Here is a 115,343-nt window from a genome sequence, read left to right as displayed (position 1 = left end):
CCGAAAGCTCCTTAACATCATTTTTAAGATCTTCATATCGGTCAAGTTGCGATTTTAATATCTCATAAGTAGCATTGGTATCTGCCGCTGCACTATGTGCGTTTTCAAGTATCTGCCCGCAATAAAACTTAAAGGCAGCGCTAAGGGTACGCTCTTCTTTTTTATGGAAAATAGTCTGCACATCTACAGTTACCCTGTTTTTCATATCAAAGTCAACACCTGCCCTTAAAAGTTCTTCAGCCAAAAGCGGTATATCAAACCTGTCGGAATTATACCCCGCAAGATCAGAATCCTTAATCATATTATATACCTGATGGGAAAGGTCTTTAAAGGTAGGTTCATTTGCTACTTTTTCATCATCAATACCATGAAAAGCTGTGGATTGCGGAGGAATAGGCCTTTCCGGATTAACCAGCCAGGTTTTGCTCTCCTTATTTCCGTTAGGGTATACCTTAAGTATCGCTATTTCAACTATTCTGTCTTTAGTAATATCTGTACCTGTAGTTTCCAGATCAAAAAAACAGATAGGCCTGTGCAGTTTAAGTTCCATTTTATTTATTGTTGTGTTTGTTCATTACACTCCCATCTAAAATCGGAAGTCTCATATTTTTTCTTTCTGTAATCAAAATGCCACCATTCATTATCATAAGGCATAAATCCTGCTTCGGTCATTATACCCCTAAGCAGTTTTCGGTTATTTTGTGCTTTTTCTGATATCTTATCAGATATATAATGGGAAAGGCTTGAAAAATCATCAAACTCATTACCCATATCAAGCAAATTACCGTTTTCATCAGCCAGAGACAAATCTACTGCTGCTCCCCTGTTATGGTTAGAGCCTTTGCCCGGCGGTGCAACGTATCTCGGATTGTTTACAATTTCATACATCTTTTGCTGGTAGCCGTAAGGACGGTAGCAGTCAAAAATAACCAATTTAAGGTTTTTAGCGTTAGCCTGTGTATTAGCTTTTTCTAAAGCTTCTGCCACCTCCAGCCTTAAAAAGCATCGGGCACAGGGATATATTTTCTGATTCATAAAATTAGCAGTATCGGCATAAGCCATTTTATTGACCATACCTAATGTATCCATCTTTATTTCTGCCCAGTCACTGGTATCTTTCATAACTATAGCCTGATGAAAATCTTCTGTAAGTCTTTTATCATCAACTTTAGTGGTGCTTAATGCAAAAATCACCACAACCAATACTATTACCCCGAAAGTTTTCACCAATTATACTTTTATCTTTACAAAGATAGGGAATTGCACTTACTGACATATTATTAATTACTTTAAGACTCAGAATATATATGGCTTTCTATTGTCAACACTAATGTCAACGCGGGTATTATTTATGTAATATCCTGTGAGATAATTTTGTATGATTTTAAAATAAAGCCTCAAAATTTTTTGAGGTTTTGCACAACCCACCTATCCTTTTGTGTTGTACATTTACTGTACTTTTTACAATCATCATCAATCACCATCAAAAAACCGACAATTATGAAAAAAGTGTTTGTTTTTAAAACCTCCGTCAAAACCAACAGACAAATCAAATTCGCAAGTAAAATACTTGCCGCAATAGACTCTGTATTACGAGTAGATTTTGACCCGGAGGATTGCGACCGTATCGTTCGCATTGAAAGCAACAAAGAAATCGCAACTAAAGTAATTAACCTTTTCAGGGCTAACGGACTTAACTGCGAAGAATTAGTTTAAAACAATCATCAATCAAAAAATCAACATTTATGATCACCAAACCCCTTATTGGCGAATATCCGCCGAGACTGGAAGCGTATATAGGCCTCACTAAAGAAGACGGACTTATACATTTAATGAGACAGGATAGAAACTGTACCTATAACTTCTTTAAGAACATTAATCCCGACATGGCAAATTACCGCTATGCAGAAGGAAAATGGAGTATAAAACAGGTACTGATGCATATAAATTATGTGGAAAGGATTATGCAGTATCGTGCATTGGCCGCATCAAGAGGAGACAATCAAACTCCTTTTGGATTTACCAATCACGAAGCCTATATACAAAACGCAGAAGTGGAACGCCATGACATTGACGAACTTTTGGAAGAGTTTAATGTAATACGCAACTACAGCATCGAATTCTTTTCAGGGTTAACAGAAAAGCAGTCGCAGCTTTGCCTTGGGAGCGGAGAAGACACAGTTTCCGCAAGAGCAGTAGGCTATGCCCTGTTAGGCCATGTGCATCACCACATGAATATTATTAACGAACGCTACCTTAATACCGTAGCAGAATACAAAGCCAGCTAAAATGAACATAGAAGCAAATAAAGCAATAGTACTAAGGTTTAACAGAGAGTTTTTGGAACAGAACAATACCGAGGTACTTAAAGAAATAGTCCATACAGACTTTACCAACCATACTGCTCCGGGTGCTTTCCCTAAAAATGCAGAAGGCCTTATAGGTTTTATCGGGATGCTACATAGTGGCTTCTCCGATATTACAATAGAAATACATGAAATGATAGGTGAAAATGACATTGTTTGCACCCGCAAAACCATTCATGCAAAACACACCGGAGAAATTATGGGCCATGCCCCAACCGGAAAACAGGTAGCCATGAATGTAATGGATATGGTTCGTATTAAGGACGGACAATATATAGACCATTGGGGACGCAATGATGTAATACAGGTAATAAACGAACTTTAACTATGAGAAAAGTAATTCTAGATCTTGCTGTTACGCTGGATGGTTTTATCGAAGGACCAAATGGTGAAATTGACTGGTGTATTATGGATACAGATATTGGAGCAGGGGAGAAAAATTTCCTGGAAACTTTTCCTGAAGAAATTGATAGTGTCTTTTACGGACGAAAAAGCTATGAACTATATGGCAACTATCAACCTGAAGAAGAAAGCGGCTTCAAAGACTTTTATTATAAAATAAATAGAATGAAAAAATATATTTTTTCATCAACACTTACCAATGTCGGAGAACATACCATAATAAGAGATAAAATTGCTGAAGAAGTAAATCAGATAAAAAACCAAAAAGGAAAGGATATCTGGCTTTTTGGAGGTGCATCTCTTATTACAGATTTTATCAACAACAATCTTATTGATGAATACAGACTTGCAGTTCATCCTGTAGTATTAGGTGGCGGAAAGCCATTGTTTCAGGATATCAGACAGCGATTAAACCTCGAGCTTATAGAAGTAAGGTCTTCTAAATCGGGGGTTACAAGTTTATATTACAAACCTGCTTCAGTCAAATAAAAAAAGCGGCTCAATAGCCGCTTTTTTTTATTTATAATATTCAGGATTATATATCTCTGTTTGGATCAAAAGCCTCAAGGTATTCAGCAACACGCTTAACGAATGAACCTCCAAGAGCTCCGTCTACCACACGGTGATCGTAGCTGTGAGAAAGGAACATTTTCTGACGGATACCGATAAAGTCACCTTCAGGAGTTTCGATAACTGCAGGCACTTTTCTGATAGCTCCAAGAGCAAGGATACCTACCTGCGGCTGGTTAATAATTGGTGTACCAAACACACTGCCAAATGTACCAACGTTAGTTACTGTATAAGTACCACCCTGAGTATCGTCCGGTTTAAGTTTACCTGCTTTTGCACGGTTACCTAAATCGTTAACAGCTTTTGCCATACCTACAAGGTTTAGCTGATCGGCATTTTTAATAACCGGTACAATAAGGTTACCGTTAGGTAATGCAGCAGCCATACCTAAATTTATATTTTTCTTTTTGATGATATACTCACCATCTACAGATATATTCATTAAAGGGAAGTCTTTAAGTGCTTTTGCAACCGCCTCCATGAATATAGGAGTGAAAGTAAGCTTCTCGCCTTCTCTTTTCTCGAATGCGTTTTTAACCTTATCTCTCCATTTAACGATATTGGTAACGTCTACCTCAATAAACGACTGTACGTGAGCCGAAGTTTGAACAGACTGTACCATATATCCTGAGATAAGCTTTCTCATACGGTCCATTTCCACAATCTCGTCCTGTCCGTTTACAGATACAGGAGCAGCTTTTGCTACCTGAGCCTGTGCAGTTGGAGGAACCGGTGAAGGAGCAGCGGCAGGCGCTGGCTGTGCAGGTGCTGCAGCCGGTTTAGAACCTCTGTTCTTAACGTAATCTAATATATCATTTTTAGTAACTCTTCCGTCTTTACCTGTACCATTAATAGATTCAAGTTCAGCAAGAGATACACCTTCTTCTTTAGCTATATTTTTAACAAGCGGAGAGAAAAACTTATCTGAGTCCGAAAAATCAACCGGAGCAGCAGTTGCAGTTTCTTTAGCAGCCTCAACAGTTTTTTCTACTGCCTGTACACTTGGTGCACTTGTTTCCTCTTTTGGAGCATCTACAGCAACACCACCTTCGGTCTCAATATAAGCAATGGTTTGACCAACCTGAACAACATCGTCAACCTGGAAAAGTATTTCAGAAAGCACTCCCGAAACTTCAGATGGAACTTCTGAGTCCACTTTATCTGTGGCAATCTCTAAAACCGCTTCATCAGCATCAATGTGGTCACCCACATTTTTTAACCAATTTGTAATTGTTGCCTCTGCAACACTTTCCCCCATTTTGGGTAATTTTAATTCAAATTTTGCCATATCGTTAACCTAAAGGTAAAATTAATCTTTGTGCTTGCGAATTTACTAAAAAAAATCAGTTTTGTCCTGTTTTGTTACGGCTTTATAAAACCGTTAAGACTTTTCAGGATTTTATAACAATTACAGTTCCTCTGTCATTACTGTCGTTACTTCCTATAATAAAATTACTTCCCTCCGGCTTTATTTTAAAAGTAAGACCTGAATTTTTTAAGAGCCCCATTAATTTAATTATCTCAAAAAAATCCAGTGTTTCATTGTCAAATATCACCTCAAACCTATTCAAAACCGAAATCGATTGCGAAATTAATAATTTTTCGAAATCTTTTTCATGTCGTTCCACTTTTTTTTCAAGACTGAGTTCCAGAGCTGTACGTAAATCTTCGTTATCAGACAAAAGTATATAGCTATCCGGCACTATAACAGAGGCCTTTTTCTTTTGTTTTGCTAGGGCAAAAAACAAAGTTCCCGCCCGCATAAACAAATCAAAAACTGGAGAACTTCTAAAGTGTTTCTTATAGAAAAACTGCATTGCCTCCCTAAAACGCTTCATATATGTACCGTCCTTAACAGTACTTTCTCCTTTATAATGTATAACAGTAGTTTCGTGAAAGTAATAATTGGTTTTTCCCTTTTGCTGTACCGTGTAAGACAAATCAATATCATCGCTGTACATAAAACAACCTTCATCAAAACCACCCACCTCAAGATAAAGCTCACGCTTCATAACCATAAAAGCACCAACCAGGATATCTACCTCACCTGTCTCATCTTCACTCAGATGTTGGGCATAATACTTATTAAAGAGCAATGATTTGGAAAAAGCCTTATTAAGCGCTGCTATTTTTGTAAAGGCTACCCAGGGAGTAGGCACTCCCCTCTTGCTTTCCGGCAGAAAGTTACCACGGCCGTCAACCAGTTTTACACCTATAATGCCTAAGTTGGTTTTGCTTTTGGCAAACTCCAGCACTTTTTTAAAAGTATCTTCCGCGACAACAGTATCAGGGTTAAGTATACAGATGTATTCACCCTTTGCAGCAGCCACACCTATATTATTACCCTTCGGGAATCCGGCGTTATCCTTATTCTCTATAAGTGTAACCTCAGGGAAGCGCTGTTTCATCATAGCACAGCTATCATCCGGAGAGTTATTATCAACTACAATTATTTCACCGTCAATATCTTTTAGGGCCTTTTGTACACTCAGCACGCACTGCTCTAAAAAATAGCGGACATTATAATTAAGGATAATTACCGATAACTGCATGCCGCAAATATAATTATTGAATTGATATTTCTCGATTGCCTGTATAAAAAGATAATCCTGTTAACAGAAAAATCCTATATTTAGTGCACCAACCTAAACCTTACATATGAATAAAAAGACTACACTTTTAATTTTAGCCATGGCATCTGTATCCGGTACTTATAAAGTAAAAGCACAAACAGCAAACATTCCGGACACTGTTTTTGAACAATTGCTGATTGATATGGAAATAGATTCTGACGGGACATTAAACGGACAAATAGCAACTGCAGATGCCGAAGCTATCACTGCCCTTAATATAACTCCTGACGGAATTTCAAATTATATTACAGACCTTACAGGGATTGAAGCTTTTACACATCTTGAAGAACTCACTATTCACAACACGATGATAGGAGAACTTGATGTTAGTAGTATGTCTAACCTTACATATCTTGATTGCAGGGACAACATGCTTACACACCTGGATGTTTCAAACAATCCTTTATTAGAATATCTGGATATCAGTTCAGGAGGTGATGTAGAGCCTTTTAATGCTTTTACAGAAATCGATTTAAGCAACAACCCTAACATTAGCGAACTTTATGCTTCAGGCGGAGTTACTTATATAAACCTCAAAAACGGCAATAACAACACCAATACACATATTGATATCAGTGCTTTTATTATGATAGAACCGCCTGAAACAGAACAATATGTTTGTATAGAAGTAGATAATAGCGAAGCTGCCCAAAACAACCAGTCGCCTTATTCTGAATGGACAATACAACACAGTTACAGCACTTATGCACTTGTTGAAAACTGCTCTTTATCCACAGAAAGTTTTGAAAGCAATACGGTTTCTGTTTGTCCAAATCCTGCTATTGATATACTACATATTAACCTTGAAAATGGCAGCACACCGGATAAAGTACTATTATTTGACTTAAACGGAAGGCTTGTAATGGAACACAATAACCTTAACACAGGAACTATTTCTCTTCAAAACATTTCAAAAGGGATTTATTTATTAAAGGTCTTTTCTCAAAGTCAGACAGCAACTAAAAAGCTTATAATAAATTAATCAGCTTATATAGTTTAACTTAAAAATAAAAAAGGGCCGCTCCATATGGAACAGCCCTTTTCAAACCAACTAAACTCAAATCATTATGAAATATCTATTAACCTCTTTTCTTTAGGTAACGCTTCCTCTTTTTTAGGAAGTGTAAGTTTAAGGATCCCGTTATCATAAGAAGCGGTAATAGCCTCCTGATTTACAGTTTCCGGAAGTGTAAACGATCTTTTAAAAGAAGAGAAGCTAAACTCTTTGCGCGTAAACTTACCTTCTTCACCTTCCGTTTTCTCTGTTTTTACTTCAGATGAAATCGTTAAAAGGTCGTTGTTCAGTTCAACATTAAAATCCTCTTTTTTCAACCCCGGAGCCATAAGCTCCACAAGGAAGTTGTTTTCTGTTTCTTTTATGTTTACAGGAGCAGTTACTTTATTTACATACTGTGTACCACCCATTAAATCTTTAAAAATTTCATCCATTACAAATGGAAAGCCGTTTGTGTTGTTACGTTTTACTAAGTTCATATTTTTTAATTTTTTAGTTTCAAACATTTGCTTAGTAATAGTCAACTATTATTCCAATGCATTTTTTAATGTCAAAATGTCACTTTATATGACTTTTTGTCTGATTTCTACTTAAAAAAAAAAGCGCTCCGAGTGGAACGCTTCTGTCAAATATTGCCATATAATAAACTAAATATTATCATTAAACCTCTGCAAAATATTATTAACCCGCTTTTGCGCTTCTTTTTTAGCAATACCATTATAGTAGTCCTCAACAAAAGGATGAGAATAACTTTTATGCGGTATAATTTCAGGCCTGTTGCTACCTCCATTATACACCACATCAACAGGAACACTCAAAGTATCATCATACCCCTCTAAAATATTACTTATCCAACCAAAATACACAGCTTCATAATCATTTGAATCAAAATGAGATTTATAATCTAAAAAACTCTTTTCACTAAGAGACACCCATAATCCGTAATGTAAATCCTCACAGCCATCATACACCCTTTGAATTAGCACCACACGAATAAATCTATCGGTTTGATCAGGGTATTCAATAACACAAAAATCACGATCCAAAGAAGCTATTCTTTCCTTATCTTCAACAGGCAATTGCGAATAATTAATAGGAGCATCATAATACAATGCGGGCCAGTCTTGATGATACTGCCCACATTCCGGACATTTATATTTTCTCTTCCTTTTAGGAAAGAATATATTTTTTAAGCCTTTAAACATATAATACAATTTATAAACCTCAAGGTAAAGATAACAGCTAAAGTAAGTTTCAAGACAAAACATGATACAAAAAGACTACTTTTGCAAAAAATAATACAGCAGTGAACTATCTTTCAGTAGAAAACATATCAAAGTCTTTTGGCGAGCGTACTCTTTTTGACAATCTTTCTTTCGGGATCAATAAAGACCAGAAAATAGCCTTTGTAGCCAAAAACGGTACAGGAAAAACAAGCATCCTTAAAATAATTACAGGAGAAGACACTCCCGACACCGGGCAGGTTGTTATCCGTAAAGATATTAAGATGGCTTTTTTATCACAGGAACCCAATCTGGATCCTGAGCTTACCATTGAGGAAAGCATATTTGCCTCAGACAACGATATACTCAAAGTTATAGAACAGTATGAAAAGGCGCTTGAAAACCCTGAAGACGAAGAGGCATACCAAAAAGCGTTTGAACGCATGGACGCCAACAATGCATGGGATTTTGAAACCCAATACAAGCAAATCCTTTTTAAACTAAAAATGGAAGACCTAAAACTGAAGGTTAAAAACCTTTCGGGAGGGCAAAAAAAGCGCTTGGCTCTGGCTATAATCCTTATTAATAAGCCCGATCTTTTAATACTGGATGAGCCTACCAACCACCTGGACCTGGAAATGATTGAATGGCTTGAAAATTATTTCGCCAAAGAGAACATGACCCTGTTTATGGTAACGCACGACCGTTTCTTTTTAGAGCGTGTTTGTAATGAGATTATTGAGCTTGAACATGGAAAATTATATCAATACAAAGGAAACTATTCGTATTACCTTGCTAAAAAAGAGGAACGTATTGCTGCCGAAAACGCCAGTATAGACAAAGCTAAAAATCTTTTTGTTAAAGAACTTGACTGGATGCGCCGTCAGCCAAAGGCAAGAACAACCAAGTCTAAATCAAGACAGGACGACTTTTATGTAATTAAGGAAAAGGCACACAGCCGTCGCAAAGACCACCAGATAGAGCTTGAAATAAACATGGAGCGCATGGGTAGCAAGGTTGTGGAATTGCACAACGTTTCCAAAAAGTTTAATGATAAAACCATACTGGATAACTTTAACTACAACTTTAAACGTGGTGAACGTATAGGCATAATAGGTAAAAACGGTACCGGAAAATCCACATTCCTTAATATACTTACACAAACCATTCAACCGGATAACGGTAAGGTTGTTATCGGCGAAACCATAAAACTGGGCTATTACACGCAGGCAGGTATCAATCCTAAACCGGAACAAAAGGTAATAGATATTATTAAGGAGTTTGGCGAATACATTCCGCTTACAAAAGGAAGAACAATATCGGCAGCACAACTATTGGAACGCTTTTTATTCGACCGTAAAAAACAATATGACTTTGTAGAAAAACTTAGTGGTGGCGAACTAAAACGCCTGTATTTATGTACGGTGCTTATACAAAACCCCAACTTCCTTATACTGGATGAACCTACAAACGACCTCGACATTGTAACCCTAAACGTACTGGAAGCATTCCTTTTAGATTATCCGGGATGTTTACTGGTTGTATCTCACGACCGTTACTTTATGGATAAGATTGTAAATCACCTGTTTGTTTTTCGTGGTGAAGGTGAGGTAGAAGACTTCCCTGGCAACTACAGTGATTTCCGCGCTTATGAAGACAGTGCCGAACCTGCAAAAGACGATACAAAACCTGCAGCTGATAAAAAAGCATGGAAACAAAATCAGGTAAAGACAGGACTTACCTTTAACGAACAGAAGGAATACCAGAAAATAGAAAAAGAAATAAAAGACCTTGAAAGGGAGAAAGAAGCCATCGAATTGCTTTTCTCTGAAGGTAAGGTCGCCGATGCCGACATCGCCAAAAAAGCCGACGAGCTACAGGTTGTACTCAATAAGATTGACGAAAAAACCGAACGCTGGTTTGAGTTAAGCGCAAAAATGGAAGAATAATTCTAACCAAAAACTATATTATCTGTCATTTTGAGAGTAATACAATACCGTGAAAATCTCTCGTTAAAGTGAAATGATTTTTATTAAATTTGGGAACGATGTCATACCTTGAATTTCTTTTAAAGTCTAAAAACGCACATGGGGTTCATTCCCCTTTTGTGTTTGATCTTGTTACCGAAGGTTTTTATTTCGGCAAGAAAGTAAAAATCAGCAATAATAGTGTCAGCAATCAGGCGCTAACTACTCTTTTTAAAACTATTAATCATTTCAGGTCGTTTAAACTCGCCATAATGGGAGAAAACGCCCATGATATGACCGAAGCCATTAGGGAAGCGGGAGAAAAAACCAAAACACAAATATGGTTCTTCTCTCCTCTTGCGTCAGTACCGGGCGGACTGGACATGAGTGTAATTTGCGGACATGACAAACACACCATCCTTCCGGTATTTAATAAGCTTCTGGAAAATGTAGCTGAAAAAAATATTTTTGTACTTACAGATCCTCATGCTACTCCTGAAAAGGAAGCTGCGTGGGAAGCCATAAAAAAAGACCCAAATGTTACGGTCACGGTAGACACATATCATTTAGGCCTTATCTTTTTCCGTAAGGGGCAGGCAAAACAACATTTTTTCATACGCCCTTACCGTTCCTTTGCGCTGGACCTTGTTTTAGGTGTGCGCAATTTGTGGGGATTATTAGCTTAGTTTGTGCGCAATGCATGGGCAAGTTCTGCCTTTGTCATTTTACTTCTTCCTTCAATTCCCACCTTCTTAGCTTCTTCATAAAGACTCTGCTTAGTGCGGTCTTCATATTTTTTAGACTTACCGCCACGATGCTCGGCACCTTTGCTATTAGCTATACGCGCCGACTTCTCCTTACTGTAGCCTTTGTCTCTTAGTGCCTCATACTGGTCTTTATCCTTTACCTGAGGCCCCGGGCTTTTTCTTCCTGGCATAACCAAATATTTAATGGTTTAACTACCCTAAAGTTACCAAACCACTAAACAACAACACGTTAACCACGGGTTAAACTTTACCCAATAAAAACAAAAAATGCCGGCAAGAGCCGGCATTTTCCACAAACACAAATTTATATAAAACCTTTACATATTACTCTGCTGCTTCTTTAGCATCTTTGTTTTCTTCGCCTTTAGCAGTCATACGCTCCCATTTAAATTTCGGAGCAAACTCTAATTTAAGCTTAGCAATTGCATTGTTGTCTTCAGAAGAAAGACCTTCTTTCTCAACAGTGTTTTTTCTTGCGTCAAGAGCCTCATACCAAACTTTAATCTGGTCAAAGTCTTCTCTTGAGTAAGTATCTTTATTTTTCTCAAAAGTATCTACAAAGTTTTGGTAAACACTAAGAATGTTGTCTTTGTTTACCCAGTCAAAGTTAAGGTCGCTACCAACCATGTTGTCAGGACCGAAGTAAGATACTATAAGAGCATTACCCTGAGTTTCTTTTACAGTGTTTTGAGTCTCAGTTTTTACATTTTCGTACTCTGTTTTAGAGTCGTTAATTCTTGTTTCAGCATTTTGGCTGTCTTTAGCATCAGCAAGTGCAGCTTCTGCTTCAGCAAGCCTAGCATTGTATTCAGCATCAATTGCTTCCCAGTTAGACGTTCTTTCTGTAGCATCAAGACGGCTTATTGAGTCAACATACGACTCATAACGGTCAATGTTTTTCTCAGCCATTTGTTCGCCGTCAGTTTTACATGATGTCATACCTGCTGCGATTAAAGCAGCTCCTAATAATAGATTCAATCTTTTCATAGTCGTTTTGATTATTTGTTACTTGATAGATCAAAGGTAACTGCATGCTTACGACAATTCAAAATTTTAGCTAAATTATTAAGAATAGTTTAATACACTTAAACAATTTATTAAGATTTTTAAGAAACAGTTAACTAAAATTAAGTAGAAGTTTGAAGATAAATAGAGTCATAAAGTACCGTAGCCTGATAAAGCTTTACAAACTTTTGACTTTACAAAATTTAGACTTTAGGGTTTATTTGCCGATGTACATAATTTCGGTAAGCTTCTTTTTGGTTTTTAAGTCCTTACCATAAAACTCAATTTTAGAAACCCCTGTACCAAGGGCGTTGCAGTGTAAAAACATTCTTTCCAGCTGTAAATCCTTACCGTTTATGTTTACGGTAACTACAGGATGCCCGGAATGAAGTGCAAGCGTAAGTGTTTTTTCGGGATAGGCAGCCAGTGTAAACTCAAAACGGTTCTCGCCAACCCTGTTAAAGGTAATACCATAGGCCATTTTGCGTTGCAGTGCGGTAAGCTCCTCACGGGTACCGTCCTTTTTGTAATCTATCTGATATACATCTATAGGATCGGAATCATTAATACGTGTACTGCTGCTAAAATTAGCGTCGTACACATAGGTATTATGATTCTTACTGTGCTGAATATAAAAAAGGCGCTTATGGGTATCGGGAGGCTCAGGATAGCCCTCCTGTGCCAGGCAAGCCGGCATGCTAATAATGAAGAGTATGATTAGCAATTGATTTTTCATATACTGATTGTCAACACTATAAATATAGTAAAAATTTTGTTAGACAGGCAGTTTATGTAAAGAAATTGTAAATACACGCAATTATTATTTAATTAATTCATATTTTTTTTGTTAATTTTACCTTAAAATCACATCTTATGAATTTAACAGAGATTATTATTGAAAACTATAAAAGCATAGAAAAATTAAAATTACAGCTTAATAGTTATGGAAATAAAAGCAATGAAAGTAAAACAACAATATTAGTTGGAATAAATGAAAGCGGAAAAAGCAATATTTTAGATTCAATTAACTCTGTTAATCATCAATTTGAGAATCATGAATTTGAAACTACTTATTATAAATTAGGAGACATTACAACCAATGAATTCATTGATGTATTTTATAATATTGATCAAGATTCAACATTTCCTTTCTATTTAAAACTTTTTTCGGCAAAAATAAAACTACCAACAGAATTAATAAATTCATTAAAAGTTGAAAAGTTTTATAGAAATATCTTCTTTGACAAGAAGAATGAAATAGAAAATTATTTTGCCATAGAATTTGAAAATAATTTATTTTGGGATGACTACTGTATTGAAACATCTAATTCTTCTGAAAATGTTAAAGAAATAAAAAAAGTAACTGTAAAGGATAATGCAGTTTATTTAAATCAAAATCAAAAACTATTAACCAAAGATGATTTTGAACTTTTATTCATTGACACAATCAATGAGAGGTTAAAAAAAGATTTTCCTAAAATAATTTACTGGAAATCTACTCCTGAACACCTTATCAATGAAAAAATATCACTTATTAATTTTAAGAGTGACACTTCAACTTCATTACCTTTAAAAAACATATTTGGAATTTGTAATTACACGACCGATCAGCAAATAGAAGAAGCAATTAATCGTGCTTTAGAATACGATGAATTTAAAGCTGAATTAGAAGAAAGCCTAACTAAAGCTACAACAGACCACATTAATAAAATATGGAAGGAGCATAAAGTAAAAATTAAAATCAAATTTGACGGAGACGATTGCAAAGTACATGTTGAAGATTTATCAACGCAACATAAATATTATAAAATGAAACATCGTAGCGATGGTTTTAAACAATTTATATCTTTAATGCTAAGTCTATCAGCAGAAAATAAATCAAATCTGTTAAAAAATAACATTATAATACTTGATGAACCCGAAGTACACCTACATCCAAGTGGAATACGATTTTTGCGAGATGAAATCCTAAAAATAGGTAAAAATAATCATGTTATAGTCGCAACTCATAGTCATTATCTAATTGACACTAATACTCCGGAAAGACACTTTATAGTAGAAAAAAATAAGAAAACAACTATAAAGCAATTAACTAACTCAACAAACTTTTCAGACGATGAAGTTATTTCAAAAGCTTTTGGACTAAACATATTCAAAGAATTAATTCCTGAGAATATACTGATTGTTGAAGGCTTTGGAGACAAATCTATTTTTAATCATTGTTTTTCTTTGCTATCAATACCAACATCTTACATCATAAAAAATGCTAGTAGTGCCTCAAAGATAGATTCTTTTGCTGCATTAATTGCTGAAGAAAGAATTAATTCTATTATCATCCTTGATGATGATAAAATAGGAAGACAAAAAAAATCAGAAATAATAAGAAATTTAAAAAATCATTTTTCTAAAGAAAATGTTTTCACCATTAGAGACATTCTTAGTGATTTACCAGAAGACTCTACCCTTGAAGATTTATACCCTATAGATTTTTTAAATGAAACAATAAATATTATTTTAGAAAGGAAAGACATTGCTTTTTCAACCGAAAAAAATATTATTGATCAGTTAAAATCTTTTGATAAAACATTAAATTTTAAGGGGTCAAAAGACAGACTTGATAAAATCAAGATAGAATTAAACGAAAAATTTAGAAACCAGTTCAAAACAAAAGAAGATATTGAAAAAAAAGCAAGCCGTTTGACCAGCTTTTGTAAGGAGTTAGCAAAAAGGCTAATTCTCAGGGAACAATAATCTAAACACACCTTTTATTCATTCCAACAAAAATTCCTTACTTTTAAGCCTCAAAATAAAAGTATGGCACAACCAATTATCGATATAAAAGGCATTACAAGAAATTTTCCGTTAGGTAACGAAGTTGTAAAAGTTTTAAAAGGCATAGACCTAACTATAGAAAAAGGTGAATATGTAGCACTCATGGGGCCGTCGGGTTCGGGTAAATCTACCCTTATGAACCTGTTGGGCTGTCTTGACACCCCTACCGGAGGTACTTATATCCTTAACGGAAAGGATGTAAGCAAAATGACCGATAACGAGTTGGCCGAAATACGCAACAAGGAAATAGGCTTTGTTTTCCAAACCTTTAACCTGTTACCAAGAACCACAGCACTGGATAATGTAGCCCTGCCTATGGTATATGCCGGTTACAAAAAACCGGAACGTACCCAACGTGCCACACAGGTACTTACACAGGTAGGCCTTGACGACCGTATGGACCACAAACCCAACCAGCTTTCGGGAGGTCAGCGTCAAAGGGTAGCCGTAGCACGCGCCTTGGTTAACCACCCTTCCATCATCCTTGCCGATGAACCTACAGGTAACCTGGACAGCAAAACATCTATAGAGATCATGAAGCTTTTTAACGAGATACACGCAAACGGCAACACGGTTATATTAGTAACCCACGAAGAAGACATTGCTGCCTACGCCCACAGGGTAATACGCCTTAGGGACGGTGTGATAGAAAGCGACAGGGTAAATCCTAATCCGCACAGGTAATTGTAAGTGATCAGTATTTTAATCAATCCATCTCTCAAAAGTAAAACTTAGCGACTAAGCTACTTAGAAATTCAGCAACTTTAATACAAAATGAAAGTATATACTAAAACAGGAGACAAAGGTACCACAGCACTTTTTGGCGGTACACGCGTACCTAAACACCATATAAGAATAGAAAGCTACGGTACTGTAGACGAACTTAACTCACATATTGGGCTTATCCGCGATCAGGATATGAACCCGCTTTACAAGAAAGTACTGGAGCGCATACAGGACAGGCTGTTTACTTTAGGTGCCATATTGGCAACAGACCCCGAGAAATCGATCCTGAAAAACGGAAAAGAAAGACTTAATATCCCTAAAATTACAGAAGTCGACATTCAACTTCTTGAAAATGAGATAGACTTAATGGACAGCCAGCTGCCACCAATGACGCATTTTGTGCTTCCGGGCGGGCACACCACCGTGTCATATTGTCACATTGCACGCTGTGTTTGCCGTCGTGCAGAGCGACTTTCGGTACATTTACGTGAACTGGAACCTACAGATGAGATGGTTTTGACATACTTAAACCGACTTTCTGACTACCTTTTTGTACTGGCACGAAAGTTGTCCCATGATTTACAGGCCGACGAAGTGAAGTGGATACCGGAAAAGTATTAGTCTGCCAAAGGGTTAAAACAGTAAAGAGATACAAAACAGGTCTAAAAAAGCCCTTTTAAGTACCTATATAAGACACCCGAAAAACGTTCTTAACTTTTTACAGAAAATAAACATAATTTTACTTGACTTTTTCAGTAGAAAATTTATTTTTGCATAAAATTAAATCGTTTAGAAGATGTATTGGACATTAGAATTAGCATCCTATTTAAGTGATGCCCCGTGGCCGGCTACTAAAGATGAGCTAATTGATTACGCCATCAGAACAGGTGCACCTCTTGAGGTAGTAGAAAACCTGCAATCTATCGAAGATGAAGGAGAAATCTACGAATCGATGGAAGAAATATGGCCGGATTATCCGACAGACGAAGATTATCTTTGGAACGAGGATGAATACTAGGAAAAATAAATTCAATTGAAAAGTCTCTTCTTGAGGCTTTTTTTTTGGTTAAATTTGTACCTAAGCATAGACAAATAAAAAGTAATTATATAATAATGAGTTTAATAAACAGCATTTTAAAAGCCTTTGTAGGTGATAAATCGCAAAAGGACATAAAGGCCATCCAGCCTTTAATCAGTAAGAGCAAGACTTACGAACAGGCTTTGTCGCAGCTTTCTAACGACGAGCTTAGAGCTAAGACTATCTATTTTAAAGATATGATTCGCGAAGCCCGTGCCGATAAAGACGCTAAAATAGCTTCATATCAGCAGGAAGTTGAGAAAACAGAAGATATTGATGCAAGAGAAGATATCTATGCATCTATAGATGCCCTTGAAAAAGAGGCATATGATATTAGTGAGAAAGTATTAATGGACATACTGCCGGAAGCGTTTGCAGTAGTTAAGGAAACGGCTCGCCGCTTTAAGGAGAACAGTACTATTACGGTAAAGGCTACTCCTAAGGATATTGAGTTCTCGGCTACCAAACCATACATCACCATAGAAGGTGATAACGCAGTATGGTCTAATACATGGAATGCCGCAGGTAAGGAAATTACCTGGGACATGATTCACTACGATGTACAGCTGATAGGTGGTATTGTACTGCATCAGGGTAAAATTGCAGAGATGCAAACGGGTGAAGGTAAAACCCTTGTGGCTACCTTACCCCTTTACCTTAACGCACTTACAGGAAACGGTGTTCACCTTGTAACCGTGAACGACTACCTTGCAAGAAGGGATAGTACCTGGAAAGCACCTTTATTTGAGTTTCACGGTATGACGGTTGACTGTATAGACAACCACCAGCCTAACTCTGAAGGAAGAAGGAAAGCTTATGCTGCCGATATTACTTATGGTACAAACAACGAATTTGGTTTTGACTACCTAAGGGATAATATGGCACACTCGCCAAACGATCTTGTACAAAGAAAACACAACTTTGCCATTGTCGATGAGGTCGACTCGGTATTAGTGGATGACGCACGTACACCGCTTATTATCTCTGGTCCGGTTCCTCAGGGAGACCGTCATGAGTTTAACGAGCTTAAACCTAAAGTAGACAATCTTTATAACTTACAGCGTACTTTAATAAACGGTGTTTTAGCAGAGGCTAAAAAGCTTATTAAAGAAGGTAACACTAAAGAAGGTGGTTTCCTTTTATTAAGAGCGCACCGTGGTTTACCTAAAAACAAAGCCCTTATTAAGTTTTTAAGTGAAGAAGGTGTAAAACAGCTGCTTCAAAAAACTGAAAATCATTATATGCAGGACAACAACCGTGAAATGCATAAAATTGATGAGGCACTTTACTTTGTAATTGAAGAGAAAAACAACCAGGTAGAACTTACTGATAACGGTATTCAGTTCCTTTCTCAGGATACTGATAAAGATTTCTTTATACTTCCGGATATTGGTACTGAGATTGCCAACATAGAAAAACAAAAACTTTCTAAAGACGACGAAGCGGAAGCTAAGGAAGAGCTTTTCAAAGACTTTACCATTAAGAGCGAGCGTATTCACACGTTAACTCAGCTTTTAAAAGCTTATACCCTGTTTGAGAAAGATGTTGAGTATGTAATCATGGAGAATAAGATCATGATTGTAGACGAGCAGACAGGTCGTATTATGGACGGTAGACGTTATTCTGACGGATTACACCAGGCTATCGAGGCTAAAGAGAACGTTAAGATTGAAGCGGCTACGCAAACTTTTGCTACCATTACGCTTCAAAACTACTTCAGGATGTACAACAAGCTTGCAGGTATGACAGGTACTGCCGTTACCGAAGCAGGCGAGTTCTGGGAAATATACAAATTGGACGTTGTTGAAATCCCAACAAACAGGCCAATTGCACGTAAAGACCAACATGATCTTATTTACCGTACAATGCGTGAGAAGTTCAATGCCGTTATTGAAGACGTAACGCAACTTTCTAATGCAGGAAGACCAGTACTTATTGGTACGACATCGGTAGAGATCTCTGAGTTATTAAGTCGTATGCTTAAGATGAGAAACGTACCTCACAACGTACTGAACGCGAAACTTCACAAAAAAGAGGCAGAAATTGTTGCCGAAGCAGGTAAACCGGGTATAGTGACCATTGCTACAAACATGGCAGGTCGTGGTACCGATATTAAGCTTACTCCGGAAGTAAAAGCCGCAGGTGGTTTAGCAATTATTGGTACAGAGCGTCACGATTCAAGACGTGTTGACAGACAGCTTCGTGGTCGTGCAGGACGTCAGGGAGACCCGGGAAGTTCTCAGTTCTATGTATCTCTTGAAGATAACCTGATGCGTTTATTCGGTTCTGAAAGGGTTGCTAAGATCATGGACAGAATGGGACTTAAAGAGGGCGAGGTTATACAGCACTCTATGATGACCAAGTCTATTGAGCGTGCACAGAAAAAAGTGGAAGAAAACAACTTTGGTGTACGTAAGCGTCTACTTGAGTATGATGACGTTATGAACGCACAGCGTGAGGTGGTTTACAAACGCAGAAAACACGCTTTGTTTGGAGAAAGACTTAAAGTGGATATTGCAAACATGATGTATGATGTTGCCGAGCTTATCTCTGAAAACAACAAACTGTCTAACGACTTTAAAAACTTTGAATTTGAACTGATCCGTAACTTCTCTATCAGCTCTCCGGTTAGCGAATCTGAATTTGCTAAACTAAGCGCAAGGGAAATTACAGGTAAAGTATATAAAGCGGCAAGCCAGGCTTACCACGATAAAAACGAACGTAATGCTGCAGAAGCTTTTATCGTTATTAAGAACGTATACGAGAACAACGAAGGCCAGTATGAGCGTATCGTAGTTCCGTTTACAGACGGTGTTAAATCGCTTAACGTTGTTACTAACCTTGAAAAAGCTTATCAGTCTGGAGGTAAAACGCTAATCAACGATTTCGAGAAAAACATTACTCTTGCTATTGTTGACGAAGCTTGGAAAAAACACCTTCGCAAAATGGACGAACTTAAACAATCGGTACAGCTTGCAGTTCACGAACAGAAAGACCCGCTTCTTATCTATAAGTTTGAAGCATTTGAACTGTTCAAGAAAACGCTTAACAGCATTAACAAAGATGTAATATCATTCCTTTTCAAAGGTGACTTACCATCTCAAAATGCTCAGCAAATACAGGACGCAAGACAACAGGTTCAGCAAAAAGAACAGTATACCGAAAGCAAGGAAGACGTTCTAAATACAGATGAAATGGCTTCACAGGCACGCCAGGTATCTCAACAGAGCCAAAGCCGTCCTCAGGTTACTGAAACAATTGTTAGGGATGCTCCTAAAATTAACCGTAACGATAACGTGACTATTAAACACGTTATGAGTGGTAAAACAGAAACCATGAAATACAAAAAGGCTGAAAGCCTTCTTGCAACCGGTGAATGGGTTGTGGTTAACGACTAATCAGATTTTATTCTATAAATTAAAAGTCCCGCTATATTGCGGGACTTTTTTGTTAAACTTATACATTAAACAACCTTTTAACACCTGTAAAAATAGGTCTCAAGAGAGATTTTCCTTATTTTTGAGAAAATCTGATTTCACCCCACTTTAGCATCTATATAAGCCTATGGAATTGTACTATTCTCTCTCAGTACTGATAGTATTAGCATCTTTTTTTGCCTATTTTAATGTACGGTTCTTAAAACTGCCCTCAACAATCGGTATCATGGTAATTGCCATGGCAGTATCTATATTTCTGGTAGTTTTTGGTAATGTATTTCCTAATACACTTAACCGCATATCTTCTCTTATCTCAAAGTTTGATTTTACCGAGCTCCTTATGGGAGCCATGCTTAACTTCATGCTTTTTGCAGGAGCCATTCACATCAACCTGAAAGATCTTAGGGAACAAAGATTACCCATTATAGTGTTCTCCACGGTAAGTGTTGTAATATCAACCTTTGTTGTGGGTACATTTTTATATTACCTCACGCCTTTTTTACATTTAAACATACCTTATTCCTATTGCCTGCTCTTTGGAGCACTAATATCCCCAACAGATCCTGTTGCGGTATTGAGTATACTAAAGGAAGTCAAGGTACGTAAATCGCTTGAAACCAAAATTGCAGGAGAATCGTTGTTTAACGACGGTATGGCTATCGTAGCATTTGCCGTAATATTAAATATTGCTCAGGATAATGAGTACACACCCACTGTATTTAATGTGGTATGGTTATTTTTAAGGGAAGCCGGCGGAGGATTCTTACTAGGTGTTGTGTTAGGTATAGGAGCTGCTAAGGCCATGCGAAAAATAGACGATTATAAGGTATCGGTACTTATTACACTGGCTGTTGTTATGGGAGGTTACCTTATTGCTTCTGCCCTGCATATATCAGGTCCGCTTACCATGGTTTTTGCCGGATTGATTATCGGTAACTTTAAAAAGACATCAGTAATGTCACCAACAACTAAAGACTATCTTGACAAGTTTTGGGAATTAAACGATGAAATACTCAATGCCGTTTTATTCCTTTTTATAGGTTTTAATCTTTTAATGGTAACCGATATAAACAATTACTGGTTACCGGGCCTTGCCTGTGTAATTGTGGTACTGTTGGCGCGTTATGTTTCAATTTGGCTGCCTACGTTAATAATACCGTTTAAAAAGAAGTTTAACAGCAACACCATAAAAATTCTTGTTTGGGGCGGACTCAGAGGCGGTGTATCTATTGCCTTAGCACTTTCTATAGATGATGTTCCTTACAAAAATGACATTATAGCCATTACCTATTTTGTTGTGGTATTCTCCATATTGGTACAGGGCTTATCTATTGCCAAGATAGCCGGAAAGCTACTTGGCAAGAAATAATTACGCAAGATTATCGGGTAATACCTTTCCCGGATTAAGCACATTATTAGGATCGAATATCTTCTTGATGCTTTTCATCAATTGAAGCTGGGTATCATTAAATGCTATATCCATATAGTTTTTTTGCACATAGCCTATACCATGCTCACCTGACAGTGTTCCTTTTAAAGAAACAGTAAGTTCAAATATTTCACGAATTCCTTTGGGTACTTCGGTTCTCCAGTTTTCGTCGGTCATGTCACCTTTAATGATATTTACATGCAGGTTTCCATCACCGGCATGCCCGTAACAAACCGAATGAAATCCATATTTGTTACCTATAGATTTTATTCCTGCCAATAGTGTTGGAAGTTCATATCTGGGTACAACGGTATCCTCTTCCTTATATACCGAATTTGATTTTACGGCCTCTCCTACTGCCCTTCTCATTTTCCAAAGTGCATTCTTCTGGTCTTCGGTATCGGCAAACAAAATCTCATCTATTTCAAATTGTTCCAGTACTCCGGTAATTTTTTCTGCATCGGCAAAAAGCACATCAGGATAATTACCGTCTACCTCAATAAGTAAGTGTGCCTCTACCTCATCCTTAATATCAAGACTAACACCATCAACATATCTAAGTGTCCAGTCTATGGCATCGCGCTCCATAAATTCAAGGGCACTTGGTACTATACCGGCCCTGAAAATCTGTGCAACAGCCTCACACGCCTGCCCAGCCTTAAAAAAAGGTACCAACATCAATATATTATGGGAATTATCCGGTAGTAGTTTCATTACTATCTTGGTAATAATACCAAGTGTACCTTCGCTACCTACCATTAATTGGGTAAGATTGTATCCAGTTGAGTTTTTAAGCGTGTTAGCCCCTGTCCATATAACTTCACCGATAGGCAAAACCACTTCCAGATTAAGCACATAATCTTTGGTAACACCATACTTTACGGCTCTGGCTCCACCTGCATTCTCGGCTACATTGCCTCCTATGGTACAACTCCCCTGACTACTTGGATCGGGTGGATAAAACAATCCTTTTTCCTTAACCGCCTCCCTGAATACCTGAGTTATAACAGCAGGCTCCACAATAGCCTGAAGGTTCTTTTCATCGATATCTATATTGGTAAAGCGCTCCATAGACAGCCCAATACCACCATGAATACTAAGTGCTCCACCACTAAGCCCCGTGCGTCCGCCAATAGGGACAACAGGAATACTATATTGGTTAGCAAACTTCATTATGGCAGCTACCTCATCAGTATTTCCCGGCTTAACCACAACCGAAGGAGGAAAAACATAATCTTCGGTCTCATCATGCCCGTAATGGTTTCTGGTATCTGTATCTAAAAAAAGAAATGACCGCCCGACTATAGTTTCAAGCCCGGCAATCATTTCATCTGATAACGACTCAGTATTCATAGTTTTTAGTGTATGTATTACACGTCAAAAATACTATAAAAACAAGCCTTAAAAAAATATACAAGTACTAATAAAACATCTTTCTGTTCTTCCTGCATATAACATGATCCAGAGAGTATTTACCACTGCCCGTAACCAATAACATTACATACACCATAAGATAAATACCTCCCAGCTCCTGACGCTCAAAACCATCAGAACCGTGTATCATAAATACCGCGACCACCATGGTAACAATTAAAGGAATAACAACCAAACGGGTTGCTAAACCAATAATAAGCAAAGCAGAACATACTACTTCTGCAAAAATTACCATTGTTAGTGTAACAACAGGACCAAAATTAAAAGGATCTGCAAATTGTACAGGATCATCTGATAATAAGAGGTCTATTTTTTTAAGCCCGTGTGTAAGCATAAAGCAGGCTATTGTAATTCTAACTAAAAAAAGAACAAAATTGTATAACTTTTTTTCTCTTGTTGTTTCAAAAATCCACATAGTTAAATTCCTTATTTAATGTTAAGCGGGGAATTGCCATTACATCTGTGGGGGAATTTGTTATTTTTTACCGGAATAGGTACCGGCTTTAATTTTGTGGGGAGTTGGGTACTGGTAGTATCAAAAACTACCAGTCTGGCTGATCTTAGTAATTTCACTAAAACCGAACCAGCTAATTGCTTAATTCTATACATTTTAACCGAGTTTAGATGGATATATAAACTTAAGGAAAATGCTACAAAAAAAATCAAAATATATTAATAAAAACAATATTAATATGGATTGTTAGAAATATAACTAAGTCCTATTAATAATTAAGAAGTAACCAATACCAAAAATCCATCGTTATAAAGGATAGTGGTATACCTACCCCCACCATCATACCGGCTAGTTTTGGTTTTAATCCGTAAGCCGACGCTAATACAGCTGCCGTTACCATTGGCCCCATTGCAGATTCTATTACAGATACGTCTGCCGCCAATCCTTTACCACCAAGAAAGACTTTATAGATAGTAAAAATAATAGCAGGCATAAGAATGAGCTTAAAGAAGAGTCCTATATAAAGCGAGTTCCAGTATTTGCTTTTCCTGTCGATCTTAAGCTGCATACCAACAGCTACAAGTGCTAACGGAGCCGTTGTGCGACAAATACTCATTAGTACTGACTGTATATCATCCGTAAAATCAAACCCCGATAAATTCATACAGGCACTAATCAAAAAAGCAATAAAAGGGGGAAATGAAAATACCTTCTTTAGGATATCACCGGGTCCTGACCCTGAAGCTTTCATTTTGACCGAATGTGTAGCCGCTATTACAATTCCTAAGGTAGCCATAACCACAAAAGTACCAGCCTGATCTAAAACAATTGCTGTTTGTAATCCCGGTTTTCCAAAAAGGGCTTCCACCACAGGAAAACCTATAAAGGCTGTATTACCCAATCCTCCCGTTAAAATGAGGCAACCCGTTAGCTTTTTAGACCACCCAAGCCATTTACCTAAAGCGGTAAAAAACACATAAGCAAAAGCAAAGCCTATCCAGGAAGTAAACAACGGAAAGAACAAGGCTCCCGAAAGTACTATTTTAGGTATAAAATATAAACTTAAAGCTGGTAAGGATATATATATAACATACTGGTTTAATGTTGCATGACCATTAACAGGGAATACACGCAGTTTTTGAAGCAAAACTCCCAGTATAAGACAAATAAAGATTAAAATAACATTATCCATTATAAGCAGGGGCAGTTAGGGGGTTACTTAAAATAAGAGTAAATTTCTTACTAAAAAGCAATATAACCACAAATGCTGAAAAACTAAAATATAAGAGATGAAAAAACTGTAAAACCTGAATATTCATTGGTAAACTTATAGTAATATAAAAAGACACCATGAATAATAAAACAATCGCTAATAAGTAAAATAACTTATTAGTCACAAAACCAAAAGTATTGTTTTGTGTTACAATCATTTAATTTTAGTGGTAGTTTTGTAGTTATATGTTAAAGACAAATATATACTTTAATTCTTTTTTATCTAATTTTTAAATACAAACAATTTTTGATTCAAAAAATTACAGCCTAATTCTACGTTAAGCTATCTTAAGTCCTATCGGAAAAATTGACTAAAAAAGCTTAATTTTACGGTATAAGAAAATGAAAGTGAACAATCCTAAAACCCATAAAACCGCCCTATACGAAAAAGAAGGTATTAACCAGCCTGAGAGTATCAGTAAGGTTTCTATTGAAAACATTACCAAGCTAAGAAAAAAGCAACCTACCGCTGCAGAACTGATTGAAGGTATTCTTAAAAGCGATAAGACTGCGCTTAGCCGTGCTATTACCTTAATAGAAAGCACCAACCCATCTCATCTTGAAAAAGCAAATGAGGTTATTGCCGGTTGTCTGCCTTATGCTAATAAATCTGTACGCATAGGAATTACAGGAGTACCGGGTGTAGGAAAGAGTACTTTTATTGAGGCTTTTGGCAAATATCTTACCTCAGGAGGAAGAAAGGTTGCCGTACTGGCCGTGGACCCGAGCAGTTCATTATCTCACGGTAGCATACTGGGCGATAAAACCCGCATGGAGGAACTGGTTAAGGACGAGAATGCATACATACGCCCTTCGGCATCCGGAGATACTTTAGGCGGTGTGGCACGTAAAACCCGTGAAGCTATTATTTTATGTGAAGCGTGCGGGTTTGACACCATAATTATAGAAACTGTAGGTGTAGGGCAAAGCGAAACTGCCGTACATAGTATGGTAGACTTTTTCCTATTACTAAAAATTGCCGGTGCCGGAGACGAGCTTCAGGGCATTAAGCGTGGTATTATGGAAATGGCCGACCTTATAATAATTAACAAGGCAGATGGCGATAATATCAAGAAAGCCAGACTGGCCAAAACCGAATTTAACAGGGCACTTCATCTTTTTCCTGCAAAAACATCGGGATGGCAACCTAAGGTTACCACATGCAGTGCTGTTACTAAAGACGGTATTGATGATGTATGGAATGTAATGAACGACTACTTTACCCTTACCAAAGAAAACCATTACTTCGATACCCGAAGAAGCGAGCAAAACAGCCACTGGCTTACCGAAACCATAAATGAACAGCTAAAGAATCGTTTTTACAACAGGCCTGATATTGCACAACTGCTTACAGAAAACAAAAAAGCGGTACAAAACAATGAAATTTCACCGTTTGCAGCCGCTCATATATTGTTAGAAAAGTATTTTAATAAATAAGTCTAAACTTTATTCCTTTTCATAACGTTCCATTTCCCTGTCGTAAAAATTGTTAGCCTGCTCAATAAGGCTCTCCATTTCACTGTTTAGTTCGTTTTCATCAAGATCTTCAGGCTCTTCAAGAAATTCCACCTCATCATCTTTAAGATTAATGATGAACCGCGGATAATCAAGATGTATAATGAATATATCTTCCGGATGATCTGTATTGTCTCCCAATAAAAATTTAGGTAATTCCATAGTATCTGTTTATAAAAGTATGTCTTAAAAAAGCTTACACGGCTTTGCTAACAGAATTAGCAATTAGCCTCTTGGTAAGAATATGAAAGCGAATATACAAAAATATTGCGGCAGCAGTAAGCCCTGCCAAAAGCCCTATCCATATTCCTGTAGCCTTCAGCTCGGTATGCAGCCCCAAATAATAAGATATTGGGAACCCTATAACCCAATAGGCAATAAAGGTAATATAGGTTGGTATCTTTACATCCTGTAATCCGCGTAATGCTCCAAGCACCACTACCTGTATACCATCTGTAATCTGGAAAACGGCAGCAACCAATAATAACTGAGACGCTATACTTATAACCTCTGAGTTTTCCAGTGCCAGTTCAGGATTCTTCATATTAAGAAAGTACAAAGGCAGGTAATCGTGAAATAACACAAAAAATAAGGCAAAGATTATTTCAAGGATAATTGCCAGCAAAAATATGGAACGTGCCACTAGCTGAAGTTTTTTATAATCCTGTAATCCTCTCTGGTTTCCTACCCTAATCATAGAAGCTACACTTAAACCCATGGCAAACATAAAGGTCATGGAAGCTAAGCTAAGCGCAATTTGGTTTGCTGCCTGACTATTAGCCCCGATAGATCCCGAAAGCCATACCGCTCCTGTAAACAAAGCAACTTCAAACAGCATTTGCATAGAAGAAGGTACACCTATAGATGTAATCTTTTTAAGGATGGATTTTTTTATTTCACCAAATGTAAAACCGGTAAAATAGATTTTAAGCTTAGTATTTAGATATAAACTGTAGTGCATATATACCAGCATAAATATTCTGGACACTACTGTTCCTAATGCCGCACCAACAATTCCCATTTTAGGGAATATCCATATACCGTATATAAGAAGGTAGTTTACAACTATATTAATGATATTAGATATTATTACCGCATACATGGCATATTTGGTAAGCGAAAGCCCGTCGGCAAACTGTTTGTATCCCTGGAATATTACCATAGGCAGCAGCGAGAAAGCTACCCAGTCCACATAGGGAGCCGCAAGGTTTACCACCTCATCCGGTTGCCCCATAAGATGCATTAACGGCTTTGCAAACCACACTACCGCAAACAGCATTATCCCTAACAATGTACACAAGAACAGGCCATGATGAAAAACCGTCCTTACCTTGGCTGTATCCTTTTCAGCATCACCTTCTGCTATTATAGGAGTAATTGCTGTAGAAAAACCAATTCCTACCGACATAGCCACAAACACCATACTGTTTCCCAGTGAAGCCGCAGCCAGTTCGGCAGCCCCCAGCTTACCCACCATAATATTATCTATAATACCGGTAATGGTATGTCCAAGCATGCCCAGTATTACAGGATAAGCCAGTCTTATATTATAGGAGAATTCTTTTGTGTATTGAGCAAAGTTCACTTTACAAATTTTCTGCAAAATTAAGAAGAAGCTTGGCTATAAACACAAATAACCTCAAAATCAGTTTATTAAAAATATAAAAGTTAAATTATTAAAAAATAAAACTATTTTTAACTTTATCTTAAAAATATTATTAGATTAACCTTGTTAATTTTACTTCATAATCATAATACTGGAATATATGAAGTTGATGAAACGATTTTTAATTGCTGCCGTACTGTTAGTTGCAGGAGGAGCAAATGCACAGGAAACAATAACTGACAATAACTATGACCAGGGGTTCCGTTTAGGCTTTGGTATTAATGCAGGAGGAGTAACCAACGATGCTTTTAATTTTGCACTAGGTGGTGATGTAAGGTTGCAATATGATCTTTCTCGGGACACCTCTCTAACCCTTACAACTGGATTCACTAATCTTTTTGCAAAGGAAAACGAATTTAAGGATTTAGGTTTTATTCCGGTAAAGGCAGGTTTTAAGGCCTTTATTAACAGTAGCCCTTTTTATGTAATGGGAGAAACCGGTGCCGGTTTTGCTGTTACAAATGGTTATGATGAAACAACCTTTATCTGGTCGCCTGGAGTAGGATATGCCAACGATTTTATTGACCTTAGCGTAAGATATGAGGATGTTGACTCTTATTATGACTCAGGAATTATAGCATTAAGACTAGCCTATGGCTTTAAATTGTAAACACCAAACAATTAATACAATAACCTAAGTAAACTAACCTGAAAGCCTGTAGCAGAGATGTTACAGGCTTTATTTATTTCCAGGCTTTTCATTAAGCAGTTTTACTCTGTATAAAGCTATATTATCAAGTACATCCTCATTAACTTCAGGTTCCTGAAAATCATACTTTTTAAGTTCGTTTAAAATAGCTTTCGCCACAAGCAGTCGGGCTGTTTCTTTATCATCTGCAGGAATGGCATACCAAGGGGCATGATTGGTAGAAGTTTTGTTTATAGCCTCCTCATAATACTTTTGGTATTTACCCCACAAATCCCTCTCATCAAGGTCTCCTGCCGAGAATTTCCAGTAACGTTCTTCCTTTTCAAGGCGCCTAAGCAGTCTTTGTCTTTGTTCCTCTTTACTTAAATGAAGGAAGAATTTCAAAACTATAGTTCCGTTTTGGGCAATGTGTTTTTCAAAACTGTTTATCTGTTTAAATCTTTCTTCCCAAAAGCCCTCGGTAATATCCTTAACCTTTTCTATACCCGGAAGGTTCTCGTTTAAGAGATATTCCGGATGCACACGCGTTACAAGCACATTTTCGTAATGAGAACGGTTAAATACCGAAAACTTACCTCTCTCCGGCAAAGCAATATAATGACGCCATAAATAATCATGATCCAGTTCAAGAGGTGTAGGTGTCTTAAAGCTGTGCACCACTACCCCCCTGGCATTAAAGTTTTTAAACACTTCCCTTATAAGGCTGTCCTTACCCGAAGTATCCATACCCTGTATACAGATAAGTACACCATACCTGTTGTTAGCATACATCTTATCCTGAAGCTTACCCAGCTTAACACTCGTTTTTTCTATTTTCTTTACTTTCTTTTTAGCTGTAAGTTCAAGCTCTATATTTGTAGGAGTATTTTCGATAGAAAAAGTACCTGTAATTTTAAAGTCATCTGTAGTAATACTCATGGCGCAGAAAATGTTATATCTTTATATAAATGTAAGAATTTAAACAATAATACGTTTACACCAAAAACATAAGTTTATGCAAAAGTTTAAGCTGGAACTGCTGTTTCACATTATGGGAATAGGCTCTGCATCGGGGCTTTTTTTTAATGGCGGTTCGGTTTTCCTTATATCCGACAATAGCAATATGCTGTATGAATATAATATAGAGGAAAACAAAACCGAAAAGATTTCCCTGGCAGCCAAAGACTACGCAGGCCCGCTTGAAAACATACCTAAAAAAGACAAACCCGATTATGAAGCCATAACGGCTTTTAATAACGAACTGTATATTTTTGGATCGGGCTCCAAAGAAAACAGGAGCATCCTTACACGCTACAACATGCAGGCCAAAACCACAGAAGGTCCCGTTGATGCCATTTATCTGTATCTGGCAATGCAGGGATTTAGCGAAATAAGTCCGGAGGATTTTAACATAGAAGCTGCGGTTAATGATGGTGAAATATGGTATCTTTTCCAAAGAGGTAACGGTCCGTCTCAGCAAAACGGGGTATTTACGCTGGAAGGTGATATTAATGAGTTTTCTGTACAGATTATATACAACCCAATAGAACTGCCTAAAATAAACGGATTTCAGGCCAGCTTTACCGATGCTGTTAAAGTAGGGGATAAACTTTATTTTATTGCCGCTGCAGAGAGTTCTAACTCCACTTATCTTGATGGTGAGGTGGCAGGATCACTTATAGGCAGGATGGATATAGAAACCATGACGGTTGAATTTACTCAAACCATATCCGACAGGAATAAGTTTGAAGGTATTACCCTATATAAGGATAACGGAAACTCTCTGGAATTCCTTTTATGTGAGGACACCGACAGTGATGCTACCGAATCAGACATATACAGGCTTACTATTGATAAATAGTCCCTGTCACAAGTATTCATTGTTCACTATACAGTACTATTGAAAACTGAATACTGTAAACTTTTTTAATCCCCTCCCAACCTTTTACTGTTTTTTCTGCTCTATATAAACAAAGAGACAAATTGTGATAGAAGAAAAACTAATAACAGCATGCAGGAAAATGCACCGCGACGCTCAGCGCAGGGTGTATGAATATATGGCACCTAAGCTATACCAGACCTGCAAAAGGTACTTAAAGAGCGAAGTGGAAATTGAAGAGGCAATAGCCGATGCCTTCTATACCATTTTTACCAAGCTTGACCAATTAAAGGAAACCAGGGCTTTTGAAGCCTGGGCAAGGCGTATAGCCATAAACCAATGCCTGCTTACGCTTAAAAGAAAGGTGAACTTTAATATTTATATTGAAGACATGAGCGCTTCAGCAGAGCCTGCACAAGCCCAATCGGCCGGGCTTGAGGAAGAAGACCTGCTAAAACTGCTCGATTACCTGCCCGAAGGATGCAGGACCGTTTTTAACCTTTTTGCCATAGAAGGTTACTCACACAAAGAAATAGCTGCAATGCTGAATATTACAGAAGGGACTTCAAAATCACAATTAAATGTCTCCCGCAGTAAACTAAAGGATTTAGTAAACAATGTTTATTATCTAAATGAAAACAGCTATGGAAAATCAAGATAAATTATACGAACAATTTAAAGATGCTGCCGGAAAAGCCGAGGAAAAAGGCTTTGACCGAATGGAAGCGGTATGGAACCGCGTTGAGGATAAGCTCGACAGGAAAAAGAAACGAAGGGGCGCCATCTACTGGAGGTATGGTAGTGTAGCCGCTGCTTTGCTAATATTATTAGCATTAGGCGGAAGGTTTTTTAACAACCATACGTCGCCTGAGTTGCCGGAACAAAACCCCGAAACACAGGTTACCACTATAGACCACGATAAAATAGAAGAAACGTTTAGCCCAACCGCTAAGGACAGCGAAAAAATTGAAGTAGTTATAGGAAAAGAAAACACTACAACTTATACTTCCGAAACAGACTCTATAAAATTTGAATCTATAACCCAAAAAGCAAGAGTTTGGAATAGCAAATCAAGTGAAGATGAGTTTTGGATTAAAGGAAATGTTACAGAAGAAGTAAAATTCAAACCTCTTGAAGTGAGAAAAAAAGAAGCAGTTGCGAAAAGTACTCAACTTGATGAAGTGGTAGTTACCAGCTATAGATCTGTAACAAGTCATAAATCTGCAATGGCAGTAGCAACTATACAGGCAGAATCTCTGGAGGACAGAGCTAACACTGTACCTATCCAAAGTTTACAAGGAAAAGTTGCCGGAGTAAAAATTAACGAACAACCAGGGGTAGACAAAACAATCATGCTTAGAGGCATAGGAAGTATAAGCAGTAATGTAGAACCACTATATGTAGTAGATGGCCTTCCTGTAGACGAAAAAACATTCAGGAACCTAAATCAAAACGATATTACTTCTATAGCGGTTTATAAGGATGCGGCAGCAACTTCTATATATGGTAACAGGGGTGCTAACGGCGTAGTGGTTATCTCTACTATCAATCCGGGGGTATTAACACCTAATGTTAGCAATGGTACTTATGACATAAGCGATGGCAGCGATATAACATACCGTAACCTGCCGGGACAAATACTGGGTGTACAGGAAGATGCCGACAAATCTATAGACATTACAAGCCTTACAACGTTTAGAGGATATAACCCTCCGCTATATGTAATAGACGGTATGCCTGTAGATGAGGAAACGGCAAAGACCATCAACGCTAACGACATTGCTTCGGTTACCATACTTAAAAATGCCTCGGCTACCTCTTTATATGGTGCGCGTGGTGCTAACGGTGTTGTTATACTAACCACCAAAACCGGAACCTCTGATATTGAGATTTCTGATGAACTGGATAACGAACAGCCAGATCCGTTTAAGATACACGTTGATCAGGAAGAGTATGAAATGTTTGAGGAAAATAAGTTTGAAAATCCGGCTGTAACACCGCTTTCCACTTTCTCTATTGATGTGGATAATGCATCCTATACAAACGTTCGCCGCTTTTTAAATAACGGTCAAACCGTACCTAAGGATGCTGTACGTGTAGAGGAAATGATAAACTTCTTTAAGTACACTTATCCGCAGCCTAAAGGAGATATGCCTTTCTCCATAAATACAGAATACAGCGACGCACCGTGGAACCCTAAACATAAACTATTGAAAATAGGATTAAAAGGCCTTGAAATACCTACCGAGGATTTACCGGCATCTAACTTTGTATTCCTTATCGATGTAAGCGGATCTATGGACAGCGACAATAAATTACCGTTACTAAAACAGTCCATGAAGTTACTGGTTAACCAAATGCGACCAAAAGACAGGATAGCCATAGTGGTATATGCGGGCGCTGCAGGACTGGTACTCCCATCAACCAGCGGAAGCGAAAAAACTAAAATAGTAAAGGCTTTAGATGAACTAAGTGCCGGTGGCAGTACTGCCGGCGGTGAAGGTATTGAACTGGCTTACAAAACAGCGCAGGAACACTTTATTAAAGGCGGAAACAACCGTGTAATACTGGCTACCGATGGCGATTTTAATGTTGGTGCATCATCAAACAGGGATATGCAGACACTTATTGAAGAAAAGCGCAAAAGCGGAGTATTCCTTACCTGTTTAGGCTACGGCATGGGCAATTACAAAGATTCTAAAATGGAAACGCTTGCTGACAAAGGCAACGGTAACTATGCATACATTGACAATATGCAGGAAGCCGACCGCTTTTTACAGAAAGAGTTTAAAGGCAGTATGTATGCCATTGCAAAAGACGTTAAAATACAAATTGAGTTTAACCCGAAACATGTGCAGTCGTACCGCCTTATAGGTTATGAAAACCGTAAACTAAGGGATGAGGATTTTGCTAACGATGCCATAGACGCAGGGGAGCTTGGCAGCGGACATACCGTTACAGCATTGTATGAAATAATACCAACAGGTGTACAAAGTGATTACTACAATCCTGCACCTGATTTAAAATACAGCCAACCAACAGCTTCTAAGAATAAATATAGTGATGAGCTGGCAACCATTAAATTCAGGCACAAAAAGCCGGATGGTGATAAGAGTAAAGAAACTGTACAGGTAATACCAAACAAAGCAGTAAGCCTGGAACAGGCATCGGGCGACTTTAAATTTGCTGCCGCAGTTGCATGGTTCGGTTTAAAGCTAAGGGATTCCAAACTTATACCTAACAAAGCTTCTAAAGACATTATTAAACTTGCCAAAGAAGGTTCAAAACCGGACCCTGACGGGTATAAGGCAGAGTTTATAAGACTTGTAGATATGGTACAATAAAAACAAAAGGCAGGATTAAATCCTGCCTTTTTGGTTTATCTTCCGTGATACTTCATATCCGGTAATGGCTCGTTATTTTTAAGAAAACGGTCAAACCAGTTTAGTACCATTTTATTCACTTCACTTTTGTTTTCATTAATACCATGATCACTCCCTTCAAAAATTACAAGCCTGTATGGTATTCTGTATTTTTCAAATTCAATAGCCAGTTTCAGGCTCTGCTCACATTTCACGCGCCAGTCGGCATTACCGTGAAGCATTAATAAGGGAACATTTGTTGGCAATTTATCAACCCACTCAATAGCCGATCTTTTTGTAAGTTCCGCTTCCTTATTATTTGTATAATTGGGAATAAGCTCGCTGTACACCTTTTCGATTTCAGGCCTTTCAAGTCCGGCTCTCATGTCAGAAAGTGCACCACCCACAACAGCCGCCTTTATCTTATTGGTTTCTGTAAGTGCCCTTAAAGTCATCATTCCGCCCCTACTCCAGCCATACATACCTATCCGTGTTGTATCTGCCTCTTTAATTTCGGCAAGTACATCAATTAAGTTAACCACATCATCAACATCACTACCGCCAAATTCCTCAGTCCCTTCGCTACCACCATTACCGCGATACTGGCTCGCTATTACTACATAACCTTCTTTTGCCAACAGACCCAAAAAGCGATATACATAAGGAAGAATCAATTCTCCAAAATCCCTGTTACCTCCCCTGTTAAATATAATTACCGGATGTGGCCCCTGGGTTTTAGGCTGTACAAGATATCCGTTAACTTTTAAGTTGTCACTGGCATAAGTTATACTATAAACTTCAATACTGTCTTTATAAGATATTTTTGCGGGAGTAGTTTGCAGCTCTTTTTTCAAAAGTAGCTTTGGTTGATTTTGGGCAAAAACAACAACCCCTAAAAACAATAATATTACAGTACTGAATTTTTTAACCATAGTTTATTTTTCTATCTCCCTCAGGTTTTCCATCTTTTTAAGTTCAAGGAAACCTTTAATATCTTCAAAATGCTCCTTAACACGTTTGTTACCAAACTCAAATACTTTGGTTACCAGTCCGTCAAGGAAATCCCTGTCGTGAGATACTAATATCAATGTACCGTCAAAAGCTTTAAGGGCATCTTTAATGATATCCTTGGTTCGCATATCAAGGTGATTGGTAGGCTCATCCAGAATAAGCACGTTAACCGGTTGAAGCAATAACTTAATCATTGCTAAACGGGTCTTTTCTCCACCCGATAGTACTTTTACTTTTTTAGTAGTATCATCCCCACTAAACATAAATGCACCTAACAGGTTTTTTATCTGGGTACGGATATCACCTTCTGCAATACGGTCTATCGTTTCAAAAACAGTAAGGTTCTCATCCAGTAACGATGCCTGATTTTGTGCAAAATAACCAATCTGTACATTGTGTCCTATTTCCAGGCTGCCTCCTTCATACTCCAGTTCTCCCATAATAGCTTTAATCATGGTAGACTTACCCTCACCGTTCTTACCTACAAAGGCAAGCTTTTGTCCGCGCTCTATAACCATAGAAGCATCCTTAAACACTACATGATCGCCATAAGCTTTAGAAAGCTCGTTTACCACAACAGGATACTGCCCTGATCGTGGCGATGGAGGGAACTTTAATCGAAGTGCCGAAGTATCTACTTCATCAACCTCAACAATCTCCAGTTTTTCAAGCATTTTTACACGCGACTGTACTTGTAGGGTCTTAGAATACGTTCCTTTAAAACGTTCAATAAACTCCATATTTTCAGCAATCATCTTCTGCTGCTCGTCATACGCTTTTTGCTGTTGTGCACGGCGGTCTTTACGTAATTCAAGATAGTGAGAATATTTTGCTTTATAGTCATATATCCTACCCATAGTAACTTCTATGGTACGATTTGTAATATTGTCTACAAATGCCCTGTCATGCGATATTACAATAACAGCCTTAGCACTGTTTAAAAGGAAATCCTCCAGCCACTGTATACTCTCAATATCCATGTGGTTAGTAGGCTCATCCAGAAGGATAAGGTCCGGCTTTTGAAGTAATATCTTGGCAAGCTCTATACGCATTCTCCATCCACCACTAAACTCTGATGTAGGTCTTGTGAAATCGGCACGGCTAAAGCCCATACCTATAAGTACCTTCTCTACTTCTGCCTCATAGTTTATCTCTTCAATAGAATAGAATTTCTCGCTAAGTTCAGATACCCTCTCGATAATCTTATAATACTCTTCCGATTCATAATCGGTACGTACGGTAAGCTCTTCGTTTAAGGCATCAATTTCTCCTTTCATTTTAAAAATACCCGAGAATGCTTTTGATGTTTCTTCAAATACAGTAGCATTATCTTCGGTTAGCAAATGCTGTGGAAGATAAGCAATAACAGTACCTTTAGGTGCCGATATAGCTCCCGTTGAAGGCTTGTTAACTCCTGCTATTATTTTTAGCAATGTCGATTTTCCTGCTCCGTTTTTACCCATAAGGGCTATCTTATCTGTCTCATTTATAGAAAAAGAAACATCGCTGAATAATGTGGTACCACCAAATTGTACCGAAAGTGCATCTACAGTTATCATAGAGGTATTTTTTTTGAAGCCGCAAAGATAGGATAATTAGGCAATTACACAATCAACACACGTTTTGTTTAGATTAAGAAGTTTATATATATTTGGCCATTACCACAAATACAATTAACAATGAGTAAAAAATTTAAATCAGGGCTCATATTTTTTGTCCTGATGTTCTGCATATCCACTTTTCTTTTTCCTGTTTTTGGTATAAACGATGAGGTACCTTTGTTAACAAGGGTTATTATAGGCATACCAATATGGATAGCTGCCAGCTTTTTTGTGGTAAAATATTCCTTAAAAAAAGAAAACACTAACACTCCAAATCAATAAACTATGAAAAGCTGGGTGAAATTTGGAATTGGCTGGGGAATATTCATGTTCTTTATAATGAACATAGGTTTCCCATTATGGGATGGCGAAAAAATAGACATTAACAAATGTCTTTTCATGTTTCCGTTATGGATAGTATTCGGATTACTGTTTGGTTATTTCTCAAGAAAAAGGGGACCTAAAAAACAAATTTAATGCAGAGTAATAAACATTGGATTATAGCAGCTTTATGCCTGTTTGCATGGATGGGAATCTGGAAATTTATAGTATTTCCGTTTCTGGTAGAGTTTTTTGAGCTTAATAACCCGTTGGGATTATATAACCTGATAAATATACTTGGCCTTGTTGCAGGAGGTATATTTGGAGGATATATCTCAAAAGCTATAAAAGCCAAACAGGAACAAAAACAAGAAAACTAAAATCTTAAGATTGAAACCATACACAAAATATGCCTTTATATGGGCTTCTATACTTTTTACACTTCACACGTTTGTTGCGCCTGCTATAGGAGTATCAAACAATAAAACAGATTTATACACCATTCTTTTCAACCTTGTTCTTTGGACAATAGCAGGAATAATCGTATCTTTCTTAAAGAAAAACGACCTGCAAAAAAAGAAGTCATGAAAAAATGGTTAAGATCCGGACTCGTATGGGGAGGAGTGCTTTACATTATAGCCATGATTATTTTTCCTATAATCGACGGCGAAAGGCTCTCTTATCATAAAATACTTTTAGGCATTCCCTTTTGGATAATTATAGGCCTGATTATAGGTTACCTGTTTGAAAAGAAAAGGCATCCTAAAGCAAAAAACTAATCCAGTATTTCTGCCAGTTTCTCCCTGTAAGCTTTTATATTTCCGTTTATAAGGTGATCTGTACATTTTAAGGTGGTAAGCTCTATTTTATCAGGAAACTCCTCTTTAAGCTTTTCTGAGTTAGAATAAGGGATGATCTTGTCTTTTGTACCGTGAAATACATAAACCGGACAGTTTACATTTTCAAGAAACTTATGGGTCTCAAATTTATACTTTCTTAAAAACTCAGGCATAAACGGCACCCTTCCGTCTATTACATTACTTAAATTGTAATAAGGCGCTTTTAGGATTAGCAATTTAGGATTGTTAAGCGATGACAACATAGCTGCCGATCCCGTACCTATACTGTATCCCATTATAATAACATTATCCTCTGTATATCTTTTAAGCAGTTCGGCATACGACTTTTTTACATCTTCAAAAAACTGATTTTCACTTTCTATATTTCCGCCGCTTTTACCATATCCTCTGTAATCGAGTATAAAGATATCATAACCCAAATCGGTATACGTAGCAGCAATATCGCCCCACGTATCAAGACAGCCGCCATTACCATGAAGGTAAAAAATAAGTCCTTTAGAATTTTCAGCCTTAAACAGGAGTCCGTTAAGTTTTACATCCTCCTCTACCGGAATATACAATTCCTCAAAAGTGCTACCGTAATTAAACTCATACTGCTTAGACAGCTTGGTCGCAGGAAATATAAGCTTCTCCTGATTAAAATACAGCAGCGTTACTATCAGCAGATAAATTACAGTAAAAAAAGAAATTAATGCAATCATTATCAGTTTAAGACTTTTCAGCATAAATATTCGGATTTAGGATTTCATACCAAAACACTTCCTCCCCTCCATGATACTCATAACTCTCAATATATTTTAATCCGGCCTTTTCCAGCGCCCTGCGTGAACCGATATTACCGGCCATAGCACTGGCATTAATTTTAGGCAGATTTAAAACCGTAAAGCCGTAATCTACAAAAAACTGCGCGGCTTCGGTAGCGTAACCGTTACCCCAAAATCTTTCTATAAAGCGATAACCTACATCATAAAACGAATCATGACCGTTTACATCGTGTTCCAGTTTTAACCCGGCCCAACCTATAAACTCGCCTGTTGATTTGAGTATTGCCGCCATACGACCTATTCCGTTACGTTCGTACTGTCCCCTTACATTGGCAATCACCTCATGTATAAAATCTATTGAGGTTACCGGATTATTGCCCAGATAACGATGCACTGCAGGATTGGAGTCCAATTCAAACATCGCCTCTGCATCTGATGGCAAAAGCTCACGAAACAGCAATCTTTGGGACTCTAATATGGGATTCATTATAACAGAATATTATTTATTAAACCCAGCCACAATTTTGGCTGCGGCTTCCACTTCATGTTCTTCAACATACAGCTCCATAGCCTGACCAAAAGAGCCAAATCCAGCTACAGTAGCCGACTGTATATTATCTCTTACAACAGGGTTTATACCAGCTTCCTCAAGAGTAAGCTTAATTGGTGTTGCCTCTATTTCACTTCCTGAATATATTTTCACTAATGCCATACAATACTTGTTTAATGTTCAAACTTAAAGTTACGGATTTTATTTCAGTGCCGTTAGTAACTCTCAATAGAAAGTGAATTCTTAAAATTTTGAACAGCGTTGTAATCTTCTAACCCTAAAATTTGTATAAGATTTTCAAAATTAAGCTTACCAGCTTTATAATAAGCTATAAGCTGTTGTTTGACATCTCTTAGTTGGTAGCGTTTTTCCAATGCAAAACAATAAACCTCTTTTACACTGTTACTCCAATATAGCTCTACCACATTATTATTACCATCAGAAACCTTTCCTTCATCATTACGGCCTCTATAATCCTGAAATAGAGGAAAATTTATTTTTCGCAATTCATCTAAAGGAATTTCCTTACCCACAAGAAGCACTTTATCATTATGAAAAACAATCTCCCCTAACGGAACTTTGTGTGCTTTCCGTTTTAAAAAACCGAAAAGGCCCGAAGCCTTTTCTTTATATTCATAAATCTTAAATGTGTTCATTTTTACTCGTCATCACCTTCCTCATCATCAAACTCAAAAAAGTAGGGCTCTATCATAATTCTGTCGGCAAGCAATTCAACCCTTTCTGTAATTATATCGGTAAAGAAAATTCGCTGCATTTTACCCATACTGTTAGAAAGCCTGCTTATTTTAGGTTCCTGCCTGTTTTTAAGTAAAATCTCGGCATCATCCACAATAAACATCTTAAGCTGGTTTACATCAAACCCTGCACCACTAAACATATCGTTTAGTTTATTAGGAGTACCTATCAGTACATCTATACCTATAGATATCTGGTTTTTGTCTTCGTCTATGTCCGTTTGGTCATACACGCCATATACCCTTAAATCGGTAAACTTACCCAGAGTCTCAAATATCTCAAGCATTTCAAGCACCTTAGCCTTGTCCTGCACCATAATAAGGGCACGGGGCGACTGTTCAAAGGCTTTTTGAAGCTTTTGTATCACATTAATAACAATAGTTGTGGTTTTGCTTCCGCCATCGGGCATTGCAAGCACACAGTCGGCACCACTTTTTATGGTACCAAAGCTTTCCTTCTGCAATTCGGTAGGTTCAGTAAATCCTGCCAGTTCAATTCCCTCTGAAAGCTTGTCGTATATCTTTTTTAAAAACATTGTATCAAATACCGTTTATACGGTTTATATATTACTTACTTGCAAACAGCTTAACATCATTTTCTGATATTTCGCTTCCTCCTAAAATTATAAGCCTTTCCACTACGTTGCGCAGTTCACGAATGTTACCTGTCCAGTCATATTCCTGAAGCAGTTTTACAGCTGAATCGGAAAACTGTTTACGCGATGTACCCTGCTCTCCTGCAATTTTATCGGAAAAATGGCTGATCAGTTCCGGAATATCATCCCTCCTGTCGTTAAGCGCAGGAACCTTGATAAGGATCACTGCCAAACGGTGATATAAATCCTCACGGAAACGGCCTTCTTCAATTTCCTTTTTTAAATCTTTATTAGTAGCCGCGATAACACGTACATCTACTTTTATATCTTTTTCTGCACCTACCCTTTGTATCATGTTTTCCTGAAGGGCACGCAGCACTTTTGCCTGCGCCGGAAGGCTCATATCACCTATCTCATCCAGGAAAATGGTTCCTTTGTCTGCAGCCTCAAACTTACCTGCCCTGTCTTTTACAGCACTGGTAAATGCCCCTTTAACGTGACCGAAAAGTTCGCTTTCTATAAGTTCACTTGGTATAGCCGCACAGTTAACCTCTATAAAAGGTGCTGCATTGCGCTCGCTTTTTTCATGCAGCCAGTGTGCCACAAGCTCTTTACCTGTACCGTTAGGTCCTGTAATAAGTACGCGGGCATCAGTAGGCGCTACTTTTTCTATAATATCTTTAATAAGATTGATAGGCTCGCTGCTACCAATCATCTCATAGTTTTTGCTTACTTTCTTTTTCAGCATCTTGTTTTCAACCACAAGCGTCTTTCTGTCCAGCGCATTACGCACTGTATTAAGCAGGCGGTTTAAATCAGGCGGTTTAGATATATAATCAAAAGCACCTAAACGCATCGTCTGTACTGCGGTTTCAAGATCACCGTGACCCGATATCATTACAAAAGGTATTTCCGGCTTAATTTTCTTTATAGCCTCAAGTACCTCTACACCATCCATCTTTGGCATTTTTATATCACAAAGCACCAGGTCAAAATCATCATTCTTGATTTTTTCAATTCCCTGCTGCCCGTCTTCGGCTTCTTCTATCTTATACGAATCGCTTTCTTCAGCAAGTATCTTGGAAAGTACCCTGCGAATTGCTGCTTCGTCTTCTATTATCAGTATTTTAGACATTCTCTATTTTTGATTGTTTGATTTCAGATTATAAACTATGCTTTTAACAGCTTAATATTTAAGCCATTTAAATATCTCTTTATACGTTGGTTTTTTACCATACATAAGTATACCTACACGGTAAATTTTTGAAGCAAACCATACCACTCCAAAGAAGGTTGCAAACAGTATAACCATCGATGTTATTATCTGCCACATAGGTACACCAAACGGTATACGCATAAGCATTACTATTGGTGATGTTAACGGTATCATGGAGAATACTGTGGCTACAGTACCATTAGGATCGCTTATTACAGTAAAGAACCCGACATATACCCCAAGCATAAGTGGCAGGAGAATAGGCAACAGGAACTGCTGAGAATCGGTTTCACTATCTACCGCAGCCCCTATGGCAGCATAAAAACTGCTATACAGGAAAAACCCTCCTATAAAATAAATAATAAACGAAACGAACATGGTTAGCAACGGCAACTTAAAGAACTCAGAAACATAAAGCGGAAGCCCCTCCATCGCCTGTTGAGTTGCCTCGGCAGCCTCAGGCCTTGCTGATGTTGCACCAACATCCACACCAAACATACTAAGCACAAAAAACAGGGTTAGCCCTATTACCGCCCAAATTAAGAACTGTAATATACCTGCCAGTGATGTTCCTATAATCTTACCCATCATCAGCCTGAATGGCTTAACCGATGAGATAATGATTTCAATAATACGGTTGGTTTTCTCCTCAATAACACTTCGCATTACCATGTTGCCGTAAATTATCACGAACATCATAATAAGGTAACCCGATGCACCTCCCAATATAATTTTAAGCCAGCTTCCTTCCTTAAAGGTTTCCTCACCCGTAAACTTACTCAGGTGTATGTTAGATTGGGTTTGTGCCTTTTCTATTTTTTCGGAATCAAAACCAAGCACTTTCAAATTGTAATTGGTAAGCTTCTTATCTACGACATCTTCAATTTCGCCTACAAATTCAAGATTAGGAGTCTCGTTAGTTATATACTCTACCTTGTTTACAAGTTGTGGTAAGCTGTCTACCTCAGGCACATAAATAAGGCCGATATAACCTTCTGATGCTTTTTGTTTTGCCAAATCCAGCGACAGGTCAGACAGGTCGGTATAAATGGTACGTTCTGAGTTTTTAAAGTCCGGTTTAAGCAAATCGGCTTTATCATAAACTGCTACCTTGTTAACCTCGTCATTATTCACACTTGCCAGATAGGCTACAAGGGTTCCCATGGCAACCATTAATAACGGACTCAAAAAAGTCATTACTAAAAACGACTTGTTGCGTACCTTGGCATTAAACTCTCTTTTTATAATAAGGGATAGGCTCATATTATCTCTGACTTACGGTTTGAATAAAAATATCGTTTACACTAGGTATCTTTTCCATAAAATAAGTTACTTCACCATGCTGTAAAAGATACTGCATCAGTTCTCTTGGGGTACCTCCCTGGGGCAGGGTAACCGTTAGTTTAAGTTCATCATCAAGCGTTTTAAAGTCAGCCTGCTCCGTTTTAAACTTAGTACTTATATCTGCCAGTAACTGCTGGAAGTTATAAGGTGCAATACCTACATCAAAAGTATTGGTCCTGTACTGTTTTTTAACTTCGTGAAGTTTGCCCTCTATAAGCTTGTTCGATTTATGGATAAGAGCGATATGATCGCACATTTCCTCCACACTTTCCATCCTGTGAGTAGAGAAAATAACCGTTGCCCCCTTATCGCGAAGCTCCAGTATCTCATCTTTTATCAGGTTAGCGTTAACAGGGTCAAAACCACTAAAAGGCTCATCAAAAATAAGCAGCTTGGGTTGGTGAAGCACCGTTACCACAAACTGTATTTTTTGTGCCATACCTTTAGAAAGCTCCTGTATTTTTTTATTCCACCAGCCTTTTATCTCCAGTTTTTCAAACCAGTATTCCAGTTGTTTTTTTGCCTCCTGCTTGCTTAAGCCTTTTAACTGTGCAAGGTAAAGTGCCTGCTCTCCTACCTTCATGGTTTTATATAAACCTCTTTCTTCAGGCATATAGCCTATATGGGCAATATGTTCCGGATTAAGCCTTTTGCCATCCAGTAACACCTCGCCGCTATCGGGCATAGTAATTTGGTTGATAATTCGTATAAGGGAAGTCTTCCCTGCACCATTAGGACCTAACAGCCCGTAAATACTACCTTTGGGAACTTCTAATGAAACGCTGTTTAAAGCCGTATAATCACCATACTGCTTTACAACGTTATTTACTTTTAAAATTGAATCCATCTGCTTTGATTGTGATGATGTAAAAGTAAAAATTATATAGCGGATACCGAAAAAAATAACTCAAATACGAGAACGGCAAGTACAAACACTAAGATAAAAACCAATGCAACCTTAAAATAAAATGCAGCTACACTGATATTAACAGGCCGTTCATCAACTTCATTATCAGTAACCAGCCTTATATTCATTCTGCTCATTATTGTTTCAATAATAGTAAAATCCTCTCTCTTCATAATATATCTCACATCATTTTCAGGCATTGTATACTTTTCGTCAACATAAAACTGCATCCCCTCAGCAATCAGTTTTGACTCAAATCTTATTTTATCCCTTAGTGGTATGTATAAAAAGAAATAATCTTCCGGGTTAGAATCACTTACATGCGCTATTCTCATACAATTACATAGTTATAACAATTACCCTATCCTTTTTGCGTACAACTTTTGAGGCACCTACCAAAAACCATCCAATTCTAAATGCTTACACTCATAATCCGGCTGAGATTGTTCGCATACTTTCGAACCCATAACCAACAACCTTTTCATATCTTAAACATATAACACAAGTATACTCAATTTTAAGGCAGTTTGCAATTCCGTATTATATAAAATACCTTTGCAGGCAATTAGCTAAACTCTTGGAAAAAGACACCTATAAAACCCTCGCAGCCCCATCGGAAGAAACATTGTTCAAGGAAAAGAATAGTAAGTTCTTTGGTTATGCATTTCCCGTAACCAGCGAAGAGGAGGTTAAGTCCCTGCTTGAAGAAGTTAAAAAACAACACCACTCTGCAAGACACTGGTGCTATGCTTTTCAGTTAGGCACAGACGAAAAGAAACTGTACTACCGTGCCAATGACGACGGCGAACCCAGTAACAGCGCGGGCATGCCTATTTACGGACAAATACAGTCTTTTGAAGTAACCAATGTATTAATTGTCGTTGTAAGATACTTTGGCGGAGTTAAACTTGGTGTGGGCGGACTTATTTCCGCTTACCGCACATCGGCACAAATGGCATTGGAAGCATCAGAGATAATAGAGAAAACCATAGATGTGCATTATGTTATAAAATTCGGTTACCATAATATGAACAAGGTTATGCGCGTTATAAAAGAAAAGAACCTTGATATAGTTTCCCAAAAAATGGAAATGGATTGTGAAATTGTAATTGGTACCCGAAAAAAAAATGCTTCAATGATTTTTGAAGCATTTAACAGTATCTATGAAATAGCGATTAAAGAAGTTTAAGTTCTTTCTCAAATTGATTTTTTTTTAAAAAGAGAAATGTTAAAATTAGTTAAATCTTAACTAAATCCATTTTCTCTGAAACGTAATCCGGAGGCAAAATTGGCCGTCCAGTTTTCATGTCCACAAACACCAAAACTGAGTTACCCGTTGTTAATAACTCACCCTGCTCATTTAGTATCTCATAGTCGAATTCTATCTTCACCGATTGCTGTTTTTTAAAGATAGTTCGCACTGTTAACAAATCATCATAGCGGGCAGGTTTTTTGTAATTCATTGTTAAGGAAACAACAGGAAGCATTACCCCCTTTTGCTCCATAAACTTATATGTAAGTCCCAGATTTCGAAGCCATTCCACACGCCCCATTTCAAAGTATTGCGCGTAATTACCGTGATAAACAACACCCATCTGGTCGGTTTCGGCATATCTCACCCTTACATTAAATTCATGAATTTTCATATTTTTAAAGCGTTAATTTTGTATTAATATTTTTTTAAATCACTTACAATATTTTTTTATAAAAATCAATACGCAAACCATTTTTTTTTAAAAAAAATTGTTTACATATTTGTTCTCTCGTACAGGGGTAAAATCCTGTTCATTTCTTTTGCAAAACAACCAATAATAAACATTTAATTTTCAGATATATGACTAAAACTGCGCAATCGGTATGGGAAAACTGTCTGGTGTTCATAAAAGACAATATTCAGGATCAGGCATACAAAACCTGGTTCGAACCGATTAGAGCGGTAGAGTTAACTGACAATGCTCTTTATATTCAGGTACCCAGTAAATTCTTTTATGAATGGCTGGAAGAACACTATGTAAAACTACTAAAGGTTGCACTAACCAAAGAACTTGGAAACGGTGCAAAGTTACTCTATAAAATTAAAATGGAGAACGTTTACGGCAACAAACAACCGTTTACCGAACAGTTACCAAGTGCCCATCGTACACCTGTTAAACCACAGGAGGTTGATGTACCTTTGCAAAACAAAAATCCGGAGCTTAAAAACCCTTTTATCATACCGGGAATAAGAAACGTAAAAATCGAATCACAGCTTAATGCCAACTACAGCTTTGACAATTTCCTTGAAGGAGATTCTAACAGGCTGGCACGTTCGGCAGGTATGGCTGTTGCCAATAAACCGGGAGGCACTTCTTTCAACCCGCTATTAATATTTGGCGGTGTAGGCTTGGGTAAAACCCACCTTGCACATGCCATTGGTGTTGAAATTAAAGAGAAGTTCCCAGAAAAGACAGTACTTTATATTTCTGCAGAAATTTTCACGCAGCAGTATATTGACTCCGTAAAAAGAAATACAAGAAACGACTTTATCCATTTTTACCAACTGATAGATGTACTTATTATAGATGACGTACAGTTCCTGTCGGGTAAAACAGGCACACAGGATGTTTTCTTCCATATATTCAATCACCTGCACCAAAACGGAAAACAGGTTATCCTTACTTCAGATAAGGCTCCTGTTGACATGCAGGATATCGAGCAAAGGCTATTATCACGTTTTAAGTGGGGATTATCTGCCGAACTTCACCAACCGGATTATGAAACAAGGATATCTATCCTTAATAACATATTATACCGTGATGGGGTTGAAATGCCTGATGAGATTGTGGAGTATGTGGCTAAAAACATCAAATCTAACGTTCGTGAGCTTGAAGGAGCCATTATCTCTTTAATAGCACAGTCTTCTTTCAACAAACGTGAGGTTACCATAGACCTTGCTAAGCAGGTAGTGGAAAAGTTCGTGAAAAATGTGAAGCGCGAAATATCTATAGATTACATACAAAAGGTAGTTTCAGATTATTTCCAGCTTGATGTTGATACACTACAGTCTAAAACAAGAAAACGCCATGTAGTACAGGCTCGCCAGCTGGCTATGTTCTTTGCTAAAAAGTTCACTAAAGCATCGTTGGCAAACATCGGTTCTCAAATTGGTGACCGAGATCACGCTACCGTACTGCATGCATGTAAAACTGTAGACAACTTAGTTTCAACCGATAAACAATTCCGTAAATTTGTTGATGATATCAACAAAAAACTATCGATATAATGCCCGTTAAGATTTTAATGGTATGCCTGGGAAACATTTGCCGTTCTCCCCTGGCAGAAGGTATTTTACAATCTAAACTCCCTACAGGAAAATTTGTTGTGGATTCTGCCGGAACAGGTGGCTGGCATGTAGGCGAACAGCCTGACAAACGCTCTATAGCTACTGCAAAAAACCGTGGCCTGGACATCAGCTGTCAAAAAGCAAGACAATTTAAAACATCCGACTTTACTGAATTCGACCATATTTTTGTTATGGACAGCTCTAACCTTAAAGATGTTTTAAGACTTGCCCCTAATGACACAACCAAAGCCGAAGTAAGCCTGATGATGGATGCCCTTCATCCGGGACAGGGAGTTAATGTGCCCGATCCTTACTACGGAGGACCTGAAGGTTTTGACAATGTTTACGATATGCTTGATCAAGCCTGCGAAATTGTAGCTACCAAACTTATAAAAGAACACGCCTGATGAACACAATAGGAAAATTATATCTGTTACCAGTCCCTCTTGGCCCCGATGCCAACCCAAAAGAGGTTCTTCCGGAAACGGTAGAGAAATCCATTGAGTTTATTGATCACTATATTGTGGAAAATGAAAAAACAGCTCGCCGTTTCATTAAGGCAATACTACCTGCTAAAAAACAGCCCGAGCTAAAAATATCTGTACTTAACAAGCACACAGAACCTTCAGAACACCATGATTTTATAAAACCTTGCCTTGAAGGTAAAAATGTAGGACTAATGAGTGAAGCTGGTTGCCCCGGTGTAGCCGATCCAGGCGCTGCGATAGTTAAAATCGCTCACGAAAAAGGCATTCAGGTTGTACCGCTTGTAGGACCGTCTTCTATACTTTTGGCTATTATGACATCAGGAATGAACGGGCAAAGTTTTGCTTTTAACGGCTACCTGCCTATAGATAAAGGTGAAAAGAAAAATGCACTTAAAAATTTTGAAAAACTGTCGCACGAAAAGAGCCAGTCGCAACTTTTTATAGAAACCCCTTATCGCAATAACAAACTGGTTGAAGATATTTTACAAACCCTACAACCTTCTACTCATTTATGCATTGCCTGCGATATTACGTTATCTACCGAATATATTAAGACAAAAACCGTAGCACAGTGGAAAAAAGAAAAGCTGGACCTGCACAACAGGCCTGCAATCTTTATAATCCATAAATTTTAATCGTTCGCTTCTTCCCTGCGTTTTTGTTCGGCAAGAATTTCATCCGGCCTTGCATCAAAAACATATTTGTTTAAAACATTTACCACATCGGCAAACGAAAAACAGATAGCTATCTCTTTTTTGATAATATCGGCATCCTCATATTGGGTTATAATGCCCTCATCATAATCAATGCAACGCTGTATCTCTTCCTTTATATCTTCAATATGGTATTCACCTGCATGTTCCCAAACCGGCTCCACTTCAAATTCAGGATTGTATAAAGTATGAGCCACCACTCTGTTCACAACAGTATCTTCAAACAAGTCTGACTTCAGGTAATATTTCCAGATATTACCCTGCCCGTCATAAAGCAAAGAATGATTGTCTTTTATAAGTAATTCTGTAGCCGGAGCTTTAGAAAGATTCTCTTCTGTAGGAATCAGATCTACATGATAAGAATCGTAAATATCAATTAAAGGAAAAACAGGCTTCATTTGGTTTAGATAGTTTGCTAATAAAAATAACCTATTTATCTAAACGCAAAAAACTAAAAATATTTTTTCTTTATCCAAAAAGCAAGGTTAACCAACGCTATAAGTGCAGGTACTTCTACCAACGGACCTATAACTCCCGCAAAAGCCTGACCACTGTTTATACCAAATACCCCTATTGCCACAGCAATTGCCAGTTCAAAATTATTACCCGCAGCAGTAAAGGATATCGCCGCCGACTGGCTGTAATCTGCTCCTGTTTTTTTTGCTATAAAAAAGCTCGCCACAAACATGATTACAAAATAAACCGCTAACGGAACAGCAATACGAAGCACATCCATAGGTATCTCCACTATGAGTTTCCCCTTAAGGCTAAACATCAGTACAATTGTAAACAATAGTGCTATAAGCGTAAAAGGAGAAATAAAAGGAAGATATTTTTTTGTAAACCATTCTTCACCTTTAAGTTTTATGAGTATAATTCTTGAGAGTATACCTGCAGCAAAAGGAACCCCTAGGTAAAGCAATACACTTTGGGCAATCTCACCCATAGTTATAGAAACTTCCATGCCTTCTATACCAAAGTACGGCGGAAGCACCGTTATAAAAACATAAGCATAAACGCTGTACAACAGCACCTGGAAAACACTGTTTAAGGCAACCAGCCCCGCAGCATATTCACGATTACCCTCTGCAAGTTCGTTCCACACTATTACCATTGCAATACATCGTGCAATACCTATTAATATCAGCCCCGACATGTATTCAGGATATCCTTTTAAAAATAAAATAGCTAAAAAGAACATAATTATAGGTCCTATTACCCAATTAAGCAATAACGAAGCACCTAATACTTTTGTATTCCTGAAAACTTTACCAATTGTTTCATATTTTACTTTTGCTAATGGCGGATACATCATTATTATCAGCCCAATTGCCAAAGGTATGTTAGTAGTACCGCTGGAAAACGAATTAATAAAACTATCGGCATCTAGGGAAAAATACCCTATCATCACCCCGATAACCATCGCCGTAAAAATCCACAAGGTTAGGTAACGGTCTAAAAACCCCAGTTTTTTTCTCTCAGCAGCCGGAGCACAATTAGTTACACTCATAAGAATAAATTTTCGGCAATATTTTCTGCCAATGAATACCGGTAAGAAACGACACTAAAAACCGACAGACAAAAGACAGAAAATATTACCGTGGCTATACAGCCATCATATCAATAAAATTTTTACAATACTCTTTTATCATTTCCCTAACCCTTCTGAACTCAGCAGCAACTTCTTCTTCACTACCCTCATATTTGGAAGGATCCGGAAAATTATAATGAAAACGTTCGGCTTTAGAAGGGAAAAAAGGACAGTTTTCCTTAGCATTATCGCAAACCGTGATTATAAAATCAAAGTCGATATCACTATACTCCTCCACATTATTAGACGTGTGGCCTGATATATCAATACCATCTTCCTTCATAAAAGCTATAGCTTTTGGATTTACGCCATGCGTTTCAACTCCTGCACTATAAACTTCTGCCCTGCCGTTTGCAAAATAATTTAGGTAACCGTGAGCCATCTGGCTTCTGCAGCTATTACCTGTACATAATACTAAAATCTTATTCATATAATAAAAATTAACAACATCCTCCTCCCGGAGTACAACATGATTGTTGGTTCTCAACTAATTCTTTTTTCTCCGGCACCCCGCAGGTATCAGACGCTAAGCATGCGGTATTTTTTATTGTAAGTACAAAATCTTTTCCATCAAAATCAAGTCCGTACTTACCTATGGTCGTATCCTGATATTCTACTTCAATCTCGCTATCTTCCATACCAAGTACTTTTTCCGATAACGCTATTATGTTGCGCAGTTTCTTAGGTTTAAGTCTGTGCTCATAATCATTTGCATCCCATAGCTGAAAATTAGCAACTGTCTCTTTCCTAACTGTGCCTCCACAGTCTATAAAATTTCGGGCAACCACACCTACTTCCGTTACATGAAAATGTTCCGGCACATATGTCCCGTTTGGTAATCTGAAAGTAACCCCTTCAACTGTTTCCAGTATATTTTTTATTTCTGATAATCTCATAATTTTTAATTTTTTAATTAACAACAGTTATATTTCTTTTTCGCCAATGAAAGAGAAACATGCTCAAAAAATGATTTAATTTTTTCGAATCCCGCCTCATCAATACAGTAGCATATAGCAGTACCCTCTATATTACCTTTTATGAGTCCGGCATTTTTAAGTTCTTTCAAGTGCTGTGATACTGTAGGCTGAGCCAGAGGCAACACCCCTACTATATCACCACATATACAGGAATCTACTTTAAGCAGATATTCTATTATGGCAATCCTAGCCGGATGCCCTAACGCTTTTGCCAAAAGAGCAAGTTTATTTTGCTCTTCTGTAAACTGATCTGATTTTGTTGCTCCCATAACTCTATTTGTATATTGCAATATTACGATAAATAGTAATTCAAAAAAAATTCTAACATTAATTTAACATTAAGAATTAAACCAAAAGTACCCTATAAAATCCATTTATAAAAAAAGCCCTATTTTTGCGCCTTCAAAAACACCTCCTACCCTAATCTATTAAAATACAACACTTTTATAATGACCAAAATCTTTAACCTGTTTGATTTTTCACAAAAAGTAAATTATAAAAATGAAATCCTGGCAGGCCTTACTGTAGCCATGACCATGATACCGGAATCTTTATCATTTGCGATATTAGCGGGATTCCCTCCACTTGTCGGCTTATATGCAGCCTTTATTATGGGACTGATAACAGCCGTTTTTGGAGGAAGACCGGGGTTGGTTTCGGGAGGTGCAGGTGCTACTGTAGTTGTACTTATCGCCCTAATGCAGTCGCACGGTATAGAATATGTTTTTGGCGCAGTGGCATTAGCCGGGGTCTTCCAGATTTTGGTAGGATTATTCAAACTTGGTAAGTTCATCAGGCTTGTACCACAACCTGTAATGTATGGTTTTGTAAACGGACTGGCAGTAATTATTTTTATGTCTCAACTGGAGCAGTTTAAAAACGGAGAGAGTTGGCTAAACGGAACACCGCTTTACATTATGGGCGGACTTGTAGCCTTAACCATAGGAATAGTAATGATTTTTCCTAAAATAACGAAAGCTGTCCCTGCTTCCCTAGTTGCTATCATGGTAGTATTTGGGGTAGTTTTACTATTTAATATAAACACTAAAACAGTAGAAGATATCGCTTCTGTAGAGGGAGGTTTTCCTCCTTTCCATATTCCGGAAATACCTTTCACACTTGAAACCCTTAAAATAATATTTCCTTATTCACTAATCATGGCAGCAGTAGGGCTTACAGAAGGACTATTAACCTTAAACCTTGTAGACGAGATAACGAAAACAAGAGGAAACAGCAACAGGGAATGTTTAGCACAGGGAGGTGCCAACATTGCTAACGGATTCTTTTTTGGAATGGGTGGCTGCCCAATGATTGCACAAACACTGGTTAACCTATCTGCCGGATCAAGAGCAAGGTTATCAGGTATAATAGCTTCGCTAACTATCTTGCTAATAATATTGGTAGGTGCACCTGTAATCGGTAAACTGCCAATGGCAGCTTTAACCGGAGTAATGATTATGGTTGCAATAGGCACTTTTGAATGGGCAAGCTTCAGGATTATAAATAAAATGCCCAAGTCAGATATTATTACCGGTATACTGGTAGCATTTATTACCATTTTCATGAAAAACTTAGCACTTGCCGTATTGATAGGTGTTATAATATCGGCATTGGTATTTGCATGGGAAAGCGCCAAGCGCATACGCGCAAGGCACTATATAGATGATAACGGTGTTAAGCATTATGAAATTTACGGTCCGTTATTCTTTGGATCAACTACTGTATTTGCAGAGAAATTTAATGTAGATTCAGATCCTAATGAGGTTATAATAGACTTTAAGGAAAGTCGCGTAGCAGACATGTCGGCTATTGAAGCTCTAAATTCAATTACCAAAAAATACCACGAGGCAGGTAAAATGGTCCACCTGAGACATCTTAGCGACGACTGCATAAGGTTACTTAAAAATGCAGAAGCTGTTATTGATGTTAATATAATGGAAGATCCTACTTATAAAGTAGTGACCAATATTCACAATTAAACGGTACGCTTTTCAATATACTTAGAGTTCATTATACGCACTATACCCATATAATCCATAGTGAACTCTATTAAATCGCCTACCTTATATTGCTTAGGGTTTTCACCTAGATCCAGAACAACCATATCCGATGTTGCTCCTGCATATTTAATTTCGGCATCTGTAGCATCAAGGTGTTTCATATCTATATCCAACAGGCCAATATCAATAATAGCCCTAATGGTGGTTTTACCGTGGTCGCTTTCATCAAAATCAAAGCTCGTACCTTCAAGGTTTGTCCCCATTTCACCTGTTGGCACTATAGGTTTTTCATAAAGCTCAATAATCTCGGCATATAGTTTAAAAATATCATTCTCCATATGTTCGAACTTTTCACTATTGTACACATCGGTACCCATAAAAAGGGTTTCACCTACCCTGAAATGATTAATACCTACAGGTATTAAACCCTGTTGAACTAAAGGTATTGTGACAGATGAACCGCCTGAAATAAAAGGTATTTTCACATTGAATTTAGCCTCTACCAATTGCTTATACAAACTAAGCTGGATTAGCTTATCATTATTAGGAAGCACACCGTAAAGACAGGAAAGATTTGTCCCTAAGCCAATAATTTCTATATTTTTCATTTGAAAAACACGCGAATAGAAATCAACAAAATCCTCACGCATCACACCTTCACGAAGCTCACCCAAATCAATCATAATAATAATTTTGTGGATCACTCCCTGCTTTTGGGCTTCTTTGGAAAGCATTTCGATAGTCCTGAAATCAGTATTCATACTGATATCGGCATATTTAATTACATCATTAATTGCTCCTTTAGCTGGTGGCTTTATATAAATGGTCTCAACATTTTTATCAATAGCCTTAATGGTTTTAAGATTACTGATTCTGGAGTCAGAATATTGGCTAATGCCCATTTTTAAAAGCTCTGTAAGGTACTCTTTATTACCACACAGAATTTTTGTCACTACAGACCAGTATATATTATGCTCTTTAAAAAAGGAATTTAAGTAATTAAAGTTTGTTTTAAGTTTTTTTGTATCTAGTGTTATAAAAGCCATTAGCTTGTTTTTTTATACCTCATTTCAAGGTATTTATTTGTAAATCCAAGATGTTCATAAAGTCCTTTGGCAGGATTATCCGGCTCTACATGCAACGCCACATCTCCGTTAGCAGACTCCAGGGCTTCCTGCATCAGTTTTTTACCTATACCTTTCCCTCTTTGGTTAGGATCAGTAGCTATATAAACCAGTATGTTTTCAGGTATGTAACCCCCCATTCCGGTTTCGTTAATTACCACAGCACCTACAACTTGGTTATTATCTTCCAGCCTTGCAGTAAGTACAAGTCCTCCTGTGGTTTTGTTTTCCTCTTCATTTTTATTCAAAGCATAATTAACAGCTTTATTAATATCATCCGCAGGATCGCCATATTGTTCTAAACTTTTATATAAAAAGTTAACAACTTCCTTCTGCATTTCATTAGTTAAAGGTTCATTTGGATGATATTTTTGAATTTTTATCATTCTTTTTTGTTTAAAATTAATAAAAACGCAAGATAACCCTTTAAAAAACCAATTAAAAACTATTCCTGTTAAAATATGTTAATATTGGTTTTTAAGCCATTAAAATCATATTACAAATTTTAATGATTTTGTATTTTTGCAATATGGCAAAACTCATTAACCTAAAGACATTTAAAGAATTTTTTAATTCTTCATCAGGAGGAGGCGTAGTCCTCCTAATTTGTGTGGCACTCTCACTTATTATCGCTAATACCGAAATGGCATGGGGGTTTGAACACTTCCTTGAGCAAAAAGTAGGATTCCACAACGAAGCAGTACACTTGGAATTTTCAGTTATCAACTGGATTAACGACGGCCTTATGGCTGTGTTTTTCCTATTAGTAGGACTTGAAATAAAAAGGGAAATCGTAGAAGGTGAACTTTCATCACTTCGACATGCCTCCCTTCCTGTTTTGGCTGCTATAGGCGGGGTTTTGGTTCCTGCAACAATTTATTCGCTATTTAATGCCGGAACACCTACCGTACACGGATGGGGTATTCCTATGGCTACCGATATTGCCTTTGCTTTAGGTATTGTTTCGCTACTTGGAGACAAAGTTCCTACAGGACTTAAAATATTCCTTGCAGCACTTGCTATTGTAGACGATTTAATGGCAATTCTTGTTATTGCCATATTCTATACCTCAAACCTGAATTTAGAGTACCTTATGTATGCAGGTGGTATAATGATTATATTAATTATATTTAACAGGCTACGACTTAAAAACCTGTTATTCTATCTAATACCTGGTGCTATAATATGGTATTTAATTCACCATTCAGGTATTCACGCTACTATTGCAGGTGTACTTACAGCATTAACGTTACCAACAACTCCGGATGATAGCGAGTCTCCGCTTGAAAAACTGGAGCATGCATTAACTAAACCGGTAAACTTTATCATCATGCCTATATTTGCCATAGCAAATACCAACATTACTTTTGTTGATGGTATGGTTGAAGGATTGGCAAGCAACTTAGGGTTAGGTATTGTATTAGGCTTATTCTTAGGCAAACCAATTGGTATATTTGTCATGTCGTTCCTTTCGGTTAAGCTTAAAATAGCAGAACTGCCTAAAAATACGACCTGGACTCACGTAGTAGGATTAGGCATGCTGGGAGGTATTGGTTTTACCATGTCAATTTTCATCGCACTGTTATCGTTTAAAACAAGTGTAGATTTACAAACCGAAGCTAAGTTTGCCGTTCTGGTAGCCTCAGTACTATCGGGTGTATGTGGCTTTACCTGGTTAAGCCTGTACAACAAAAAGAAAAAGAAGAAAAAAGAAGCGTTAGCTGAAGCATAAAAAAAGAGAGGTTTAAGCCTCTCTTTTTTATTTATTACTTCTTCCTGAATATCTCAACATTACTTACTGATAACCGTTCATTCAGCCAACTCTTAAGCCTTGTCTTTTCCTCGTCAGAAAGATCTTCAGGGGTAGGTGTTTCATACAGTACAGCCGTAACACCCACTATACTGTCTTTACCGGTTGCAAGGTCATGATGTGATACCGAGAATGACTTTATCTTTGGAAACAGTGATTTGGCTTCTTTTAAAAACTTCTTATTATCAAAAGTATTGGCTGCAATTTGTTTTTCAAGCTGCACTATCCTTAAATCCTTTTGACTTACCTCGTTCTCTGTACTTTTTATTTGCTTTAGGATATCACCTTTAAGCGCATTAAACCTATCTGTACTATCCTGTCTTATTATAAGCCGTGTTCCTTTAAGGTATTCGTTATTATCCATCCTTTCCTGCAGCTGGGAAATTTCATTCTTTTCAAAACGTTTTGTAAGAAAAGCAAGCTCAAGTCTTTTAGGAGCAGTATTAAAACTGGTTTTTTGATACACTACAGTATATCCCCTGTCTGTAAACTCATTATCAATAAAATTATTAACTGTTTTTTTAAACTGTTGTTCCCTGTATAATGAATATGCCAGATAGGATGCCGGTAAAAGCATGGCAAACGTAAGCATTGATATTATCATCTTAACACGCTTTTGCTGCCTTTCATCAACCTGTTTTTTAGGAGCGTATTTAAGGTATTTTATAATAGCAAACGTGGCTATACCTATAAAAACACAATTAATACAATAAAGATAAAAAGCTCCTAAAAAATAAGACCATTCAAAAGTAGCTATACCATAACCCGCAGTACACAGCGGAGGCATTAAAGCCGTTGCAATTGCCACACCCGGAATAGGATTCCCCTTCTCTACCCTGGTTACTGCAATAACCCCTACAAGACCACCTGAAAACGCAATAATTATATCATATATAGTAGGTGCTGTTCTCGCTAATAATTCTGACTGGACATCTTTAAAAGGTGTAATTAAAAAATATATTGTTGAGAAGATAAGCCCTACAGCCGTAGCATTAAGAAGGTTTTTAAGTGACCTTTTAAGAAGGTTAAAATCATACACCCCTAAAGCAAAACCTGCTCCAACAATAGGCCCCATTAAAGGAGAAATTAACATCGCACCAATTACCACTGCTGTTGAGTTAACATTAAGCCCAACAGAAGCTATAATTATAGCACAGGCAAGTACCCATAAGTTTGCTCCTTTAAACTCAATGTTCTTTTTTACATTTTCAAGGATTTTTTCCCTATTATCCTCACCTTCATGAAGATTTAAAATAGCCGCTATTCTTCTCATCTATTAAAATTGATTGTTGTAAAAGTAAAATAACCACTACTTATAGCATCTATAAATAATGGTTACTGCAATTTATTACTTTTATAGGATATAAAGGGCCTGTTTATGAAAAAAGCAACTCTTTCGCTCTGCGTTTTAAAGTCTTCATTATATCAGCAGGGTAAGATCTTTTTCCCATAAAAACATCAGTCATTGCTTCAAAAGCCCCTTGTCCGTATTTTTTCATAAAAAGGTTCCTTATTTTAGGCTGATCGTATAAAAACTTAGAGAGTAATATCCCTGTTTTTATTTCTGGCAGTAATTTTTCTTCCAGTTTATCCATATAAATAAGTTCGGCCTTCTTAACATCAAGATCACTCTCCGCGATAGCATCGGCAACAAGCATACCACTGTAAATAGAATTTGATATACCTTCAGCTGTTACCGGATCTGCAAATCCTGCAGCATCTCCCACTAAGAAAACATTATTTTTTACAAAGCCATCGGTTCGGGGTGTCACCGGAATCTGAAAACCATGCTGAACTTCACTTATTACATTATCAATCTTTAATGTATTTGATAAATACTCCTGATAATATTGTTTTAGATTAATTTTTGTTCTTTTACCCGAAGCAACACCTATGGATAAATGGTTCTTTTTAGGAAAATTCCACGCATAACCACCCGGAATGGCATCTATATCAAAACGAACTGATTTTGAAAGCCTTTCAAAATCTGCTTCAGAAACTTCAACTTCATATTCTAATGCAGGAATTAAATGCCTGGTTTCCTTTTCCCAGCCCGCCATTTTTGCAGTTGGACTCAAAGCACCATCTGCTGCAATTACAAAACGGGTTTTTATTTCTTCATGAGTTGTAGATAACACTACATTTTCTCCTTCTGAAGTAAGTCCGGTTAACTTACAATTATCAATAACGGTTCCCCCTTTTTCAGTAACTTTTTTAACCAAAAAGCTGTCAAAGGTATCACGCATCACCATAGTAATAACAGGTTGGTCACGCTCAGTAATAAAATGAAAATCTTTACCTATTAAAGTATCTACTTTATAAAACTCACGTTCAGCAACTTCAGTAATATCAAATGGCAGCATTTTCACTCCTCTATATACAAAGCCCCCTCCACAGGTTTTATAACGCGGCAAAGTCTCTTTTTCTATTATAGCTACGGAAATTCCTTTTTCAGCCAACTTAAAAGCAGCAGCAGCTCCTGCAGGACCACTACCTATAATAACAACATCAAAATATTTCATTAAAATTTATAATAAAGTCCATTTTTTAGAATCGGCTAATATAGATAAATTTAATCTTTACTACCCATTATCATATTGTAAACAACAAATATAAAAACCTGACAATAATTAAATAAACTTTAATAATTAAAAAGATATTTAAATTTTAAATGTTATATTTTTTTTAACACCTTACTTTTTACTACATTAGCCATTGCTAACCAGTAAGTTATATGAATACCCCACTTGAAATAGTAGCAGGAGCACTGCTCCTAATGATTTTTCTCATATACATAATAAATAAAATACCTATGTATAGAGAGGAAAGATTGGAATTGCTTACTAAGTACCGTAAGACTCAGAATATGTTTCTTAAAGTTCAGGATATGCTTAGTGACTACATACTTAGCCATGATGCCATAGATCAGCCTATTATGCCGGGTGTTAGTTGTGGCGAGTATTTGCATGAAATGAAGAAGGAATTTTCTAAAAATCTTTCTAAAAATCTGTTATTAAAAATAAGAAGATGTAATAACAGAAGAGTTATTAACAAGATAAACTCTATGCTTAATGAGCAGGGCAACAAGCTTATTAAAACGAGAGAACTGATTACTCAGTTGCAAAAAAAAAGCTCTGATAATTCAGAGCTTTGTGCAGGTTAAATAAAATATTTAATCCAGTTTTACTTTAGCATTAGGGTTTGCGATAATGTTTGAGGTGTCATAACCTCCAAACCTTTTTATGTAGCTTCTTAATGAAGTTCCAAAACCGTCTTTAAACCCTTCTGTACCGTTACTTCTAAGGAATTTTTTAACTGATCCTGCTCCACCAAGGTGGGCTGCAGCCAATAGTCCTGATTCGGTAATTTTAATCCCATTAATGGTTTTACCTTCGTAACGCTTAATTTCTTTTCTTAGTTCCCATTTGTTTTTAGAAAGTAAAGCTTTAAAAGCTCTTTCCTGTAACTTAGGATTGTTTAAAAACTCTTTAGTATCCTTAATACCTATAGCTCTTAAAGTACTCTTCCCAAACTGGTATTTACCCATGTAACCATAAGGATTTACCAGTTTATAAAGCCCCTGAGATTCTTTTATGGCTATCGCCTGTTTAAAGCCAATGTACGACTTCCCGGTAAAAGGAAAGTTATAACTGGTTTTAGCAGTTTCGTCAATCGTTGGCACTGTATAGTTTGTAATCTCATCTTCTGAAAGGTGAAAACCTTCTATTCTGCCAAACTGTTTTGCATCGTTAGTTTTAAATCCTGAACTTACAATTGCAATGAAAAGGGATAACCCTAAAAAATAACTCCATTTTTTTATCATAAACACTGATTTCTCACTGTCTGTCACCCATGTGAAATTTCTCGATGGCAAAGATAACTAAAATTATTTGATTGATTTACAATAAATTAACTTTTAAATATATTTTTAACACTAATTTACTCATTCAAAAAACCAAAGAATTTTCTGTAAACACTGTAAACAAAGGGCTCTCCCTGAAACTTAAAATTTTGTCAACATCAAGTGTTCATATCTGTGTTTTAACTAAAAATTAACCCCGAAAACGTTTGAACATTTTCGGGGTTTTATATTTTAAAAGGTCAATTTCTTAACTATTTTATTCCCATTTTGTTTACCCAGGCAACATATTTTTGTCTGTTTACGGCATGCTGTGCAGCGGTAACTGCAAACTCATGATAACCAAAGTTAGTTACACTGGCACAAAAGTAAATGTAATTATGCTGTTCCGGATTTAATACCGCATCTATAGCAGAAATATCGGGCATAGCTATTGGCCCCGGAGGAATTCCTTCATACATGTAGGTGTTGTAAGGAGAATCTACTTCAAGGTGTTTAAAATACACCCTTTTAATTACCTGGTCATAATCGCCTGATTGCTTTTTAACAGCATAAATAACAGTTGGGTCGGCTTCCAGCTTCATACCCTTTTTAATCCTGTTAAGGTATACACCGGCCACTCTTGGTCTTTCGTCTGCCTTAACGGTTTCTTTGTGGACAATAGAAGCAAGTGCCATTACCTGTAGCGGAGTTAAGCCCAAAGCCTCAGCTTTTACAACTCTTTCCTCATTCCAAAACTTCCTGTATTCTTTAGCCATTCTTTCACGGAACTTATTAGGGCTAACATCCCAAAAGAACTCGTAGGTATTAGGTATAAATATGCTCAGTATATTATCCTCATTAAACCCGTTTTCTTCCATAAATTGTTTGTCAGTAAAGGCGGTATATAATGCAAGACTGTCCGGCTCAATCTGCTCTGCTATTCTTCCAATAGTCTTAGGAAATGTTTCCTGATTATTAAATGAAAGATTGACTGGAACAGGTTGTCTGAGAGAGTTAATAATATCATTACTGTTCATGCCTTTTTTAAACACAAATTTACCCGCCTTTACATTCCTTACATACGACTTCTTTTCAGCTACCATCCTAAAACGATCCATGTTTTCAACATAGGGCTTTACAATCTGCTCTACATCGGCATACAAAGAACCGGTAGGTATGTAGATAGCTACTTTACTATCAGCAAATGCTGTATTAGGAGAAAAAATATCTTTATAAATTTTATAGCCATATATACTGGCTGCGGTAATAACCACTAGAGAAAATATCCCTATAATTTTTCTAAGTTTCAATTTGCTTATTTTTGTTTGTGTATTAACTGATACAGGGCTTCGTCTTTATACTGGTTATCAACTCTGTTCCAGTCTTTTTTAACCCCTATTTGCTCGAAGCCAAAATTAGTAAAAAGTGTGATACTTGCTACGTTGCCTGTATCAATATTTGCATAAAGCTGATGAAGCTGCAATCTCTGGAATGCATAGTCAATTAAAAGCCCTAAAGCTTCTTTCCCAACACCTTTGTTTCTGTGCTCCTCATTACGGATTATTATGCCTATTCCTGCCCTTTGGTTTACAGGATCAAAGTCAAAAAGATCAATTAATCCTAAGGCAGTAAAACCATCTTTTTCACAAATGGCAAGTCTTAGTTGTTTTGCCTCATAAATATCCTGATGTGCATTTTCAAGATACTGACGGATTAGAAAACGGCTGTAAGGTGTTTGGGTATTGCTTATTTCCCAAATTTCCTCATTATTTTCAATACTATATATAAACTCAAGATCCTCCGGTTCAAGAGCTCTTAAAAATATAGTATTTCCCTGTAGTGTTACCATTCTACCTCGCCTTTAAACACAAACGTTGCCGGACCGGTTAAAAATACATCTGTAAATCGTTTATCATTTTGCTTAAACGAAACCTTAAGTTCACCTCCCTGTGTATTTAGCCTTACTTCATTAGCATGGGTTTTCCCCAAAACTTTCATTGCTATGGCCACAGCAGTAACTCCCGTGCCACAGGAAAGGGTTTCATCTTCTACACCACGCTCATAAGTACGTACGGCAAAAGTATCTTCTTCTTCAGGGCTCACAAAATTGATATTAGAACCTTTCTCGCCATATAAATCACTATAACGTATAGAAGCGCCTATACCTTTTACATTAAATTTATCAAGTTCTTCCACTATCTCAACATGGTGAGGAGAACCTGTATCAAGAAAAACATAATGCTCATATACCGATACGCTGTTTACATCCTTCATTTGCAGTGAAACAATACCTTCATCATCCACGGTTGCATAATGTGGACCATCGGTAGCTATAAAGTTAGTTTCATCATCAATTACACCAAGCATCTTGGCAAAAGCCACGAGGCATCTGCCTCCATTACCGCACATTGAACTTTCATTCCCGTCAGAATTATAATATACCATACGAAAATCGGCATTATTATCGTTTTCTAATAGTATTAGCCCATCAGCACCAATGCCAAATTTTCGGTCACACAGCTGTGCAACAAGTTTGGTATCATTTTTGGGAAATATATCCTTGCGGTTATCGATCATCACAAAATCGTTTCCCGTACCCTGGTATTTGTAAAAGGTGTATTGCATTTTATACAGGTATTTAGGCAAAAGTACGAATATTAACGACAACTGGAAATGAACGCTATCGCTTATATTATTTTATAACTTTTTACCATTAAAATTTTAAAAACTGTTGAGGATTATGAAAAGAATTTCAGGTTTATTCCTTGTGGCTCTCTTAAGTGGCGCCACTACCTTAGGAGCTTATAAACTGGTTTTTGATGACAATGCAAACGCATCGTCATTATCCGTAGCTCCTTCACAAGCTGTTTACGCTAAAAATGTAAGCTACCTTCCCGAAACGGGAGATTTTACAGCCGCTGCCGATAAGGCTGTACATGCGGTTGTTCACGTAACAAATGTTTCATACAGATCTGTCCCGAATAACTTTTTCTTTGGCTATGGCCAGAGCGAACCGCAACCTCAGGTAGGTACGGGATCGGGTGTAATTATTACCGAAGACGGATATATAGTAACCAATAATCACGTTGTACAAAATGCCAGCGAGCTAGAAGTTACCTTAAACAATAACAAGTCGTACAAGGCCAAATTAGTGGGTACCGACTCTAACATGGATATTGCCTTACTTAAGATAGAGACAGATGAGAAACTTCCGTATGCCACATTTGGTAATTCAGACGATATTAAAGTAGGCGAATGGGTACTTGCAGTAGGCAACCCCTATAACCTAAACTCTACGGTTACTGCCGGTATTGTATCAGCTAAGGCACGTAACCTGAGTAACGACGGCATTCAGTCATTTATTCAGACAGATGCAGCTGTAAACCCTGGTAACAGCGGAGGTGCACTGGTAAACATAAGAGGTGAACTAATTGGTATTAATACTATGATTACTTCTATGACCGGTTCTTATGTAGGATATTCGTTTGCTGTACCTTCAAACATTACAAGAAAAATTATTGAAGACATTATGGAGTATGGTAACGTACAACGTGGTGTACTTGGTGTAAAAGGCAGCGAACTAAACAGCTATGCCTCAAAAGAATTAGGCGTAAGCGAAACACAAGGATTCTATATTAATGATATTGTAAAAGGATCGGGAGCCGAAAAAGCAGGCCTTAAAAAAGGAGATATTATTGTTGATATCGATGGCAGGACCATTAATAGCTTTGCCGACCTAAATAACGCAATTGCAACCAAAAGACCTAATGATGTGGTTAAAGTAGGTGTACATCGTGACGGAGAACTGGTTAATTTACCGGTTAAATTATATAAAAACGAGATAAACACCTTTAAATATAATGGTCTCGAACTACAAGACGTAACCAGTAGCGACAAAAAGAAATTCAATATCAATTTTGGTGTTAAGGTTACCGAGATTAATGATGAAAGTCTGATGCCATATTATGACGAATTAAAAGATGGTATTATACTTAGCATAGGTAACGTTAAGGCTAAAGATGTGGATACGGTTTCTAAACTACTTAGTAACAGAAAGCCTAATCAAAGGCTTCGTGTTGAAATGGTTACCCAAAACGGGGAAATTGTACGATTCCTAATTTAAATTGATCCCTTATTTATAACGTTGTTGGGCCTCTGCATTTTGCAGGGGCTTTTTTTATTCATCTAAACACAACACTGCCGTAACCTAAAATAAATACTTCCTGAGGTAATTTTGGCGCAAACTATACTAATGAAGAAAAAAGTTATCAGGAGACTGGAAATATTACTTCACATACTTACTTCGGTAATACTATTATTAAAAGGTTTTGATCAGCTTGCCAAAACAATATATTTCCCTGCAGTAATATTAATTTCTTTGGGGTTATTAGTCATGCTTCTTAATCTGTTTTGGAGAAAACTTAGGGTAAAACCAAAAGAAGCCCGTACCGCCTGTTATTATATAGAGACTCCTGCCCTGCTGCTAATTTCATACATCATTCACCTTGAAGGAGTCCATACTGTACCTTATGCTTTTTTTATTGCTTCATTGTTGTATGCAGCAGTGGGTTTTATTTCCTCTAATAAATCAAAAAAAATTACCCGTCATAATTTTTAATCCCTACCTATTTTAACACAAAAAAGCAATGATTATCAAAAAGTAAAGTATACTTCTGCTATTTTTGTCTGTACAACTACTATACAGACTATTATATGAAACGTACAATTACTTTGTTATCATTTCTTACTACAATGTTTTGCTTTACTCAAGCTACTGCACAACATTCAAAAAAAGAAAAGCAGATTGCATATTTTGGGAAAACCCTTCCCGCCGACAATAATGGGTATACCCCATGTGTCAGTACAGAATATGACAGCTATCTGGATGCAAAATATCCGGAAAGGCAAACCATACAGGAATTTGAAAACTGGATGGCTGCTAAAATTGAAGAAAGAAAAAACAGGTTTCAGTTAAAAACCACTAACGAAGTCATTACCATACCTGTAGTGATACACATTATTCATAATGGCGACCCGATAGGGGTTGATGAAAACATTACCGATGAACAGGCCATTTCTCAGATACAGGTATTAAATGAGGATTTCAGAAGACTGGCAGGTACTCCCGGCTTTAACGACCATCCTGACGGAGCTGACCTTGAGATAGAATTCTGTCTGGCACAAAGAGACCCGGGCGGCAGCCCTACATCAGGTATAGAACATATTGATTTAGGCAGGTCCAGCTGGAATTCCTTTGAAGCTATTGATGGTATACTTAAAGCTGAAACCCAATGGGACCCTGAAAGATACCTTAACATATGGGTATGTAAAATGGGCGGAGAAATGGAAGGTGTAGGCGGTTATGCCTATTTCCCTCAGGCATCAGGCTTACCTGGCTTGGCAGGTTCAGAAGGAACTGCAGAAATTGACGGCGTGGTACTTGCTTACTATGGTATAGGATCTGAAGATATCTACCCTGAAGGAACCTATTCCTTTGGTCGTGACAAAGGCCGAAGTGCTTCGCATGAAATAGGACATTTCTTTGGGCTTCGCCATATTTGGGGTGACGACAATAGTTGTTTTGCAACTGATTATTGCGATGATACTCCTCCTGTTGTAGGTCTTCATTTTTCCTGTAATGAAGCTGACACCTGTACTGAAGACACTAAGGTTGATATGATAGAAAATCATATGGACTATACACTGGACGAATGTAAAAACATTTTTACCAACGACCAGAAAGAAAGAGTAATGACAGTGCTTGAAAACTCTCCGAGAAGGATGTCTCTTGCCAACTCAAACGGCTGTATCGCTCCTGAAGGTGTAGAATATGACGGTTCATTATTTATTGAGGATATCGACACCGGTTGTTCTCAAAATTTCAACACTCAGCTAACACTAACCAATATTGGCAGTGAGACCATAACTCAGGCTGTAATTAACTACAGAATTGATAATGGTGACACACAAATATACAACTGGAGCGGAAGCCTTGAAACTAATGCTTTTGAAACAATTATTATTAGTAATCTAACGGCTTCTGCCGGTGACCACATTTTTTATGCCGATATAATAAGCGTAAACAGTATTACCGACAACTACGAATTTAATGATGCTAAACAAAGAAGTTTTGCTTATGCAGAGGGCTTTATTTATGACACTGAAACAATAACGCTTAACCTGCAAAATGATGCATGGGGAAGCGAAGTTACCTGGAGCTTTAAAAACAGTACAGGGGAGATTTTATATTCGGGTGGTCCTTATGAAGATGAAGAAGAGGCAATGCCTCCATTAATTACAGAAGTTTTTGAAGTTGAAAGCAATGAATGTTACACCTTCACTATAAAAGATGAATTTGGTGATGGCATCTGTTGCTTCTCAGGCGATGGTTATTACAGTCTTATTACAGATGACAATACAACTCTTGTTACCAACGGTGATTATGGTTTTGGCGATAAAGTAAGCTTTAGTAAGCCTGTTGAAATGGGCATTGATGAATATACTCTACAAGGACTGTCCATTTATCCTAATCCGGTTAATGATGCTTTATATATAAGCTCGAAGCTTACAGGCAATGTATCTTATACAATTTACAACAATCTTGGACAGGTTGTGGCTAACGGAAATACCAGCCTAAACAACAATACAGGAATAAACACATCTGCATTTAGCCAGGGTATTTATATTATAAAAATAAACAGCGAAGGAAAAGACAAGTCCTTTAAGTTTATTAAACAGTAACAATAGATATACTTAAAAAACAAAAAGGGACGCATAAGCGTCCCTTTTTTCCCTTAACAATAATTAATTTTCTTTTTACTTTTTAGCAATTTTTATAGTTTTCGTAGCATCACCCGTAATAACCTTAACCAAATAAGTACCGGCTGATAAGCCTGACATATCTAACTGAACATCATTTACAGCATAATTTTTCGCTATAATCTGCTGTCCAACCAAATTGTAAACTTCAATATTCGTTATAGTACTGGTGTAAGACATGTATAACATATTATCTACAGGGTTTGGATAATATTTAAAAGAGCCAAACGCAAAATCTTCATTTCCTAACAATACACCTACCATGAACGGAACACTCTCACACCCATCTATAGTTTGTGTTATATAATAAGTACCATCAGCCATAATTTGTGTATCTCCCGAAAGAGCATTTTCTCCTGCTAAAGCATCCTCTTCAGATTCGTACCAGTTTACAGTAGCACCTTCCAGAATTTCCACTTCAATTTCGCTTACAGTAGGATAATCCAGCATATCCGGATCATTATCAAATTCCTGTTCTGCATCACCTGTAGGTGGCGGAACAACAGTTAACGTAACAGCTACAGCTGTTCTTAACGCACTTTCGCAACCGCCATCAGGCATTTGTGCCGCATAATAAATACCTTCCGCAAGAACATCGGTATCGGCTAGTGCCTCTCCCCCTTCTTCATCATTATACCAAATAACAACATCTCCTTCAGCCATTAAATCTGCAACTACAGAGCCTGAGCATAATGTCTGATTAGCATCTGCGTCAGGTGCCTGAGTTTCACATAATATATTTAAAAGATAATCCTCTGCCTGTCCATACCCTTCTCCTGCATCACTTGAACATGGGTCATCAGCATAAGCATCAAATAATTTAAGAACCCTCATATAGGTAACACCCGTCATGGCGTCAACCGGAATAGTTATAGAAGCTGTTGCCTGCTGGCCATCCTCACCATCTGAATCTGAAACAAAACCGGCTTCAAAGCTTTCCCCTTCATCACCAAAATCACCATTTTGGTTAAAGTCAATAAATACAGTAAAATAATTTTCATAATCACCATCGGTATTACCCTCTAAGATAATGGTATAAGTTTGCCCAGGCACTACTTCTCCCGGCGTAAGGGAAGCAAAATTTTCTACTCCCGGAGTTCCGTCCACTTCTGCAGAGGTAACATTGTTAATACCTGCAAAATTTACTAGTGTTATCGGCTCAACAGCTCCGTCAAAGTCAATATCACAATTACAGGCAAGTCCACTCGAAACCACTTCAATAGGTGTACTGGTAACCGACTCTCCACTTGCATTACAAGTTACAACAGCCTGATACCATGTGTTAGCCGTTTGTGTTGTACTATATGTCTTTGCTTCCCCTCCGGTGGCAACATCAGTATATTCTACTCCGTCATCAGAAGATTGCCACTGAAAGCTTAAACCTGAATAATTGTACTCATCCGATAAGGATAAATTAATAGTTTCTGTATTACATGCAAATACCGTAGATGAAACCGTATTTGAGGCAGCAGGTGTACCTATACAGTCTCCTAAGCTTTCTACAACAAACACTTCATCAATATTAAGAAGCACATCTATAAAACCATCAGGACCCGGCACAGGACCCGGTGTAGCAAAAAACCTTAAATAAACTTCTCCTGCAGGCGGAGTAAAAGTCACTGTTCTTTGTGCACAGTCATCAGATACAACGTGATTGGACGGAGATACTGTTTCCAATAATGTCCATGGTCCTGTTGCAGAAGAACTATACTGTACAGTAAAATTACCCCATGAAGGAGAGTTTGGCATAGCCTCTTCTGTATCCCAGTCAAGCAGGCTATAGCTATATGTCAATGTAGTTTCTCCCCCGGTGGATGTTCCTACAGAAGGCGAAATAGTCTCTGCCGTATAGACATCCTCACCGTCATAAACATAAAAATTACCTGTCCATGAATATCCTCCTGAACAGGGAAACCAGTCGTAATCAAAATCTGAATCACTCCATTCGTAATCAAAATTTTCAAAACCTTCGTAGTAATTGATTTGTGCATAAGTCTTTTGAGAAAAGAACGTTAACAGCACAAATAAAAAGCCATACAAAAATAAAGGTAGGCGTGTTTTCATAATATCTTTTTTTAGCATTAAGCGTTAAAGTTAATATTTTTTTTAACAAAAAACACTATAAAACACTCATTTTAAAACAGTTAAAGTATTCAGATTACATATTAAGAGAAAAAATCAATAAAAATTTCACAACACATAACTTTACCTTAACACAAAAACATCAAAACACAGGAATTCTATAACAATAGTTTACACTCCTCTATTATATATTTAATTATCATCATTGTTTTAACTTCATTAGTGATATTTTAAAAATAAGTAAAAAACATTGAAAAAAATTTTTACGAAAACGTTTGAAATATATATTTTTGCAAACAAATAACACACTAAATATTTTCTATCTTCATGAACAATAATGTTTTATATGAAAAGGAACTCTCCTTCCAGGCTGACAGACGCAGGGCAGGTGTAGAATTCATTAAAATCGTTAGCGACCTGTGGTACGACAAGTCGATTGAGCTTGTTTTATTCAGAAATCAACTTATCGACAGAAACGTTAGCGATATCATTAACCTGCATGAATATGCTGGTGAGTTTGTACAGAAACCAATAAATGTTTTTGATTCGGTAGAGATAGCGCGTGCAATACAGTCATTGGATTTACCACCATCGCGTATTGACATAGGTAAGCTTACTTATGAGTACCACCTTGAAGATGACAAATACAACGACGCTACAGCTTTTGTTGTAGACAAGTTAAAAGACGCCAGACAAAGTAAAAACATACAACCTAAAGATGTTGTTCTTTATGGTTTTGGACGCATAGGACGTTTACTTGCCCGCGAAATGATGTCTAAAATAGGCAAAGGTAACCAGCTACGTTTAAGAGCTATTGTTACCCGCGATAAAAATGACGCTGTTCTTTTAGAGAAAAGAGCATCTCTTTTAAGATGCGACTCTATCCACGGAGATTTCCAGGGATCTGTTACAGCTGACGCAGAAAACAACGCACTTATCATTAACGGAACTACCGTTCACATGATAACTGCAAACGCTCCTGAAGATATTGATTACACTAAATACGGAATTGAAAACGCCCTTTTAATAGACAATACCGGAGCATTTACTAACGAGGAGGCTTTAAGACGTCACTTATCGTCTAACGGTGTTGAGAAAGTTTTATTAACAGCTCCCGGTAAAGGTGTACCAAACATTGTTTACGGTGTAAACCATAATGAATATAATCCTGAAGAAGTAGATATTTATTCTGCGGCTTCTTGTACAACTAATGCCATTACCCCTATCCTAAAAGCCGTAGAAGATACTTTAGGAGTAGTAAAAGGCCACTTAGAAACTATTCACGCTTACACTAACGACCAAAATCTTGTGGATAACATGCACAAGAAATACCGTCGTGGCAGAGCTGCTGCCCTTAATATGGTTATTACAGAAACAGGTGCAGGCAGTGCAGTTGCAAAAGCACTTCCTTCATTAGCAGGTAAACTTACTTCAAACGCTATTCGTGTACCGGTTCCAAACGGATCACTTGTAGTACTTAACCTTGAAGTAAACAAAGAAACTTCTGTTGAGGAAATAAACAACATCATGAAACATTACGCTCTTGAAGGTGAACTTGTAGAGCAAATTAAATATTCTTTAAACAATGAACTTGTATCGTCTGATATTGTTGGAACATCTGCTCCTTCAATTTATGACAGCAACGCTACAATCGTTTCTGCAGATGGTAAGAACATTGTATTATATGTATGGTATGATAACGAATACGGTTACAGCCACCAGGTAATACGCCTGGCTAAATACATCGCCAAAGTAAGGAGGTACACTTATTATTAATAGATGCGGACAGCTGCGGAAACGCAACTGGAAAAGCCGGCCCAAAAGGCCGGTTTTTTTTATGCCTTTTATGAATCAATAGTTATAACAAAACCAGAAAGCATAAAAAAACTCCCGGACAAGCCGGGAGTTTCTATTATTACTATTTCTTTACCTTAATTATGCGTTAGCCGCAGCGATAAGGTTTAGAGCAGAACCAGCTACAAACCAGCCAATTTGACCTTCGTTGTATGAGTGGTTAGCCATGATTACATCTTTAGATCCATCTTTGTGAATAACTTCTAAAGTAAGTTGCTTGTTAGGAGCAAACTCTTTAAGGTCAACAAAGTTGAAAGTATCACCCTCCTGGATTTTATCATAATCTGCTTCGTTAGCAAAAGTTAACGCAAGCATACCTTGTTTTTTAAGGTTTGTTTCGTGAATACGTGCAAACGATTTTACAAGTACTGCTCTTACACCAAGGTGTCTTGGCTCCATTGCAGCATGCTCACGAGAAGAACCTTCACCGTAGTTATGGTCACCCACAACAACAGAAGGAACACCTGCAGCTTTGTAATCACGTTGTACAGCAGGAACTGCATCATACTCACCTGTTAATTCGTTTTTCACTGAATTTGTTTTCATATTGAAAGCGTTTACAGCACCAATTAACATGTTGTTAGAAATATTATCAAGGTGACCACGGAAACGTAACCAAGGACCAGCCATAGAGATGTGATCTGTAGTACATTTTCCAAACGCTTTAATAAGCAGTTTTGCACCTATAATATTCTCACCATCCCAAGGAGTGAAAGGAGCTAAAAGCTGAAGACGCTCAGACTCAGGACTAACAACAACCTGAACTTTAGAACCGTCTACTGCCGGAGCCTGATACCCAGGATCTTCAGCATCAAATCCTTTTGGAGGAAGTTCGTTTCCTGTTGGCTCGTCAAGCATTACTTCTTCACCATCCTCATTGATAAGTTTATCAGTAAGCGGGTTAAATCCTAAATCACCTGCAATAGCAAGAGCTGTTACAAGCTCAGGAGATCCAACGAAAGCTAATGTATTAGGGTTACCATCGGCACGTTTAGAGAAGTTTCTGTTAAACGAGTGAACGATAGTATTTCTTTCTTCTTTTTCAGCACCTTCACGATCCCACATACCAATACATGGTCCGCAGGCATTAGCAAATACTGTAGCACCAATCTTATCAAAAGTATCGATAAAACCATCGCGTTCTATAGTATAACGTACCACTTCAGAACCAGGAGTGATCGTGAATTTAGCTTTAGTCTTAAGCTTTTTATCAGCAACCTGTTTTGCAAGAGAAGCAGAACGTGAAATATCTTCGTAAGAAGAGTTAGTACATGAACCGATAAGTCCTACCTGCACCTGTAAAGGCCAGTCATTCTTAACAGCCTCTTCTCTCATTTTAGAGATAGGAGTAGCTAAATCCGGAGTGAAAGGACCATTTAAGTGTGGCTCAAGCTCCGAAAGGTTAATTTCAATTACCTGATCAAAGTACTGCTCCGGGTTAGCATAAACCTCATCATCAGCAGTAAGGTATTTAGCAACAGATTTAGCTGCGTCAGCAACATCAGCTCTGTTTGTAGCTCTTAGGTAACGGTCCATAGACTCATCATAACCAAATGTAGAAGTAGTAGCACCTACCTCTGCACCCATGTTACAGATAGTACCTTTACCAGTACAAGACATTGCTTTTGCACCTTCACCAAAATATTCTATTACAGCACCGGTACCACCTTTTACAGTAAGGATTCCGGCAACTTTAAGGATTACGTCTTTAGGTGCAGTCCAACCTGATAATTTACCGGTTAACTTAACACCAATTAATTTAGGGAATTTAAGCTCCCATGCCATACCTGACATTACATCTACGGCATCAGCACCACCCACACCAATTGCAAGCATACCTAAACCACCTGCATTTACCGTGTGAGAGTCAGTACCAATCATCATACCTCCTGGGAAAGCATAGTTTTCTAAAACTACCTGGTGAATAATACCTGCACCCGGTTTCCAGAAACCAATACCATATTTGTTTGAGATAGAAGAAAGGAAATCAAAAACCTCATTACTTTGCTCTTTAGCACGTTTTAAGTCGGTTTTTGCATCAATTTTTGCCTGGATAAGGTGATCACAGTGTACAGTAGTAGGAACAGCAACTTTACTTTTTCCTGCATGCATAAACTGTAATAAAGCCATTTGAGCTGTAGCATCCTGACAAGCTACCCTGTCCGGAGCAAAATCCACATAGTCTTTACCTCTTGTAAAAGCCTGTGAAGGCACACCTTCCCACAGGTGGGAATATAAAATCTTTTCAGAAAGTGTAAGAGGACGACCTACAAGCTCACGCGCTTTATCAACACGCTCTGCCATGTTCTCATACACCTTTTTGATCATTTCAATATCAAAAGCCATAATAAGTATATTAATGTTCGTTTGTAAAAAGTGTGTAAATTTACTGATTCTTCTATCAATTAAAAAATTTTTATTGATTCTTTAATTTCTGAGAATAATTATTTATAAACATTCTATTATAATACAGATATCACAATAAAATTAAGAAGTTAACCCAAATATTTAGGAATTCTTAATTTTTTCACTCTATATTGCTAATTTGAAAAAAAAGCACCTTATAAAATAAAAAAAAGCCATTCCTGATATACAGAAATAGCTTTTATATCATTTAAATTAAACTTAATTAATAAGTTATGGTAAGCTCGTTCTCATTATATCTGGATTCTGCAACGGCATATTTATAAACCATTGCGACAGCCATTAAAAAGCCTGCTCCAAATACAATAACATTAAAAATAAGCTGTGTGGAAGAACCTGATTCCCTATAACCAGAAAACGCATTCAACAGCATATAAACCGAAAATAAAGTCAGCACATTACCATATAAAAGTCCTAACAATTTATGTTTGTAGAAAACCTGTAGGAAAATTAACCAGGTAATTAAGAGAGCTAAATAATTATTATACCCGTTTGTATAATAATCATTAATAATCGTAAAGGCTCCCAGTCCTATATAATAGAACTCAGGGATTGTTTCAAGTAATTTTTTCATATTTATACAGATGCAGTGTAAATATATAATATAAAACGAAACTTTTACCTGAACATTGTTAAAAAGTATTCACTTTTTATTAACAATTTAATAACAATTGAGTGAGTTTAAAGAATTTCTCACAAAAACAAGTCATAAATAAAAAAAGCTGTTTAAAACAGCTTTTTAATTATCATTTCTTCGGTAATCCCTTCGGCGTCAGCCTTATAATTCTTTATAATCCTATGCCTTAATATTCCTGTAGCAACTGCCTGAACATCTTCAATATCCGGTGAATATTTACCGTTTAGTGCAGAATGTGTTTTTGCTGCCAAAATAAGATTTTGAGAAGCCCTTGGCCCTGCACCCCAATCCAGATAGTTTTTAACATAATCATCAGCATACACATTATCCGGCCTTGTTTTACTTACCAGTTTAACTGCATATTCAATTACATTATCAGCAACAGGAATTCTCCTGATAAGATGCTGAAACTCTAATATTTCATTAGCCGTAAATAAAGGGTTTATTGTTTGTGTAGTATCTGCAGTTGTACTTTTCACCACCTGAACCTCCTCTTCAAAAGTAGGATAGTCTAGCTTTATTGCAAACATAAAACGGTCCAACTGCGCTTCAGGAAGAGGATAAGTTCCCTCCTGCTCAATAGGGTTTTGTGTAGCAAGTACAAAATAAGGAAGCGAAAGTTTATGATGGTGCCCGGCAATAGTAACTGCCTTTTCCTGCATTGCTTCCAGTAGCGCTGCCTGTGTTTTAGGTGGTGTACGGTTTATCTCATCCGCTAAAATAATATTAGAGAAGACAGGTCCCTTTATAAACTTAAACTGTCTGTTCTCATCGAGTATCTCACTACCTAATATATCAGAAGGCATCAAATCGGGTGTAAACTGTATACGTTTAAAATCAAGCCCTAATGCCTGAGAAATTGTATTAACCATTAATGTTTTAGCCAGCCCTGGTACTCCTACAAGAAGCGCATGTCCTCCGGCAAAAATGCTAAGTACAATTTGATTTACTACTTCTTCCTGACCTACAATTATTTTTGCAATTTCTTTTTTCAGTGCCGCTTGTTTCTGCACTAAATCCTGTATCGCTGCTACGTCTGACATAAATGGTTAATGGATTAAAGTTTTAATTAGGGACAATCCGTAACTCCAAACTTAAAAATATTTTTAGTGCTAACCTAAAAATACAGGAAATACCTTATGATTATTTTTTCATCCAGTTATTAGTAAACTGGCAGCTTTGATACTCCTCTGCAATTTTAACATAGGTTTCTTTTATCTTTTCTTCCGACCATTTTTTAATTTCAAGAATCTGCTTTTCTTTCAGGGCAAGATCTTTAATTTTAAGGTAATCATCAGAGTAGCTTGCCTTATGTTCCGGATAACGGTTAGCAACTGACATGATTTTATATGAAATACCTGCTCTTGGGTCATTTTCCCTAAAAGGTTCAGTTATCTCCCCATCTTTAAGTTCATACACTTTCGTGTAGATTTCAGATGGCAGGTTAGTCAGCTCAAAGCGTGTTTCAAGAGTTCTTGGATTCATTAAAAGACCTCCGCTGTTTCTTGTTTCCTTTTCATCCGACTCAGATCTTGCTGCATCGGCAAAGGATATCTCTCCTGAAAGAATACGCTGACGTATATGTTCAATTTTATTTTTAGCGTCTGTTTCTGCCTGCTTAGATACTTTGGGCTTCATTAATATATGCCTTACATCAAGTTCCTGTCCTCTTATTTTCTCTACATAGATAAGGTGGTAACCAAATTCAGTCTCAACCGGATCTGATATCTCCCCTTCTTCAAGGCTAAAGGCTACATCCTTAAATTCTTTTACAAACGGAGTCTTTCTTGTCATTTTGTAAAAACCTCCTGAAGAACTAGATCCCGGGTCTTCCGAATATAATACTGCTTTACTATAAAAGCTGTCTCCGTTTTCAACATCCTTCTTAATCTGATTAAGCCTGTCTATTACTTTTTGTTTCTCTTCTTCAGAAATCACCGGTTTTACAACAATTTGTGCTATCTCCATTTCCGCCCCAAAGAAAGGCCTGTCTTCCTCTCCAAATTTAGAGAAGAATATTCTCACTTCTTCCGGGGTAATTTCTACTTCATCAATTACTTTTTTCTGCATCTGTTCGGTAAGTTTCTGATTTTTTATCATCTCAAAAAGCTCATCCTTAAATGATGACAGATCTTTTTTCTTGAAATATTCTACCATTTTATCTGCAGAACCTAATCGCTCAACAAAAAAATCTATCTGCTGCTGCATTCTTTCGTTAACCTCTGCATCACTTACAATAATACTATCCTGTATTGCCTGGTGTGCATACAGTTTGTCTTCCATAAGCTTTCCTAACAGTTCACAACGTGTAATATCTTTAGTATTTACCTTTTCAGCCTCAAGCTCTTTATACATCAAATCGATATCAGAATCCAAAACCACAAAATCTCCTACAACAGCCACAACACCATCTACTTTTAACCTGCCTTTTTTAGGCGCAGGTTTAACTGTATCCTGAACAACTTCTTCTTTAATTATTTCCTGAGCATTAACACTCCCAAATAACATACAGTTTAAAGCCAGTAATAAAGCAAACCTGTTATTTATAAATTTCATAGTCTCTATTTTTAATCGCATCATCCGTTATATCTTTTTCGATCTTTTTAATTAACTCAAACTTCCTTCCGTTTATTATAAGCTGTTCTAAAGTTGGCTTAATATATTCAAAAGGCGATATTTCATTCCTGTCTAAAACCTTCGACACCTTTACCAGATAAACATCTGTAGAATCAGGGTACTGATAAGAAACACCCGTACTTATATATTTATCCCTGTTATCGGGAGTAATAAAAGGTAGTTTCCTGTATACCTGATTCATATCTACCCAGGTAGTATCATTAAAGGCATAACTCTTAAACTGAATAGCTATATCACTAAGCGCTTTAATATCTGCCTTTTTGCCACTTACAAATTTGTCTCTTACAGAAGCAAATTTAGGGTGATCTTTTTGCAGGTGTATATATTTTAGTTTAACCAAAGTACCCGTAGTCCTGAAGTTTACCTTATTAGCTTCATAATAAGTCTTTAACTCCTCTTCAGAAACTGCCGTATCAATACTCTGCTTAACTATTTCTTCTACATATCCCTTTGTGTACAGGTCAATTTTATACTGCCTTACCAACTCGTTATAAGTCTCCTGTTTATCTCCGCTAAGATTAAGTTCGGCTGCATCATAAAGTAATTTTTGTGTAGCCCACCTGTCTATATAGCTTTTTACTATTGCTAAACTGTCTTCTTTAGAAGTACCTTCAGGCACAAGGTTTCTTATCTCCTCTTCATATAAATAGGAGTCGTTAACCCTTGCTACTGCATGCGGCTTGGCTTCTTTTTTAAAATAATCGCATGAAGCAAATGCCACCACAGTAAATAAAAACAGTACCGTTTTTTTAATCATTACTGGTTAAGCTGTTTTTTAACTTTAGCAAAAACATCCTGATTTACCTTAACAGTAAACTCTTTTTCAAGATTATCAATCCAGGTACTCTCTAAGTACTGCTGATAATCGTTAACAACGCGCCCTTTGCACTCGTCAAGAGTTTTAGCTGTTACAGGCAATACTTTGTTTACTTTTAATACATAATAGTAATTACCTTCATTAATGATGTCGCTTACTCCTGTTTTCCATTTATCCATTTGAGGAAGCGCTTTGCTGTCCTGAGGAAAAACACCCGATTTTTCTATTACACTAACTTTATCCTTAGTGTTTAGTTCACCTTTAATGTAAGCGGCATCTTTATTCTTTTTAAGATACTTTCTTGCCTGCTCCACAACACTTTTATCAGTAGAAGAGTATATTTCTGCATCTACCCTGTCACCCCACTGATAATCTTTTATATGTGCGTGATAATAATTTTGAAGCCCAACAGTATCGTTTTTAGCTTTCTCCCAAATTTCTTTCTCCATCAAGTCAAAAAGAAGTAAGCCATCTCTGTACTCCTGCATAACAGCAGCAAAGTCAGGAAACTCTTCTTCTAAGTGAGCATCATAATAAGCCTTCAGTTTGTCTGAACTGAATTTATCATACAATATCTCTACCAGTCTTGAAACCGGTTTTGCAGTAATACCGCTTTTTTGCTGAGAGTTTACATATTCAAGAAAATCCCAGGCAGTATACTTTTTATCATTATTAATTGTAAGCAAGGTAGTATTATAAGCATCAGCACTTTTAGGAAGCATCCATTTTACAGTATAAAAATCATCGTTTACAGCTGCCTTAGCTTTAGCATACATTGCTTTATCTGTAACTAAAGGATATTGTTTTTTAAGCTTTTCTGTCATAGCAGCAGCTATTACAGTAGAACGGTCGTCTTTTGCTACCCTTGCTTCAATATCGCTTTTCATTTCATCAAAGCTCTTTAGCGGATGCTTTTCAATAAGTTTTACTATATGCCATCCAAATTTTGTTTCAAAAGGCTTAGTATAATCTCCCGCTTTCTTTAATAAAAAAGCCTTATCCTCAAATTTTACAGAAGCTAAAGTCCCTGAACTGAATTTATCTAAAACTCCTCCTTTACCATTAGTATAGGCATCCTGAGAAAATTGTTTTGCCAGTTCTGCAAAATCTTCACCCTGCTTTAATTTCTGGTAAATCTCCTCAACACGGGTTTTTACTTTAGCCATCTCTGCAGCATTAAGAGTATCTTTTGGCTTAGCTATCATAATATGAGCTACTGTAACTTCTCCCCTGTATGGCCTAACATCTTCTACTTTAATAAGGTGATAACCAAATCGGGTTCTTATTGGCATAGAAATTTGTCCTTTAGGAGTATTGTATGCTCCGGTTTCAAAAGGATAAACCATTCTTAAAGCAGAAAAGTACCCTAACTCACCTTTATTTTCAGTAACCGAAGAATCTTCAGAATACTTTAAGGCTAACTTACCAAAATCTTCTCCTGCCAATGCCTTTTTCCTTATATCCATTACTTTTTGATAAAGCTTTAATGTGTCTGCAGGTAAAGCATTCTCATCTATCTGAAATAAAATATGGGATGCCTTTATTTCTTTCTGCATACGATCATAAGCTTCTTTTACCAACTCATCTGTAACTTCCCTGTCTATTAAGTAATTTTTAGAAAGCTGAGTGCGGTAATTTTTAAGCTCCATCTGATACTTTTTATTATCCTGAAGCCCTAACTCGTAAGCCTTATTTACCTTTAACTTATATCCTATAAAAAGATCAATATAGTTATCAAGATCCTTTTGAGAATCATCTTTTACCAAATCAAGGTTTTTCTTGTATACCCTAATGAATTCGTCTGTATAATATGGATTGTCGTTAACTGTAAATAATACTTCTTTTTGTGTTTTTTGTGAAAAAGAAAGTGAAGATGCGCAAAGAGCAACTCCTAATAGAACCTTTTTTAATTTCATTATCAAATTATTTGTAACGCTATAATACGGTTAAGTAAACGCAGGGTATTATAAAAAATTATATTACCTGCTTTTTTGCAACCAACAAAAATAACAATTCGCAAAGATTAAACAACATTATTTGTGTTAATAGCAAACATTATACTTAATAAATACAGCAAGGGCACCCTTGTGGGGTGCCCTGCCATCAAAATCAACTTAAACAACTTAAGCTAAAATCACTTCTTCACTATAATAAAATCTGACCTTCTGTTTAATGCGTGTTCTTCTTCGGTACACGGCACACCATTACTGCATTTGTTTTTTAACTGCGTTTCTCCGTAACCTTTAACACTTTCTATTCTTGATGCATCTATACCATGCTCCAGGATATACCTATAAGTAGACTGCGCCCTGTTTTCAGAAAGCGTTATATTATAAGCATCTTTACCTCTTGAGTCGGTATGCGATTCAATCTTGATTACAATAGCAGGGAAGTTTTTCATAATATACACCACCTTATCAAGCTCTTCTGCAGCCTGTGGAGTAATATCCCATTTATCATAATCAAAGTAAATAGGATTGATAGCTACTTTTTCCACATCTCCTTCTTTCTTAACCAAATCATCATAGTTATTAAGCTCAAAATTTACGTCTTTGGTCTCAAAATCATGTTTTTTATCTGTTTGCAATTCCTTCTCTGCTTTTGTATGGTTTGGTTTAGAAGCTTCTACTTTAATTTTAGAATTACACTGAACCTCAACAACATAAGTTCCGTCTTCTTTTGTTTTTGCCGAGTTTACTACATCCCCAAACTCGTCATACACTTTTATGTCTGCCTGGTTTATAGGAACATTGAATTTAGCATTGGTTACCTTACCCGATACCAGTTGTTTGCAAGGTGGCTCCTGTCTTGTAAAATAGTATATATCATCGTCTCCCTTACCTCCTTTACGGCTTGAGGAGAAATATCCGTACTTTTTCTCTTTATCAATGATGTAAGCAAAATCGTCTACATTACTGTTTACAGGTTTTCCAAGATTTTTAGGCTCACTAAACTCCAGTCTTCCGGTAAGTTTGCTTTCAAAAACATCCAGTCCACCTAATCCGTAATGTCCGTCAGAAGAAAAATAAAGCACACTGTCGTTTATAAAAGGAAACATTTCCCTGCCCGAAGTATTTATCTTATCACCAAGGTTTTTAGGATCTCCTAATTTACCGTCGTCAAAAATCTGAGCTACATAAATATCTGTATCTCCATAACCTCCGGGCATGTCAGACACAAAATAGAGCCATTTGCCATCAGCACTTATAGCCGGATGCCCAACCGAATAGTCTTTGCTGTCAAAAGGTAGCTTTTCAGTTTTAGAAAATTTCTCACCTTCAATAACGCCTTTTATAATTTCAAAGTTTCCTGTACCACTTTTATCAGTAATAAGTTTGTCGTTAGGCTTTACAACATTGGCAGAATAATATACCGTTTTCAGGTCGGGCATAAAGGCTATAGTAGCATTATGATATTGTGACTGTTCTTTAGGCAAAAACTTTTTAGCGCTAAACAGCGAGCCGTCCTCAGCATTTCTGTCAGCCACATACAGCTCCAGATAAGGCTGGTCGTTCCATGAGTATATCTTACCTCCTATTTTTGTGGTATCCCTGCTTGAAGAAAAAACAATCTGGTTACCATAAAATGCCGTTCCAAAATCGGCTTTATCACTATTGGATGCCAAATTCGTAACCGTGTAGTTAGACGGTTCGGCATTAATACTATCAAGATATTTTCGCTGATCTATAAATCTTTTAATCAAAACCTGATCTCCCTTATTATCCAGGCGTTTCTTTAAAAGTTCGTCGGCTTTTTTATAATCTTCGGCAGCCCTCAGGGTTTGTATATACCTGTTAAAATAGGTATCATCCATATTATCGGCTAAAATGGTATTGAGTTTAGTATACCATCTTAAGGCACTGCTGTTATTACCCGTAAAATAATAAGCATCGGCAACATGCATTACTGTTTGCGTAGAGGGGGCTGGTTCTTTCTCAAGATATTCCTCATAGGCTTTTGCCGCTTCTACATAGGCAAGGTCTTCAAAAAGGCGATCTGCTTTTTTAAGCTGCCTGTTTTGGGCAAAACCTGATGCTATGCAAAATAATAAGCTGAATAAAAATAATTTTCTCATCATAATTATATTTTTTAGAAGAATCTTGGAGATTTAACACGTTGATTAGGAGGCAGAAGTTCAAATCGTAAAATAACTTCATGAGTACCGTTATTGTACTTATTAAGATTTGTCACAGTATAATCATAAGAATATCCTGCAAAAACACCTCTCGTTATCGGGAACCCTGCTAAGGCACTAACCGAATCGTCCCAACGGTATGAAGCACCTAAAGTTAACCTTTCATACACTAAAAAGTTAGCCGAAAGGTCTACAGTTACCGGCGCACCCGATACTACTTTACCTAAAACAGCAGGTTTAAATTTCAAATTATCAGATAAATCAAACACATAGCCTCCCATAATATAATAGTGCAGCCTGTCTGAAACTGTAGACTCCTGAACATCATCATAATAATCAGAACGGATAAAGCTTGGCACAGAAACACCCGCATACATCCTGTCTGTATAGTAATAAATACCTGCCCCTATTGTGGGAGTAAGCTTATTATTTATGTTACTGTTAAGCAAAGGGTCGCCATCCTGATAATAAATACCTTTAGACCAGTCTATATCCATAACCCTTACACCAGCCTTTAAACCAAATGAAAGGTTAGCATCATATCCTACCGGAATTATATATGCAAAGTTAGCATTGGCAAAAAACTCCTGAGAAGGCCCTAGTTTATCATTAACTACACTTAACCCCAGTCCCATTCTTTCGTTAGCAATTGGAGAATGTATACTGAACGCCTGTGTAGTTGGTGCCCCGTCAAGACCTACCCATTGCGAACGATGTTGCAGTATTCCTTCAAGGTGACCTACAGTACCCGTATAAGCCGGATTAACTGTAAGCGTGTTATACATATACTGGGTGTATTGAGGATCCTGTTGTGCTGTTACTGCAAATGCAGTAAAAAGCAACCCTGTCAGGATATATCTTTTTATAAATTTTGGTGTGATTTTCATACTTAAATATATTTTGTTATTTGATAGTTTAGAGTGGCAGCATAACTGCCACTCTTATCTAAACCATTATTTATCTCATTATATACAACCAGCCTGTTTTAACCTTACCGTCTACCTCCAGTACGTAGTAGTAAGTACCTACAGGAAGTTTCTCTCCTCTTCTAACAGTTCCGTCAACATTTGCAGTTCCGTCCCAATCGTTTTGATAACCTGACGTTTTGTATACAGATGATCCGAATCTGTTAAACACTTCCAGTTTATTATCAGGGTAGAATTCAATACAATCAATCCTGAAGGTATCATTAAGTCCGTCACCGTTTGGCGTAAACTCATTGTAGACTGTTAAACATGATGGCTCTACGAAAGCTGAAGCCTCATTATTATCCAGCAGACTATCTATTGGGTTTGATCCTATAATAAAGGCCACATTTAAATAATCTCCTCCAAACAGCACCTGAGTTACAATCTGTAATACTGCCGATTCTCCCGGATCAAGTTGTGGTATTACCCATATACCTGAAACCTCATCATATGTACCTTCTGTTACAGTATAATCTACAAATTCATAACCGTCCGGCAGCTGTTCACTAACCTCAAGATCAGTAAATGTGCTTTCTCCATCATTAGTTACTGTAATCGTAAAAATAACATTTTCACCTATAAGCGGATTAAAATTGTTAACAGATTTTGTGATTGATAAATCCGAACAACTCACCACATTAACATCCAGTGAACCTTCTACTGTTCCGGCACATCCGTTAGGGTCTGTATAAGAAACTGATATATTACCGGCACCTATTGATGTCCAGATAACTGCAGCCGTATTATCTGTAGCTGTACCGCCTTCCACAATTACTCCTCCTGTTACTGTCCAAACATAATCTGTATTACCTGCTTCGGTAGTATAAACCATTTCGGCACCATAACATGTCCTAGGGTCAGGGTTGGTTATTGTCGCTTCTGCTGTACCAAATATATTAACCGTTACAGCTAACCTTACAAGACTTTCACATCCTCCGTTTATAATTGAAGCGTAATAAACACCTCCATCGGTTAACGGAGTATCTGTTGGCAGTGGTGTTCCCCCTGTTGAAGAAGAGTACCATACCACACCAGCCTGGTTAGCCTGTAAATCGGCAACTGTTGGCATATCAACCGCACAGAAATCCTGAGTAGTATCATTAGTAGTTGGAGTAATACCATTATTTACATTAACTGTTATTTCCAACCTGTCTATATTCTCACAACCATTTGCATTAACAAAGGCGGCATAATAGGTCATACCATTTATTAAGGCAGTAGAAGGATCCAGTGGTGCACCTCCTGTTGGCACTGCATAGAATATAGTTCCCACAGGTGACACCTGTATATCTGCTATTGTAGGCATGTCAACCGCACAGAAGTCCTGAGTAGTATCTGTAGTAGTTGGGGTTGTACCACTATCAATCGTTACTGTTACTGCAAGACGAACACTGCTCTCACATCCTGCTATAGATTGTACAGAAGCATAATAAGTGTTTCCGGACACAAGAGCTGTTCCAGGAGCAACTACGTTTCCTCCGGTTGCGGCATCGTACCAGGTAACGTTAGGTTCGTTAACCTGAATATCGGCTACAGTAGGCATATCAATTGCACAGAACGTTTGAGTGGTATCATTAGTTGTTGGCGTAGTACCACTGTCAACCGTTACTGTTACCGCTAACCTTACAGAACTTTCACATCCGTTAGCATCTGTTATACTTGCGTAATATGTCATTCCGTTAACAAGGGCAGCAGTATCCAGCACCTGTGTCCCTCCGCTTGCCGCAGTGTACCAAATAACCCCGGTTTCATTTACCTGAATATCAGCAACTGTTGGCATGTCAACCGAACAGAATGTCTGATTACTATTAGGGGTTGTTGGTGTAGTACCATTACTTAATGTAACCGTAATAGCCAGCCTCACTAAGCTCTCACACCCTGTAAGAGGATCTGTATATGAAGCGTGGTATATCATACTATCTACAAGCGGTGTACCTGCTGCGATAGCTGTACCTCCTACTGCTGCGTTGTAGAATATTATTCCGGTTTGGTTAACCTGAATATCATCCACAGTAGGGTTATCCGCTGTACAGAACGTTTGTGTAGTATCTGTAGTTGTAGGTGTCATTCCTGTATTAACAGTTACTGTTACCGCTAACCTTACAGAACTTTCACATCCGTTAGCATTTGCAAGGCTTGCATAATAGGTAGTACCATCTGTTAGTAGTGTTGTATCGGCTATAGCTGTACCACCTGTTGCAGCATCGTACCATGTTACTCCGGTTTCATTTACCTGAATATCGCCAACAGTTGGCAATTCAACTGCACAGAAATCCTGAGTAGTATCTGTAGTTGTTGGCGTAGCAGCATCTTCAACAGTAATTGTTACTGCCAGTCTCACTGAACTCTCACAACCAGAAACAGGGTCGGTCAGGCTACCATAGTAAGTTATGCCGTTTACTAAAGCAGTTGTATTTGCGACCACTGTCCCTCCGGTTGGAGCATCGTACCAAACAACTCCGGTTTCATTAACCTGAATATCATTAACTGTTGGTGCATCCACCACACAGAAGTTTTGCGTTGTATCATTTGTCGTCGGTGTAGCAGCATCATCTACATTAACTGTAACTGCTAACCTTACCGAACTTTCACATCCGCTAACCGCATCGGTCAGGCTTGCATAATAAGTTCCGTCTGCCAACGCAGTAGTATTGGCTACCGTATTTCCGCCTGTTGCAGCATCATACCAAACAACTCCGGTTTCATTAACCTGAATATCGGCAACTGTCGGAATATCAACCTGACAGAAATCCTGAGTAGTATCGGTAGTAGTTGGCGTAGCAGCATCGTTTACGTTAACTGTTACCGCTAACCTTACTGAGCTCTCACATCCGTTAATCGCGTCGATCAGGCTTGCATAATAAACCGTTCCGTTAGTAAGGGCTGCCGTATTGGCTATCAGGTTTCCGCCTGTTGCAGCATCATACCATGCCACCCCGGTTTCATTAACCTGAATATCGGCAACTGTCGGCATATCAACCTGACAGAAATCCTGAGTAGTATCGGTAGTAGTTGGTGTAGCAGCATCATTTATTGTTACTGTTACCGCTAGTCTCACAGAACTTTCACATCCGCTAACCGCATCGGTCAGGCTTGCATAATAAGTTCCGTCTGCCAACGCAGTAGTATTGGCTACCGTATTTCCGCCTGTTGCAGCATCATACCAAACAACCCCTGCTTCATTAACCTGAATATCGGCAACTGTTGGCATATCAACCACACAGAAGTCCTGAGTAGTATCAGTAGTAGTTGGTGTGGCTGCATCATTTACTGTCACGGTTACAGCTAACCTCACTGAGCTTTCACAACCGTTAACTGCATCGGTTAGACTACCATAGTATATTCCGTTTGCTAAGGCTGCTGTATTGGCTATCATATTACCATTTGTAGCAGCATCATACCATACTACTCCGGTTTCATTTACCTGAATATCGGCAACTGTTGGCATATCAACCTGACAGAAGTCCTGAGTTGCATCTGTAGTGGTTGGTGTAGCAGCATCATTTATTGTTACTGTTACCGCTAGTCTCACAGAACTTTCACACCCATTAACTGCATCGGTTAGACTGGTATAGTATATTCCGTTTGCTAAAGCTGCTGTACTGGCAATCATATTACCATCTGTAGCAGCATCATACCACACTACTCCGGTTTCATTTACCTGAATATCGGCAACTGTTGGCATATCAACCTGACAGAAGTCCTGAGTAGTATCGGTAGTAGTAGGTGTAGCCGCATCGTTTACTGTTACTGTTACGGCTAACCTCACTGAACTTTCACACCCGTTTACTGCATCGGTTAGACTGGCATAGTATATTCCGTTTGCTAAGGCTGCTGTATTGGCTATCATATTACCGTTTGTAGCAGCATCATACCATACAACACCAGTTTCATTCACCTGGATATCGGCTACTGTTGGCATATCAACCTGGCAGAAGTCCTGAGTAGTATCGGTAGTAGTAGGTGTAGCAGCATCATTTACTGTTACTGTTACCGCTAACCTTACTGAGCTTTCACACCCGTTTACTGCATCGGTTAGACTTGCATAGTATATTCCGTTTGCAAGGGCTGTTGTATTGGCAACTATATTTCCATCTGTAGCGGCATCATACCATACAACACCTGCTTCATTTACCTGAATATCAGCAACTGTTGGCATATCAACCTGACAGAAATCCTGAGTAGCGTCTATTGTAGTTGGCGTAGCAGCATCATTTACTATTACTGTTACCGCTAACCTTACTGAGCTTTCACATCCGCTAACCGCATCGGTTAGGCTTCCATAATATATTCCGTTTGTAAGGGCTGTTGATGCCGATAAAGCTGTTCCACCTGTTGCTGAAGTATACCATAATACTCCGGCTTCGTTAACCTGAATATCGGCAACTGTTGGCATATCAACCTGACAGAAATCCTGAGTCGTATCGGTAGTAGTAGGTGTAGCTGCATCGTTTACTGTTACTGTTACTGCTAACCTCACTGAACTTTCGCATCCGTTAATCGCATCGATTTGGCTTCCATAATAAATTCCGTCTGCAAGAGCTGTTGACGCAGATAAAGCTGTTCCTCCTGTAGCAGACGTATACCAAATCACTCCGGTTTCATTTACCTGAATATCGGCTACTGTTGGCATATCAACTAAACAGAAGTCCTGAGTCACATCATTAGTTGTTGGTGTAGCCGCATCATTTACATTTACTGTTACGGCTAATCTTAATGAACTTTCACATCCTGTAACAGCATTGGTTAAACTTGCATAGTAAATCATTCCGTCTACTAAAGAAGCGCCGTTAGCTACAACACTTCCTCCCGTAGCAGCATCATACCAAATCACTCCGGTTTCATTCACCTGAATATCGGCTACCGTAGATCCATCCACTAAACAGAAGTCCTGAGTAGTATCTGTTGTCGTTGGTGTTGGAGCATTGCTTACATTTACAGTAACAGCCAATCTTACAGAACTTTCACATCCCGTAACAGGGTCAGTTAATACCGCATAGTAAACAGAACCGTCTACAAGTGCTATAGTAGCTGCAACCACATTACCGCCTGTTGCGGCATCATACCAAATCACTCCAGCTTCATTTACCTGAATATCGGCTACCGTAGGACCGTCAACCACGCAGAAATCCTGAGTAGCATTCGTAGTAGTTGGTGTTGCTGCATCACCTACAGTTACTGTAATTGCGAGCCTGTTTTCACTTTCGCAGTTATTCACTGTTTCGAACTGGACTGCATAATATATTGTACCATCTGTAAGTAGTGTAGTGTCCGGAAGAAGATTTCCTCCTGTTGCTGCATCATACCATCTGATATTGGCTTCATTTACTTGAATATCGGCCAATGTAGGCATATCTACTACACAAAACAGTTGTGTAGCATTTGTTGTAGTAGGTGTTGCTACCGGATTAATTAAACACGGATCACATATTAAACCTGTATTATCGTAGTTGTCGTTATAGTAGTCGTCCATAACAAATACATCGGCAACATAATTGTTGAAGTCTCCTCCTAACATACCAGAATCTGTAGACTGCGGATCGGTATCATTATTAAATAATCTTACTCCGTCTGCACAACAGGTAGTATTAGGTAACACAAATGTAAATAACAGCAGTTCGTTACCTGCTACAAAATCAAACGCAGAACCATCTGTTGCTATAGCGTGATAATCATTTGCCGTATCGGCAGCAGGTGCATATACCTGCGAAGCATCCAGCCATACACCTCCGTTAACCGAAGTTACCACTAGGGCCTGATTATCTACAGAGGCTGGTAACACAACCGAAATCTGGCTACCTGCCGATATAAAGAAGTCGCTTGTCGAGAAGTTAGGCAAAGCATATACTTCATAAGTACATGTGGCAGGATCAAATCTTACAGTAAAGTCTATCATAGGATCTACCGTACAGGCAGGGCTGGTAGGGTTAGGGTCACAAGGGTTTAGCGGATTGCTTCCACCAGTAACCTCATCACCATCATTAATTCCGTCACCATCAGTATCCGGATTTGTAGGGTTAGTTCCTAAAGCGCTCTCTTCGCTATTAGTAAGGCCATCCCCATCCTGATCACAAGGCCCTGCTCCCACATTAGGGTCACAAGGGTTTAGAGGATCTGTTGTATTTGTAACCTCATCACCATCTAACAAACCATCTCCGTCTGTATCTGCTAACGTAGGATTTGTTCCAATCAAGGCTTCCTCAGCATTGGTTAGACCATCATTATCCCTATCACAAAGAGGATTATTTAAATTTGGGCTACAGGCACTGAGCGGATCGGTACCATTTGTTATCTCACTACCGTCATTAATACCGTCTCCATCTGTATCAGGGTTTGTTGGGTCTGTACCATATATGGCTTCCTGAGTATTGTTAAGTCCGTCACCATCCTGATCACAGGCACCTGCTGTATTATCAGGTACACACGGATTATTATCATCAGGATCGGTACCTGCAGGAGAACCGTCTCCGTCAGCATCCGTCGGGCAACCTCCCGTTGGTACAGGACTACAAGAATCTAAGGGGTTGCTTCCCCCTATAACCTCATCACCGTCATTTATTCCATCGCCATCTGTATCAGGATTTGTAGGATTAGTACCTATTAAAGCTTCTTCCGAATTATTTAATCCGTCACCATCCTGATCACAGGTAGCAAAATTGGCATTTGGCACACACGGGTCATTGTCATCGGGGTCTGTACCCTCGGCAACACCGTCTCCATCATTGTCCACCACTCCGCATGATGTACCTGAATTATTGTAGTTTACGCCATAATAATCCTGAAGATCAAAAACATTACCCATGTAATTGCCAAAATCAGCTCCGTTCATTCCCGTATCGGAAGGACCCGGATCTGCTGAATTATTATAGATACGCACATCGTTTACACAGCCTGCGGCTAAAGTAAAACGGAAAAGCAACAGCTCATCTCCGTCAACTAGATTTATATTAGAACCGTTTGTGGCGATACCATGAAAATCTTTTTCAGAAGCTGCTCCGGGTGCATACACCTGTGAGTTGTCAGACCATGGCCCCCCGGCAACAGTTGTTATTGCAAGTGCACCATCAGTAACAGAAGCCGGAAGGACAACTGTTATCTGACTACCGCCTGCCAGAAAGAAATTATTCTGGGTAAAATCAGGCCTTGCATACACTTCATACGTGTTCGTTGCCGAAACATATTTCAGGGTAAGGTCTATTTGCTGCGAATACATTTGTTGTGCGGAAAACAACAATGTTACGAGCAATAATATTTTAAGTAGAAAACTTCTCATACGCTATCAGTATATAATTAAAAATAATTTTGTAAAAATGGTGTGCTACTCCCAGTACTCCATTTTATTGGGGGATCTGCTCTATCATATTATTGTAGTTGTTTAAAAGACTTGTATTTAAAGGGTATGTTAATACTGAATTTTGCATTACCTGCCTTTCATTATTGATACCATCATATTTTATTTTTCCATCCATATTTATATCTCCCGACAGGTAGCCAACAGCTTCGTAATTTAATACCTGACCTGTATTACTCACATGAGAAAGCACCTGGCTTCCCATTGTTTGTCTGTCGTTATTTACACCGTCATATTTTATTTTTGTATCGTAGTTGGCATTACCGGCATAAAGTGCCCTGCCTACATAGCCTGTTATGTTTATATTATTCATAGCCACATTGTCAGGGCTTGAAGGCAAATGATATATCTGTGCATCTATAAAGGCTGTAAAGTCTACAGTGGCCGACCCCATTGAAGCCGTTACCGGACTTGATGTCATGGCCCCAAAATGGTTTCTGTGTTTTACCGAAACATAAAATGTTTCCGGCATGGAAGTTAACTTGAATGCGCCTCCCGTTGCAGAATCAACTATATCACCGTCACGCTGTAATAATGCCGAATGTGTTTCAAGTATGGTTGTCTCATCTGCAGCATCTCTTATTTCTACAAATATCCAGTCTACAATTGCATCACCTGTACCATCGTTAGCATCTAAAACTGTACTGTTTGTTGTTTCATTTCCTGCATTATTTACATGAGTAAATCTTGTATTCAATGCACTGTTGTAGGGCTGATTTGTAGGGATTAATCCTGCCGTCCTTAAATCATCACGCATCAATCCGTCTGATGTTGCTGATAAGGCACCCTGTAGCATTACTTTTATATTAAGTGCAATATCGCATGATGTGGTAAGTGTTACCATTACAGGAAGTCTTGAAGTACTCTCACAACCTGTAACTCCGTCTGTATAAGAAGCATAATAGGTTGTATTGTTTACCAAAGCTGTACCTGTCGATAATGCAGAACCTCCTGAAGAGGCTGCATACCATGTTATATTGCTTTCATTTATCTGAATATCGCTAAGTGTAGGATTATCATACCCACAAAACTCCTGAGTATCATCAACAGTGGTAGGTGCCGAAGCGTTGTTTATGGTTACTGTTACTGCCAGTCTTACTGAACTTTCACAGCTATTTTGTGTTAATGAACCATAATAAGTTGTACCATCAACTAAGGCTGTACCTCCGGTAACTACACTACCTCCGGTAGCTGCTGTATACCAGGTAACAGTACCGCCAGAAGCTGTCAAATCAGCAACTGCGGGACTGTCTATTGCACAAAAAGTCTGAGCAGCATCTCCTGTAGGGGTTGCAGCATCGTTTACGGTTACCGTGACCGCTAACCTAACTGAACTGGCACATCCTGAACCCCCATCGGTTAAAGATCCGTAATAAGTAGAACCATTCACCAGAGCTGTACTACCAGCTATAGAACTGCCTCCTGTAGCTGCCGTGTACCATGTAACAGTACCTCCTGTTGCAACCAGATTGCTAACTTTAGGACTATCTATAGCACAAAAAGTCTGTTCAGTATCTCCTCCTGGTGTAGCGGCGTCATCTATATTAGCAGTTACCGCAAGCCTTACAGAACTTTCACATCCTGAAACGCCATCAGTAATTGAGGCATAGTATATAGTGCCATCTACTAATGCTGTGCCTGATGATACCACACTACCTCCTGTAGAAGCATTATACCATGTTATTGTGCCTCCTGTAGCAGATAAATTGGCTACCGTAGGATTATTTATAGCACAAAAGTTTTGAGTTGTTGCCCCACCCGGTGTGGCAGCATCATCTATATTAACTGTTACCGCTAAACGGGTTGCACTAATACAGCTGCCTACAACAAGACCTCCATAGTAAGTAGTTCCGTCAGTAAGGGAATCAGTATCACTGTATGCTGTACCTCCTGTAGCTGCATTATACCAAATAACATCCGATTCGTTTGTTGCTAAATCTGCTATAGTTGGATTATCTACCGCACAAAAATCCTGTGTGGCGTCACTTGTTGTTGGTGTAGGTGCATTACCTACGGCTACAGTTACAGCAAATCTTGCTGAACTTGCACAACCTGAAACGCCATCTGTTAATGACCCATAGTAAGTAGTACCATCCGTTAAAGCTGCACCCCCGGCAATTGTACTGCCCCCTGTAGCCGCTGTATACCACGTAACCCCAGCTTCATTTGTAACAAGATCTGCTACTGTAGGACTATCGGCAGTACAAAAACTTTGAGAGGCATCTCCGGTTGGAGTCGCAGCATCATTTATGGTTACTGCTACTGCTAACCGGTTTGCACTGGCACAACCCCCACTGGTTATTGAAGCATAATAAGTAGTACCGTCTGTAAGAGCAGTTCCTCCTGTAAGGACACTACCTCCGGTAGCGGCAGCATACCATGTTATTGTACCTCCTGAAGCAGTAAGATTTGCAACTGTAGGATTATTTATAGCACAAAACTCCTGGGTAGTATCTCCCGTTGGAGTACCCGGATCGTTTATAGTTACTGTAACTGCAAAACGGCTTGAACTGGCACATCCCGAAACTCCGTCGGTAAGTGAACCATAGTAAGTAGAACCATCTGCAAGAGCAACATTTGTAGCAAGGGTACTACCTCCGGTAGCGGTAGCATACCAGCTTACGCCTCCCTCATTAACAATTAAACTTGCTACAGTTGGATTATCTATTTCACAAAATTCCTGTACTGCATCTCCTGTAGGAGTTGCTGCATCATTTATAGTTACTGTAACTGCAAATCGTACAGCACTGGAACAACCTGAAACACCATCTGTTAACGACCCGTAATATGTTGTTGCGGTTGTTAGTGCCGTACCTGCCGTTACAATACTACCTCCTGTGGCAGCATTATACCAGGTTACATTGCTTTCGTTTACATTTAAATCTGAAACTGTTGGATTATCTATGGCACAAAACTCCTGTGTAGCATCTCCTGTTGGAGTATCAGCATCGTTTATGGTAACTGTTACTGCTAATCTTACTGAACTTTCACATCCGTTTACACCATCTGTAATTGAAGCATAATAAGTAGTACCGTCGGTTAAAGCAGTTGTACCGGCTACAACACTACCTCCGGTAGCAGCGCTATACCAGGTTATTGTACCTCCTGAAACAATGATATCGCTTACTTTAGGACTATCAACCAAACAAAAGCCCTGAGTGGCATCTCCGGTTGGGGTTACAACATCATTTATAGTAACCGTTACACCAAATCTTGAAGAACTTTCACATGTTCCCGGTTCTAACGCTCCATAATAAGTAGTTCCATCAGTTAAAGCATCAGTACTGCTGTAGGCAGTGCCGCCACTGGCGGCATCATACCATACAACATCTTCCTCGTTGGTAACCAAATCTGCCACTGTAGGATTGTCTATTTCACAAAAATCCTGAGTAGCATTTCCTGTAGGGGGATCTACACTGGTTGTATTATCGTAGTTTCCGCTATAGTAATCAACAAAAGTGAAGGCATCACCAAAATAGCTGTTAAAGTCCCCTCCCAGCATCCCTGATGCTGTAGAGTCAGGGTCACTGCCATTTTCAAACAACCTCACTCCGGGTGCACAACAGGCACTGCCCGGTAACTCAAAAGTAAAAATCAGCAGTTCCTCTGTAGCAACAAAATTTAGTAAACCTCCGTTTGTTGCTATTGAATGAAAATCACTTGATGTGTCTGCCGCAGGTACGTATACCTGTGAATTATCTACCCATGATAATGATGATGAAGAAGTTACTGTAAGGCTGCTGTTACCAACAGCTGCAGGAAGCACTATTGAAATCTGGCTTCCTCCTGCCACAAAAATATCACCAGTAGTATCTGATGTTGCATATACTTCATAGCTACAGCTAGCCGTGTCGAATTTTATAGTAAACTCAACACTCTGTCCATAGAAATATGTAGTACTTAATAGCATTGTTATTAGTAATGTTATTTTTAGGATAAAACTTTTCATAGGCTTTATTATAGTGGTTAGGTAATAAAAGACTTTGAAAGGCATAAGCCGATTGTCAGTTTTTATTGTGGTATTTGCTCTACCATTCCATTATAATTGTTCAGTCCGCTGGTATTTAATGGGTAGGTTATAACTATATTCTGTATTATCAGCCTTTCATTACTTGCGCCGTCATACAATACTTTTCCGTCCATATTCACATCTCCCGAATAATATCCGGTTGCACTGGAAAAGTTTAGTACCTGATTAGTGTTTGAAGGGTGAGAAAGCACCTGGCCGGCAAGAACCTGCCTGTCGTTTGCGGCGCCGTCATATTTTACTTTATTATCATAGTTTGCATTACCTGCGTATAATGCCTTTACACCGCTTACAGTAACCATGGCGTTTGCTCCTGTAAATCCGCTAAGGCTAAATAAATCGGCGGTATCTATTGTTGTAAAGTCTAGGGCTACTTCACCATTTAGTACGGTTAATAACTGGCTGCCCATAGCTCCAAAATGATTTCTGTGTTTTACAGCTATGTAGAACGTTTCAGGTAATCCGGTAACTCGCAGGGAGCTTCCGTCTGATGCAATCACATCTCCGTCACGCTGTAAAAGTGCCGATACTGTTTTGAAAACTGTTTGAGAGTTTGCCGCATCTCTTATCTCTATAAAAATCCAGTCAACAATAGCATCGTTTGTTCCTGAATTTGCATTAAGTACAGTATTTGTAGTTGTTTCTGTACCTCCGCCATTTACCTGAGTAAATCTTGAATTAAGCGCACTGCTGTAGGGTTGGTTTAACGGAATCAGACCCTGAGTTCTTAAATTATCTCTCATCACACCAGGTGTTGAGTTATATAATGCTCCCTGTAATAACACTTTAACGTTAAGGGTAACATCACACAAATCATTTAAGTTTACTGTTATTGCAAATCTTGTTACGCTTTCACAATTTGTTAATGCATCTACCTGAGCCGCATAATATACTGTAGCATCGGTTAATGCATCGGTATCTAAAAATTGTGCACCTCCGGTTGCCTGATCATAGAAAACAACATTACTTTCATTAACAGCTATATCGCTCACTGTAAATCCTCCGTAAGCACAAAACTCCTGAGTCGCTGTACCACTAGGAGTAGCTACACTGGTTACAGTAACATCTACTGCTACCCTTAACGATTCCTCAGTGCAGCCTATTCTTGCTACAGCTACATAATACGTTACATCTGCAGTAAGTGTAGGTGTTGTAAAAGGATCACCTGCAGCTACGGTTGCTAAAAGGTTACCGTCTTCTTCGGCATCATACCATCTAAGTTCGTTAGCAGGATCTGTATCAGCATATAAATCTACTGTACCTCCCTCACAGCCTCTGGCATCCTGAGTATCTACATCTGTAATTTCAGGTTGAGCAGCAGTTCTGGTTATACCAAAAAAGTCAAGATTTTGTGACACCGATAATCCCACAAACGATTCAAACTCTAAAGTTATCCTGTCTACTGGCGCTCCCGGAGTTAAAGGAATAGATGTAATTTCACCGCCATTTAAATTTAAAAGATTTAAGCTTAACAGTGTAGATAACGTTACATCCTGTACAAGGGTAGCACCATTATAAGACCTTACATTTATATTATTAGCAAGATTTAAATCTAATATTGTTCCGGTAAGCCTCATTCTTAGGGTAAACTCATCTGTAGACAGAGAAGATCCTTCAAAGTATACGGTTTGCTCTATAGCACCTGCAACGCCTAAAACCCCAAAGCTAAGTGTCGAAAAATTATCCGGATCGGCATCAATTGCATTTTCTGGATTTTGCACACCATTAGTACCTAAATCTATAAGATCAAGGTTTAACCCTGATGCACTGAATGAAGTAAATACCGGCTGACCGCAATTTGCAGGAGCCGTTACATAATAGGCATCATAAACCGACAGATTTTTTACCGTACCCAGACCTAATAATGAACCACCTGTCCTGTTAGTAATCCTGATCCTGTTATAAGCCTGATCAGGGGTTATCATTACATAAAAATCTCCGGCATCATCAACTACTATCCTCATCCTGTCTGTAGCAAACTCTCCGGCATCCTGACTGTCTCCCTGCAAAACAATTGTGGTATTATTCTTTGCCTGTACAGTAAATTCCTGACTTCCTGTTAAAACTACACCCAGCACATCTGCCAATAGTTCTCCTAAACTTCCTCCTAATAAAGAGTTTAATAAATCGTCTTCCGTTTCAATTTTTACATAAGAAATGGTATTTGCAGGTAATGTTGAAGGAAACTGCAATTCAATATATCCGTTATACGCACCTACACCCAGAGCAACTCCTGAATTTGCCCTAACATTGGCAAACGTTGTAAGGTTACTATCATAAGCATTGGTTGCATTATCTATATGGGCCGCATTGGAAACTGTAGCCGAATTAGCGTAAACCCTCGTTTGCGCCTGCAATTGTAAAAGCGGCAAAAACGCAAAAAAAGCAAGAAATATGAGGGTTTTTAATCGGTTTGGGGTAATTTTCAATATCATAAAATATTAGTATTAATTCAACAATTTTCCTAAAAACTGACATTAAATTACCCACATTCTCAGTAACAGTAAAGATGTATTACCAATATCGCAAAAGTATCGACGAACCGCATGATTTTATCGACGAACTGCATAGCGATTTACCATGTTTTATTGCTTATAAAAGTTATTTTTGCAAATAGAATTTAGATAAAGTAACAGAGGTAAAAAGATAATGAGCTTTAATACAGAGATAGAGAAAAGGAGAACATTCGGTATTATATCACACCCAGATGCCGGTAAAACCACATTAACTGAGAAACTTCTTCTTTTTGGAGGAGCAATTCAGGAAGCCGGTGCTGTAAAAAGTAACAAGATTAAAAAAGGCGCAACCAGCGACTTTATGGAGATTGAAAGACAAAGAGGTATCTCTGTCGCTACATCGGTACTTGCTTTTAATTATCAGGATAAAAAAATCAATATCCTTGATACACCGGGTCACAAGGATTTTGCCGAAGATACCTTTAGAACACTTACAGCTGTAGATAGCGTTATTGTTGTTATAGACGTAGCAAAAGGTGTTGAGGAGCAAACCGAAAAACTTGTTGAGGTTTGCCGAATGAGAAACATTCCTATGCTGGTGTTTATCAATAAACTTGACCGTGAAGGTAAAGATGCTTTTGACCTTATGGACGAAGTGGAACAAAAACTGGGATTAACAGTTACTCCGCTTAGTTTCCCTATTGGGATGGGGTATGATTTTCAGGGTATTTACAATATCTGGGAAAAGAACATAAATCTTTTTAGCGGTGACAGCAGAAAAAATATTGAAGAGACCATTGCTTTTTCTGACATAAACAACCCTGAGCTTGAAAAAATAATAGGAGAAAAACCTGCTGAAAGACTACGGGAAGAGCTTGAACTTATTGATGAGGTTTACCCATCATTTGACAGACAGGCTTATCTTGAAGGAAAACTTCAGCCTGTATTCTTTGGTTCGGCGTTAAATAATTTTGGTGTTAGGGAACTTCTTGACTGCTTTATTCAAATAGCCCCATCACCAAGACCAAAAGACTCAGATACCAGAACCGTAAAACCTGACGAAACGAAATTCTCGGGATTTGTATTTAAAATACATGCCAACATGGACCCTAAACACAGGGACAGGCTTGCGTTTATAAAAATAGTATCCGGTACATTTGAAAGAAATAAACCGTACCTTCACGTAAGGTTAAATAAAAACCTTAAGTTCTCGAGTCCAAACGCATTTTTTGCCGAAAAGAAAGAGATTGTTGATATTTCTTACCCAGGCGATATCGTTGGTCTTCATGACACAGGTAATTTTAAAATTGGGGATACACTTACTGAAGGTGAAACAATGAGCTTTAAGGGAATACCAAGCTTTTCACCTGAACACTTCAGGTACATTAACAATGCTGACCCAATGAAAGCCAAACAGCTTGAAAAAGGTATTGACCAGTTAATGGACGAAGGTGTTGCCCAGCTGTTTACCCTGGAGATGAACAACCGTAAGGTAATAGGTACTGTAGGAGCGCTTCAGTACGAAGTTATCCAGTACAGGCTTGAGCACGAATATGGTGCTAAATGTTCTTACGAAAATTTCCCGGCTTTTAAAGCATGCTGGGTTAAGCCGGAAGATTCTAAAAATGAAGAATTTGCTGAGTTTAAAAGGATAAAACAGAAGTTTCTGGCAAAAGATAAATACGGGCAACTGGTATTTTTAGCCGACTCTGATTTTTCTATTCAAATGACGCAACAAAAATATCCGACAGTTAAGCTGTTCTTTACATCTGAATTTGATTGATTTATTACAAACTAGCTAAAATCACTGTAATAATCCTGTAAACAGGGAAGATTAATAAAATGGCATCTGACCTTAGCCATTAGTTAATTTTTAATTCAGTCATATAGATGATTATGCTTTCTTTTGAGACAACCCGCGAGGTTGTCTTGCGCCTTACCACAAATCATTTAATGGGTAATTTTACCCTAAGGCATCCTTTTGCCATTTTTCAAAATTTTATAACGCAAAAAGAGCTTGGTTTTACAGTTAAAGGATCCGTCTTTGAGCATCCGGAGGCTACACTTTTTATCATATGTACCCTCATAGTTATCGCAGCCTTATGTGTAGCACACAGGCTGGTAAAAATCAAACTAAAAAAACAAAAAATACTTACCAACTACGACACCGAAGTACGCATAGCAAAAAGGGTTCATGATGAAATTGCTAATGAGATTTACAACGTAATGTGCCATGCATCCTATAATAATCTTAGTGAAATCCACAATAAAGAGAGGCTTTTAACAAACCTGGAAATCGTTTATAGCAAGAGTAGAAATATTTCCAGGGAGATAAATAATATAGATACCGGAACAGGATATAAAAGCCAGTTAAAACTAATGCTTAGCGAATATCAGGCTACCGATGTAAACATTATAATAAAAGATGTAGATAAGATAGACTGGAATAAAATAAGTGAGACTAAAAAGATTGCTGTTTACAGAGCATTGCAGGAAATCATGGTAAATATGAAAAAGCACAGCAATGCAACTTTAGTGGTTATTAACTTTAAACTGAAAAGAGGTAAAATATGCATTAGTTATTCGGATAACGGAATAGGGATGCAAATAAGTCCTATTACTTCAAAAAACGGACTCTTAAATGTGGAAAACCGTATGGTTTCTATAAACGGTAAGGTTATTTTTGAGCCTAAGCCGGGAAAAGGACTCCACCTCACATTAACCTATCCCGCATAACCTCATATGTTTAAAAAAATCCTTATAACAGAAGATATAGACAGTATTAACCTGGGACTTACAACTGCCCTGAAGGAAAAATACAATGCCGATGTCCGTAGCACAAAATATTGTGATGAAGCTTTTCTAAAAATTAAAAAAGCCATCTTCGAAAAAGAGCCGTATGATTTAATTATTACTGACTTATCTTTTACTGAAGATCATCGAGAATCTAAAATAGCATCGGGAGAAGAGTTAATAAAAACTATAAAAGCCGAACAATCTGATATTGGTGTAATTGTATACACTATTGAAGACAGGCCCTATAAAGTAAAATCACTGTTTGAAGATTATAAAATAGATGCTTATATAATAAAAGGAAGGGAAAGTACTCAAGAGCTTATAGAAGCCATAGATACCATATCTAAGTCCCAAAAAAAGAGCACTTATATTTCGCCAAAATTAAATCAGCTTTTAAAAGAAGATCTGTTCTTTGAAATAGAACAGTATGATATCGATTTAATAAAAAATCTCTCTAAAGGATTAACACAGGATGAAATAAGCTATTTATTAAAAAAAGAGGGAAAAACCCCTTCGAGTATAAGTAGTATAGAAAAAAGAATAAATAAGCTGAAAATATTTTTCAAGGCTAAAAACACTATACATCTTATCTCTATAGCAAAGGATATGGGGATTATTTAATAATAAATTAAAATCTAATGTTCAACTTGCTATAGTTATGGAAAACCGTAAGGCAATTATTTACGTATATAGTAAGTTTGAAGGAATTAAATAACATAAAAGAATTACTTTTTAACAAAAAAAAGTAACACTATTACAACGATTAATAAAATCGAATCCACTTTTTCTCATTAAACGACCCAAAAAGAGAATCAGCCGGAGGCGGGTGTTTTTTAAACATTTATTAAAGTTATTTTACTATGCAAATCTATTTTAGAAATCCTATTACGTATTTTAAAGAAACCGGAGCTATCCAAATCACACTCCCTTTCTTAAATACGGCTGCATCAGTATTGACCGAAAATAGCCTCTGTACTTTATCATGTAATCACCAAAACAATCTCCACTATGAAGTACATTATTATCAAAGGGTCCAGAAGCTCTGGAAAAGCTGGAACAATTAATGCAATCTGCAAAAAATTAAAGCCCGAATCTATCCGCAGATTGTACTTTCACGAAACCGGCAGAACATTTATGGAGCCATTACCTCCTTCTGCAAACATTAATGAGGGTACTTATTTAGTTACTGTAAAAAAGAAAAACATCCTGATGGTTTCTAACTGCCCTACGGAACAGCGCAAAAGAATAACACACATCATGGACTCAGTAATGGGCTTAAACATCAAACCTCATTTAGCGATTATTGCTGTAAGGGGGTTAGAAAAACTAAAAGATTATTCTACAGCAAAAGAATTAGAAAACTATGGTAAATGTATTTATGAAACTAAAATATGGAGAATCCCTTCTAATCAGTATAGCTTAACTGAAGAATGGAATAAAAGAGTTTCATACATTACAGCTATAACACTGCATAACATCTAGAAAATTACTTAAAAAGCCTCCTTAAGGAGGCTTTTTTATTTAGAGTTATTTAAAAACTTTTACAGAAGTTGCCATACCGCAACACCATAAGGAGGCAGCGTTGTGGCTCTTCCTCCTCTCAAAAAATTCCATTCTTTTTCACCTAACAGCATTCTGCTGTTGTTAAACTTTATAATAATATCCGGATTAAGATATATTCTTTGTTCTTCATCTGAAAGATTAATAACAAAAAGTAATTTCTCTACTTTAGACACCCTTAAAAAAGAAATAGCGTGCTCATTTTCGTTTCTCATAGAAACATACTGTCCTTCAGTAAGTGCAGGATGATTTTTTAACTGTAATAACTGTTTATAAAAACTCCACAAAGACTGTTTATCCTTTATTTGTTCAGTAACGGGCCTGGCTTCATATAATTTACCATCAGCCTTCATAAAAGGCATATACCATTGTGTGTTAGAAACTATACTATCTCCCCTGCTCCAAATAATTCGTTCCATGCCTTTCACCTCATCAATAGAAGGAGTACCTAATTCCTCACCATAATAGATAACAGGTTTACCCCCTAAAAATAAATTAAGCGCTGCCAAAGCCTTAAGCTGATCCGAATTATAATTTTCCGGATTGGCAAACCTACCCACATCATAACCGCTTACAAAAACCATCTGAGTTTTATTTTCGGGAACGTTAAGTATCGTTGTCGCTATAGCATTCTCAAGCTTTTTCTTATCAAAAGAAACTATTCCTTCTCTAAGTTTTCTGTCAAATACAGCATCAAAGCCTACATTATAAAAATCGTCATTATTATATTTATCATCAGCTGGTGAAGCCATTATAAGTAAATCTGCCTTTGTATCCCTTATTCCCTTAATAACGGGAACCCAAAACTCCCTAAGCAAGTTGCTCTGACCACCAAAAGTGTCAGACACATTACTGAACCTAAAACCATCAACACCGCTGTAATAAGAGGAACTGCCATCAGGATTAATCCAGTATTGAAGCATTTTTACTATCTCTCCCCTAACCTCTCCTTTCTTAAGGTTAATAGCAATGGCCTGAGCCTCCTCACGGTTAGCATTAGTGTATTCTTTATTAGCATTGTCTTTTAAAAGAAGATAATCTTTATACTTGGTTTTATCTGTATACCATTCATGTTTATCAGTAACATACCTTAGGTCTAGATCCTGATATACTTTCATCTTCCTCCTATGTGCTTCCTGCACTAAAGACCTGTACTCGTTTAAACTCCCATAAGCATTATCAGTCTCATTCCAGTCTGTAGCATAAAGATTATTAATAACATCCGACTGATAGACCGGAGACAGCATTATCGCATTAACACCCAGCATTTGCAGATAATCCATTTTTTGCTGAATACCTTTAAAGTCACCTGTTCCATCGCCATTACTATCAAAAAAACTGCGCTGAAATACCTGATAGATAACTTCCTTTTGTGCTGAGGCCCCTACCACAAAAAACAGGCAGGACATTAAAAATATTTTTCTTAGCATAACATAAGTTTTGTTTCAAATATAGCATTATTTAACCTGCTTTTAATCTAAAAAACATTTTCAAATCTAAAACAACTACCTTATTTTGTTATTTTTGCAAAAACACAGGATAACGGATTTCTTATGCTAGTAATTGGAATTGCAGGAGGTACCGGAAGCGGAAAAACAACCGTGGTACATCAGTTAATGAATGAACTTCCGCTTACCGAAGTGGGCATTATATCTCAGGATTCTTATTATAAGGAAACTACAAACCTGAGTTATGACGAAAGGACTAAAATTAACTTTGACCATCCCCGCTCTATTGATTTTGAATTGTTAACCCAACATTTAAAAGCACTTAAGGAGGGGAAAACTATTGAACAACCGATTTATTCTTTTGTTACCCATAACCGCACAGGAGATACTATAGTAACCCACCCAAGAAAGGTTATGATTGTAGAAGGCATACTCATACTTTCTAATCCTGAGCTAAGGGAGCTTTTTGACATCAAGATATTTGTTCATGCCGATTCTGACGAGAGGCTGATAAGAAGACTAAGGCGTGACATTGCAGAGCGCGGCCGTGATATGAACGAAGTGCTTAACCGTTATCAAACCACGCTAAAACCCATGCACGAGCAGTTTATTGAACCTACAAAAGCGTTTGCTGATATTATTATACCTCATGACAGGTATAATACAGTAGCAATAGATGTGGTAAGGACTGTTATTAACCAAAGGATACTTTAAGCACTTTAAGCCTGCATAAGTCCGAAAAAAACCATTACTTTGTAAAGTAAATTATACTCCTGTAATGAAAAAACCATTCAGCAAATTAACAGAGCGCTATCCTTTTCTCAAAATACTGGGAAACAGGTATGTACTTGTTGCTATTTTAGCTACTGTATGGTGGTTCTTTCTGGACAATTATTCTTTTTTTGAACACAGGATACTGGATAAGGAGATAAAAGAGCTGGAGGAAAACAAGGAATATTACAAAGAGGAAATAAAAAAGGACAGCATTAGTATAAAGCACCTTAACAATCCGGATCAGACCGAAAAATATGCACGTGAAAAATATTACATGAAGCGTGAAAACGAGGATATATATATCATAGAATTTGAAGATGGCGTGCCTCCCGATGAGGACACTAAATCTCTTTAAAATGGTACGCATGAGCGAAAATTTATTTAATGAATTTGAACCTGTATCTTCCAAACAATGGAAACAACAGATACAGTATGAACTGAAGGGAGCCGATTATAACGAAACTCTTATTTGGGAAAGTCCTGAAGGAATTAAGGTAAAACCTTTTTACCATATTGATGAATTTAAAGAACCTTTACAGGTAACTACCCACACCTCTCAATTTAAAATTTGCCAGAATATTTTTGTACACGATATAGATAAATCTGTATTTCGTGCTAACGAAACATTAAAACGTGGTGCCGAAGCAATTCGCTTTACTATTCCTAACGAAGATACAGATGTTGAAAAACTACTGAATACACTTCCTTTGGAAAGCACTCCGGTTTACTTCAATTTGAATTTTCTTTCAATCGATTTCGTAAAAAAACTGGATGCCATAGCCAAAGCTAAAAATGCAGTGTTTTTTGTTCAACTGGACCCTATTGGTCAATTGACAAAAGACGGCAACTGGTATACCAATCTTGACAAAGATTTTGAATCTTTAAATACTATAGCGATTGCCTGCTCTAATATTCATTTCTTAAGCATAGACAGTAGCCTTTACCAAAATGCAGGAGCTAATATCGTTCAGCAGATTGCCTATACATTGGCTCATGCCAATGAATATTTTAATCGAATAGCCACCATAAACAAACCTGTTGTATTACAGGTAGCAGTGGGTACAAATTACTTCTTTGAAATCGCAAAACTTCGCGCTTTAAGACTCCTTTTCGGTCTTTTGGCAAAAGAGTATGATCATAATTTTGAATGCCACATTATTGCTTCTCCTACTAGACGTAACAAAACGCTTTATGACTACAATGTAAACATGCTGCGTACAACTACCGAATGTATGAGTGCAATACTGGGAGGTGCCGATGCGGTGTCTAACCTGGCGTATGATGCAATTTACCACAAGGACAATGAGTTTGGCGACAGGATATCGCGTAACCAGCTTCTAGTCCTAAAATATGAAAGCTACTTTGATAAGGTAAATAACCCTGCAGACGGGGCTTATTATATAGAGGAACTTACACAACAACTGACCGAAAAAGGACTTGCATTATTCAAGGATATAGAAGCTAATGGTGGTTTCCTTACACAACTTAAAGAAGGAACCATACAGCGTAAAATACAGGAAAGTGCAACCAAAGAGCAGGAGCTTTTTGATGGCGGTAAAGAGATTTTATTAGGTACTAATAAGTACCCCAACAAACATGATAAAATGAACCATGAACTGGAACTTTATCCGTTTGTAAAATCTAACCCGAGAAAAACACTTATCATTCCTATTATTGAAAAGCGCCTTGCCGAAAAAACAGAGCAGCTACGACTGGAAGAAGAAAAGACTAATGCAGGTGCAGAATAACGGTAACATGAGAAAAAACATACAACATATACAGTTAAACACTAACAACACCAAGCCATTAGCGAACAGCAAAGAAGATAACTTTGTTACTGCCGAAGGTGTTGAAGTAAAAGAAACATACAACAAAGAGGACATTGAAAACCTTGAGCATTTAGGTTTCGGAGCCGGATTTGCGCCTAACCTTCGCGGGCCGTATGCAACTATGTACGTTCGCCGTCCTTGGACAATCAGGCAATATGCAGGTTTCTCTACTGCCGAAGAAAGCAATGCTTTTTACCGTCGTAATCTTGCTGCGGGACAAAAAGGACTTTCTGTAGCGTTTGACCTTGCCACACACCGCGGTTATGACAGTGATCATGAACGCGTAGTGGGTGATGTAGGTAAAGCCGGTGTGGCTATAGACAGTGTTGAGGATATGAAAATTCTTTTCGATCAGATTCCGTTAGGAGAAATGTCGGTTTCAATGACTATGAACGGGGCTGTGCTTCCGGTAATGGCATTTTATATTGTTGCTGCCGAAGAACAGGGTGTAAAACCGGAGCAGCTTTCGGGAACCATACAAAATGATATTCTTAAGGAGTTCATGGTTAGAAATACATATATTTACCCTCCTGCTCCTTCCATGAAAATTATTGCTGATATTTTTGAATATACCAGTAAAAAAATGCCAAAGTTCAACTCTATCAGTATTTCGGGCTACCACATGCAGGAAGCCGGAGCTACTGCCGATATTGAGCTGGCATACACCCTTGCGGATGGTTTAGAATACATTCGTACCGGGCTTGCGGCAGGAATGAAAATAGATGATTTTGCTCCCCGCCTTTCGTTCTTTTGGGCGATAGGAATGAATCATTTTATGGAAATTGCAAAAATGCGTGCAGGACGTATGTTATGGGCAAAACTGCTTAAACAGTTCGACCCGCAAAGTGAAAAATCACTGGCATTACGTACACACTGCCAAACCAGCGGATGGAGCTTAACAGAGCAGGATCCGTTTAACAATGTGGCCCGTACTGCTATTGAAGCTGCGGCGGCAGCCTTTGGAGGAACACAATCGCTACATACAAACGCCCTGGATGAGGCTATTGCCTTACCAACCGATTTCTCGGCACGTATTGCACGTAACACACAGATATTTCTACAGGAAGAAACCAAAATTACCAAAACGGTAGACCCGTGGGCAGGAAGCTATTATGTAGAAAGCCTTACTGCTGAAATTGCCGAAAAAGCATGGGCTCTTATCCAGGAGGTGGAAGAACTGGGTGGTATGACCAAAGCTATTGAGGCAGGTATACCAAAACTTCGTATTGAAGAAGCTGCTGCCCGAAAACAGGCTAGAATTGACAGCGGACAGGATATAATTGTTGGTGTAAACAAATACAGACTGGAGAAGGAAGATCCGCTTCATATTCTTGAGGTAGACAACCAAACTGTACGCCGCCAGCAAATAGAAAGACTTAACAATATCAAGGCAACCCGCGATAACCAAAAAGTTGCCGAATGCCTTGAAAAACTTACCTCATCAGCAAAATCTGGACAGGGCAACCTGTTAGAACTTGCCGTTGATGCAGCCCGAAACAGGGCTACTCTGGGTGAGATTAGTGATGCATTGGAATCGATTTACGGAAGATATAAAGCACAAATCAAATCATTTAGCGGAGTGTACAGCAAAGAGATAAAAAATGACGAAAGCTTTGAAAAAGCAAAACAGCTGGCAGATGAATTTGCTAAGTTGGAAGGCCGTCGTCCAAGGATAATGATTGCAAAAATGGGTCAGGACGGTCATGACCGTGGTGCTAAAGTAGTAGCTACAGGATATGCCGATGTTGGCTTTGACGTGGATATCGGGCCTCTTTTCCAGACACCTGCCGAAGCAGCAAAACAGGCTGTGGAGAACGACGTACATATTTTAGGTGTATCCTCACTCGCTGCGGGACACAAAACATTAGTCCCACAGGTTATTGAAGAGCTTAAAAAATATGGCCGTGAAGATATCATGGTAATTGTGGGTGGTGTTATACCGGCTCAGGACTATGAATATCTTTTTGATGCGGGTGCTGTAGCGGTATTCGGGCCGGGAACAAAAATTAGTGAAGCAGCCATTAAAATACTTGAAGTATTAATTAAGGGCTTTGAATAAGAGTTAAAGCTCCGTTTAATAACGGAGCTTTTTTATGCAACTAAGTATCTTTAAAGTAATAAACTATACTAATAATGGATATTAAAAAAGTTTTTGAGAACAATAAGGAATGGATTACCAAACAGATTAAAAGCAATCCGTCTTATTTTGACAGCCTTGCGAAAGGGCAATCACCAGAAATTCTATACATAGGTTGTGCCGACAGCCGTGTAACTGCCGAAGAAATCATGGGACTTGAACCGGGAGATGTTTTTGTACACCGTAACATTGCAAACATGGTACCCAATACCGATTTGAATGTAATGTCAGTTATTAACTATGCGGTAGACTTTTTAAAGGTTAACCACATTGTAGTTTGCGGACACTATAACTGTGGTGGTGTAAAAGCTGCAATGGAATCGGCAGATTTAGGTATACTTAACCCATGGCTGCGTAATGTACGTGATGTTTACCGCCTGCATAAAGCAGAACTTAATTCGATTGAAGATGAAGACAAGCGCTACGACAGACTAGTTGAACTTAATGTACAGGAACAATGTATTAACGTAATTAAAACGGCTGAAGTTCAGCGTGCAGTAAACAACCGTAATCTTACAGTTCATGGCTGGATATTCGACTTAAGAACCGGTAATCTTGTAGATCTTAAAATTGATTTTCAAGCCATTACAAAAGGTATTGCCGATATCTACAGAATTACCTAAAGATTAACATTGCGACCCTGGAAGTTTAGTATATTTACTACACTAATACTTTTTTATGGAGCAAAAGTACTTTGGCCTAAAAGGATTAACCTCCCAAGAGGTGCAACAATCCAGAGAAAGCCACGGCAGTAATTCAATACAATTTAAAAAAGAAAATAAAATAATCATGGCGCTCAAAGACCTTGTCAAGGAGCCCATGATTATTTTATTGCTTGTAGCTGCATCCATTTACTTTATAAGCGGCGATATTGGTGACGGTATTTTTATGGCAGCTTCCATACTGCTGGTAGCTACCATTTCACTATACCAGGAATCCCGAAGCAGGAATGCTCTTGAAAAACTTAAGGATTATACCCGTCCTCACTGCAAGGTGATAAGAAACGGGGAAGAACAAACCATTAACAACGAAGATCTTGTTATTGATGACCTCATGATTGTTGAGGAAGGTTCTGCCATACCCGCTGACGGAACCATAGTGCAGGCCAATGATTTTTCGGTTAACGAATCGGTTATTACAGGAGAATCATTTCCTGTCTCCAAAGACGAAAACAAAGAAGATAATATTGTTTACAGCGGAACCATAGTAACTACAGGACTGGCGGTAGTTAAGGTTACTGCCATAGGAAAATCTACAAAACTGGGGCAAATAGGCCAAAGTCTTGAAGATATCAGCACTGAAAAGACACCCCTTGAAAAACAGATTGCCAACTTTGTAAAAAAGATGGTAATACTGGGAGCTGTTGTTTTTGTAGCGGTATGGGTATTTAATTACATAAACTCCGGCAATTTTATCGACAGCCTTTTAAAGTCACTCACACTTGCCATGAGTATACTTCCCGAAGAAATTCCTGTTGCCTTTACTACATTTATGGCATTAGGCGCCTGGAGGCTCATGAAAATGGACATTATAGTAAAGCAGATGAAAACTGTAGAAACGTTAGGCAGCGCTACAGTAATATGTACCGACAAAACGGGAACCATTACCGAAAATAAAATGACCCTAGCCCGTGTCGCAGCTTTTCCTTCATTATTCATATCAAATCCTGAAAACAATCTTTCTGAAAAAGAAAACGAATTGATTACTTATGCCATGTGGGCCAGCGAACCTATTCCTTTCGACCCTATGGAAGTTGCACTACATAAGGCCTATGCTGACTTAACGGATAATGACATAAGGCCGAATTTCAAAATGATTCATGAATATCCGCTGGGTGGCAAACCACCAATGATGACTCATATTTTTGAAGACACTAACGGTAACAGGGTAATAGCCGCAAAAGGTGCTCCCGAAGCTATGATGAAGGTATCAGGCTTATCAGAAGGTGAGATTGCAGCAGTTAACGAAACCATATCAAATCTGGCAAAGGATGGTTTTAGGGTTTTAGGTGTGGGCCATACGGAATTCAGCGGAAATGATTTCCCTAAAAATCAGCAGGATCTAAACTTTACCTTTGATGGCATAGTTGCTTTTTACGACCCTCCGAAGAAAAACATTAATGACGTTTTCAATGCATTTTACAATGCCGGCATTGATATAAAAATTGTTACCGGAGACAATGCCCTTACAACCGCAGCCATTGCCAAACAGATAGGCTTTAAGGATTATGACAAAACCCTTAGCGGAGAGGAATTAATGCATCTCTCTGACGAAGAGTTAAAGGAAAAGGTAATGCATACAGCTATTTTTACCCGTATGTTCCCTGAGGCCAAACTCAAAATAATCAATGCACTTAAAGCCTGTAATCAGGTAGTGGCGATGACCGGTGACGGTGTTAATGACGGACCTGCACTAAAAGCATCGCACATTGGTATTGCTATGGGTAAAAAAGGAACCGAAATTGCTAAAGAAGCTGCTTCGCTTATTTTACCTGATGATGATCTTGCCAAAATGGTTGATGCCATTGGTATGGGCAGAAAAATATATACCAATCTTAAAAAGGCCATTCAGTACATTATTTCCATTCATATACCTATTATACTTACGGTATCTGTACCATTAGTATTGGGCTGGGTTTATCCTAACATTTTTTCTCCTGTACATGTAATATTCCTTGAACTTATTATGGGACCAACATGCTCTATTATTTATGAAAATGAACCTATGGAAAAAAACACCATGAACCAAAAGCCAAGGCCGTTTACCTCTACATTTTTTAATATAGGAGAGCTTACCACCAGTATAATTCAGGGGTTAGCCATAACGGCAGGAACATTAGGAATTTATCTTTATGCTGTTTCCTTTGACCTTACTGAATCGCATGTACGTACTCTTGTTTTTGTTACGCTTATATCGGCAAACGTATTCTTAACCTTGGTTAACCGTTCTTTTTATTATTCGGTTATCAAATCGTTTACCTATAAAAACAGACTTATTCCTTTAATAATAGGCATAACAATCCTGTTAACCTCTTTACTACTGTATGTCGATCCGTTGGTTAAGTTTTTTGAATTCAGTACACCTTCAATTTCTTTACTTGGGCTAAGCATACTTGCCGGATTCATCTCGGTTATATGGTTTGAAATTGTAAAGTGGATAAAGCGATTAAAAAATACCGGACCCGGCATTTAAATGAGTTTTTGTAAATTTGAAGCAATACTAACTTCAAATTTTAACTTTTATGGGAAAAGGAGACATCAAAACTAAAAGAGGTAAAATTTGGCGTGGATCTTATGGAGTAAGGCGCCCAAAAGAAAAAAAAGCTAAATCAGGCGAAACTGAAACCTCTAAGAAGTAATTATAAAAAGGCAGTCTTTTGACTGCCTTTTTATTTATTAAAAAACTGGATTTTAAAAACTTAACATACCAATTAATTAAAAAAAATTATATTTGGCTCTCTCACCTTACATTATAAATAAAAAAGGGCCCTGTTTTCACAAGGCCCTAAGGAGGCTTTAGTATAGAAGTTTATCCCCACTATTAAAACTAAAAAATACTATTGCACTCCTTTTGATAATTGTGTATTCTAAATTGTTTTTACAGGTTAAAGTCTATCCCCACAATAAAACTTAATTCTGTTTACCAAAACCAATTAACCGAACACCTAATTATCGAAAGCAAACGGTTGTTTTTTAAGCTTCCCCACTATGAAACTTAAAAGCCGTGCTTTTATTTTTACTGAAGTTACAGACAGCATAAGAGTTTATCCCCACAAAAAACTATTTATGCTGCTGTTCTCCAGTTTTACATTTCAGTTATTATAAATTCACACCTGCGGTTTAGCCTGTGCTGCTCCTCACTACATATTACACCATCAGGACATTTGCTTAATAATTGAGTTTCTCCATATCCCCTACCTCCTACACGGTATGCTTCCACACCATGATCAATTATATAGGCAATAATGGAATTTGCCCTCTTATCAGAAAGTACCTGATTGTACTTATGTGATGCCCGGGAGTCGGTATGTGTCCTTACATCCAACTTCATATTCGGATTTTGCTTCATATAAGCAACCAGCTTATCAAGGTCTTTTGCAGCTTCCGGTTTAATTTCATATTTACCTAAATCAAAGTAGATGTATTGTATATTAAACACCTTACCTAAATCGGAACCTTTCTTTACTTCGTTCTGCGCAAGAGCTTCCTCAGCCCTGTCTGCCTTCACAATATATTGCTTACCACAATCCACCTCAAAAGAGTAGTTTCCGTCAATATCCGTAACTGCTTCCTGAGTCACTTTTTTCTTCTCATCAATAACTAACACTTTAGTATTGGCTAGCACCCTTCCAGTTCCTTCTTCTCTTAATATACCTTCCAGTTTCTCTTTACACTCGTAGGCAAATTCTTCAATTTCTTTAAACCTGTATATATCATCGTTGCCTTTTCTGTTAGTGGTAAAAAAACCTTGGGATTCAACTGCATTATATATTAGTCCAAAATCATCCCTTTCACTATTTATAGGCCTGCCTACATTATATGCTTTAATATAATTACCGTCAGGTTCCATCTTACTCACAAAAATATCCAGTCCGCCGAGTCCGGGATGCCCCTCAGATGCAAAATAAAGATCATCTGTATCCGAGACAAAAGGGAAACTCTCCCTGCCTTCGGTATTAATGCCTGGCCCTAAATTTTCTGCCATTCCAAAATTGCCGTTCCCGTTAATACTCACCCTGTATATATCAGACCTACCGTAGGTTCCCGGCATATTTGAGGCAAAATAAAGTGTCCTTTCATCTGCGCTTAATGCAGGGTGTGCACAACTGTAATCATTACTGTTAAAAGACAGTTCCGTTACATCGGTCCATTCGGTACCATTAAATGTTGCCCTGTATATTTTAAGCAATATCCCGTTATGATCGTCTTTCTTTACTTTTCCGTTATTATAGTTGTTACGTGTAAAGTAAACCGTGTTTCCGTCTTTAGTAAACACAGGAGTCGACTCATGATACTTGGTATCAAGGTTTAACGAAAACTTCTCCACTTTACCTGCAAGGCTGTCATCTTCCTTTGCAGGAGTTACATATAAGCCTGTAAATCCTTCATTTGTCCATCGGTCAACACGTCCACGTTTCTTCTTATTATTAATTGTATCTCTGGATGAGGCAAAAACAATTTTATCTTTATAAAATGCAGACCCATAATCAGAAAAGTTAGAGTTTACTTCCATTGGCTTTATTTCATACCTGCCGGAATTCTCTTCAATCTGTTTACGATAATCCTTATTATCCAAAAACATTTTAGTCCTAAGATCATCCGAATTAAGTTCAGAGAACTTATTCATCATCTTATCAGCCTCATCTGCATTACCCACAAACTTTAATGTTTGAGCATAACGGTAGTAATATTCGGGTTCTACCTCCTTATGAAGGTTAAACAGTTTATTATACCACTGATAAGCATAATCAAGCTCTCCTTTAAAATAATAGGCATCCCCTATTTGTTCATACAGTTCTATAGACCTGTAACCCGTGTTTGCCACCTCAAGGTAAATTTCTAAAGCATCACTATAGGCATAATTATCAAACTGAATCTTAGCCTTTTTCATTTCCTGTCTTTGTGCAGTAGCCTGAAAACAACTAAGCAACAGTATAAATAGTAATCCTGTATATTTTAATATCCTCATCGTACTGTTTAAAAGAATCGTGGGTTTTCTACTTTTTCATTTTTCTTAACCAACTCAAAACGCAGGTAGATTTCATGTGATCCTGAGTTATACTCTGCTAATCTTGTTGTTTCCATATCATAGGTATACCCAACAAAAACATCTTTAGTTACCTGAAAGCCCACTAAGGCACTCAAAGCGGCATCCCATCTATAGGCCATACCTAGTGTAAGCTTTTCATCATACAGGAAGTTTGCCGAAACATCTGCCTGTAGCGGAGAACCTTTTGTTGCCTTTACCATAGCGGCCGGCTTAAACTTAAGGTTGTATGTAAGATCAAACACATGGCCACCTATAAAATAATAGTGCATCCTGTCTTTAGCTACCGATGTGGTATTATGCTCATAATGTTTTGTTTCCAAAAAATCAGGCACCGATACCCCGAAATAAGTATTATCAGAATAAAGGAATACACCGGCACCAAAATTTGGTGAAAACTGGTTATCTACATTATTTTGGAATCCAGGATCATCCGGATTATAAATATTAAGCTTTGTAAAATCTATATTCAGTAAATCTGCCGTCCCCTTTAAACCAAAAGCCAGCTGATAGTTATAAGACACATCAATAGTATATGAAAAGTCTACTGATATGGCATTATCGTCCATAGGGCCAATCCTGTCATTAACAAATGACAATCCCAACCCCAGCTTATTTCCTACGGGTGCATTTACCGAAGCTGCTGCAGTTGTCGGAGCTCCTTCAAGTCCTACCCATTGTGCACGGTATATACCAAATATGCTTGTTTTTCCTCTGGACCCCGCATAGGCAGGATTAACCTGTATAGTATTATACATATACTGTGTATACTGCGGATCCTGTTGTGCATTTGCCAGGCTGCAAGCCATAAGTGCAAATACTGCTACAATTCTTTTTGCAGACATCTTTCTCATCTTGTTTATTTCCTTCTTCATCTTAATCTGCACTGCTTATATATAAATAACCTGATTTCTTAATAGTTGTGCCCCTGTGCGGATACTGTATTACATAAAAGTAAGTACCTGCAGGAAGCCTGTCCCTTTGGGAAAGTGTAGCCCTACCTGCAGACACGCCTGTAAAAACATTTCCGTTACTGTCGTATTCGGCTGTCTCATACACTTTTATACCCCAGCGGTTGTATATCTGTACCGTATTACCCGGATGATTTGTTATCCCTTCTATATAGAAATAATCATTTTTACCATCTCCGTCAGGAGTTAAACCGTTATAAATAACTATATCTTCTGTTGGTAAATAACCTTTTCTCAATCTTCCTAAAGTAAATACCCCGTATCCTGAAACGTGTACAGGCGTAGTTACGGTTTTGGCAAACATATCCTGCACGCCGCCTTCATCTACCCACATGCCTGTTTCGGTATCCCAACGCACAACACGTATAGCTTCTGTTGATTCTACTAAAAGTTCAGATGGTGTTGTGGTAAATTCATCCCAGCTAAGGGTTATCATTACATCTGCCTCCCCTCCTGTCTTATCTATAGTCCAGTACTCTCTATTATCTATAATCTCGATTTCCTGTGCCCTGTTTTCATGAGGATAAAGCACATTGGAATCTTCAAAATAATACTTACCTGTAAATGCTGATGACTGATCATCAGGAGCAGAAATAGCAGCATACCTGTAGTATTGGCCGTCTCCAATAGGGAATGAAAAGTCGGTTGTGCCATTCTTTACAGCATAGCCGTCAACAAAACTTTCATCACTTGTATTGGTATGAGTTGCTTCGTCTTCAAATATGATTATTCCCCCAAATATATCATCCTGAACTATTCCCTGATAAAAATCGGCATTGCCGCTAATCGAAATATCCCCATACAAACGAAAAGCGGGCTGCGGATTTGGGTTGCGAAACAAAACGTTGTAAAAGTCAGCCGGTATGCTGCCGGTTATATTCTGCTGAGTATATCCTTCAAACCTTGTATATCCGCCTAAAGCAGGATTAAAGCTTGTAATACCGTCATTATTAAAGTTGCCTTTAAGCAAAACTTCTCCATTATTTTCATACTCGCCCATGCCTTTGTTGTCAAAATCCGATTCAACAGACACGAGTGTTCCCGGGCTTACATATAGTATGCCTTCGTTTACGGTTTGCCCTGACTGGGCAGCTACCACTCCTGAAAAAAGCAGGAACAGGTATGTAATTTTTAATTTTTTCATGTTTTCCATTTTAAAACAGTTTAAGTGGGGTTTATCTGTTCTAGTTACTCACCCTTTGATAAATCATAGGATTTGTAATAAGGTTACAGTTCTTTATAGTTACTGTAACTGTATTACTAGCAGGAGATTCACAGCTTACACCTGAGGTAGCTATGGTAATCCTGCGGTAATAGGTTGTTTCATATAATGCAGCGGGTTGGTATGTAGCTCCTGTAGCTCCCGAAACAGTTGTCCATGAACTTCCGTTTGGAGATGACTCCCAACGATAAGTTACAGTTCCTGTACCTGCACCTGCCGTAGTGGATGTTAGCAGGGCTGGGATAGCACCGTGACATATTGTTTGACCTGAACCTATACTTCCTTCGGTAACAAGTGCATTTACAGTAATGGTTACCACATTTGTTGGTACCGATTCACAAGTAGCTCCTCCGGATGTAATTATCGTTATCCTGCGATAGTAAGTCGTCTCTGTTAATGCACCAGGTGAATAGTTATTACCCGTACCACCTGTTGCCGCCCAACCTGAAGTTCCGTTTGCAGAAGACTCCCAACGATAAGTTATTGTTCCTGTACCTAATACAGCTGTGCCGATAAGCATTGCCGGAGTATCTCCGTTACATATCGTCTGAGATGAACCAATAGTTCCTTCTGCCGGTATAGCATTTACAGTAATAGTTACCACATTTGTAGGTACTGATTCACAAGTAACACCTCCTGATGTTACCCTCGTTATCCTACGGTAATAAGTCGTGGCTGTTAATGCACCAGGCGAATAGTTATTACCCGTACCACCTGTTGCCGCCCAACCTGATATTCCGTTTGCAGAAGATTCCCAACGATAGGCCACACCTGTACCGGCTATAACATTACCTGTTAAAGTTGCCGGAGTGGCTCCGTTGCATATTGTCTGAGATGAACCAATACTTCCTTCTGCCGGTATAGCATTTACAGTAATGGTTACCACATTTGTAGGTACTGATTCACAAGTAACACCCCCCGAGGTTATTCTTGTTATCCTGCGATAATACGTTGTAGCTGTTAATGTACCTGGTGAATAGTTATTACCCGTACCTCCTGTTGCCGCCCAACCTGATATTCCATTTGGTGAAGATTCCCAACGATAGGTTACACCTGTGCCGGCTATAACATTACCTGTTAAAGTTGCCGGAGTAGCTCCGTTACAAATTGTCTGGTCTGAACCAATAGTTCCTTCTGCCGGTATAGCATTTACAGTAATAGTTACCACATTTGTAGGTACTG

General features: G+C 37.9%; 102 protein-coding genes (1 of these 102 running past the window's edge). 45 read left to right on the top strand and 57 right to left on the bottom strand.

Annotation, left to right across the window (positions count from 1 at the left end; translation table 11 throughout):
• Together NU09_RS13230 and NU09_RS13225 are read right to left on the bottom strand one after the other, a co-directional pair.
• Positions 1 to 550 carry the 5' portion of a 3'-5' exonuclease gene (locus NU09_RS13230; protein ID WP_129751773.1) on the bottom strand. 227 nt of this gene lie to the left of the window's left edge, so only the first 550 of its 777 coding nucleotides appear in the window; the start codon lies at positions 548 to 550; the stop codon falls past the left edge of the window.
• Between the two features lie 5 nt (positions 551 to 555).
• Positions 556 to 1,227, bottom strand: coding sequence for a M15 family metallopeptidase (locus NU09_RS13225; protein WP_129751772.1), 672 nt, complete (start codon positions 1,225 to 1,227; stop codon positions 556 to 558).
• 273 nt (positions 1,228 to 1,500) lie between these two features.
• Here NU09_RS13225 and NU09_RS13220 point away from each other — a divergent pair, with 273 nt between their 5' ends.
• The 4 genes from NU09_RS13220 to NU09_RS13205 are packed head-to-tail and all read left to right on the top strand — an operon-like array spanning position 1,501 to position 3,257.
• Positions 1,501 to 1,716: a hypothetical protein gene (locus tag NU09_RS13220; RefSeq protein WP_129751771.1), complete on the top strand. Its 216-nt coding sequence runs from the start codon at positions 1,501 to 1,503 to the stop codon at positions 1,714 to 1,716.
• Positions 1,717 to 1,745: 29 nt separating this feature from the next.
• Positions 1,746 to 2,288 carry a DinB family protein gene (locus NU09_RS13215; RefSeq protein ID WP_129751770.1) on the top strand — a complete coding sequence of 181 codons (543 nt, stop codon included), beginning with the start codon at positions 1,746 to 1,748 and terminating at the stop codon, positions 2,286 to 2,288.
• A 1-nt stretch (position 2,289) separates the two neighbouring features.
• Entirely contained in the window at positions 2,290 to 2,691 is a 402-nt protein-coding gene (locus tag NU09_RS13210; protein ID WP_129751769.1) for an ester cyclase, read from the top strand.
• 2 nt (positions 2,692 to 2,693) lie between these two features.
• Positions 2,694 to 3,257, top strand: a complete 564-nt coding sequence (locus tag NU09_RS13205; RefSeq protein WP_129751768.1) for a dihydrofolate reductase family protein — start codon at positions 2,694 to 2,696, stop codon at positions 3,255 to 3,257.
• A 46-nt stretch (positions 3,258 to 3,303) separates the two neighbouring features.
• Here the strand turns inward: NU09_RS13205 and NU09_RS13200 are convergent, their stop codons facing one another.
• A complete protein-coding gene (locus tag NU09_RS13200) occupies positions 3,304 to 4,626 on the bottom strand; it encodes a dihydrolipoamide acetyltransferase family protein (RefSeq protein WP_129751767.1) in 1,323 nt (440 codons plus the stop codon).
• Between the two features lie 103 nt (positions 4,627 to 4,729).
• Positions 4,730 to 5,890 (bottom strand): glycosyltransferase family 2 protein, encoded by a 1,161-nt coding sequence (locus NU09_RS13195; RefSeq protein WP_129751766.1) that lies wholly within the window; start codon positions 5,888 to 5,890, stop codon positions 4,730 to 4,732.
• Positions 5,891 to 5,996: 106 nt separating this feature from the next.
• Here NU09_RS13195 and NU09_RS13190 point away from each other — a divergent pair, with 106 nt between their 5' ends.
• Positions 5,997 to 6,953 (top strand): T9SS type A sorting domain-containing protein, encoded by a 957-nt coding sequence (locus tag NU09_RS13190; protein WP_129751765.1) that lies wholly within the window; start codon positions 5,997 to 5,999, stop codon positions 6,951 to 6,953.
• Between the two features lie 83 nt (positions 6,954 to 7,036).
• Here NU09_RS13190 and NU09_RS13185 read toward each other — a convergent pair whose 3' ends face one another.
• On the bottom strand, positions 7,037 to 7,465 hold the full coding sequence (locus NU09_RS13185) for an Hsp20/alpha crystallin family protein (RefSeq protein WP_129751764.1): 429 nt from the start codon (positions 7,463 to 7,465) through the stop codon (positions 7,037 to 7,039).
• Positions 7,466 to 7,633: 168 nt separating this feature from the next.
• Positions 7,634 to 8,191 carry a DUF2199 domain-containing protein gene (locus NU09_RS13180; protein WP_129751763.1) on the bottom strand — a complete coding sequence of 186 codons (558 nt, stop codon included), beginning with the start codon at positions 8,189 to 8,191 and terminating at the stop codon, positions 7,634 to 7,636.
• A gap of 101 nt (positions 8,192 to 8,292) precedes the next feature.
• On the opposite strand from NU09_RS13180, the gene NU09_RS13175 reads away from it, so the two are divergent.
• Together NU09_RS13175 and NU09_RS17215 are read left to right on the top strand one after the other, a co-directional pair.
• Positions 8,293 to 10,158: an ABC-F family ATP-binding cassette domain-containing protein gene (locus tag NU09_RS13175; protein WP_129751762.1), complete on the top strand. Its 1,866-nt coding sequence runs from the start codon at positions 8,293 to 8,295 to the stop codon at positions 10,156 to 10,158.
• A gap of 98 nt (positions 10,159 to 10,256) precedes the next feature.
• Positions 10,257 to 10,862: a hypothetical protein gene (locus tag NU09_RS17215; RefSeq protein ID WP_242501883.1), complete on the top strand. Its 606-nt coding sequence runs from the start codon at positions 10,257 to 10,259 to the stop codon at positions 10,860 to 10,862.
• Here the strand turns inward: NU09_RS17215 and NU09_RS13165 are convergent.
• The 3 genes from NU09_RS13165 to NU09_RS13155 all read right to left on the bottom strand — a co-directional run bounded on the left by NU09_RS13165 (position 10,859) and on the right by NU09_RS13155 (position 12,684).
• Positions 10,859 to 11,113 carry a Rho termination factor gene (locus NU09_RS13165; protein ID WP_129751761.1) on the bottom strand — a complete coding sequence of 85 codons (255 nt, stop codon included), beginning with the start codon at positions 11,111 to 11,113 and terminating at the stop codon, positions 10,859 to 10,861. The two genes, NU09_RS17215 and NU09_RS13165, sit on opposite strands and share 4 nt — an antisense overlap.
• Positions 11,114 to 11,267: 154 nt before the next feature.
• Positions 11,268 to 11,930, bottom strand: coding sequence for a hypothetical protein (locus NU09_RS13160; RefSeq protein ID WP_129751760.1), 663 nt, complete (start codon positions 11,928 to 11,930; stop codon positions 11,268 to 11,270).
• A 235-nt stretch (positions 11,931 to 12,165) separates the two neighbouring features.
• Entirely contained in the window at positions 12,166 to 12,684 is a 519-nt protein-coding gene (locus NU09_RS13155) for a DUF4833 domain-containing protein (protein ID WP_129751759.1), read from the bottom strand.
• A 137-nt stretch (positions 12,685 to 12,821) separates the two neighbouring features.
• Here NU09_RS13155 and NU09_RS13150 point away from each other — a divergent pair, with 137 nt between their 5' ends.
• The 6 genes from NU09_RS13150 (at position 12,822) to NU09_RS13125 (ending at position 21,390) form a co-directional block, all read left to right on the top strand.
• A complete protein-coding gene (locus NU09_RS13150) occupies positions 12,822 to 14,699 on the top strand; it encodes an AAA family ATPase (RefSeq protein ID WP_129751758.1) in 1,878 nt (625 codons plus the stop codon).
• Between the two features lie 63 nt (positions 14,700 to 14,762).
• On the top strand, positions 14,763 to 15,464 hold the full coding sequence (locus tag NU09_RS13145; RefSeq protein ID WP_129751757.1) for an ABC transporter ATP-binding protein: 702 nt from the start codon (positions 14,763 to 14,765) through the stop codon (positions 15,462 to 15,464).
• A 90-nt stretch (positions 15,465 to 15,554) separates the two neighbouring features.
• A complete protein-coding gene (locus NU09_RS13140) occupies positions 15,555 to 16,127 on the top strand; it encodes a cob(I)yrinic acid a,c-diamide adenosyltransferase (protein ID WP_129751756.1) in 573 nt (190 codons plus the stop codon).
• A 175-nt stretch (positions 16,128 to 16,302) separates the two neighbouring features.
• Positions 16,303 to 16,524 carry a DUF2795 domain-containing protein gene (locus tag NU09_RS13135; RefSeq protein WP_002986941.1) on the top strand — a complete coding sequence of 74 codons (222 nt, stop codon included), beginning with the start codon at positions 16,303 to 16,305 and terminating at the stop codon, positions 16,522 to 16,524.
• A gap of 95 nt (positions 16,525 to 16,619) precedes the next feature.
• Positions 16,620 to 19,982: a preprotein translocase subunit SecA gene (gene secA / locus NU09_RS13130; protein WP_129751755.1), complete on the top strand. Its 3,363-nt coding sequence runs from the start codon at positions 16,620 to 16,622 to the stop codon at positions 19,980 to 19,982.
• 166 nt (positions 19,983 to 20,148) lie between these two features.
• The gene (locus tag NU09_RS13125; RefSeq protein WP_129751754.1) at positions 20,149 to 21,390 is read left to right on the top strand and encodes a cation:proton antiporter; all 1,242 of its coding nucleotides are present in this window, start codon (positions 20,149 to 20,151) and stop codon (positions 21,388 to 21,390) included.
• Here the strand turns inward: NU09_RS13125 and NU09_RS13120 are convergent, their stop codons facing one another.
• The 3 genes from NU09_RS13120 to NU09_RS13110 form a co-directional block, all read right to left on the bottom strand.
• Positions 21,391 to 22,803, bottom strand: a complete 1,413-nt coding sequence (locus NU09_RS13120; protein WP_129751753.1) for an FAD-binding oxidoreductase — start codon at positions 22,801 to 22,803, stop codon at positions 21,391 to 21,393.
• A gap of 67 nt (positions 22,804 to 22,870) precedes the next feature.
• The gene (locus NU09_RS13115; protein ID WP_129751752.1) at positions 22,871 to 23,299 is read right to left on the bottom strand and encodes a DoxX family protein; all 429 of its coding nucleotides are present in this window, start codon (positions 23,297 to 23,299) and stop codon (positions 22,871 to 22,873) included.
• Between the two features lie 307 nt (positions 23,300 to 23,606).
• Positions 23,607 to 24,530: an AEC family transporter gene (locus tag NU09_RS13110; RefSeq protein WP_129751751.1), complete on the bottom strand. Its 924-nt coding sequence runs from the start codon at positions 24,528 to 24,530 to the stop codon at positions 23,607 to 23,609.
• A 422-nt stretch (positions 24,531 to 24,952) separates the two neighbouring features.
• Here NU09_RS13110 and meaB point away from each other — a divergent pair, with 422 nt between their 5' ends.
• Entirely contained in the window at positions 24,953 to 26,047 is a 1,095-nt protein-coding gene (gene meaB, locus NU09_RS13105; protein ID WP_129751750.1) for a methylmalonyl Co-A mutase-associated GTPase MeaB, read from the top strand.
• Between the two features lie 9 nt (positions 26,048 to 26,056).
• Here meaB and NU09_RS13100 read toward each other — a convergent pair whose 3' ends face one another.
• Together NU09_RS13100 and NU09_RS13095 are read right to left on the bottom strand one after the other, a co-directional pair.
• Entirely contained in the window at positions 26,057 to 26,287 is a 231-nt protein-coding gene (locus NU09_RS13100; protein WP_129751749.1) for a hypothetical protein, read from the bottom strand.
• 34 nt (positions 26,288 to 26,321) lie between these two features.
• Positions 26,322 to 27,710 (bottom strand): MATE family efflux transporter, encoded by a 1,389-nt coding sequence (locus NU09_RS13095; protein ID WP_129751748.1) that lies wholly within the window; start codon positions 27,708 to 27,710, stop codon positions 26,322 to 26,324.
• A 190-nt stretch (positions 27,711 to 27,900) separates the two neighbouring features.
• Between NU09_RS13095 and NU09_RS13090 the strand changes: the two genes are divergently transcribed.
• Complete coding sequence (locus tag NU09_RS13090; protein WP_317125776.1) at positions 27,901 to 28,401, top strand: hypothetical protein; 501 nt, start codon at positions 27,901 to 27,903, stop codon at positions 28,399 to 28,401.
• 69 nt (positions 28,402 to 28,470) lie between these two features.
• Here the strand turns inward: NU09_RS13090 and NU09_RS13085 are convergent, their stop codons facing one another.
• Positions 28,471 to 29,358: a PPK2 family polyphosphate kinase gene (locus NU09_RS13085; protein ID WP_129751746.1), complete on the bottom strand. Its 888-nt coding sequence runs from the start codon at positions 29,356 to 29,358 to the stop codon at positions 28,471 to 28,473.
• A gap of 76 nt (positions 29,359 to 29,434) precedes the next feature.
• On the opposite strand from NU09_RS13085, the gene NU09_RS13080 reads away from it, so the two are divergent.
• The 3 genes from NU09_RS13080 to NU09_RS13070 all read left to right on the top strand — a co-directional run bounded on the left by NU09_RS13080 (position 29,435) and on the right by NU09_RS13070 (position 33,642).
• Entirely contained in the window at positions 29,435 to 30,280 is an 846-nt protein-coding gene (locus NU09_RS13080; RefSeq protein WP_129751745.1) for a DUF6929 family protein, read from the top strand.
• Positions 30,281 to 30,440: 160 nt separating this feature from the next.
• Complete coding sequence (locus tag NU09_RS13075; protein ID WP_129751898.1) at positions 30,441 to 30,959, top strand: RNA polymerase sigma factor; 519 nt, start codon at positions 30,441 to 30,443, stop codon at positions 30,957 to 30,959.
• Positions 30,943 to 33,642: a YfbK domain-containing protein gene (locus tag NU09_RS13070; protein ID WP_242501881.1), complete on the top strand. Its 2,700-nt coding sequence runs from the start codon at positions 30,943 to 30,945 to the stop codon at positions 33,640 to 33,642. The genes NU09_RS13075 and NU09_RS13070 overlap by 17 nt, the downstream gene beginning before the upstream one ends.
• Positions 33,643 to 33,677: 35 nt before the next feature.
• Here the strand turns inward: NU09_RS13070 and NU09_RS13065 are convergent, their stop codons facing one another.
• Both NU09_RS13065 and NU09_RS13060 read right to left on the bottom strand, forming a co-directional pair.
• The gene (locus tag NU09_RS13065) at positions 33,678 to 34,592 is read right to left on the bottom strand and encodes an alpha/beta hydrolase family protein (protein ID WP_129751744.1); all 915 of its coding nucleotides are present in this window, start codon (positions 34,590 to 34,592) and stop codon (positions 33,678 to 33,680) included.
• Between the two features lie 3 nt (positions 34,593 to 34,595).
• The gene (locus NU09_RS13060) at positions 34,596 to 36,230 is read right to left on the bottom strand and encodes an ABC-F family ATP-binding cassette domain-containing protein (protein WP_129751743.1); all 1,635 of its coding nucleotides are present in this window, start codon (positions 36,228 to 36,230) and stop codon (positions 34,596 to 34,598) included.
• Positions 36,231 to 36,350: 120 nt separating this feature from the next.
• Between NU09_RS13060 and NU09_RS13055 the strand changes: the two genes are divergently transcribed.
• The 5 genes from NU09_RS13055 to NU09_RS13035 are packed head-to-tail and all read left to right on the top strand — an operon-like array spanning position 36,351 to position 37,372.
• Complete coding sequence (locus tag NU09_RS13055; RefSeq protein WP_129751742.1) at positions 36,351 to 36,554, top strand: hypothetical protein; 204 nt, start codon at positions 36,351 to 36,353, stop codon at positions 36,552 to 36,554.
• Between the two features lie 3 nt (positions 36,555 to 36,557).
• The gene (locus NU09_RS13050; protein WP_129751741.1) at positions 36,558 to 36,749 is read left to right on the top strand and encodes a hypothetical protein; all 192 of its coding nucleotides are present in this window, start codon (positions 36,558 to 36,560) and stop codon (positions 36,747 to 36,749) included.
• Positions 36,749 to 36,973, top strand: a complete 225-nt coding sequence (locus tag NU09_RS13045; protein WP_129751740.1) for a hypothetical protein — start codon at positions 36,749 to 36,751, stop codon at positions 36,971 to 36,973. The genes NU09_RS13050 and NU09_RS13045 overlap by 1 nt, the downstream gene beginning before the upstream one ends.
• Positions 36,974 to 36,983: 10 nt before the next feature.
• Positions 36,984 to 37,181 carry a hypothetical protein gene (locus NU09_RS13040; RefSeq protein WP_129751739.1) on the top strand — a complete coding sequence of 66 codons (198 nt, stop codon included), beginning with the start codon at positions 36,984 to 36,986 and terminating at the stop codon, positions 37,179 to 37,181.
• On the top strand, positions 37,178 to 37,372 hold the full coding sequence (locus NU09_RS13035; RefSeq protein WP_129751738.1) for a hypothetical protein: 195 nt from the start codon (positions 37,178 to 37,180) through the stop codon (positions 37,370 to 37,372). Before NU09_RS13040 ends, NU09_RS13035 begins: the two co-directional genes overlap by 4 nt.
• On the opposite strand, the gene NU09_RS13030 is transcribed toward NU09_RS13035, so the two are convergent.
• Genes NU09_RS13030 through NU09_RS12990 form a run of 9 tightly spaced genes read right to left on the bottom strand, consistent with a single transcriptional unit; the run spans position 37,369 to position 43,920 of the window.
• Complete coding sequence (locus tag NU09_RS13030; RefSeq protein ID WP_242501880.1) at positions 37,369 to 38,178, bottom strand: alpha/beta hydrolase; 810 nt, start codon at positions 38,176 to 38,178, stop codon at positions 37,369 to 37,371. The two genes, NU09_RS13035 and NU09_RS13030, sit on opposite strands and share 4 nt — an antisense overlap.
• Entirely contained in the window at positions 38,162 to 38,704 is a 543-nt protein-coding gene (locus NU09_RS13025) for a GNAT family N-acetyltransferase (RefSeq protein ID WP_129751736.1), read from the bottom strand. Before NU09_RS13025 ends, NU09_RS13030 begins: the two co-directional genes overlap by 17 nt.
• A 12-nt stretch (positions 38,705 to 38,716) precedes the next feature.
• Positions 38,717 to 38,929, bottom strand: coding sequence for a putative signal transducing protein (locus tag NU09_RS13020; RefSeq protein WP_129751735.1), 213 nt, complete (start codon positions 38,927 to 38,929; stop codon positions 38,717 to 38,719).
• A gap of 53 nt (positions 38,930 to 38,982) precedes the next feature.
• Positions 38,983 to 39,423, bottom strand: a complete 441-nt coding sequence (locus tag NU09_RS13015; protein WP_129751734.1) for a hypothetical protein — start codon at positions 39,421 to 39,423, stop codon at positions 38,983 to 38,985.
• A gap of 2 nt (positions 39,424 to 39,425) precedes the next feature.
• A complete protein-coding gene (locus NU09_RS13010; protein WP_129751733.1) occupies positions 39,426 to 40,058 on the bottom strand; it encodes a DEAD/DEAH box helicase in 633 nt (210 codons plus the stop codon).
• 31 nt (positions 40,059 to 40,089) lie between these two features.
• Positions 40,090 to 41,253 carry a sigma-54-dependent transcriptional regulator gene (locus NU09_RS13005; protein ID WP_129751732.1) on the bottom strand — a complete coding sequence of 388 codons (1,164 nt, stop codon included), beginning with the start codon at positions 41,251 to 41,253 and terminating at the stop codon, positions 40,090 to 40,092.
• Between the two features lie 51 nt (positions 41,254 to 41,304).
• A complete protein-coding gene (locus NU09_RS13000) occupies positions 41,305 to 42,597 on the bottom strand; it encodes an ABC transporter permease (protein WP_129751731.1) in 1,293 nt (430 codons plus the stop codon).
• Position 42,598: 1 nt separating this feature from the next.
• Positions 42,599 to 43,525, bottom strand: coding sequence for an ABC transporter ATP-binding protein (locus NU09_RS12995; protein ID WP_129751730.1), 927 nt, complete (start codon positions 43,523 to 43,525; stop codon positions 42,599 to 42,601).
• Between the two features lie 32 nt (positions 43,526 to 43,557).
• Positions 43,558 to 43,920 carry a hypothetical protein gene (locus NU09_RS12990; RefSeq protein WP_129751729.1) on the bottom strand — a complete coding sequence of 121 codons (363 nt, stop codon included), beginning with the start codon at positions 43,918 to 43,920 and terminating at the stop codon, positions 43,558 to 43,560.
• 242 nt (positions 43,921 to 44,162) lie between these two features.
• Here NU09_RS12990 and NU09_RS12985 point away from each other — a divergent pair, with 242 nt between their 5' ends.
• On the top strand, positions 44,163 to 44,774 hold the full coding sequence (locus tag NU09_RS12985; protein WP_129751728.1) for an IMPACT family protein: 612 nt from the start codon (positions 44,163 to 44,165) through the stop codon (positions 44,772 to 44,774).
• A 49-nt stretch (positions 44,775 to 44,823) separates the two neighbouring features.
• Here the strand turns inward: NU09_RS12985 and NU09_RS12980 are convergent, their stop codons facing one another.
• Positions 44,824 to 45,231 carry an acyl-CoA thioesterase gene (locus NU09_RS12980; protein ID WP_129751727.1) on the bottom strand — a complete coding sequence of 136 codons (408 nt, stop codon included), beginning with the start codon at positions 45,229 to 45,231 and terminating at the stop codon, positions 44,824 to 44,826.
• A 188-nt stretch (positions 45,232 to 45,419) separates the two neighbouring features.
• Here NU09_RS12980 and dnaA point away from each other — a divergent pair, with 188 nt between their 5' ends.
• From dnaA to NU09_RS12965, 3 genes are read left to right on the top strand one after another with little or no spacing between them, the layout of a single operon-like run.
• On the top strand, positions 45,420 to 46,847 hold the full coding sequence (dnaA, locus tag NU09_RS12975; protein ID WP_129751726.1) for a chromosomal replication initiator protein DnaA: 1,428 nt from the start codon (positions 45,420 to 45,422) through the stop codon (positions 46,845 to 46,847).
• Positions 46,847 to 47,314 (top strand): low molecular weight protein-tyrosine-phosphatase, encoded by a 468-nt coding sequence (locus tag NU09_RS12970; protein ID WP_129751725.1) that lies wholly within the window; start codon positions 46,847 to 46,849, stop codon positions 47,312 to 47,314. Before dnaA ends, NU09_RS12970 begins: the two co-directional genes overlap by 1 nt.
• Positions 47,314 to 48,030 (top strand): SAM-dependent methyltransferase, encoded by a 717-nt coding sequence (locus tag NU09_RS12965; RefSeq protein WP_129751724.1) that lies wholly within the window; start codon positions 47,314 to 47,316, stop codon positions 48,028 to 48,030. The genes NU09_RS12970 and NU09_RS12965 overlap by 1 nt, the downstream gene beginning before the upstream one ends.
• Here NU09_RS12965 and NU09_RS12960 read toward each other — a convergent pair.
• The 5 genes from NU09_RS12960 to NU09_RS12940 form a co-directional block, all read right to left on the bottom strand.
• Positions 48,027 to 48,506 (bottom strand): hypothetical protein, encoded by a 480-nt coding sequence (locus NU09_RS12960; RefSeq protein WP_129751723.1) that lies wholly within the window; start codon positions 48,504 to 48,506, stop codon positions 48,027 to 48,029. The two genes, NU09_RS12965 and NU09_RS12960, sit on opposite strands and share 4 nt — an antisense overlap.
• Before the next feature lie 53 nt (positions 48,507 to 48,559).
• Entirely contained in the window at positions 48,560 to 49,618 is a 1,059-nt protein-coding gene (gene arsB / locus NU09_RS12955) for an ACR3 family arsenite efflux transporter (protein WP_129751722.1), read from the bottom strand.
• 94 nt (positions 49,619 to 49,712) lie between these two features.
• Entirely contained in the window at positions 49,713 to 50,129 is a 417-nt protein-coding gene (locus tag NU09_RS12950) for an arsenate reductase ArsC (RefSeq protein ID WP_129751721.1), read from the bottom strand.
• A 10-nt stretch (positions 50,130 to 50,139) separates the two neighbouring features.
• Positions 50,140 to 50,595, bottom strand: coding sequence for a DUF6428 family protein (locus tag NU09_RS12945; protein WP_129751720.1), 456 nt, complete (start codon positions 50,593 to 50,595; stop codon positions 50,140 to 50,142).
• A gap of 17 nt (positions 50,596 to 50,612) precedes the next feature.
• Positions 50,613 to 50,945, bottom strand: coding sequence for an ArsR/SmtB family transcription factor (locus NU09_RS12940; RefSeq protein WP_129751719.1), 333 nt, complete (start codon positions 50,943 to 50,945; stop codon positions 50,613 to 50,615).
• Positions 50,946 to 51,125: 180 nt separating this feature from the next.
• Between NU09_RS12940 and NU09_RS12935 the strand changes: the two genes are divergently transcribed.
• Positions 51,126 to 52,655 (top strand): SulP family inorganic anion transporter, encoded by a 1,530-nt coding sequence (locus tag NU09_RS12935; protein ID WP_129751718.1) that lies wholly within the window; start codon positions 51,126 to 51,128, stop codon positions 52,653 to 52,655.
• On the opposite strand, the gene NU09_RS12930 is transcribed toward NU09_RS12935, so the two are convergent.
• Both NU09_RS12930 and NU09_RS12925 read right to left on the bottom strand, forming a co-directional pair.
• The gene (locus tag NU09_RS12930; protein ID WP_129751717.1) at positions 52,652 to 53,722 is read right to left on the bottom strand and encodes an alanine racemase; all 1,071 of its coding nucleotides are present in this window, start codon (positions 53,720 to 53,722) and stop codon (positions 52,652 to 52,654) included. The genes NU09_RS12935 and NU09_RS12930 overlap by 4 nt on opposite strands.
• On the bottom strand, positions 53,722 to 54,186 hold the full coding sequence (locus NU09_RS12925) for a GNAT family N-acetyltransferase (RefSeq protein ID WP_129751716.1): 465 nt from the start codon (positions 54,184 to 54,186) through the stop codon (positions 53,722 to 53,724). The genes NU09_RS12930 and NU09_RS12925 overlap by 1 nt, the downstream gene beginning before the upstream one ends.
• A gap of 143 nt (positions 54,187 to 54,329) precedes the next feature.
• Between NU09_RS12925 and nhaA the strand changes: the two genes are divergently transcribed.
• Positions 54,330 to 55,532 carry a Na+/H+ antiporter NhaA gene (gene nhaA, locus NU09_RS12920; protein ID WP_129751715.1) on the top strand — a complete coding sequence of 401 codons (1,203 nt, stop codon included), beginning with the start codon at positions 54,330 to 54,332 and terminating at the stop codon, positions 55,530 to 55,532.
• A 34-nt stretch (positions 55,533 to 55,566) separates the two neighbouring features.
• Here the strand turns inward: nhaA and NU09_RS12915 are convergent, their stop codons facing one another.
• Both NU09_RS12915 and NU09_RS12910 read right to left on the bottom strand, forming a co-directional pair.
• Complete coding sequence (locus NU09_RS12915) at positions 55,567 to 56,883, bottom strand: TIGR00341 family protein (protein WP_129751714.1); 1,317 nt, start codon at positions 56,881 to 56,883, stop codon at positions 55,567 to 55,569.
• Between the two features lie 103 nt (positions 56,884 to 56,986).
• Positions 56,987 to 58,132, bottom strand: coding sequence for an NAD(P)/FAD-dependent oxidoreductase (locus tag NU09_RS12910; RefSeq protein ID WP_129751713.1), 1,146 nt, complete (start codon positions 58,130 to 58,132; stop codon positions 56,987 to 56,989).
• Between the two features lie 212 nt (positions 58,133 to 58,344).
• Here NU09_RS12910 and NU09_RS12905 point away from each other — a divergent pair, with 212 nt between their 5' ends.
• Positions 58,345 to 58,773 carry a hypothetical protein gene (locus tag NU09_RS12905; RefSeq protein WP_129751712.1) on the top strand — a complete coding sequence of 143 codons (429 nt, stop codon included), beginning with the start codon at positions 58,345 to 58,347 and terminating at the stop codon, positions 58,771 to 58,773.
• A 9-nt stretch (positions 58,774 to 58,782) separates the two neighbouring features.
• Here NU09_RS12905 and NU09_RS12900 read toward each other — a convergent pair whose 3' ends face one another.
• The 4 genes from NU09_RS12900 to dapF all read right to left on the bottom strand — a co-directional run bounded on the left by NU09_RS12900 (position 58,783) and on the right by dapF (position 62,076).
• A complete protein-coding gene (locus NU09_RS12900) occupies positions 58,783 to 59,433 on the bottom strand; it encodes a peptidoglycan-binding protein LysM (protein ID WP_129751711.1) in 651 nt (216 codons plus the stop codon).
• A gap of 290 nt (positions 59,434 to 59,723) precedes the next feature.
• Entirely contained in the window at positions 59,724 to 60,761 is a 1,038-nt protein-coding gene (mltG, locus tag NU09_RS12895) for an endolytic transglycosylase MltG (RefSeq protein WP_129751710.1), read from the bottom strand.
• Between the two features lie 5 nt (positions 60,762 to 60,766).
• Entirely contained in the window at positions 60,767 to 61,300 is a 534-nt protein-coding gene (locus NU09_RS12890) for a GNAT family N-acetyltransferase (RefSeq protein ID WP_129751709.1), read from the bottom strand.
• Positions 61,294 to 62,076 carry a diaminopimelate epimerase gene (dapF, locus tag NU09_RS12885; RefSeq protein WP_129751708.1) on the bottom strand — a complete coding sequence of 261 codons (783 nt, stop codon included), beginning with the start codon at positions 62,074 to 62,076 and terminating at the stop codon, positions 61,294 to 61,296. The genes NU09_RS12890 and dapF overlap by 7 nt, the downstream gene beginning before the upstream one ends.
• 115 nt (positions 62,077 to 62,191) lie before the next feature.
• Between dapF and NU09_RS12880 the strand changes: the two genes are divergently transcribed.
• From NU09_RS12880 to NU09_RS12870, 3 genes are all read left to right on the top strand, one after another.
• The gene (locus NU09_RS12880; protein ID WP_129751707.1) at positions 62,192 to 63,574 is read left to right on the top strand and encodes a trypsin-like peptidase domain-containing protein; all 1,383 of its coding nucleotides are present in this window, start codon (positions 62,192 to 62,194) and stop codon (positions 63,572 to 63,574) included.
• A gap of 129 nt (positions 63,575 to 63,703) precedes the next feature.
• Entirely contained in the window at positions 63,704 to 64,069 is a 366-nt protein-coding gene (locus NU09_RS12875; RefSeq protein WP_129751706.1) for a hypothetical protein, read from the top strand.
• 95 nt (positions 64,070 to 64,164) lie between these two features.
• Complete coding sequence (locus NU09_RS12870) at positions 64,165 to 66,192, top strand: T9SS type A sorting domain-containing protein (RefSeq protein ID WP_129751705.1); 2,028 nt, start codon at positions 64,165 to 64,167, stop codon at positions 66,190 to 66,192.
• A 75-nt stretch (positions 66,193 to 66,267) separates the two neighbouring features.
• On the opposite strand, the gene NU09_RS12865 is transcribed toward NU09_RS12870, so the two are convergent.
• Positions 66,268 to 68,334: a GEVED domain-containing protein gene (locus NU09_RS12865; RefSeq protein ID WP_165357696.1), complete on the bottom strand. Its 2,067-nt coding sequence runs from the start codon at positions 68,332 to 68,334 to the stop codon at positions 66,268 to 66,270.
• 345 nt (positions 68,335 to 68,679) lie between these two features.
• Between NU09_RS12865 and NU09_RS12860 the strand changes: the two genes are divergently transcribed.
• The gene (locus NU09_RS12860; RefSeq protein ID WP_129751703.1) at positions 68,680 to 70,128 is read left to right on the top strand and encodes a glyceraldehyde-3-phosphate dehydrogenase; all 1,449 of its coding nucleotides are present in this window, start codon (positions 68,680 to 68,682) and stop codon (positions 70,126 to 70,128) included.
• 159 nt (positions 70,129 to 70,287) lie between these two features.
• Here the strand turns inward: NU09_RS12860 and NU09_RS12855 are convergent, their stop codons facing one another.
• The 11 genes from NU09_RS12855 to NU09_RS12805 all read right to left on the bottom strand — a co-directional run bounded on the left by NU09_RS12855 (position 70,288) and on the right by NU09_RS12805 (position 95,637).
• Complete coding sequence (locus NU09_RS12855) at positions 70,288 to 72,552, bottom strand: aconitate hydratase (protein ID WP_129751702.1); 2,265 nt, start codon at positions 72,550 to 72,552, stop codon at positions 70,288 to 70,290.
• Between the two features lie 283 nt (positions 72,553 to 72,835).
• Positions 72,836 to 73,204, bottom strand: coding sequence for a hypothetical protein (locus tag NU09_RS12850; protein ID WP_129751701.1), 369 nt, complete (start codon positions 73,202 to 73,204; stop codon positions 72,836 to 72,838).
• Between the two features lie 152 nt (positions 73,205 to 73,356).
• Positions 73,357 to 74,310: an AAA family ATPase gene (locus tag NU09_RS12845; protein WP_129751700.1), complete on the bottom strand. Its 954-nt coding sequence runs from the start codon at positions 74,308 to 74,310 to the stop codon at positions 73,357 to 73,359.
• A 100-nt stretch (positions 74,311 to 74,410) separates the two neighbouring features.
• On the bottom strand, positions 74,411 to 75,823 hold the full coding sequence (locus NU09_RS12840; protein WP_129751699.1) for a peptidylprolyl isomerase: 1,413 nt from the start codon (positions 75,821 to 75,823) through the stop codon (positions 74,411 to 74,413).
• Positions 75,807 to 76,661 (bottom strand): hypothetical protein, encoded by an 855-nt coding sequence (locus NU09_RS12835; RefSeq protein ID WP_129751698.1) that lies wholly within the window; start codon positions 76,659 to 76,661, stop codon positions 75,807 to 75,809. The genes NU09_RS12840 and NU09_RS12835 overlap by 17 nt, the downstream gene beginning before the upstream one ends.
• The gene (locus NU09_RS12830; RefSeq protein WP_129751697.1) at positions 76,661 to 78,637 is read right to left on the bottom strand and encodes a peptidylprolyl isomerase; all 1,977 of its coding nucleotides are present in this window, start codon (positions 78,635 to 78,637) and stop codon (positions 76,661 to 76,663) included. The genes NU09_RS12835 and NU09_RS12830 overlap by 1 nt, the downstream gene beginning before the upstream one ends.
• Positions 78,638 to 78,855: 218 nt before the next feature.
• Positions 78,856 to 80,799: an OmpA family protein gene (locus NU09_RS12825; RefSeq protein WP_242501879.1), complete on the bottom strand. Its 1,944-nt coding sequence runs from the start codon at positions 80,797 to 80,799 to the stop codon at positions 78,856 to 78,858.
• A gap of 11 nt (positions 80,800 to 80,810) precedes the next feature.
• Positions 80,811 to 81,743, bottom strand: coding sequence for a type IX secretion system membrane protein PorP/SprF (locus tag NU09_RS12820; protein WP_129751696.1), 933 nt, complete (start codon positions 81,741 to 81,743; stop codon positions 80,811 to 80,813).
• Between the two features lie 70 nt (positions 81,744 to 81,813).
• Positions 81,814 to 89,097: a gliding motility-associated C-terminal domain-containing protein gene (locus NU09_RS12815; RefSeq protein WP_129751695.1), complete on the bottom strand. Its 7,284-nt coding sequence runs from the start codon at positions 89,095 to 89,097 to the stop codon at positions 81,814 to 81,816.
• A gap of 64 nt (positions 89,098 to 89,161) precedes the next feature.
• On the bottom strand, positions 89,162 to 93,124 hold the full coding sequence (locus tag NU09_RS12810) for a beta strand repeat-containing protein (RefSeq protein WP_129751694.1): 3,963 nt from the start codon (positions 93,122 to 93,124) through the stop codon (positions 89,162 to 89,164).
• 62 nt (positions 93,125 to 93,186) lie between these two features.
• The gene (locus tag NU09_RS12805) at positions 93,187 to 95,637 is read right to left on the bottom strand and encodes a hypothetical protein (protein ID WP_129751693.1); all 2,451 of its coding nucleotides are present in this window, start codon (positions 95,635 to 95,637) and stop codon (positions 93,187 to 93,189) included.
• Positions 95,638 to 95,851: 214 nt separating this feature from the next.
• Here NU09_RS12805 and NU09_RS12800 point away from each other — a divergent pair, with 214 nt between their 5' ends.
• The 4 genes from NU09_RS12800 (at position 95,852) to NU09_RS12785 (ending at position 99,936) form a co-directional block, all read left to right on the top strand.
• On the top strand, positions 95,852 to 97,441 hold the full coding sequence (locus NU09_RS12800) for a peptide chain release factor 3 (protein ID WP_129751692.1): 1,590 nt from the start codon (positions 95,852 to 95,854) through the stop codon (positions 97,439 to 97,441).
• A 107-nt stretch (positions 97,442 to 97,548) separates the two neighbouring features.
• Entirely contained in the window at positions 97,549 to 98,394 is an 846-nt protein-coding gene (locus NU09_RS12795) for a sensor histidine kinase (RefSeq protein ID WP_165357695.1), read from the top strand.
• 6 nt (positions 98,395 to 98,400) lie between these two features.
• On the top strand, positions 98,401 to 99,075 hold the full coding sequence (locus NU09_RS12790; RefSeq protein ID WP_129751690.1) for a response regulator: 675 nt from the start codon (positions 98,401 to 98,403) through the stop codon (positions 99,073 to 99,075).
• 387 nt (positions 99,076 to 99,462) lie between these two features.
• Positions 99,463 to 99,936: a hypothetical protein gene (locus NU09_RS12785; protein WP_129751689.1), complete on the top strand. Its 474-nt coding sequence runs from the start codon at positions 99,463 to 99,465 to the stop codon at positions 99,934 to 99,936.
• A gap of 59 nt (positions 99,937 to 99,995) precedes the next feature.
• Here NU09_RS12785 and NU09_RS12780 read toward each other — a convergent pair whose 3' ends face one another.
• Positions 99,996 to 101,444 (bottom strand): alpha-amylase family glycosyl hydrolase, encoded by a 1,449-nt coding sequence (locus tag NU09_RS12780; protein ID WP_129751688.1) that lies wholly within the window; start codon positions 101,442 to 101,444, stop codon positions 99,996 to 99,998.
• 123 nt (positions 101,445 to 101,567) lie between these two features.
• Between NU09_RS12780 and udk the strand changes: the two genes are divergently transcribed.
• The 7 genes from udk to NU09_RS12745 all read left to right on the top strand — a co-directional run bounded on the left by udk (position 101,568) and on the right by NU09_RS12745 (position 109,560).
• On the top strand, positions 101,568 to 102,176 hold the full coding sequence (gene udk / locus NU09_RS12775; protein WP_129751687.1) for a uridine kinase: 609 nt from the start codon (positions 101,568 to 101,570) through the stop codon (positions 102,174 to 102,176).
• 64 nt (positions 102,177 to 102,240) lie between these two features.
• Entirely contained in the window at positions 102,241 to 102,591 is a 351-nt protein-coding gene (locus NU09_RS12770; RefSeq protein ID WP_129751686.1) for an FtsB family cell division protein, read from the top strand.
• A 10-nt stretch (positions 102,592 to 102,601) separates the two neighbouring features.
• Positions 102,602 to 103,984, top strand: a complete 1,383-nt coding sequence (locus tag NU09_RS12765; RefSeq protein ID WP_129751685.1) for a methylmalonyl-CoA mutase subunit beta — start codon at positions 102,602 to 102,604, stop codon at positions 103,982 to 103,984.
• A 7-nt stretch (positions 103,985 to 103,991) separates the two neighbouring features.
• Positions 103,992 to 106,124: a methylmalonyl-CoA mutase gene (scpA, locus tag NU09_RS12760; RefSeq protein WP_129751895.1), complete on the top strand. Its 2,133-nt coding sequence runs from the start codon at positions 103,992 to 103,994 to the stop codon at positions 106,122 to 106,124.
• A 74-nt stretch (positions 106,125 to 106,198) separates the two neighbouring features.
• Entirely contained in the window at positions 106,199 to 106,825 is a 627-nt protein-coding gene (locus NU09_RS12755) for a carbonic anhydrase (protein ID WP_129751684.1), read from the top strand.
• Positions 106,826 to 106,880: 55 nt separating this feature from the next.
• Entirely contained in the window at positions 106,881 to 109,394 is a 2,514-nt protein-coding gene (locus NU09_RS12750; RefSeq protein ID WP_129751683.1) for a cation-translocating P-type ATPase, read from the top strand.
• Positions 109,395 to 109,443: 49 nt separating this feature from the next.
• The gene (locus tag NU09_RS12745; RefSeq protein WP_129751682.1) at positions 109,444 to 109,560 is read left to right on the top strand and encodes a 30S ribosomal protein THX; all 117 of its coding nucleotides are present in this window, start codon (positions 109,444 to 109,446) and stop codon (positions 109,558 to 109,560) included.
• Between the two features lie 446 nt (positions 109,561 to 110,006).
• On the opposite strand, the gene NU09_RS12740 is transcribed toward NU09_RS12745, so the two are convergent.
• The 4 genes from NU09_RS12740 to NU09_RS17100 all read right to left on the bottom strand — a co-directional run.
• Positions 110,007 to 111,890 carry an OmpA family protein gene (locus NU09_RS12740; RefSeq protein WP_129751681.1) on the bottom strand — a complete coding sequence of 628 codons (1,884 nt, stop codon included), beginning with the start codon at positions 111,888 to 111,890 and terminating at the stop codon, positions 110,007 to 110,009.
• Positions 111,891 to 111,898: 8 nt separating this feature from the next.
• Positions 111,899 to 112,843: a type IX secretion system membrane protein PorP/SprF gene (locus NU09_RS12735; RefSeq protein WP_410501058.1), complete on the bottom strand. Its 945-nt coding sequence runs from the start codon at positions 112,841 to 112,843 to the stop codon at positions 111,899 to 111,901.
• Position 112,844: 1 nt separating this feature from the next.
• Positions 112,845 to 114,083 (bottom strand): gliding motility-associated C-terminal domain-containing protein, encoded by a 1,239-nt coding sequence (locus tag NU09_RS12730; RefSeq protein WP_165357694.1) that lies wholly within the window; start codon positions 114,081 to 114,083, stop codon positions 112,845 to 112,847.
• Positions 114,084 to 114,123: 40 nt separating this feature from the next.
• The coding region (locus NU09_RS17100; protein WP_207209778.1) for a hypothetical protein at positions 114,124 to 115,343 on the bottom strand (1,220 nt) is incomplete at its 5' end.

The sequence above is a fragment of the Flavobacterium beibuense genome, assembly GCF_004151245.1.
GTDB lineage: Bacteria > Bacteroidota > Bacteroidia > Flavobacteriales > Flavobacteriaceae > Flavobacterium > Flavobacterium beibuense_A.
This window is presented reverse-complemented; position numbering and strand designations above follow the sequence as displayed.

Excerpts from the sequence above, each read along its gene's own strand:
- NU09_RS13200 (WP_129751767.1), bottom strand. The coding sequence starts at position 4,626 with ATGGCAAAATTTGAATTAAAATTACCCAAAATGGGGGAAAGTGTTGCA.
- NU09_RS13140 (WP_129751756.1), top strand. The coding sequence starts at position 15,555 with ATGAAAGTATATACTAAAACAGGAGACAAAGGTACCACAGCACTTTTT.
- NU09_RS12785 (WP_129751689.1), top strand. The coding sequence starts at position 99,463 with ATGAAGTACATTATTATCAAAGGGTCCAGAAGCTCTGGAAAAGCTGGA.
- NU09_RS12875 (WP_129751706.1), top strand. The coding sequence starts at position 63,704 with ATGAAGAAAAAAGTTATCAGGAGACTGGAAATATTACTTCACATACTT.
- NU09_RS12845 (WP_129751700.1), bottom strand. The coding sequence starts at position 74,310 with ATGTCAGACGTAGCAGCGATACAGGATTTAGTGCAGAAACAAGCGGCA.
- NU09_RS12900 (WP_129751711.1), bottom strand. The coding sequence starts at position 59,433 with ATGATAAAAAAATGGAGTTATTTTTTAGGGTTATCCCTTTTCATTGCA.
- NU09_RS13180 (WP_129751763.1), bottom strand. The coding sequence starts at position 8,191 with ATGTTTAAAGGCTTAAAAAATATATTCTTTCCTAAAAGGAAGAGAAAA.
- NU09_RS13155 (WP_129751759.1), bottom strand. The coding sequence starts at position 12,684 with ATGAAAAATCAATTGCTAATCATACTCTTCATTATTAGCATGCCGGCT.
- NU09_RS13185 (WP_129751764.1), bottom strand. The coding sequence starts at position 7,465 with ATGAACTTAGTAAAACGTAACAACACAAACGGCTTTCCATTTGTAATG.
- udk (WP_129751687.1), top strand. The coding sequence starts at position 101,568 with ATGCTAGTAATTGGAATTGCAGGAGGTACCGGAAGCGGAAAAACAACC.
- NU09_RS12910 (WP_129751713.1), bottom strand. The coding sequence starts at position 58,132 with ATGAAATATTTTGATGTTGTTATTATAGGTAGTGGTCCTGCAGGAGCT.
- NU09_RS12965 (WP_129751724.1), top strand. The coding sequence starts at position 47,314 with ATGAACACAATAGGAAAATTATATCTGTTACCAGTCCCTCTTGGCCCC.
- NU09_RS12820 (WP_129751696.1), bottom strand. The coding sequence starts at position 81,743 with ATGAAAATCACACCAAAATTTATAAAAAGATATATCCTGACAGGGTTG.
- NU09_RS12915 (WP_129751714.1), bottom strand. The coding sequence starts at position 56,883 with ATGAGAAGAATAGCGGCTATTTTAAATCTTCATGAAGGTGAGGATAAT.
- arsB (WP_129751722.1), bottom strand. The coding sequence starts at position 49,618 with ATGAGTGTAACTAATTGTGCTCCGGCTGCTGAGAGAAAAAAACTGGGG.
- NU09_RS13035 (WP_129751738.1), top strand. The coding sequence starts at position 37,178 with ATGAAAAAATGGTTAAGATCCGGACTCGTATGGGGAGGAGTGCTTTAC.
- NU09_RS12825 (WP_242501879.1), bottom strand. The coding sequence starts at position 80,799 with ATGATGAGAAAATTATTTTTATTCAGCTTATTATTTTGCATAGCATCA.
- NU09_RS13090 (WP_317125776.1), top strand. The coding sequence starts at position 27,901 with ATGAAACGATTTTTAATTGCTGCCGTACTGTTAGTTGCAGGAGGAGCA.
- NU09_RS12995 (WP_129751730.1), bottom strand. The coding sequence starts at position 43,525 with ATGGATTCAATTTTAAAAGTAAATAACGTTGTAAAGCAGTATGGTGAT.
- NU09_RS12810 (WP_129751694.1), bottom strand. The coding sequence starts at position 93,124 with ATGAAAAGTTTTATCCTAAAAATAACATTACTAATAACAATGCTATTA.
- NU09_RS12925 (WP_129751716.1), bottom strand. The coding sequence starts at position 54,186 with ATGATAAAAATTCAAAAATATCATCCAAATGAACCTTTAACTAATGAA.
- NU09_RS13000 (WP_129751731.1), bottom strand. The coding sequence starts at position 42,597 with ATGAGCCTATCCCTTATTATAAAAAGAGAGTTTAATGCCAAGGTACGC.
- NU09_RS12805 (WP_129751693.1), bottom strand. The coding sequence starts at position 95,637 with ATGATATTGAAAATTACCCCAAACCGATTAAAAACCCTCATATTTCTT.
- NU09_RS12940 (WP_129751719.1), bottom strand. The coding sequence starts at position 50,945 with ATGGGAGCAACAAAATCAGATCAGTTTACAGAAGAGCAAAATAAACTT.
- NU09_RS12930 (WP_129751717.1), bottom strand. The coding sequence starts at position 53,722 with ATGGCTTTTATAACACTAGATACAAAAAAACTTAAAACAAACTTTAAT.
- NU09_RS13210 (WP_129751769.1), top strand. The coding sequence starts at position 2,290 with ATGAACATAGAAGCAAATAAAGCAATAGTACTAAGGTTTAACAGAGAG.
- NU09_RS12890 (WP_129751709.1), bottom strand. The coding sequence starts at position 61,300 with ATGGTAACACTACAGGGAAATACTATATTTTTAAGAGCTCTTGAACCG.
- NU09_RS13075 (WP_129751898.1), top strand. The coding sequence starts at position 30,441 with ATGCACCGCGACGCTCAGCGCAGGGTGTATGAATATATGGCACCTAAG.
- NU09_RS12870 (WP_129751705.1), top strand. The coding sequence starts at position 64,165 with ATGAAACGTACAATTACTTTGTTATCATTTCTTACTACAATGTTTTGC.
- NU09_RS12755 (WP_129751684.1), top strand. The coding sequence starts at position 106,199 with ATGGATATTAAAAAAGTTTTTGAGAACAATAAGGAATGGATTACCAAA.
- NU09_RS12865 (WP_165357696.1), bottom strand. The coding sequence starts at position 68,334 with ATGAAAACACGCCTACCTTTATTTTTGTATGGCTTTTTATTTGTGCTG.
- NU09_RS13010 (WP_129751733.1), bottom strand. The coding sequence starts at position 40,058 with ATGTTTTTAAAAAAGATATACGACAAGCTTTCAGAGGGAATTGAACTG.
- NU09_RS13085 (WP_129751746.1), bottom strand. The coding sequence starts at position 29,358 with ATGAGTATTACTACAGATGACTTTAAAATTACAGGTACTTTTTCTATC.
- NU09_RS12780 (WP_129751688.1), bottom strand. The coding sequence starts at position 101,444 with ATGCTAAGAAAAATATTTTTAATGTCCTGCCTGTTTTTTGTGGTAGGG.
- NU09_RS13190 (WP_129751765.1), top strand. The coding sequence starts at position 5,997 with ATGAATAAAAAGACTACACTTTTAATTTTAGCCATGGCATCTGTATCC.
- NU09_RS13150 (WP_129751758.1), top strand. The coding sequence starts at position 12,822 with ATGAATTTAACAGAGATTATTATTGAAAACTATAAAAGCATAGAAAAA.
- NU09_RS12880 (WP_129751707.1), top strand. The coding sequence starts at position 62,192 with ATGAAAAGAATTTCAGGTTTATTCCTTGTGGCTCTCTTAAGTGGCGCC.
- NU09_RS12855 (WP_129751702.1), bottom strand. The coding sequence starts at position 72,552 with ATGGCTTTTGATATTGAAATGATCAAAAAGGTGTATGAGAACATGGCA.
- NU09_RS12850 (WP_129751701.1), bottom strand. The coding sequence starts at position 73,204 with ATGAAAAAATTACTTGAAACAATCCCTGAGTTCTATTATATAGGACTG.
- NU09_RS12730 (WP_165357694.1), bottom strand. The coding sequence starts at position 114,083 with ATGAAAAAATTAAAAATTACATACCTGTTCCTGCTTTTTTCAGGAGTG.
- NU09_RS12745 (WP_129751682.1), top strand. The coding sequence starts at position 109,444 with ATGGGAAAAGGAGACATCAAAACTAAAAGAGGTAAAATTTGGCGTGGA.
- NU09_RS13145 (WP_129751757.1), top strand. The coding sequence starts at position 14,763 with ATGGCACAACCAATTATCGATATAAAAGGCATTACAAGAAATTTTCCG.
- secA (WP_129751755.1), top strand. The coding sequence starts at position 16,620 with ATGAGTTTAATAAACAGCATTTTAAAAGCCTTTGTAGGTGATAAATCG.
- NU09_RS12905 (WP_129751712.1), top strand. The coding sequence starts at position 58,345 with ATGAATACCCCACTTGAAATAGTAGCAGGAGCACTGCTCCTAATGATT.
- NU09_RS12950 (WP_129751721.1), bottom strand. The coding sequence starts at position 50,129 with ATGAATAAGATTTTAGTATTATGTACAGGTAATAGCTGCAGAAGCCAG.
- NU09_RS12765 (WP_129751685.1), top strand. The coding sequence starts at position 102,602 with ATGAGCGAAAATTTATTTAATGAATTTGAACCTGTATCTTCCAAACAA.
- nhaA (WP_129751715.1), top strand. The coding sequence starts at position 54,330 with ATGGCAAAACTCATTAACCTAAAGACATTTAAAGAATTTTTTAATTCT.
- NU09_RS12770 (WP_129751686.1), top strand. The coding sequence starts at position 102,241 with ATGAAAAAACCATTCAGCAAATTAACAGAGCGCTATCCTTTTCTCAAA.
- NU09_RS13015 (WP_129751734.1), bottom strand. The coding sequence starts at position 39,423 with ATGAACACATTTAAGATTTATGAATATAAAGAAAAGGCTTCGGGCCTT.
- NU09_RS12750 (WP_129751683.1), top strand. The coding sequence starts at position 106,881 with ATGGAGCAAAAGTACTTTGGCCTAAAAGGATTAACCTCCCAAGAGGTG.
- NU09_RS13050 (WP_129751741.1), top strand. The coding sequence starts at position 36,558 with ATGAAAAGCTGGGTGAAATTTGGAATTGGCTGGGGAATATTCATGTTC.
- NU09_RS12815 (WP_129751695.1), bottom strand. The coding sequence starts at position 89,097 with ATGAGAAGTTTTCTACTTAAAATATTATTGCTCGTAACATTGTTGTTT.
- NU09_RS12835 (WP_129751698.1), bottom strand. The coding sequence starts at position 76,661 with ATGATTAAAAAAACGGTACTGTTTTTATTTACTGTGGTGGCATTTGCT.
- NU09_RS13100 (WP_129751749.1), bottom strand. The coding sequence starts at position 26,287 with ATGGAATTACCTAAATTTTTATTGGGAGACAATACAGATCATCCGGAA.
- NU09_RS12860 (WP_129751703.1), top strand. The coding sequence starts at position 68,680 with ATGAACAATAATGTTTTATATGAAAAGGAACTCTCCTTCCAGGCTGAC.
- NU09_RS13030 (WP_242501880.1), bottom strand. The coding sequence starts at position 38,178 with ATGCTGAAAAGTCTTAAACTGATAATGATTGCATTAATTTCTTTTTTT.
- NU09_RS13135 (WP_002986941.1), top strand. The coding sequence starts at position 16,303 with ATGTATTGGACATTAGAATTAGCATCCTATTTAAGTGATGCCCCGTGG.
- NU09_RS13215 (WP_129751770.1), top strand. The coding sequence starts at position 1,746 with ATGATCACCAAACCCCTTATTGGCGAATATCCGCCGAGACTGGAAGCG.
- NU09_RS13065 (WP_129751744.1), bottom strand. The coding sequence starts at position 34,592 with ATGGTTAAAAAATTCAGTACTGTAATATTATTGTTTTTAGGGGTTGTT.
- NU09_RS12980 (WP_129751727.1), bottom strand. The coding sequence starts at position 45,231 with ATGAAAATTCATGAATTTAATGTAAGGGTGAGATATGCCGAAACCGAC.
- NU09_RS13120 (WP_129751753.1), bottom strand. The coding sequence starts at position 22,803 with ATGAATACTGAGTCGTTATCAGATGAAATGATTGCCGGGCTTGAAACT.
- NU09_RS13125 (WP_129751754.1), top strand. The coding sequence starts at position 20,149 with ATGGAATTGTACTATTCTCTCTCAGTACTGATAGTATTAGCATCTTTT.
- NU09_RS12970 (WP_129751725.1), top strand. The coding sequence starts at position 46,847 with ATGCCCGTTAAGATTTTAATGGTATGCCTGGGAAACATTTGCCGTTCT.
- NU09_RS13005 (WP_129751732.1), bottom strand. The coding sequence starts at position 41,253 with ATGTCTAAAATACTGATAATAGAAGACGAAGCAGCAATTCGCAGGGTA.
- dnaA (WP_129751726.1), top strand. The coding sequence starts at position 45,420 with ATGACTAAAACTGCGCAATCGGTATGGGAAAACTGTCTGGTGTTCATA.
- NU09_RS12945 (WP_129751720.1), bottom strand. The coding sequence starts at position 50,595 with ATGAGATTATCAGAAATAAAAAATATACTGGAAACAGTTGAAGGGGTT.
- NU09_RS13060 (WP_129751743.1), bottom strand. The coding sequence starts at position 36,230 with ATGATAACTGTAGATGCACTTTCGGTACAATTTGGTGGTACCACATTA.
- NU09_RS13115 (WP_129751752.1), bottom strand. The coding sequence starts at position 23,299 with ATGTGGATTTTTGAAACAACAAGAGAAAAAAAGTTATACAATTTTGTT.
- NU09_RS13110 (WP_129751751.1), bottom strand. The coding sequence starts at position 24,530 with ATGGATAATGTTATTTTAATCTTTATTTGTCTTATACTGGGAGTTTTG.
- NU09_RS13055 (WP_129751742.1), top strand. The coding sequence starts at position 36,351 with ATGAGTAAAAAATTTAAATCAGGGCTCATATTTTTTGTCCTGATGTTC.
- NU09_RS12740 (WP_129751681.1), bottom strand. The coding sequence starts at position 111,890 with ATGAGGATATTAAAATATACAGGATTACTATTTATACTGTTGCTTAGT.
- NU09_RS13020 (WP_129751735.1), bottom strand. The coding sequence starts at position 38,929 with ATGGCATTAGTGAAAATATATTCAGGAAGTGAAATAGAGGCAACACCA.
- NU09_RS12790 (WP_129751690.1), top strand. The coding sequence starts at position 98,401 with ATGTTTAAAAAAATCCTTATAACAGAAGATATAGACAGTATTAACCTG.
- NU09_RS13205 (WP_129751768.1), top strand. The coding sequence starts at position 2,694 with ATGAGAAAAGTAATTCTAGATCTTGCTGTTACGCTGGATGGTTTTATC.
- NU09_RS12840 (WP_129751699.1), bottom strand. The coding sequence starts at position 75,823 with ATGAAATTTATAAATAACAGGTTTGCTTTATTACTGGCTTTAAACTGT.
- NU09_RS12960 (WP_129751723.1), bottom strand. The coding sequence starts at position 48,506 with ATGAAGCCTGTTTTTCCTTTAATTGATATTTACGATTCTTATCATGTA.
- NU09_RS12795 (WP_165357695.1), top strand. The coding sequence starts at position 97,549 with ATGATTATGCTTTCTTTTGAGACAACCCGCGAGGTTGTCTTGCGCCTT.
- NU09_RS13160 (WP_129751760.1), bottom strand. The coding sequence starts at position 11,930 with ATGAAAAGATTGAATCTATTATTAGGAGCTGCTTTAATCGCAGCAGGT.
- NU09_RS12735 (WP_410501058.1), bottom strand. The coding sequence starts at position 112,843 with ATGAAGAAGGAAATAAACAAGATGAGAAAGATGTCTGCAAAAAGAATT.
- NU09_RS12800 (WP_129751692.1), top strand. The coding sequence starts at position 95,852 with ATGAGCTTTAATACAGAGATAGAGAAAAGGAGAACATTCGGTATTATA.
- NU09_RS17215 (WP_242501883.1), top strand. The coding sequence starts at position 10,257 with ATGTCATACCTTGAATTTCTTTTAAAGTCTAAAAACGCACATGGGGTT.
- NU09_RS12830 (WP_129751697.1), bottom strand. The coding sequence starts at position 78,637 with ATGAAATTAAAAAAGGTTCTATTAGGAGTTGCTCTTTGCGCATCTTCA.
- NU09_RS13195 (WP_129751766.1), bottom strand. The coding sequence starts at position 5,890 with ATGCAGTTATCGGTAATTATCCTTAATTATAATGTCCGCTATTTTTTA.
- NU09_RS13045 (WP_129751740.1), top strand. The coding sequence starts at position 36,749 with ATGCAGAGTAATAAACATTGGATTATAGCAGCTTTATGCCTGTTTGCA.
- scpA (WP_129751895.1), top strand. The coding sequence starts at position 103,992 with ATGAGAAAAAACATACAACATATACAGTTAAACACTAACAACACCAAG.
- NU09_RS13220 (WP_129751771.1), top strand. The coding sequence starts at position 1,501 with ATGAAAAAAGTGTTTGTTTTTAAAACCTCCGTCAAAACCAACAGACAA.
- NU09_RS13070 (WP_242501881.1), top strand. The coding sequence starts at position 30,943 with ATGGAAAATCAAGATAAATTATACGAACAATTTAAAGATGCTGCCGGA.
- NU09_RS12935 (WP_129751718.1), top strand. The coding sequence starts at position 51,126 with ATGACCAAAATCTTTAACCTGTTTGATTTTTCACAAAAAGTAAATTAT.
- NU09_RS13165 (WP_129751761.1), bottom strand. The coding sequence starts at position 11,113 with ATGCCAGGAAGAAAAAGCCCGGGGCCTCAGGTAAAGGATAAAGACCAG.
- NU09_RS12990 (WP_129751729.1), bottom strand. The coding sequence starts at position 43,920 with ATGAGAATAGCGCATGTAAGTGATTCTAACCCGGAAGATTATTTCTTT.
- NU09_RS13025 (WP_129751736.1), bottom strand. The coding sequence starts at position 38,704 with ATGAATCCCATATTAGAGTCCCAAAGATTGCTGTTTCGTGAGCTTTTG.
- meaB (WP_129751750.1), top strand. The coding sequence starts at position 24,953 with ATGAAAGTGAACAATCCTAAAACCCATAAAACCGCCCTATACGAAAAA.
- dapF (WP_129751708.1), bottom strand. The coding sequence starts at position 62,076 with ATGCAATACACCTTTTACAAATACCAGGGTACGGGAAACGATTTTGTG.
- NU09_RS13080 (WP_129751745.1), top strand. The coding sequence starts at position 29,435 with ATGCAAAAGTTTAAGCTGGAACTGCTGTTTCACATTATGGGAATAGGC.